The organism is Microbulbifer maximicatervae (SeqCode) (assembly GCF_052467615.1).
In genome coordinates this window covers 4222222-4337564 of the sequence record NZ_CP174319.1, presented here as the reverse complement: position 1 = coordinate 4337564, position 115343 = coordinate 4222222, and the positions used below count along the sequence as shown (strand labels likewise).

The 115343-nt window shown below is 49.6% G+C and carries 107 protein-coding genes (2 of these 107 only partly in view); 37 read left to right on the top strand and 70 right to left on the bottom strand.

Annotated features, from left to right (window positions below; all coding sequences use genetic code 11):
• A protein-coding gene (gene glnL, locus ACJJIM_RS19090; protein WP_413663715.1) for a nitrogen regulation protein NR(II) crosses the window boundary here: on the top strand, positions 1-125 show its end. It extends 958 nt beyond the left edge of the window; 125 of the gene's 1083 nt are visible here — the last part of the coding sequence; the start codon falls outside the window, past its left edge; it ends in the stop codon at positions 123-125.
• Positions 126-128: 3 nt separating this feature from the next.
• Positions 129-1535 (top strand): nitrogen regulation protein NR(I), encoded by a 1407-nt coding sequence (gene ntrC / locus ACJJIM_RS19085; RefSeq protein WP_413663714.1) that lies wholly within the window; start codon positions 129-131, stop codon positions 1533-1535.
• A gap of 69 nt (positions 1536-1604) precedes the next feature.
• Here ntrC and ACJJIM_RS19080 read toward each other — a convergent pair whose 3' ends face one another.
• Positions 1605-3503: a hypothetical protein gene (locus tag ACJJIM_RS19080; RefSeq protein ID WP_444911744.1), complete on the bottom strand. Its 1899-nt coding sequence runs from the start codon at positions 3501-3503 to the stop codon at positions 1605-1607.
• Positions 3504-3703: 200 nt separating this feature from the next.
• On the opposite strand from ACJJIM_RS19080, the gene ACJJIM_RS19075 reads away from it, so the two are divergent.
• Entirely contained in the window at positions 3704-4039 is a 336-nt protein-coding gene (locus ACJJIM_RS19075; protein WP_413663712.1) for a PAS domain-containing protein, read from the top strand.
• A gap of 67 nt (positions 4040-4106) precedes the next feature.
• Here ACJJIM_RS19075 and ACJJIM_RS19070 read toward each other — a convergent pair whose 3' ends face one another.
• Entirely contained in the window at positions 4107-4628 is a 522-nt protein-coding gene (locus ACJJIM_RS19070; RefSeq protein ID WP_413663711.1) for a peroxiredoxin family protein, read from the bottom strand.
• Between the two features lie 156 nt (positions 4629-4784).
• Here ACJJIM_RS19070 and ACJJIM_RS19065 point away from each other — a divergent pair, with 156 nt between their 5' ends.
• Complete coding sequence (locus tag ACJJIM_RS19065) at positions 4785-5582, top strand: bestrophin-like domain (RefSeq protein ID WP_413663710.1); 798 nt, start codon at positions 4785-4787, stop codon at positions 5580-5582.
• A gap of 73 nt (positions 5583-5655) precedes the next feature.
• Here the strand turns inward: ACJJIM_RS19065 and ACJJIM_RS19060 are convergent, their stop codons facing one another.
• The 10 genes from ACJJIM_RS19060 to ACJJIM_RS19015 form a co-directional block, all read right to left on the bottom strand.
• Positions 5656-6735 (bottom strand): AI-2E family transporter, encoded by a 1080-nt coding sequence (locus tag ACJJIM_RS19060; RefSeq protein ID WP_413663709.1) that lies wholly within the window; start codon positions 6733-6735, stop codon positions 5656-5658.
• An 82-nt stretch (positions 6736-6817) separates the two neighbouring features.
• The gene (locus ACJJIM_RS19055) at positions 6818-7528 is read right to left on the bottom strand and encodes a D-Ala-D-Ala carboxypeptidase family metallohydrolase (RefSeq protein WP_413663708.1); all 711 of its coding nucleotides are present in this window, start codon (positions 7526-7528) and stop codon (positions 6818-6820) included.
• A gap of 16 nt (positions 7529-7544) precedes the next feature.
• The gene (locus ACJJIM_RS19050) at positions 7545-8225 is read right to left on the bottom strand and encodes a hypothetical protein (RefSeq protein ID WP_413663707.1); all 681 of its coding nucleotides are present in this window, start codon (positions 8223-8225) and stop codon (positions 7545-7547) included.
• Positions 8226-8411: 186 nt separating this feature from the next.
• Positions 8412-9959, bottom strand: coding sequence for a phosphoenolpyruvate carboxykinase (locus tag ACJJIM_RS19045; protein WP_282930824.1), 1548 nt, complete (start codon positions 9957-9959; stop codon positions 8412-8414).
• Positions 9960-10250: 291 nt separating this feature from the next.
• Positions 10251-11129: an Hsp33 family molecular chaperone HslO gene (gene hslO / locus ACJJIM_RS19040; RefSeq protein ID WP_444911743.1), complete on the bottom strand. Its 879-nt coding sequence runs from the start codon at positions 11127-11129 to the stop codon at positions 10251-10253.
• A gap of 110 nt (positions 11130-11239) precedes the next feature.
• Positions 11240-11686, bottom strand: coding sequence for a DUF4124 domain-containing protein (locus tag ACJJIM_RS19035; RefSeq protein WP_444911742.1), 447 nt, complete (start codon positions 11684-11686; stop codon positions 11240-11242).
• Between the two features lie 19 nt (positions 11687-11705).
• Positions 11706-13199: a S1C family serine protease gene (locus ACJJIM_RS19030; protein WP_444911741.1), complete on the bottom strand. Its 1494-nt coding sequence runs from the start codon at positions 13197-13199 to the stop codon at positions 11706-11708.
• Between the two features lie 85 nt (positions 13200-13284).
• On the bottom strand, positions 13285-13662 hold the full coding sequence (locus tag ACJJIM_RS19025; protein WP_413663704.1) for an RNA-binding S4 domain-containing protein: 378 nt from the start codon (positions 13660-13662) through the stop codon (positions 13285-13287).
• Positions 13663-13677: 15 nt separating this feature from the next.
• Positions 13678-14361 (bottom strand): GMP/IMP nucleotidase, encoded by a 684-nt coding sequence (gene yrfG / locus ACJJIM_RS19020; RefSeq protein WP_413663703.1) that lies wholly within the window; start codon positions 14359-14361, stop codon positions 13678-13680.
• A 78-nt stretch (positions 14362-14439) separates the two neighbouring features.
• Positions 14440-15105, bottom strand: coding sequence for a lysoplasmalogenase (locus tag ACJJIM_RS19015; RefSeq protein WP_413663702.1), 666 nt, complete (start codon positions 15103-15105; stop codon positions 14440-14442).
• Between the two features lie 202 nt (positions 15106-15307).
• Between ACJJIM_RS19015 and cysK the strand changes: the two genes are divergently transcribed.
• The 5 genes from cysK (at position 15308) to ACJJIM_RS18990 (ending at position 18542) form a co-directional block, all read left to right on the top strand.
• Entirely contained in the window at positions 15308-16225 is a 918-nt protein-coding gene (cysK, locus tag ACJJIM_RS19010; protein ID WP_413663701.1) for a cysteine synthase A, read from the top strand.
• A gap of 38 nt (positions 16226-16263) precedes the next feature.
• Entirely contained in the window at positions 16264-17100 is an 837-nt protein-coding gene (gene cysQ, locus ACJJIM_RS19005) for a 3'(2'),5'-bisphosphate nucleotidase CysQ (RefSeq protein WP_413663700.1), read from the top strand.
• A 104-nt stretch (positions 17101-17204) separates the two neighbouring features.
• Positions 17205-17408, top strand: a complete 204-nt coding sequence (locus tag ACJJIM_RS19000) for a hypothetical protein (RefSeq protein WP_108734878.1) — start codon at positions 17205-17207, stop codon at positions 17406-17408.
• Between the two features lie 219 nt (positions 17409-17627).
• Positions 17628-17885: a type II toxin-antitoxin system HicB family antitoxin gene (locus tag ACJJIM_RS18995; protein ID WP_444911740.1), complete on the top strand. Its 258-nt coding sequence runs from the start codon at positions 17628-17630 to the stop codon at positions 17883-17885.
• Positions 17886-17936: 51 nt separating this feature from the next.
• A complete protein-coding gene (locus ACJJIM_RS18990; RefSeq protein ID WP_413663699.1) occupies positions 17937-18542 on the top strand; it encodes an outer membrane beta-barrel protein in 606 nt (201 codons plus the stop codon).
• Positions 18543-18655: 113 nt separating this feature from the next.
• Here the strand turns inward: ACJJIM_RS18990 and ACJJIM_RS18985 are convergent, their stop codons facing one another.
• The 9 genes from ACJJIM_RS18985 to ACJJIM_RS18945 all read right to left on the bottom strand — a co-directional run bounded on the left by ACJJIM_RS18985 (position 18656) and on the right by ACJJIM_RS18945 (position 29524).
• Positions 18656-20809, bottom strand: coding sequence for a TonB-dependent copper receptor (locus ACJJIM_RS18985; protein ID WP_413663698.1), 2154 nt, complete (start codon positions 20807-20809; stop codon positions 18656-18658).
• Between the two features lie 203 nt (positions 20810-21012).
• A complete protein-coding gene (locus ACJJIM_RS18980; RefSeq protein ID WP_413663697.1) occupies positions 21013-21480 on the bottom strand; it encodes a hypothetical protein in 468 nt (155 codons plus the stop codon).
• Between the two features lie 328 nt (positions 21481-21808).
• On the bottom strand, positions 21809-23206 hold the full coding sequence (locus ACJJIM_RS18975; protein ID WP_444911739.1) for a DUF58 domain-containing protein: 1398 nt from the start codon (positions 23204-23206) through the stop codon (positions 21809-21811).
• Positions 23203-24207 (bottom strand): AAA family ATPase, encoded by a 1005-nt coding sequence (locus ACJJIM_RS18970; protein WP_413663695.1) that lies wholly within the window; start codon positions 24205-24207, stop codon positions 23203-23205. The genes ACJJIM_RS18975 and ACJJIM_RS18970 overlap by 4 nt, the downstream gene beginning before the upstream one ends.
• Positions 24204-25514, bottom strand: a complete 1311-nt coding sequence (locus tag ACJJIM_RS18965) for a DUF4350 domain-containing protein (protein ID WP_444911738.1) — start codon at positions 25512-25514, stop codon at positions 24204-24206. The genes ACJJIM_RS18970 and ACJJIM_RS18965 overlap by 4 nt, the downstream gene beginning before the upstream one ends.
• Positions 25504-27090 (bottom strand): DUF4129 domain-containing protein, encoded by a 1587-nt coding sequence (locus ACJJIM_RS18960; protein ID WP_413663693.1) that lies wholly within the window; start codon positions 27088-27090, stop codon positions 25504-25506. Before ACJJIM_RS18960 ends, ACJJIM_RS18965 begins: the two co-directional genes overlap by 11 nt.
• On the bottom strand, positions 27080-28054 hold the full coding sequence (locus ACJJIM_RS18955) for a stage II sporulation protein M (protein ID WP_413663692.1): 975 nt from the start codon (positions 28052-28054) through the stop codon (positions 27080-27082). Before ACJJIM_RS18955 ends, ACJJIM_RS18960 begins: the two co-directional genes overlap by 11 nt.
• A gap of 12 nt (positions 28055-28066) precedes the next feature.
• Complete coding sequence (locus tag ACJJIM_RS18950; RefSeq protein ID WP_413663691.1) at positions 28067-28750, bottom strand: RDD family protein; 684 nt, start codon at positions 28748-28750, stop codon at positions 28067-28069.
• A 27-nt stretch (positions 28751-28777) separates the two neighbouring features.
• Complete coding sequence (locus ACJJIM_RS18945) at positions 28778-29524, bottom strand: hypothetical protein (protein WP_444911737.1); 747 nt, start codon at positions 29522-29524, stop codon at positions 28778-28780.
• 171 nt (positions 29525-29695) lie between these two features.
• Between ACJJIM_RS18945 and ACJJIM_RS18940 the strand changes: the two genes are divergently transcribed.
• Together ACJJIM_RS18940 and ACJJIM_RS18935 are read left to right on the top strand one after the other, a co-directional pair.
• Positions 29696-30319 (top strand): DUF2939 domain-containing protein, encoded by a 624-nt coding sequence (locus tag ACJJIM_RS18940; protein WP_444911736.1) that lies wholly within the window; start codon positions 29696-29698, stop codon positions 30317-30319.
• The gene (locus ACJJIM_RS18935; protein WP_413663688.1) at positions 30310-30687 is read left to right on the top strand and encodes a DUF2237 family protein; all 378 of its coding nucleotides are present in this window, start codon (positions 30310-30312) and stop codon (positions 30685-30687) included. The genes ACJJIM_RS18940 and ACJJIM_RS18935 overlap by 10 nt, the downstream gene beginning before the upstream one ends.
• A 98-nt stretch (positions 30688-30785) precedes the next feature.
• On the opposite strand, the gene ACJJIM_RS18930 is transcribed toward ACJJIM_RS18935, so the two are convergent.
• From ACJJIM_RS18930 to ACJJIM_RS18870, 13 genes are all read right to left on the bottom strand, one after another.
• Positions 30786-31778 (bottom strand): AgmX/PglI C-terminal domain-containing protein, encoded by a 993-nt coding sequence (locus ACJJIM_RS18930; protein ID WP_413663687.1) that lies wholly within the window; start codon positions 31776-31778, stop codon positions 30786-30788.
• Position 31779: 1 nt separating this feature from the next.
• On the bottom strand, positions 31780-32301 hold the full coding sequence (locus ACJJIM_RS18925; RefSeq protein WP_413663686.1) for an ExbD/TolR family protein: 522 nt from the start codon (positions 32299-32301) through the stop codon (positions 31780-31782).
• A gap of 12 nt (positions 32302-32313) precedes the next feature.
• Entirely contained in the window at positions 32314-32826 is a 513-nt protein-coding gene (locus ACJJIM_RS18920) for a biopolymer transporter ExbD (RefSeq protein ID WP_413663685.1), read from the bottom strand.
• Between the two features lie 11 nt (positions 32827-32837).
• On the bottom strand, positions 32838-33503 hold the full coding sequence (locus ACJJIM_RS18915; RefSeq protein ID WP_108734861.1) for a MotA/TolQ/ExbB proton channel family protein: 666 nt from the start codon (positions 33501-33503) through the stop codon (positions 32838-32840).
• Positions 33504-33695: 192 nt separating this feature from the next.
• Entirely contained in the window at positions 33696-33965 is a 270-nt protein-coding gene (locus ACJJIM_RS18910) for a hypothetical protein (RefSeq protein WP_413663684.1), read from the bottom strand.
• A gap of 2 nt (positions 33966-33967) precedes the next feature.
• Positions 33968-34615, bottom strand: a complete 648-nt coding sequence (locus ACJJIM_RS18905) for a tetratricopeptide repeat protein (RefSeq protein ID WP_444911735.1) — start codon at positions 34613-34615, stop codon at positions 33968-33970.
• Positions 34602-37466, bottom strand: coding sequence for a tetratricopeptide repeat protein (locus ACJJIM_RS18900; protein WP_444911734.1), 2865 nt, complete (start codon positions 37464-37466; stop codon positions 34602-34604). Before ACJJIM_RS18900 ends, ACJJIM_RS18905 begins: the two co-directional genes overlap by 14 nt.
• Positions 37459-39429 carry a hypothetical protein gene (locus ACJJIM_RS18895; protein ID WP_444911733.1) on the bottom strand — a complete coding sequence of 657 codons (1971 nt, stop codon included), beginning with the start codon at positions 39427-39429 and terminating at the stop codon, positions 37459-37461. The genes ACJJIM_RS18900 and ACJJIM_RS18895 overlap by 8 nt, the downstream gene beginning before the upstream one ends.
• 6 nt (positions 39430-39435) lie before the next feature.
• Positions 39436-39960 carry an AraC family transcriptional regulator gene (locus tag ACJJIM_RS18890; protein WP_413663680.1) on the bottom strand — a complete coding sequence of 175 codons (525 nt, stop codon included), beginning with the start codon at positions 39958-39960 and terminating at the stop codon, positions 39436-39438.
• 116 nt (positions 39961-40076) lie between these two features.
• A complete protein-coding gene (locus tag ACJJIM_RS18885; RefSeq protein WP_444911732.1) occupies positions 40077-41075 on the bottom strand; it encodes an FAD:protein FMN transferase in 999 nt (332 codons plus the stop codon).
• Between the two features lie 12 nt (positions 41076-41087).
• Positions 41088-42659 (bottom strand): hypothetical protein, encoded by a 1572-nt coding sequence (locus ACJJIM_RS18880; RefSeq protein ID WP_413663678.1) that lies wholly within the window; start codon positions 42657-42659, stop codon positions 41088-41090.
• 100 nt (positions 42660-42759) lie between these two features.
• On the bottom strand, positions 42760-45279 hold the full coding sequence (locus tag ACJJIM_RS18875) for a LamG domain-containing protein (RefSeq protein ID WP_444911731.1): 2520 nt from the start codon (positions 45277-45279) through the stop codon (positions 42760-42762).
• A 3-nt stretch (positions 45280-45282) separates the two neighbouring features.
• On the bottom strand, positions 45283-46509 hold the full coding sequence (locus tag ACJJIM_RS18870) for a hypothetical protein (protein ID WP_413663676.1): 1227 nt from the start codon (positions 46507-46509) through the stop codon (positions 45283-45285).
• A gap of 225 nt (positions 46510-46734) precedes the next feature.
• On the opposite strand from ACJJIM_RS18870, the gene ACJJIM_RS18865 reads away from it, so the two are divergent.
• Genes ACJJIM_RS18865 through ACJJIM_RS18840 form a run of 6 tightly spaced genes read left to right on the top strand, consistent with a single transcriptional unit; the run spans position 46735 to position 52793 of the window.
• On the top strand, positions 46735-49350 hold the full coding sequence (locus tag ACJJIM_RS18865; RefSeq protein WP_444911730.1) for an HzsA-related protein: 2616 nt from the start codon (positions 46735-46737) through the stop codon (positions 49348-49350).
• Positions 49351-49353: 3 nt separating this feature from the next.
• Positions 49354-50295: an outer membrane beta-barrel protein gene (locus tag ACJJIM_RS18860; protein WP_444911729.1), complete on the top strand. Its 942-nt coding sequence runs from the start codon at positions 49354-49356 to the stop codon at positions 50293-50295.
• Positions 50265-50918, top strand: a complete 654-nt coding sequence (locus ACJJIM_RS18855; RefSeq protein WP_444911728.1) for an outer membrane beta-barrel domain-containing protein — start codon at positions 50265-50267, stop codon at positions 50916-50918. The genes ACJJIM_RS18860 and ACJJIM_RS18855 overlap by 31 nt, the downstream gene beginning before the upstream one ends.
• A 31-nt stretch (positions 50919-50949) precedes the next feature.
• Positions 50950-51426 carry a TlpA disulfide reductase family protein gene (locus ACJJIM_RS18850; RefSeq protein WP_413663672.1) on the top strand — a complete coding sequence of 159 codons (477 nt, stop codon included), beginning with the start codon at positions 50950-50952 and terminating at the stop codon, positions 51424-51426.
• 4 nt (positions 51427-51430) lie between these two features.
• A complete protein-coding gene (locus tag ACJJIM_RS18845; RefSeq protein ID WP_413663671.1) occupies positions 51431-51646 on the top strand; it encodes a DUF4266 domain-containing protein in 216 nt (71 codons plus the stop codon).
• A complete protein-coding gene (locus ACJJIM_RS18840) occupies positions 51582-52793 on the top strand; it encodes a DUF3570 domain-containing protein (RefSeq protein WP_444911727.1) in 1212 nt (403 codons plus the stop codon). Before ACJJIM_RS18845 ends, ACJJIM_RS18840 begins: the two co-directional genes overlap by 65 nt.
• A gap of 83 nt (positions 52794-52876) precedes the next feature.
• Here ACJJIM_RS18840 and ACJJIM_RS18835 read toward each other — a convergent pair whose 3' ends face one another.
• Entirely contained in the window at positions 52877-53179 is a 303-nt protein-coding gene (locus ACJJIM_RS18835) for an antibiotic biosynthesis monooxygenase family protein (RefSeq protein ID WP_444911726.1), read from the bottom strand.
• On the bottom strand, positions 53179-53517 hold the full coding sequence (locus ACJJIM_RS18830; protein ID WP_444895805.1) for an NIPSNAP family protein: 339 nt from the start codon (positions 53515-53517) through the stop codon (positions 53179-53181). Before ACJJIM_RS18830 ends, ACJJIM_RS18835 begins: the two co-directional genes overlap by 1 nt.
• A gap of 89 nt (positions 53518-53606) precedes the next feature.
• Here ACJJIM_RS18830 and ACJJIM_RS18825 point away from each other — a divergent pair, with 89 nt between their 5' ends.
• Positions 53607-54299 carry an ArsR/SmtB family transcription factor gene (locus ACJJIM_RS18825; RefSeq protein WP_444911725.1) on the top strand — a complete coding sequence of 231 codons (693 nt, stop codon included), beginning with the start codon at positions 53607-53609 and terminating at the stop codon, positions 54297-54299.
• 8 nt (positions 54300-54307) lie between these two features.
• Here the strand turns inward: ACJJIM_RS18825 and ACJJIM_RS18820 are convergent, their stop codons facing one another.
• Positions 54308-54898: a DUF998 domain-containing protein gene (locus tag ACJJIM_RS18820; RefSeq protein WP_444911724.1), complete on the bottom strand. Its 591-nt coding sequence runs from the start codon at positions 54896-54898 to the stop codon at positions 54308-54310.
• A 258-nt stretch (positions 54899-55156) separates the two neighbouring features.
• Between ACJJIM_RS18820 and ACJJIM_RS18815 the strand changes: the two genes are divergently transcribed.
• Complete coding sequence (locus tag ACJJIM_RS18815; protein WP_444911723.1) at positions 55157-56545, top strand: pyridoxal phosphate-dependent decarboxylase family protein; 1389 nt, start codon at positions 55157-55159, stop codon at positions 56543-56545.
• A gap of 329 nt (positions 56546-56874) precedes the next feature.
• Complete coding sequence (locus ACJJIM_RS18810) at positions 56875-57762, top strand: alpha/beta fold hydrolase (protein WP_444911722.1); 888 nt, start codon at positions 56875-56877, stop codon at positions 57760-57762.
• Between the two features lie 70 nt (positions 57763-57832).
• Here the strand turns inward: ACJJIM_RS18810 and ACJJIM_RS18805 are convergent, their stop codons facing one another.
• Entirely contained in the window at positions 57833-58618 is a 786-nt protein-coding gene (locus ACJJIM_RS18805; protein WP_413663664.1) for a DUF2884 family protein, read from the bottom strand.
• Positions 58619-58802: 184 nt separating this feature from the next.
• On the opposite strand from ACJJIM_RS18805, the gene ACJJIM_RS18800 reads away from it, so the two are divergent.
• Positions 58803-61196 carry a zinc-dependent metalloprotease gene (locus ACJJIM_RS18800; protein ID WP_413663663.1) on the top strand — a complete coding sequence of 798 codons (2394 nt, stop codon included), beginning with the start codon at positions 58803-58805 and terminating at the stop codon, positions 61194-61196.
• Positions 61197-61246: 50 nt separating this feature from the next.
• Here the strand turns inward: ACJJIM_RS18800 and ACJJIM_RS18795 are convergent, their stop codons facing one another.
• The 3 genes from ACJJIM_RS18795 to ACJJIM_RS18785 form a co-directional block, all read right to left on the bottom strand.
• Positions 61247-62083, bottom strand: a complete 837-nt coding sequence (locus ACJJIM_RS18795) for a transglutaminase domain-containing protein (RefSeq protein WP_444911721.1) — start codon at positions 62081-62083, stop codon at positions 61247-61249.
• A 4-nt stretch (positions 62084-62087) separates the two neighbouring features.
• Positions 62088-62318 (bottom strand): DUF350 domain-containing protein, encoded by a 231-nt coding sequence (locus ACJJIM_RS18790; RefSeq protein ID WP_108734840.1) that lies wholly within the window; start codon positions 62316-62318, stop codon positions 62088-62090.
• 317 nt (positions 62319-62635) lie between these two features.
• Entirely contained in the window at positions 62636-62929 is a 294-nt protein-coding gene (locus ACJJIM_RS18785; protein WP_282930872.1) for a putative quinol monooxygenase, read from the bottom strand.
• A 201-nt stretch (positions 62930-63130) separates the two neighbouring features.
• Between ACJJIM_RS18785 and ACJJIM_RS18780 the strand changes: the two genes are divergently transcribed.
• Positions 63131-64084, top strand: a complete 954-nt coding sequence (locus tag ACJJIM_RS18780; RefSeq protein WP_413663661.1) for a LysR family transcriptional regulator — start codon at positions 63131-63133, stop codon at positions 64082-64084.
• A 127-nt stretch (positions 64085-64211) separates the two neighbouring features.
• Here ACJJIM_RS18780 and ACJJIM_RS18775 read toward each other — a convergent pair whose 3' ends face one another.
• From ACJJIM_RS18775 to ACJJIM_RS18765, 3 genes are all read right to left on the bottom strand, one after another.
• Positions 64212-65714, bottom strand: coding sequence for a S8 family serine peptidase (locus tag ACJJIM_RS18775; protein WP_444911720.1), 1503 nt, complete (start codon positions 65712-65714; stop codon positions 64212-64214).
• A 514-nt stretch (positions 65715-66228) separates the two neighbouring features.
• Complete coding sequence (locus tag ACJJIM_RS18770) at positions 66229-69057, bottom strand: M16 family metallopeptidase (RefSeq protein ID WP_413663659.1); 2829 nt, start codon at positions 69055-69057, stop codon at positions 66229-66231.
• Positions 69058-69301: 244 nt separating this feature from the next.
• Entirely contained in the window at positions 69302-69700 is a 399-nt protein-coding gene (locus ACJJIM_RS18765; protein WP_413663658.1) for a globin, read from the bottom strand.
• Between the two features lie 581 nt (positions 69701-70281).
• On the opposite strand from ACJJIM_RS18765, the gene ACJJIM_RS18760 reads away from it, so the two are divergent.
• The 3 genes from ACJJIM_RS18760 (at position 70282) to ACJJIM_RS18750 (ending at position 73697) form a co-directional block, all read left to right on the top strand.
• Entirely contained in the window at positions 70282-71445 is a 1164-nt protein-coding gene (locus tag ACJJIM_RS18760) for a phosphoglycerate kinase (protein ID WP_413663657.1), read from the top strand.
• A gap of 89 nt (positions 71446-71534) precedes the next feature.
• Positions 71535-72599, top strand: coding sequence for a class II fructose-bisphosphate aldolase (gene fba, locus ACJJIM_RS18755; RefSeq protein ID WP_282930878.1), 1065 nt, complete (start codon positions 71535-71537; stop codon positions 72597-72599).
• Between the two features lie 114 nt (positions 72600-72713).
• On the top strand, positions 72714-73697 hold the full coding sequence (locus tag ACJJIM_RS18750) for an alpha/beta hydrolase (protein WP_413663656.1): 984 nt from the start codon (positions 72714-72716) through the stop codon (positions 73695-73697).
• A 202-nt stretch (positions 73698-73899) separates the two neighbouring features.
• Here the strand turns inward: ACJJIM_RS18750 and ACJJIM_RS18745 are convergent, their stop codons facing one another.
• From ACJJIM_RS18745 to serA, 8 genes are all read right to left on the bottom strand, one after another.
• Positions 73900-74340, bottom strand: coding sequence for a DUF6326 family protein (locus ACJJIM_RS18745; protein ID WP_413663655.1), 441 nt, complete (start codon positions 74338-74340; stop codon positions 73900-73902).
• The gene (locus ACJJIM_RS18740) at positions 74337-75068 is read right to left on the bottom strand and encodes a DUF4386 domain-containing protein (RefSeq protein WP_444911719.1); all 732 of its coding nucleotides are present in this window, start codon (positions 75066-75068) and stop codon (positions 74337-74339) included. The genes ACJJIM_RS18745 and ACJJIM_RS18740 overlap by 4 nt, the downstream gene beginning before the upstream one ends.
• A 440-nt stretch (positions 75069-75508) precedes the next feature.
• Entirely contained in the window at positions 75509-76681 is a 1173-nt protein-coding gene (locus ACJJIM_RS18735; RefSeq protein ID WP_444911718.1) for an MBL fold metallo-hydrolase, read from the bottom strand.
• 147 nt (positions 76682-76828) lie between these two features.
• Positions 76829-77278: a cupin domain-containing protein gene (locus tag ACJJIM_RS18730; protein WP_444911717.1), complete on the bottom strand. Its 450-nt coding sequence runs from the start codon at positions 77276-77278 to the stop codon at positions 76829-76831.
• A gap of 138 nt (positions 77279-77416) precedes the next feature.
• Positions 77417-78199: a LytR/AlgR family response regulator transcription factor gene (locus ACJJIM_RS18725; RefSeq protein ID WP_444911716.1), complete on the bottom strand. Its 783-nt coding sequence runs from the start codon at positions 78197-78199 to the stop codon at positions 77417-77419.
• The gene (locus ACJJIM_RS18720; protein WP_444911715.1) at positions 78196-79272 is read right to left on the bottom strand and encodes a sensor histidine kinase; all 1077 of its coding nucleotides are present in this window, start codon (positions 79270-79272) and stop codon (positions 78196-78198) included. Before ACJJIM_RS18720 ends, ACJJIM_RS18725 begins: the two co-directional genes overlap by 4 nt.
• 51 nt (positions 79273-79323) lie before the next feature.
• The gene (gene rarD, locus ACJJIM_RS18715; protein WP_108734831.1) at positions 79324-80232 is read right to left on the bottom strand and encodes an EamA family transporter RarD; all 909 of its coding nucleotides are present in this window, start codon (positions 80230-80232) and stop codon (positions 79324-79326) included.
• Positions 80233-80432: 200 nt separating this feature from the next.
• Positions 80433-81680 carry a phosphoglycerate dehydrogenase gene (gene serA, locus ACJJIM_RS18710; RefSeq protein ID WP_413663649.1) on the bottom strand — a complete coding sequence of 416 codons (1248 nt, stop codon included), beginning with the start codon at positions 81678-81680 and terminating at the stop codon, positions 80433-80435.
• Positions 81681-81830: 150 nt separating this feature from the next.
• On the opposite strand from serA, the gene ACJJIM_RS18705 reads away from it, so the two are divergent.
• From ACJJIM_RS18705 to ACJJIM_RS18675, 7 genes are all read left to right on the top strand, one after another.
• Positions 81831-82493 (top strand): fumarylacetoacetate hydrolase family protein, encoded by a 663-nt coding sequence (locus tag ACJJIM_RS18705; RefSeq protein ID WP_413663648.1) that lies wholly within the window; start codon positions 81831-81833, stop codon positions 82491-82493.
• Between the two features lie 84 nt (positions 82494-82577).
• Positions 82578-84086 (top strand): aldehyde dehydrogenase, encoded by a 1509-nt coding sequence (locus ACJJIM_RS18700; protein WP_444911714.1) that lies wholly within the window; start codon positions 82578-82580, stop codon positions 84084-84086.
• Positions 84087-84355: 269 nt separating this feature from the next.
• Positions 84356-84754, top strand: coding sequence for a hypothetical protein (locus ACJJIM_RS18695; protein WP_413663646.1), 399 nt, complete (start codon positions 84356-84358; stop codon positions 84752-84754).
• 96 nt (positions 84755-84850) lie between these two features.
• Positions 84851-85162 carry a putative signal transducing protein gene (locus ACJJIM_RS18690; RefSeq protein WP_444895823.1) on the top strand — a complete coding sequence of 104 codons (312 nt, stop codon included), beginning with the start codon at positions 84851-84853 and terminating at the stop codon, positions 85160-85162.
• Positions 85104-85595, top strand: coding sequence for a VOC family protein (locus tag ACJJIM_RS18685; RefSeq protein ID WP_444911713.1), 492 nt, complete (start codon positions 85104-85106; stop codon positions 85593-85595). The genes ACJJIM_RS18690 and ACJJIM_RS18685 overlap by 59 nt, the downstream gene beginning before the upstream one ends.
• A gap of 141 nt (positions 85596-85736) precedes the next feature.
• Entirely contained in the window at positions 85737-86123 is a 387-nt protein-coding gene (locus ACJJIM_RS18680) for an STAS/SEC14 domain-containing protein (protein WP_444911712.1), read from the top strand.
• 89 nt (positions 86124-86212) lie between these two features.
• Entirely contained in the window at positions 86213-86971 is a 759-nt protein-coding gene (locus tag ACJJIM_RS18675) for a TerC family protein (protein WP_444911711.1), read from the top strand.
• A 62-nt stretch (positions 86972-87033) separates the two neighbouring features.
• Here ACJJIM_RS18675 and ACJJIM_RS18670 read toward each other — a convergent pair whose 3' ends face one another.
• The 9 genes from ACJJIM_RS18670 to ACJJIM_RS18630 all read right to left on the bottom strand — a co-directional run bounded on the left by ACJJIM_RS18670 (position 87034) and on the right by ACJJIM_RS18630 (position 94076).
• Entirely contained in the window at positions 87034-87486 is a 453-nt protein-coding gene (locus ACJJIM_RS18670) for a phosphate-starvation-inducible PsiE family protein (RefSeq protein WP_282930894.1), read from the bottom strand.
• A 55-nt stretch (positions 87487-87541) separates the two neighbouring features.
• Complete coding sequence (locus ACJJIM_RS18665) at positions 87542-88138, bottom strand: lipase family alpha/beta hydrolase (RefSeq protein ID WP_444911710.1); 597 nt, start codon at positions 88136-88138, stop codon at positions 87542-87544.
• Positions 88139-88351: 213 nt separating this feature from the next.
• On the bottom strand, positions 88352-89281 hold the full coding sequence (locus tag ACJJIM_RS18660; RefSeq protein WP_444911709.1) for an alpha/beta hydrolase: 930 nt from the start codon (positions 89279-89281) through the stop codon (positions 88352-88354).
• A gap of 100 nt (positions 89282-89381) precedes the next feature.
• Complete coding sequence (locus tag ACJJIM_RS18655; RefSeq protein WP_413663639.1) at positions 89382-90200, bottom strand: DUF5694 domain-containing protein; 819 nt, start codon at positions 90198-90200, stop codon at positions 89382-89384.
• Positions 90201-90461: 261 nt separating this feature from the next.
• Positions 90462-90923, bottom strand: a complete 462-nt coding sequence (locus ACJJIM_RS18650; RefSeq protein ID WP_444911708.1) for a YccF domain-containing protein — start codon at positions 90921-90923, stop codon at positions 90462-90464.
• A gap of 214 nt (positions 90924-91137) precedes the next feature.
• A complete protein-coding gene (locus ACJJIM_RS18645) occupies positions 91138-91662 on the bottom strand; it encodes a nuclear transport factor 2 family protein (RefSeq protein ID WP_444911707.1) in 525 nt (174 codons plus the stop codon).
• Between the two features lie 559 nt (positions 91663-92221).
• Positions 92222-92458 (bottom strand): hexameric tyrosine-coordinated heme protein, encoded by a 237-nt coding sequence (locus tag ACJJIM_RS18640; protein ID WP_444911706.1) that lies wholly within the window; start codon positions 92456-92458, stop codon positions 92222-92224.
• Between the two features lie 82 nt (positions 92459-92540).
• Positions 92541-92918 carry a PH domain-containing protein gene (locus ACJJIM_RS18635; protein ID WP_282930901.1) on the bottom strand — a complete coding sequence of 126 codons (378 nt, stop codon included), beginning with the start codon at positions 92916-92918 and terminating at the stop codon, positions 92541-92543.
• A 231-nt stretch (positions 92919-93149) separates the two neighbouring features.
• Positions 93150-94076, bottom strand: coding sequence for a LysR family transcriptional regulator (locus ACJJIM_RS18630; protein ID WP_444911705.1), 927 nt, complete (start codon positions 94074-94076; stop codon positions 93150-93152).
• A 161-nt stretch (positions 94077-94237) separates the two neighbouring features.
• On the opposite strand from ACJJIM_RS18630, the gene ACJJIM_RS18625 reads away from it, so the two are divergent.
• From ACJJIM_RS18625 to ACJJIM_RS18615, 3 genes are all read left to right on the top strand, one after another.
• Positions 94238-95683, top strand: a complete 1446-nt coding sequence (locus ACJJIM_RS18625; RefSeq protein ID WP_444911704.1) for an NAD-dependent succinate-semialdehyde dehydrogenase — start codon at positions 94238-94240, stop codon at positions 95681-95683.
• A gap of 126 nt (positions 95684-95809) precedes the next feature.
• The gene (locus ACJJIM_RS18620) at positions 95810-97123 is read left to right on the top strand and encodes an aspartate aminotransferase family protein (RefSeq protein WP_444911703.1); all 1314 of its coding nucleotides are present in this window, start codon (positions 95810-95812) and stop codon (positions 97121-97123) included.
• Between the two features lie 395 nt (positions 97124-97518).
• Entirely contained in the window at positions 97519-98103 is a 585-nt protein-coding gene (locus ACJJIM_RS18615) for an HdeD family acid-resistance protein (RefSeq protein ID WP_413663632.1), read from the top strand.
• Positions 98104-98199: 96 nt separating this feature from the next.
• Here the strand turns inward: ACJJIM_RS18615 and ACJJIM_RS18610 are convergent, their stop codons facing one another.
• The gene (locus ACJJIM_RS18610; RefSeq protein ID WP_444911702.1) at positions 98200-100938 is read right to left on the bottom strand and encodes a M1 family aminopeptidase; all 2739 of its coding nucleotides are present in this window, start codon (positions 100936-100938) and stop codon (positions 98200-98202) included.
• Positions 100939-101067: 129 nt separating this feature from the next.
• Complete coding sequence (locus ACJJIM_RS18605; protein ID WP_444911701.1) at positions 101068-102618, bottom strand: alpha/beta fold hydrolase; 1551 nt, start codon at positions 102616-102618, stop codon at positions 101068-101070.
• Between the two features lie 326 nt (positions 102619-102944).
• Between ACJJIM_RS18605 and ACJJIM_RS18600 the strand changes: the two genes are divergently transcribed.
• Together ACJJIM_RS18600 and ACJJIM_RS18595 are read left to right on the top strand one after the other, a co-directional pair.
• Positions 102945-104447: a hypothetical protein gene (locus ACJJIM_RS18600; RefSeq protein ID WP_444911700.1), complete on the top strand. Its 1503-nt coding sequence runs from the start codon at positions 102945-102947 to the stop codon at positions 104445-104447.
• A 423-nt stretch (positions 104448-104870) separates the two neighbouring features.
• Positions 104871-106856 (top strand): transporter substrate-binding domain-containing protein, encoded by a 1986-nt coding sequence (locus ACJJIM_RS18595; RefSeq protein ID WP_444911699.1) that lies wholly within the window; start codon positions 104871-104873, stop codon positions 106854-106856.
• Positions 106857-106937: 81 nt separating this feature from the next.
• Here ACJJIM_RS18595 and ACJJIM_RS18590 read toward each other — a convergent pair whose 3' ends face one another.
• From ACJJIM_RS18590 to ACJJIM_RS18560, 7 genes are all read right to left on the bottom strand, one after another.
• Positions 106938-107489, bottom strand: coding sequence for a hypothetical protein (locus ACJJIM_RS18590; protein ID WP_413663628.1), 552 nt, complete (start codon positions 107487-107489; stop codon positions 106938-106940).
• Between the two features lie 109 nt (positions 107490-107598).
• On the bottom strand, positions 107599-108645 hold the full coding sequence (locus ACJJIM_RS18585) for a Kelch repeat-containing protein (RefSeq protein WP_444911698.1): 1047 nt from the start codon (positions 108643-108645) through the stop codon (positions 107599-107601).
• Positions 108646-108689: 44 nt separating this feature from the next.
• A complete protein-coding gene (locus tag ACJJIM_RS18580) occupies positions 108690-109190 on the bottom strand; it encodes a GNAT family N-acetyltransferase (protein ID WP_413663626.1) in 501 nt (166 codons plus the stop codon).
• A 237-nt stretch (positions 109191-109427) separates the two neighbouring features.
• Positions 109428-112121: an aminopeptidase N gene (pepN, locus tag ACJJIM_RS18575; RefSeq protein WP_444911697.1), complete on the bottom strand. Its 2694-nt coding sequence runs from the start codon at positions 112119-112121 to the stop codon at positions 109428-109430.
• A gap of 139 nt (positions 112122-112260) precedes the next feature.
• A complete protein-coding gene (locus tag ACJJIM_RS18570) occupies positions 112261-113601 on the bottom strand; it encodes an aspartate aminotransferase family protein (protein WP_444911696.1) in 1341 nt (446 codons plus the stop codon).
• A 233-nt stretch (positions 113602-113834) separates the two neighbouring features.
• Complete coding sequence (locus ACJJIM_RS18565; protein ID WP_413663623.1) at positions 113835-114398, bottom strand: phosphoribosyltransferase; 564 nt, start codon at positions 114396-114398, stop codon at positions 113835-113837.
• Between the two features lie 11 nt (positions 114399-114409).
• Positions 114410-115343, bottom strand: the 3' portion of a protein-coding gene (locus ACJJIM_RS18560; RefSeq protein WP_413663622.1) for an NCS2 family permease. Its footprint extends 428 nt past the window's final position; only the last 934 of its 1362 coding nucleotides appear in the window; its start codon lies beyond the right edge, outside the window — the gene reads right to left on this strand; the stop codon is at positions 114410-114412.

Here is a 115343-nt window from a genome sequence, read left to right as displayed (position 1 = left end):
TTTCAATTTCCCAGAACATTATTAATCAGCACAAGGGGCTGATTAAGTGTGACAGCCAACCCGGCCGTAGCATTTTCCAAATTTATCTGCCCCTGACTACCGAATTAGCTAATACAGGAACCTAGAGAATGAGTAATCGCGTTTGGATTATTGACGACGACAGATCAATCCGCTGGGTGCTGGAGAGAGCGCTATCGCGTGAGGGAATTGATACCCAGTGTTACGAGAGTGGCGACCGCGCCCTGGATGATTTCTATAGCGATTCACCGGATGTAGTAATCAGTGATATCCGCATGCCGGGCTCCGATGGCTTTAAATTGTTGCAGCGTTTCCAGGCTGAACGACCGAGCCTGCCGATAATTATTATGACTGCGCACTCGGACCTGGATAGCGCGGTAGCTGCTTACCAAGGGGGAGCCTTTGAATACCTGCCCAAGCCATTTGATATTGATGAAGCCGTAGCGGTAACCCGGCGCGCATTGATGCACGCTAGCGAACAGAGTGCTGAAGAGCGGGTTGAGCCGGAAAATGGTCAGGGTAGTAAAGAAATCATTGGAGAAGCGCCGGCGATGCAGGAGGTGTTTCGCGCGATTGGCCGTTTGTCTCATTCCAACATCACCGTTTTAATCAACGGTGAATCCGGTACCGGTAAGGAGTTGGTGGCGCAGGCTCTGCACAATCACAGTCCGCGCAGGGATAAGCCATTTATTGCATTGAACATGGCGGCTATACCCAAGGACCTGATGGAGTCTGAATTATTTGGCCATGAGAAAGGGGCCTTTACCGGTGCCAGCTCCCAGCGTGCCGGACGTTTTGAACAGGCCAATGGTGGCACCCTGTTTCTAGATGAAATTGGTGATATGCCCGCAGATACGCAAACCCGGTTATTGCGCGTGTTGGCTGATGGTGAATTTTACCGTGTCGGTGGCCACACCCCGGTCAAAGTGGATGTGCGTATTATTGCGGCGACTCACCAGGATCTGGAAGAGTTGGTATGTCAGCATAAATTTCGCGAGGACCTGTTTCACCGCCTGAATGTTATTCGCATCCATATTCCAAGACTCGCGGATCGCCGTGAGGATATTCCGCGATTGGTGAGGCATTTCTTTAATGCTGCGGCAAAAGATCTGGGGGTGGAGTCAAAGATCCTAACCAAGGAAACTGAGGAGTACCTCTCTGGGCTGGATTGGCCCGGTAATGTACGACAACTGGAAAATACCTGCCGCTGGATTACCGTGATGGCTTCTGGGCGCGAGGTGCATATTGAAGATTTGCCACAGGAGTTGCATCAGCAGGGCGCGACGACAGAAACACCGGCAGACTGGCAAAAAGCACTGCGCTTGTGGGCTGACCAGGCCCTATCCTCTGGGCAGCGCGAAATTTTAAATGAGGCTGTTCCCGCATTTGAAAAAGCGTTAATAGAAATTGCGCTTAAGCATACTGCTGGGCGTAAACGCGATGCAGCTGATCTATTGGGATGGGGTAGAAATACCTTGACACGGAAGCTAAAAGAATTGGAGATCGGTGGGGAATAAAGAGAATTTGTGCTTGGGGAAAACTTTTCTCCAAGCACATTTTTCAATTAAAATAGATTGCAGCTGGTTTTAGATATCTACTTTTTTAAAGCGGCCAATGAAGCCGTTTTTATAATCTGTCCGGCCTTCTTCTAGTCTTGAAGAGAAGGTTTCAAGGTAAGATTCAAGATAGTATATATCCTCATCGGTATTGATAAGTCGTAATCGCCTTTTTTTCCATAGTATGCAGTCTTCAGATTGTCCCTCGCAGGATGGCAGGTAAGCAGCAGTGGAATTCTCCTCCGTTTCCAGATTTGGATCATAGTAGTGGTTCGAAACTATTGAGCCGTCTGCTGCTATCTCCCACGAGCCTTTGCGTTCATCCGTCATCCAGTCATAGTCAGAAAATGGATTGAATGGATCGAGAGGGTAGGTAAATTCTTGTTGAATAGTTCCATTATCGGAATAAACGATTGCCCAAATATTGGGAGTTGGAAATGAAGTGTGAGTCTCCACTCTTAATGGAGGAGCCTCAAGTGGTGTGTCATTTTCTTCAACCAAAAAACTAGAAAATATATCTGTTGTGCCATCGCTACCTGTGCTAACGGCAATGACCCTGGTCGCATTTCCGAATGTACTCGTGGGAATGTAACGTGTTTGTTGGCCACTTTCGTAGTTTATGACTAATTCATTAGTTAGAACTGCTGAAAATGTTTCTTCTTCTTTTAGATCCGGACCAAATTTCTCTTTACCAGTATTCTCAGAGTCCATGCTGAACTTTCCAGAGAAGTAGTTGCAGTTGCAGTTTTGGTAGAAATTTGGATGGTAAGTTTTAGTTGAAAAGTGACTGGGAATTGATTCCCAGGAGGCGGAATAACTTGTATTTATGGTGTTTAAGTATCTTTTTTCGCTATATTCATATTGCTCCCCGCTCTGGCTTGTACAAGTGCTATTGAGGTTGATCTCCAGTACCTGGCTATATGGCGTCGAATAAATATGCCTTGTATTAAAGTTGCTGTTTCGAATATCTATACAGTTATGAAGGCTGAACCTGCCCCAGCTTACTCCGTCAGCTATTTGTCCATTAATGTCACCGTCCTCATTCAGTGACAGAGTGAACTCTCCAATTCCAATAAAATTAGCTGTGCCGGAATTTTGTAATTCTTCCTTGAGTTGTATGACCCCGGGTATTAAATTGTCGCTGCCTGAGCTTCCAGTCAAAAAGATTGTTTCTAAGGATTCATTCAGCCTGTAATTCTGTTGGTGAGAGTAATTATTGTCTAGGATTTTCAGTAGAAGCTCATCTGCATACTCTTGATTTGATTGAATTATGTCTTCTACATAGGCTTTTGAGAATGAATAATCTCTGATGAAGTCTGTCGTATTTGAATATCTATCTTCGAGAAAGAAAAAGTTCGTGTTGTCTGAGAACTCTTCATTAATTGCACCTTTTAGGAATATAGCTAAATTAATAGCATCCTCCATAGGCACTTCGAAAATATGTTTTTTTAGGCCTTCAGTGGTTGTGATTTCACTGTTGTTGTTTGATATCTCTGCAAGATTGGAGATCGACGCTGATAAGCTGTTTAACACTAAACCCGGGTTATTGTTGAGGTAGCTTACTTCATTATTTATTGCTTGGCTCGAAAGTTCACTAAATGACCCAGCATAGGATTTAAAACTATAACTCCAGTCATCTGAGACCGCACCCTGCGCAATTATGGTTACTAGCTCGTCGCTATGCCCGCCTTCTATTTCAACCGTGAATTCATTGTTGTTTGTTTGCTCGGCAGTATATTGGCTTTCGCCAATGCTGACTGTTATTTCTGGAAACTCAGAGAAGCTTTCATCAAAGACTCCATGTAGGGTAATTGATGGTACTTCTGGTGTCGGCTCTGGGCTAGATGAATTGCTTCCATCTCCGCTACATGCACTAACAAGAATCGATGATGCTGCCAGTATTGTTAGGTGTCTGGTCAGTTCCTTCATAACCTCTCTCTATATTCAATATTAATTATTGGCCGTATGATACCTTTGTGAAGTTAAATTGCACGGCATAATAGTGGTACGCATGCATTAAGTTATATAGCTAAGTTTTCCTTTTATTTTTTTATGAGCTTATGGGGTCGATTAACTCAGCTATTATTATTTTTATTAAATGCTTTATGTGAGCAATCCACAGGTGTTATATGACTCGAGATGAATTGAAAGTCGTTGATGACGTTCCATTCTTGTTTTGGGTAAAAGATAAAAGTGAGAGATATATTTGGGGTAACCAAAGGATATGCGAATTGGCTGGAGAGGATGTGGTTGGTAAAACTGATGTCCAATTGGCCTGGGCAGAGAATGCCAAAGCGTTACGTGAGGCTGATCAGCGTGTATTTTCCTCAGGGGAGCCCGATTACCTTCTCGAACATGTCGTTCAATCTAGCCTGGGTGAAGTTAACCTAAGTGTGTGTAAGTGGCTGGCGGATTTTGAAGGAGAGCAATGTTGTTTTGGAATTTCTTTTTCTATTAAAAAGTGATTTTGCAATACAAATAGCCCAAAATTTGAGCTATTTGATATTTATAGTAATTGATCTGGATTACCCTTCAGGTTGAAACTTTTTTAGTTCCCAATTCACCAAGCGTTCGCGCTATATCCTCTGCGCTGGTTGCCGGTTTAATATCCTTGTCAATTTTTTTAATTCGGCCATCTTTACCGATATAAATGGTAACGCGGCGGGCGATATTCATTACGGGAATAAGTACATCGTACGCTTTAGCCGTTTCACCGGTGGGGTCACTGAGTAACGGGAAGTCCGCTTCGCTCTCTTCAGCAAATCGGGTGTTATCGTCAAGATCATCTGTACTGGCCATAAAATAGGTGACTTCATAATCTTTGATTAAGTGACCGTTTTGGGCGAGCGATTTACACTCTATGGTGCAGCCACGGGTGAATGCCTTGGGAAACCAGGCGATCACAACAGCGCTTTTTCCCTGGAGGTCCGCCAATGTGTGGGTTTGGCCATCAGACCCCTTGAGAGTGAAATTTGGCGCCATTTCACCTACTTCCAGAGCGAGGCTGGGAAGGCTGATAAACGCAGTAATAAAGAAGATCAGCAGATATTTCACGAATATTTCCCTTGTAGTTTACCGATACGCCTATGCTACTGCCCTAAGGTCTAACTGGCCAATAGCTCAGCTATAACTGCTATGCTTTATGCGCCAAAGTAAGAATATTGGTGCGTCAATGCACCGTTATGGACTTGCCGTTTTGCAGGGGCTTAAATGCGCTTTGACAGCCTTTTCTATACTCTGCCACTTCCACTGATCTATACCATTTCAGTTGCCGTAGTGCTTTGCGCTTTAGCTGTGGGGATTTATCTGGGGCGGCGGCGGGTAGTGAATGCCAGTATCAAGGAGGATTCTTCCCTGGGCAGTGCGGTAGCTGCCACTTTGGGCCTAGTCGCATTCGTTTTGGCATTTACCTTTAATATGACAGCCGACCGATTTAATGAACGCAAGGCATTGCTGTTGCAGGAGGTCAATACCATCCAGGCCGCATATTTAAATGCGAGCTTTTTGCAATTGGATAAGCAGAATAAGGCGCGAGACCTAATAGCTGAATATGCAAATCTCAGGGATATTGACCCATCAATCGCCGTCACTCCGGAAGATGTAGCTCGCAGTGAGGAAATTCACCAGGCTCTTTGGCGTTTGATCGAGGCGCACATCGCACAGGATTACAACGCCGATTATTTACGCCAGTTTGCCGAGCAGGTTAACGGGATGGTAGATCTGCACCGTGCCAGGGTTGTGGTTGGGCTGCAATACCGTATACCGGGTCCACTCTGGCTCTCCCTGTACTTTATGACCATTTTGGCGATGCTGGCAATTGGATACCAGTTGGGTATAAGTCGCGGGGGATCTGCCCAGGTAGTTATAGCTTTGGCCCTGACTTTCTCAACAGTGATTTTACTGGTGGCGGATTTGGATCGGGCAAATGAGGGAGCACTGTTGGTTGATCAGTCGCCGATGAGCGATCTCAATTTGCAGCTGAAAGAGCTACAGGAGGCTGCCCACTGAGCTGTTGTGCGAGCTGACTTTGTATATTAATTGGGTGGGGCGGAATTAAGGCTTTTCCGCCCCGGGGAACAGGTTAAAGATCTTCAGGTTTTTGTGGCATTAAGACATCTTCGGGATGCACAAACTCACGCATAAAAATTTCCCAGAAGGCGAGGAATAGTGCAGCGAGAAGGGGGCCTATCGCAAAGCCACTGATTCCAAACATAAACAGACCGCCGACAGTGGAGAAAAGCACTAAATAGTCGGGGAGTTTTGTGTCTCGACCCACCAATATTGGGCGCAACAGGTTATCTACCAGACTGATCACGGTGAAACCATAGGCGAGTAAAATCGTTGCCTTCATGGGTTCGCCAATAGCATAGAGGTAAATAGAAGCGGGGAACCAGATCAATGCGGCACCGACGGCGGGCAACAATGACAACAGTGTCATTAATACACCCCAAAGCACCGGTGCCGGTAGACCCAGCACCCAGAAAATAATTCCGCCCAAGCCGCCCTGGGTAATAGCGACTACCAGATTTCCTTTAATGGTTGCGCGAGTGACTTCAGCAAACTTTGCCAGTAAAAGGTGCTCGCGCTCATCACCCAGTGGTAGGGCATGGATAATCAGGTTTACCAGCCTTTCGCCATCGCGAATCAGGAAGAAGGTGAGGTAAAGCATTAAACCCAACATAACGAAAAAGTTAACAGTATTCTGTCCGACCTCAATCGCATTTTTTGCGACGAAGCTACCGGCATTCATCACTCCACCCATCAGGCGCTGCTTGGCCTCCTCGACATCCACGCCAATACTTTCGAGCGTGCTGTTAACCCTGGGGAAAGCACTGCGAATCTGTTCAAAGGATTTAGAAACATCAATTTGTCCTTCCTGGATCCGGTGATACAGAGTTACCGCTTCATTAATAAAAGAGGTGGCCACTACCAATACGGGTATCACCAATAGAACGATACACATAAACAGGGTTAGCAGAGCCATTAAATTAGGCGAATTGGGAAAGCGCTGCATCAGCAGACGGTACACGGGGTAGAAAATCAGTGCGGTGGCACAAGCCCAAAAAATAGGGGTAAAGAAGGGTTTTATTAGGAGTAAAAAAGCTACGCTGACCAATAATAAGGTCAATATAAATGAGCGCCTTTCCAGTTTTTCTTGCACTGCGACTTCCTCTGCTTCTCTTTCGGCAGCCCAGTGGTAGGGCGCCTAATTTTTGCTCTATCTAAGCAGATGCAGTGGGGTTTTACCAGCGCCTATATCCGCACGTATCCACGTGAAATCGAATGCCCCGATAGATTCCGAGGCCCATTTGCCACTCGCGGCCGTTGCGCTTGTGGATATCCCTCAGTACGGGCACCAATTGCTCTCGGGAGAACTTCTTTTTCGGAACTATATCCAGCCCGCAGAAATGCAGATGTTTACTTCCCTTGGAACCCCCGGCCTTACGGTTGTAATCCACTGTGCGCCACCCGGAGACCACTGTTACCGGGCCGACGCGGGGCACTATTTCCCGCTCGATTACCCGCAGAGTATTTACGATGCCCCACCAGAGCTCCTTGGGAGGGATGGCGAATGCGGGTTCGTCCAAATCCTGCCAGTCACTGCCCTGACGCAATAGCTCATAGGGTTGCACAACCTGTTCAACCCGGTTGGAGCGCAGGAATTTTTTGAGTTGAGTAAAGCGTGCATGGTTATTGCCTTTGCTCAGGAAGCGGCTGAATGCCCTCTCGGAAGCTGCCGGATAGCCCTGGATATCGTAAACCTCCGGGATCATTAGCAGCGGTAGGATATCGATAGGGGATTTCACCCGGTCATCAGCCTCGCGCGCTCGTTCGTAAGTAAAAACAAATAGACCGGTGAGAATTGCCAGTGCGATTGACCCAATGATGATGATCCGCCGGCGCAGTTGACGCTGGCCGATTTCTACGCACTCTTTGTTACTTTGCATAACCATCGGGCAGCTCCCTCAATTACCAGGTGCGATAGCCACAGGTATCGACATGAAACAGGACATCGTCAATCAGGCCCATCCCGACATTGCTATCGGGACCGAGGCGTGCGTGCAGTGTGCTTAGCTCTTCAGCGAGTTCGTTTTTACCGATATTGGAATTCGGAATTAAGTCCAGCCCGCAAAAGTCACGGTGGCGGGGCTGGTCTTCGGTCGCAAGTTTTCGGTTGTAGGCATCAGTGCGGTAAGCGGAAACCACAGTGACAGGGCCAATTAGCGGTATTACCTGGTCTCGTACCAGGGTGAGGGTTTTCACAATATTGGACCACTGGTCCCTGGGTGGTATGGCGAATGGGGGTTCCCCCAGTTCCAGCCAGTCCCCCCCCTGTCGCAGAAGATCACGAATAGGAAAAACCTCAGCGACACCCCGGTCCCGAAGCAACTGATTGAGTGCTTGTACGCTGGAGCGGTTACTGCCCTCTCGCAGGAATTTGTTAAAGGACTCCTCGTTGGCGAGGCGATAGCCACGCTGCTCGACATAGGACTTCTCTTGCGAGGAGAGGAATAGATAGAGCCAGAGGGTAAACAGGATGGCACTGAGTATTAAAGTGAGGGCACTGACGACCACCCGATTGACTCTTTGCCCGGGCGGCCTGTGTGGGAACAGAGTTTCGAAGCGAGTAAACGAGTTACCTGCGGACATAGTGCTCGCGACTGCTGCTGAGAGAGTTTTTCCTCCGACGCTAAAATCGTCGGCGCCTGTTTACTCACTATAGCCGCAAAAATCGACGGGCTGCGGGCTTGGGATCAGCCACAAAAAAAGCCGCTGGTCCCGGGGGAGCAGCGGCTTTTGGGTCACGGACAGCGCACTGTGCCCGACAACCTCTACTTAGGCTTTAGGGCCTGCATTTTTAACGTCTTCGCTGACATTGAACTTCTCAATGTTCTCGGCGAACAGCTTGGCCAGCTTGCCTGCCTGATCATCGTAAGCAGCTTTGTCAGCCCAGGCTTCACGAGGGTTCAGGTAAGACTTGTCCACGCCGGGCACTTCCATCGGGATATCCAGGTTCAGGGCATCCAGGTGCTCAGTGGCAACGCCTTCCAGGGCGCCGCTCTGGATAGCGGCAACGACAGCGCGGGTTACCGGAATCGGGAAGCGCTTGCCGTTGTCGCCGGAGCCGCCGGTCCAACCGGTGTTTACCAGGTAGACCTTGGAGCCGAACTCTTCAATGCGCTTCATCAGCAGGTCTGCGTATTCGCGCGGTGCACGGGGCATAAACGGCGCGCCAAAGCAGGTGGAGAAAGTCGGGTGGATACCGGCCTCTGCGCCCAGTTCGGTGGAGCCTACGCGGGCGGTGTAGCCAGACAGGAAGTGGTAAGCCGCAGCCTCTTTGGAGAGGATGGATACCGGTGGCAGTACGCCGGATACATCGCAAGTCAGGAAGATAACATTCTTTGGCTCGCCGGCGCGGTTTTCCAGCTGACGCATTTCAACGTGTTCCAGCGGGTAGGAGCAGCGGCCGTTTTCAGTCAGGCTGGTGTCGCAGTAGTCAGCAGTGCCGTGATCGTTGGTTACCACGTTTTCAACGATGGCGCCGAAGCGGATGGCATCCCAGATTACCGGCTCATTTTTCTGGCTCAGGTCGATGGTTTTCGCGTAGCAGCCACCTTCCATATTGAAGACGGCACCCTTGGTCCAGCCGTGCTCATCGTCACCGATCAGGTAGCGCTCGGGATCCGCGGACAGGGTGGTCTTGCCGGTACCGGACAGGCCGAAGAACAGGCAGGTATCGCCATCTTCGCCGACGTTAGCCGCGCAGTGCATTGGCATTACGTCTTTTTCTGGCAGCAGGAAGTTCTGTACGGAGAACATGGCCTTCTTCATTTCGCCGGCGTAACGCATGCCGGCCAGCAGTACTTTGCGCTGGCCGAAGTTGATAATTACGCAGCCTTCGGAGTTGGTGCCATCGCGCTCGGGCTCACAGACAAAGTGAGGAGCGTGCAGGATTTGCCACTCTTCCTTGGACTTGGGGTTGTACTTTTCGGCGCGGATAAACATGTTGCGGCCGAACAGGTTGTGCCATGCAGTTTGGGTGGTCACTACCACTGGCAAGTAGTGGTCTTCATCCTGGCCCACATGCAGGTGCTGAACAAAAGTATCGTGACCAGCAACAAAAGCCTCTACACGATCCCACAGGGCGTCAAACTTATCCTGCGGGAAAGGACGGTTGACGTTGCCCCAGGCGATGCTGTCGGCAGTGGAGGGCTCTTCTACAACAAAGCGGTCAGCCGGGGAGCGACCGGTGCGTGCGCCGGTTTCAGTCACCAGAGCGCCTGTATCTGACAGCTTGCCCTCGCCGCGCGTCAGAGCCTGCTCTACCAATTGTGCCGGTGATAGGTTCTTGAAGACCATCGCGGAGTCGTCGATCTGTGCCATTCGTGGAATACCCGTGAAAGTTGGACAGTAAATAAAATGGGGCTGCCCAAGGTTTAGACAGCCGTAGAAAATTTTGGGGGCGCATTATTGCAAAATTCAAAATATGCGGATACCAACTATGGCTATTTTGTAGTCAATGACAGCGCTGTCATGGAAAATAATGTCGACATAAATTCACACCATTTATGGCTGCACGCCTAATTATTCTTTTTTTGAATTTAATGGAGGGATTAGGGGTGTCAGGTGGTAGGGCTGCGCTGAGGATTCGGCGGTTGCGCAGCCCTTCGAGGATCAGTGAAGAGTGTGGGGGGGAGCGTTGAGGAGCGACTCAATTTGGTCCCGGTCAAAGCGGTACTGGGTGTTACAGAATTGGCAGTCCGCGATAATCTCACCCTGCTGCTCTTCCAGCAGGCGGTAGACATCCTCTGCACCCAGGGAAACCAGCGCGCGGGCGCTGCGCTCTCTCGAGCAGCTGCACTTGAAGCGAATAGTGTCGGTACCCAGGGTTGCCGGCTCCAATTGGTGGAATAGGCGGTGAATAAGCTCTGGGTGGGGAACGGTAAATAACTCCTCGTCAGTTACGGTCTCCGCCAAGTGAATCGATGTTTCCCAGGCGTCCTGATTTTCTTCTTCTGTGGCGGCATTATTGCCCGGCAGAATCTGTAACATAAGACCGGCGACGGTATTGTCACTGCTTTCCAGCCATACGCGGGTAGCCAGCTGTTCCGATTGCTTAAAGTAGTCTTCCAGGCAGCCGGCCAGGTTGTCCTGCTCCATGGGAACCACACCTTGATAGCGCTCACCGCGCTTTGGCTCAAGGGTAATGGCCAGGGCTCCACGGGGGCCGATCATATCGCGCAGGGTGGCGTTTTCGTCGATTTGTGCACCCTCGGCAACTCGGGCGATGCCGCGCAGGTCGCTGTGGTGAGTGCACTCCGCCATAATCATCGGCACATCGCCTTCGCCACGGGCCTGGAGGCTCAGGACACCTTCGAACTTCAGTGTGGTTGAAAGCAGGCTGGCTGCAGTGAGGAACTCCCCTAGCAGGCGGGCTACTGGTGTAGGCAGTGGGTTGTGTTCCAGTACATCGCGGTAGGAATCAGTAAGTGTCACCACCTGTCCGCGAATATCGTGTTTGGAGAAAATAAAGCGTTCCAGCTGATCGGACATAGGTCGGGGGCTCTCGGTATTAAAACCGCAGGATTTTAGAGGTGGATATGCCTAAATGGTAGCTGTCGCTGAGTAATGGGGGGAAGCCGCGCCCCTGGGGGCCGGCTAACTTATCCGCAATAGAGGTTGACCTGGCGTTGATAGTCGAGTGCCATCTGTTCGCGCTCCCGCTCTGTGCGGCGTACTTCCTTGCCATTGTCGTCAAAAAATACGACCCGGCCCTGTAATATTTTTAGGTTTTTGCGGGCCTTGCTACAGGCCTTGTCTCTTTGTTGTTGTCTTTCCTGCGCTTCACGATTTAAGCGCTCCTGGTATTGTTGTTCGATATTCCGCGGCTGTTCCGATTGGCTGCGTCTGGGTGCTGTGGTGGCATCGGCAGAATTAATGGGGGTCAGGTTGCCAGAAATATCCTTGGCCTCTGCGTGGGCCGGGGGGCGGTCACCAAAGTGCACCCGGCCATCGTCGTCGACCCAGCGATACAGTTCCCCTGCATTAACATTGGCGGTCAGGAGCAGACCGCCAAAAATGCTGGATAAGTACAGTAACTTTATGGGCATCCTTTGCCTCTCCCGATGTTTATTCTTCTTTATTGGCCAGCTGGCTGAACAACCCCTGTGAATGGCGCTGGGGGATATGGTAGGTCTGCAGTATCAGAGGCTGCTGCTCCTGGGCCTCTGCCGCATCCAAGACCATCCGATAACCGGAGCGGTCGCGCAAATCTACAAAGTCCCGTTTGTTGCCTTCCATCAATTGAGCGAACTCGTCGAAGTCCTTGATGCTGTGGCCATTTACTGAGTCGATAATCCAGTTCTTCCAGTCGTGGTAACCGAGGTTCACATTGGCGGGCAGTACTTTCAGGGCGACGACCAGCTCGCGGCGCTCCTCGTCACTCCATTGATTGCGGGCATAGAGGTAGTCAATAGGCGCCTTGGAGTGCCAGTTTTTGCCCCAGCGTTTGATCAGGTTCATATTCAGGGGCACAAAGACAACACCGCCGTAGATATAGTAGCGGGGCTGGCGGTCAAATTGCTCTCCCAGCACCATAGCGCGTGAGGGAGGTGTTGCGGCCAGCGTGACCTCAGCGGTCTGCTCTTTACCATCGCGGGAGAAGCGCACGGGTAAACGTTCACCGACATGGTGGCGATCCACGGCGTAGTGGTAGTTGGTGCGCTGGTTTTCCCTCCATTCCACAGTCCGGTCAGCCGCTACTTTAAAGCCATCGACTTCGAGCAGGACATCGCCGGGTTTAAACACTTCAGCTGCGGGGGAATTGTCGAACACTTTAACGACCATGGCACCATCCTGGTCTTCCTCGAGACCGGCCGCTTTTTTCATCGATGGGCTTTCCAGGCTCTGGGTTACCAGTCCCAGTTCGGGGAACCCTTGGTGCACATTGTCCTTGGCATCTTCTAAGACATGAGCGATCACGCTGGGGGGGACAAAGTAACCCAGGTTTTCAGCGCTCTGGTTGGTTTGCATGGCCACGCCGACGATGCGGCCATTGGAGATAACCGGACCGCCGCTGTTGCCCGGGTTGATGGCCGCATCTATCTGGCCCGCCATCAGGTAACTTTCCGCATGGGCATAATATTGGTGCTCCACGCGGGAGAGTACTCCGCGGGTAATCGAAAGGGATTTGCCACCAATTGGGTAGCCGTAGACGGTGACCTCTTCCTGCAGGTCGGGCAATTTTCCGAGGGCCAGGGGGCGGGTATCGTTGAAAAAGCTTTCGTCATCGACGGTCAGCAGGGCGAGGTCGGCATCGTGGGAGACAAATTTCACCCGGGCGCGGAATTTCTTTGCATCGCCGTGGCGCTGTACCTGGATAAAGCTGCCGTTGGCCACTACGTGTGCGTTGGTCAGGATCTGCTGGTTGCGGATGACGGCACCGGAACCGGACAGCTGCTTGGGGTTGAGCAGGGCCCAGGGATTGAAATAATCCGGGGCGGCGGCGGTGGTGTAAATCTTGATGATTGAGCGCTTGAGCTGCTCGTGTTCTCGGCTGTCTGCTAGGGCGGTTTGGGTACCGAGCAAAATCAGCAGGGAAATGGCGATCAGTCGTTTCAACATGGCTGTTTTCTATCCGGTTAAGTGGGGGCAGTTTAGCAGCTAAAGTGGGAAATGGCGGAAATTTCACCACTTTTGTCTGCTGAGTCTACTCTTGTTCCCGCAGGAAGCGGTGTATCTGGCGGCGTTGCTTTTTATTGGGGCGCTCCTGTTGCATCCCGGCATTGGCTGCCTGTCGCTCGGTTTTCTCTTTTTCCCGGCGGGCGATACTGTCTTCGGTCTCGCGGTATAAGGTGCGCGCAATCTCGGCGCCGCGCCGCTGATCCGATAGAGCGGTTACTTCAACTTCCAGCAGATCCCATCCCTGGCGGATGCTCAGTTTGACACCGGTAGTGACTTCCTTGCTGGCTTTGACCCGCTGGCCATCGGCGTGGACTTTTCCACCTTCAATCGCCTGCTTGGCAATGCTGCGAGTCTTAAAGAAGCGCGCGGCCCAGAGCCACTTATCGATACGTACTTTTTCCATGGTTTCCTTGTGAAATCAGGTGGACCCGGTGTCCAGTCTGCTGCGTTTAAAAGCCATGATCTCATCAAAATGATGGATCGCCGGGAAGTTGGTGATTTCCCGTTTGGGCCCGCGGCTATCCGGTTGGCGAATACACAATAGGTGGGCGATACCGTAGTCCTGGGCCGCGCTCAGAACAGATTGGTTATCGTCGACAAATAGGGTGTTCTCAGGGTCAAATTCCAGGTTATCTCGCAGAGAGTCCCAGAAATTGGCACTCTCCTTGGCATGTCCATAATCATGGGAGGAGATGATGCCGTCAAACCAGCGGTCGATACCGGTGATCTCCAGCTTGTGATCTAACCCTTGACGGTGCGCATTGGTCACGAGGTAGGTGGGCTTTTGCAGTTGTTGCAGGCCGCTCAGAAACGCCTCAGTGTGAGGGCGCAGGGCGATGCGGGTCTCGATCTCGCGCAATATGCTGAGGATATCCAGCTCCAGTTTTTCCGCCCAGAAGTCCAGGCAGTACCACTCCAGCGTACCACGGCGGGCATTGATCTCAGCCTCGAGCTTCTGCTGGGCTTCCTGTGGGTCAAAGCCGTGGACTTCAGCGTAGCGCTTGGGCAGGTGCGTGAGCCAAAAATGATTGTCGTAATGCAAATCCAGCAGGGTGCCGTCCATGTCCAGCAATACGGTATCGATACTTCGCCAATCGAGCATGGGAGCTATGTACCTCTTTGAAATGGGGCGGGAAGACAAGTTTAGTTGGCTTGCCACTGCCTTCCCGGATCGTTTTCATTATGCCTGGGCGCGGCGGATTCCGTACAGGATACACAGTTGCGCACTGTAGTAGGTGAGCATGATGGCGGCATCGGCTAGCGGTAGTGGGGCTATGAACTTGTTAATAGCGATCAATGTATCTGAAGCCATAAAGATGACAGCCCCGGCAAATAGCAGGGCGGCGTCACCCTTGTGCATTGCGGCTGCGACCGCCATGGCGAGGATAGCCAGCAGATACGCTAATACTGCCGGGGCTAAATCCCCAGCAGCAGGGAGGATAATTTGAGCCAAAAGCAGTGCGGCAATCACTACAGGCAGTGTCCGAATAAGGTTGCGCCGATTGGGGGGCTCCGCAAAACGCAGGAAACCCAGCGCGTAGACTAGCTGGGCAATAAGAAAAGCACCCAGTCCAAACACAAAGTGTTGGGGGAATTGCATTTCGAGGAGTACATCCCCGATGGCGGAGGAACTGAGGGCTAGAAAAGTGAAAAGCAGGGTTTTGCCCCGCAGCTCCAGTCTGGCAATCATCATTAGGCACAGTATCGGCAGCGCTTTTAGCGCGGGCATCCACAAGTTATCCAGCTTCCAGGTATCCAGAAAGATGAATAAAGTGGCACTGGCCAGGAACATCGGTACCAGGTAATTGCGAAAGTTGTGCTGGGGTGCGGAATTTTCTACGGACATAGGTACTTACCTTATTTTTATTTTGTATACCTCCCCATCAATTTAACGGTTTTCCTCCGCATCATCGATAGCTTGTACTCTCTAATTCCAATTGAGTTTTCTCCAGTGCCGGCCGCGGGACATTTCTAGGGTAATATGGAGCATCGAAAATACATGCCCGGCAGTTGTTTGCCTTGAGCACTAGTCATGGAGAGCCTCACTGATGAAAGCGGCCAATATTCTGGAAACAATCGGCAATACCCCTCACGTAAGAATCAATCACCTCTTCCGTCCCGATATAGAAGTTTGGATGAAGGTAGAGCGCTTTAATCCGGGCAGCAGCATTAAGGACCGAATTGCCTTGGCGATGATTGAGGATGCAGAGCGTCGTGGAGCCCTGCAGCCCGGTGGGGTAATAATCGAACCGACCTCTGGTAATACGGGTATTGGACTGGCGATGGTTGCTGCCGTGAAGGGTTATCGCCTGATCCTGACCATGCCGGAGTCTATGTCGGTAGAGCGTCGCCAGGTCATGAAGGCAATGGGCGCAGAATTGGTCCTTACACCTAAAGAGCGCGGTATGGGCGGCGCTATTGCTAAGGCGGAGGAGTTATTGGCCTCACATGCGAATAGCTGGATGCCCCAACAATTTAATAACCGCGCCAATGCCCAGGTGCACCGGGATGTTACTTCCAAGGAAATCTTGGCAGATTTTCCTGAGGGGCTGGATTATATGATTACCGGTGTGGGTACTGGCGGGCATATCACTGGTTGTGGTGAAGTCTTAAAAGAGCACTTTCCCAAATTACAGGTCTATGCGGTAGAGCCGGAGAAATCACCGGTGATTAGCGGTGGAGAAAAAGGCCTGCATCGTTTGCAGGGTATCGGCGCCGGCTTTGTACCCCAGGTACTCAATACGGAAGTACTCGACGGTACTGTATTGGTGAGTGAGGAAGACAGTTTTGAAATGGCGCGTCGTTGCGCATTAAAAGAGGGAATTTTTGTGGGTATCTCCTCCGGTGCCAGCCTTGCGGCCCTGAAAAAGCGCGAGGGGGAGATGGATGCGGGCAGCCGGGTACTGGTGTTCAGCTATGACACTGGTGAGCGCTATCTGTCCGTTCAGGACCTTTTCTCCGCCTAAGATTTTATAATGGTGAATTCAAAGAGTATGGAGTTGTAATGGATAAAGCACTTTTGGAGCAGGTGATAGAGATCTGCAAACGCGCGGGAGAGGCGATTCTCGAGGTTTATCACAACAGCGCTGAGTTGGAAGTCGAGACAAAGAAAGATGATTCCCCAGTAACTGCCGCAGATCTGGCCGCTCACAAAGTACTGGAACCGGCGTTAGCACAGCTTATCGAGGGAGTACCGGTTTTATCAGAAGAGCAGGAAATGCCCTCGTTCGAAGAGCGCAGTCAGTGGCAGCGTTACTGGATTGTCGATCCGCTCGATGGCACCAAAGAATTTATCCGACGCAACGGTGAATTTACTGTAAATGTCGCGTTAATCGAAAATGGCGAGCCCGTTTTGGGGGTGGTTTACGTACCGGTACTGAATATCACTTACGCCGGCTGCAAGGGCGAAGGAGCCTTTAAGCGCGATGCCAATGGCGAAATTGACATTCGGGTGCGCCCACTGAAGCCGCGCCTGGATAATAGTGAAGTTGTTGAGCTTGTGGCCAGCCGCAGCCATGGAACTGGCACCGTCGACCAGTTGGTACAACGTATCGAGTCTGAACTGGGTGCTGTCGAGTGCAAAAATATGGGCTCGTCGCTGAAATTATGCCTGGTTGCTGAGGGTGCAGCAGATTTGTATCCGCGTCTCGCTCCTACTTGCGAGTGGGATACTGCGGCAGCTCAGGCTGTAGTTGAAGCAGCAGGTGGTATTGTTGTGGACGAAGAGTTTAATTTGTTGCGCTACAACACTAAAGACTCTCTGCTGAATCCCTTTTTCTATGTAATTGGCGATTCTTCTTTTGATTGGCAATCCCTACTGCTGGATAAGTCCGCTGCTTAGGGTGTGACGCCAGTAAACATATAGAGAGTATATTTGTGCCTCCACCACCACTGGTGGAGGCTTTAAAGGGGATCTGGATATTTCCAAATTCAGGAGGCTCACTGATGTCTGGACCCGATCTGCGCTTTAACCAGGATAAAGGTGAAATTCGCTGTTTGCGTCGGGAACTGGAGGAGGAAATAAACTGGTTGCAGCGGCATTTTGAAGCCCTCTCCAATGCAGTCGATGCAAATGATATTGCGCTGCGGCGCACCTATAACAGCATGCTATTTTCCCGCCGGGCCCTATTAGGTAGAATGCCCCGTTAACTAAATTCCAAATATTTTCTTGTGTGAAAAACTGTAGTGCTGCAGGTTTTAATTTGAATACGGCAGTTCTTCCTGCTCAGTGCTGTCACTTATAGTGTTGAATCTGTGCCAGCGCGAAATATTATTTCCCAGCTAATTAGCTAATTTCCTTGCCAAATTCCCCCGTAAAATGTAAAGCAGTCTACGCTTTGGAAAGCTAATACATAAGAGTATTTTTCAATGCGCTACCCGGTTGTGGTGCACAATATTGAATATGCCGGATTTGGTGCCATTGCACCGGATCTGCCGCATTGCCACTGCTATGCCGATACCCTTGAGGGGACCCTGCAAAAAATGGCTGAAACGATTTTTCAGCGGTTGGAAGAGCTCCGTCAGGCTGGACAGCCAATGCCGCAAGCAGGTGAAGTAGACAACCTGAAGAAAAACCCGGCTTTTGTAGGAGGCGTCTGGGCCATTATTGATGTAGAAACAACTTGAAATAATTCACTGAGCTTGAACTTGATGACTGGCTTTTTGATGTGAGTGGCGATGATAAAGCTATCCGTCTACCTGCTTTCCTTTTTTATAGCTGCGACCAGTTATGGATTCGAGGCGAATAATCCTTTTGATGGTGTCGCCACGGGAGAGTACCGGATTATCGGTACCGTTGGTTTTGGGAGTGGCGAGCAGCAGTTAAATAAGCAGCGGGATTCTTTTGGCTATGTCAGCCTTGGAATTACGCCGGCGGTAGGAGTCTGGCAAGTTGAGCTGCGGGCGTCACATTTTGATGATAATCATGTCACAGTAGATCAGGTAGGTTTAAATTTTAAAATTGATTTTACCCTGAATTGTCACGTTCAATGTCTCTATTGGATGGTGGGATATAATTATGCCGATGTGGATTTGAACAATGTTATAAGAAGAGGCTATTGGTATCGAGAATACCCACCATTTTATCCGGATGATCGATATATCTATATTATTGATGCCAGTGGCAGTGATACCTTTTGGAACGCCGGGGTGGGTTACCGAATTATGTGGACTCAGGATTTCGATACTTCATTAGAGTATAACTACAATAATATTGGCAAAATAGAACGTGTTAACCTCGGGCATCTGCGTACCCTGAGTTTGAATTTTTCCTACCGCTTTTAGTATGCCCTCCGCCTTTTAACCTATTTTTCTCAATAATTTATTCGTAGAAATTTCTTAATTAAATACTGATTTTTTTATAGAATGGAAAAGGGGCCCTGGGGCCCCAATAGCTTTTAAATTCGATAAATGGCTTTCAGCCAGAAGGTGCGTCCCGGTTCGTTAACCCGGGTCAACTGATCGAAACCAATAATATTGGCTCCAGAGCGACTGATATGTTCAGCGTAAGTCTCATCGAATAGGTTATCGATACCGGTAGTTACCAGTACACTTTTACTGGGTTTCCAGCCGGCATTGATGGAAACGACGTTGGCAGAGTCGGTTGCACCAATATCCTGACCAACAATATTGCCTTTGCCGATATCCACCCGGTCCTGGCTTGCGATAGCGCGCCATAAAACACCTGCTGACCACTGGGCCTGTTCATAGTAGAGTCCCAGGCGGCCCTCCAGAGGCGGCAGTTGTGCCAAGGTAGTGCCATCGGTTTCGTTGGCACCGCGAACAGATGTTACGGTGAATTCAGTGCGCCACTGCTCGTTGAGCTGATATGAGGAGTCAAACTCCAAACCCCAGGAGCGCGCCTGGATGTTTCTGACAATGGAGGTAGTGCGAATATCGGAGGAGTCCATACTATCCATATTCATACTACCCATAGAGTCCATGCTACTCATTACTGCCGCTTTTTCGTAATCCGTCTCAATCATCAGGTAGTCATCAATCTGATTGACGAATCCGGAGACACTGGCAGAGAGTTTTTCACCGCGATAGATATAGCCGATATCCAGCTGGGTGGTCTTTTCTGATTCGATATCCAGTGCGCTGTAAGAGTCTGCTGTCTCGTAGGAGAAAATTTCCCAATAATCGGGGAAGCGCTCAGTGTAGCCGAGCCCGGCAAAGAGTGTGGCAGAACTATTGGGGCCGCTCTCGAGACCATATTCATAGCGCAGGAAGCCGCTGCTCAATAGCTCTGAGCGAGTTTCTCCCGCAGTGGGGTTATCCACTGAGGACATCATGGATAGAGCAACTTCATCGCGAAGGTCTTTTACTTCCCAATCATCCACTCGTGCACCGGCGATCCAGCGTTGATTGGCTGCGACTTGCCAGCTGACCTCAGAAAATAACCCCAGCTGGCTAAATTCGGCATCGGCCTCTCGCTTCATATCCCGGTAGTCCATGGTGGACTGGTTCATGGTCGAACGCCCGGTGTGGCGATTTTCCCGGGCATCAATTCCACTGGTCAATTCCACATCGTCCATAGGCGTAAACACCAGAGCCATCTTGAAACCTGTGGTCTCACTATCGAGATTCATGACCATGGGGGTAGCGGTGCTGGATAGCTCGCGCAGGCTGTAGTTATCCATGATGTGGTCGATATAGTTGTAGTAGGCCTGGAGCTCAATTGAGTCGAGCCAGCTACTGATATTGCTGCGGACATATTTAGCTTTGTGGCTCTCACGGGCAAACTTGGAACCGTCGACTCCCCGATCTGCATAGGCAGCTTCCCCATCGCTAAATGCAGTATCGAACTCGACCCGTGTATCGTCGCTGGGAGTCCAGGCCAAATTGACCTGGCTGCTCCAGCGCTCATAACTGGAATTTACCTCATTGCCATCCCCGTCTTCGTAGTCGTCCGCAGATGCCGAGGTCGAGGAGCTGCGGATAGAAAACTGCGGCGAACTATAGGAGATATCGAATAGACCATCGCGGCGCTCGGCACTGGCGCCGAGCAGGCTCGCATGCATATTCCAGTCGCTTTCAGTGGGGCGCTCCTGCTGCTGGTTAAACACAACTACGCCGGCGGAATTTCCGGGGCCATAGAGGACGCTCTGTGGCCCTTTAATAACTTCAATTTCGTCCATTGCCTCGGGAAAAATATAGGCTGTAGGTGGGTCCATTCGGCTGGGACAACCACCCGCCAATGTTTCTCCATCCACTACCATTCCCAGGCGCGAGCCCCCCATTCCGCGAAGCATCGGATCGCCACTGGTGCCGCCTTTACGCACTACGGAAAATCCCGGAATTGTTTTCAGGTAGTCGGCGCCGTCATTGGCAGGTAATGGCTGACGGGGTTTTTTCGGGTCGGTTACCAGGTTGAGGGGGAGTTCAGTCTTTACCCCAGTAACCACCATTTGTTCCATTTCACTATCTTTTAATGGTTCTGGCTCTTCGGATTCTTCCGCTGCGAGATGTGCTGAAAAGGTACAGCAGGCAGCGAGTGCCAGGCTGAGAGGTTTTTTCAGAAAAATTTTTGCGTTGATGCTCTGATGCATGGTTTTCAATCCTTTTCGCTGGCGTTTCGAACACGCAGCAGTGAGCGCGCAGGCCTGAGTAATATTTGGCGCACGCGACATATCCCCACCTGAAAAAGTGGTCGTATTTTGGCAAGATCCAAAGCGCTGAAAATATTAAGACAGCAATGAGACTTGCGGTCCACAGCGAACTGCGGAGTGATGATGTTGGAATAAAAAAGGAATTAAACCGGGGGGGCGCGAATCAGTGGGCGGCTGTAAGCGTTAGAGATAACGTGGAAAAAAGCCGGATAAGAGGGCGGTTGAGTAAAACCGGTTAGGACTATTTCCAATTCTGTTGTTGGTGCGCTGGCAATACTGGCAGCGGCGGAAAAATTACAATGGTTATCGGCAAATGAGTGAGCGGTAAGCGTATCGTGGTTGTGGCTTGAAGAGTGGTCGCCGTGATGATCGCTGTGGGAATTCGCTTTGAGGGCATTGAGCAATAATGCGCTGCGGCTATCGCCATGGCAGAGCCCATAGGGCGTTCCCGCTGCAAAATCTGCCGGCATAAAACCGGCAGGAACCAGGCCTCGCGCGCTGAGAAATACCAGCAATAGCAATAGCGCCTGCCACTGGGACAGACGGGAACAGTATTGGATGGTGCGCTTACCGCTCATAAATAAGAAGGTCTGTACTTTGCCCGGGCCCATTTTAAATACCCGGAGATGAGTAACAAGAGGTTAACGGGTGATACAGCAAAGTGCCACTGCCCCAAGTTAACTTTTGCGAACTAATACGAGGTAAATTGAGCTTTATCAGGTTTTGTTGGAATTTAATTTCTTTTCTTCAGCGCATTCTAAAAATAAATCTAACTTTGCTGGAAGCTAAAGGTTCCAGGAGGTAGCGCGCTCAATAAGAGATTCCCGGGATTGGGTAGAGTTCCCGGACAGCCCTGGATTATTGCGGGTAGTGGGAAGGTTATAGGGAGGGTTTGCAGAGTGGGGGCTCGGAGAGTCCCCACTCGGTAAATTTGTCGATTCAGATTCTGCCGCTGCGCTTTAGGCGCCAATAGGCCTCTACCAGAGACTGGTGCAAAAGCTCCGGCCTCGAGTCTACCACTATGACATTGTGTGCCTGCAAATGCTGAAGTAATTGCTCCCTGCGGCGTAGGAAGTCCCTCGCTGCGGCGCTGTTTACTGCACTATCAAAGTTCTGAATCGGCTGTTGCAGCAATTTGTCCACAGAAGTCTCCCGCAGACTGGCAATCATCACCAGGTGATTGCGCGACAGCAATTTGACTGCTGCTAGGAGTTCATCACTATCTTCATCGCGCAAGTTGGTAATCAGGATTACCAGGGCACGGCGTTTGTGGTGGGCCATCAGCTGTTGTGCGGCGCTAGTGTAATCTGCGCTACTGGTGCCAGAGTGGAGGTCGTAGACATTATTCAACAGTAGATTGATTGCACTTTCGCCTTTTACTGGCGGCAGCTGTCCACCACTGCTCTCCTGTGCCGCAGCAAATGCCTGCAAGCCGACCGCGTCCCCCTGTTTGATGGCGACATAAGCTGAAAGTAGCAAGCCATTGAGTGCGTGGTCAAAGTGGCTCAACTCGCCGTCTTTAGCGCGCATCCTGCGGCCGCAATCCAGCATGTAAATAATTTCCTGGTCGCGCTCGTCCTGGTATTCACGGCTGATCAGTTTGCGCAGCCGTGAGCTCGCGCGCCAGTCCACCTGTCGCTGGCTGTCTCCCTGGCGGTATTCACGCAGCTGGCGGAAGTCCATTCCCTCACCGCGACGCTGCTGCTGGTGCAACCCCATCAGGCGCAGGCTCTGTTCGGTGGAGAGAGATTGTAGCGAGGAGATACCAAGAAAATTGGGGTAGACCTTGACGGTCTGCTCCTGTCCCAGCCATACCCTTGTCTGCCAGAGTCCCCAGGGAGAGTTGGCCAGCACCTCGATTCGTCCGAAAGAGGCACTGCCTCGGCGACGGGGTACCAGGTCGTACTCGATGGTGATTTCCTGGTCCGGGTTAAGTTGTGCGGAGCGCGGCAGCCCTGTCGATCCCAGTTGCTGTGGGATTGAGTCGGAAATCTGGAGTAATAGTGGGCGTGGGCCGGTATTGTGAAGTTTTAGCCGCGCAGTATTGCGTACGCCCAGGGCCAGGTTGCCTGGCAATCGCCGCAGCCCCTGCAGACCGGTTACACGGTAACCAGTGAGATAGTCCAGCAGGGTGGCGCTGATTAACAGGGCACTCGCTCCCCACCAAAGGTTGCCGATAAATGAGCTGGCTTGCGGAAACCAAATTCGCGCTGCTGTAATTGCCAGAGCTGCCAGGCACCAGTAGCCGAGCAGTTTGACCTGGCGCGGACTCGGGCCGGTGCGACCGCTTTGTGCTGGTGCTACCTGTTGCTCTGTTGCAGCTACAGTCTGTGTCACAGTCGCGGCGCCTCAACACTGTCGATAATCATTGCCAGCGCCGTATCAGCAGTTTCACCGTCAATTTCCATATCTGGAGATAGGCCGATACGGTGGCGCATTACCGGGATGGCCATGGCCTTGATATCATCCGGCAGTACAAATTCCCGTCCCTGTAACAGCGCATTGGCGCGGGCTGCCTGTAGCAGGCCGATACTGGCGCGTGGGCCGGCGGGGCTGCGCAGCTGCGGTGATTGACGGGTGGCGCGCACCAGCCGCACGGCGTAATTCAATACCTGTTCGTCCAAGCCCACCTGGGGCACCAGGGCCTGAAGTTGCTGCAATCCCTCGACAGTAATTTCTCCGGCCAGCTTTTCCTGCAGGCTGCGCTCAATTCGGCCACTGCTGGCGGCGGCGGCCAATTGCAGTTCCGCTTCGAGGCTGGGGTAATCGATGAGGACTTTCAGCAGGAATCGGTCCAGTTCCGCCTCTGGTAGCGGGTAGGTACCTTCCTGCTCGATGGGGTTTTGAGTGGCGAGTACCATAAATGGACTGGGTACTTTCAGTGCCTGGCCGTCGATAGTGACCTGCTTCTCCTGCATCACCTCCAGCAGGGCGGCCTGGGTTTTGGCGGGGGCGCGGTTGATTTCATCCGCCAGCAGCAGGTTGGTAAATACCGGCCCGCGACGCACTTCAAAGCGGCTCTCTCCCATGTTGTACATGGCGTGGCCGGTAACGTCGGCGGGCATCAAATCCGGGGTAAACTGGATGCGACGGAAATTGCCGCCAAAGCAGTTGGCCAGGGTGCGCACCAGAAGGGTTTTGCCGAGTCCGGGTACACCTTCGAGCAGTACGTGGCCAGAAGCCAATAGAGCTACGAGTACCTGGTCAACCACCTGCTCCTGGCCAATCAGCAACCGGTTGATATTGTTGCGCAGTATCTGAAGTTTGGCGGACGCAGCCTGCCAGTCAGGTGACGGGCCCGTGGTTTGTTGTTCTGGTTGAAGGGTGGTCTCGTTCATAGGACTGCCTCAATTCGCTGCAGATTACGCATGTGTTCAGTAAATGTTTCTTCGGTTGTTGGGGGCTTGCCCCACAAGGTTTCAACTATTAGCCGTTCATCCATACCGGTGGAGGCACAGAGCTTGTCGCACAGTTTGCGTTTTTTAGTGGCGTTGATATGGGTGGCGCCAAGACGACGTAGAAGTTCTTCCCGATGGCCGCGCAGCAGGGTTTCCCCCTGGTCGTCCTGCCAGTAGTAATGGCCGCAGGCGGATATATGTTCTAGCAGAGAACGGCGGGACACTTCTGGCTCCGGCTGCAAGGGGCCGAAGCGGCGCCCGTGTAGTAATAGCCAAGCGAGTAAGGCCAGTGCGCCGGCGAGAAAAAACTCTGCAGCGTATTGACGAGCAACCTTAGAAAGGGTTTCAAAGCGGGGGCGGGTGAGAAAGACAAACTCTCCTTCGCCGGCCAGCAATTGTAAGAAATAGGCGTGATCGAAGTGGCCAATACGCTGGGACTGCCACAGGGTGCTGTCAGTCATCAGGGTAATCACACCATTGCCGCGCTCGAACTGCATAAACGGTACGCCGACATCGCCGCGTCGTACCTTAGCCCAGAAAACAGGCCCACTGTCGATAGTCTCGTCATTAAATGAAGGATGGTAGAGCAGGTGGCTGGCATCGAGGTATAGCTGTATATCGCTGCCGCCCTCAACAGGCAGGGTTACCAGATCCTCTTCTGACACATCGGGGTTGCGAGGTTCCTCTTGTTCCTTCGGCTCATCTTCCGTTTCGCCTTCGTCCAGTTTGCGATTGTGCTCCCGCATGGCATCAGCGGGGCTCTGCTCAGGCTCGAGTACCGCATCCTCCCCGAGCAATTGCTCCAGGGTTTCTTGCAGTTCGAACTTACTGTGTCCCTCTTGGATAGAGACGTCCATGGACTCAAGTAGCCAATCGCGGTTTTCACTGCGCCCGGAGTCGCTGTCGAAGTTGCCGGTATAGGCTACAACGATGGCGTGGCCACCGCGCTCGACCCACTCGAGAAGCTCTTGGGCCTTGGTGGGGTTATAGACCTGGCTGGAGCTGCTGATAAACAGGGTGGCATCGGAGGAGAGGCCTTGGAGTACAGATATATTATCTGCCTGACGCGGCGCCAGTTGGATATCGGTGAGGTATCTTTCTGCTGCCAGGTAGGGATTTCGTCTGGCTTCCATGCTCCAGCCGCTGTCGATCTCCTTGGAGTAGCGCTCGTAGAAAGTGAGGAATAGCCATACAAGTGCAACGCCACTTATGACCAAAGCTGCCAACAGAATTCTCTTAGCGGTCATTGCCAAATTCCTCCTGCCATTGGCTACAAAGTGAGCTTAACTGAGCCTCTTTTGGCGGCCGGTGGGCATAGGCAAGCTGCTGCCAGTTTGCAGTAAGCTCTTGTACAAATTGACTCAGGGCGGGACTTACTGGGCGCTGTACTTCATTCGGCTCCTGTTGCCTTACTTGTACCAGCTGTGCGCATTCACTTTCGGTAAGGTGATCGCCAAAATAAAACTCGAAGTCTTCAATCAGGTGAGAGAGGGTGGCGCGGTACAATAGTCCCAAACTGGCTCGCTTGTCTCCCTCTGTCCACAGGCGCATGACCTCCGCGCAAACGTCATCGGGCAGACTCGATTGGCGTACATCCAGGCCGAATAGGGTTTCGGGGACGGGCTGCTTTTTCTTTGGCTTAGGCTGCCATTTCAAGCTCTGAAGAATTTTATCGTGATGTCTCCAAAGCAGATAGCCCAGGCCGAATACCAAGCCAATCCAAAGCAGCAGCTCCAGGATTTTCGCAATTGTTGGGCCCCATTTAACTTCATCGTCAACTTCAGGCGTATCTTTAGAGTTCTCAAAAAGCCATTCGATAAAGTTAATTAACCACTCGGGGAACTTTTCTTTGACGGCTTCTGTTTCAGATTTGTCTTTTTTGCGCCAACCACTGATCTCTTTCATTTGATGAAATTCATCGCCGGCGAGGATTTCGTCAATATGCTCTTGGGCCTGCTGCGGGGTTTCCAAAGATGCGGCGCTGGCGGGGGGCGCTGGAATTAATGAGCCAAAGGTGAGCCCGCAGATCAGGATTAGGGCAGCAGTGCTTGGTTTTCTTCTGCGGTGGGACTCCTGTTCACGCTGCTGGCGTTCCAGCAGGTCCCGAAACTGGATTTCTATATCCCAGCCTTCCAATTCAATACGACGGCCAATATAAAGGCAAAATCCGCTAACGATATAGAAGGGGGCTACTGCTGCCATAACAAACAGGTAGAGTCCGTTATATATCCATTCCAGCCATTGAGTGTCCCCTTGGAGCAGAGGGATCCAATCGATCCCATCGGAATACTGTTCAGGGATAAACAGAAATGCCATCACACTTAATGCGGCAAGTAGAAATATCTCAATATGGTAAAGCGTTAGTGTTAGCCAGGTGGCGGCCCCAGAGTGTTTGCGGTGCAGTACCCCAAGGCGCGAGGTACGGGCCTTGCCCGTGGATTGCTCCAGCACGGTAACTGGCATATCGAAAGAGCGTGTGGGGCTCAGCCGACGGAGGGTAAGCCACATAAACCAGTCGCGACGATTCTGGCTAAAGAAATGCTTCAATGCCTCACCAATGGATACCGGTGAGCCAAATAATGCGCGGCTGATCATAAACAGGGGCAGCCGATCAAATACGGGTTTCAGCCACCAAATAAATAAGATGGAGAGCGTTGGTGACTCTGGAAACAGCCAATAACACAAAGCAAATAGCGGTGCTGCAGGCAACAGGTAGACTATAAAAAGTTGCCACCAGTATTTTCGTGCCAGGGCGATCCCGAGATCGACAGACTCCCAGGGAGAGCGCAAGCGGGCTCGCACAGCCAGATTCTTAATTTGCATGAGTTGCGCCCTCCCTGCGTCCCGCCAGGATAAAGTACGCAAAGACCAGTACCCAAAACAGGGCGCCTACCCCGAGCTTGATCGCAATCGGTGTGCTGGCACTGGAGGACCAGAAGGCTTCAAGGAAAGCGGCAATCACCAGCATCAGGAAAGTGCCGTACATAATCTTCATTGCTTCGACAGCGGCCAAGCGCAGTGCGACCGTACGCCTGTGCTGGCCCGGATCCACTAGAGAGCGTCCCAATATCAGGCCCGCTGCTCCCGCCAGAACTATGGCGGTCAACTCAAAGGCGCCATGGCCAATCACAAATGGGTAGAAGGTGGAGACAAAGCCCACCCGGGTGATATGCCCAAACGCTGCGCCAATATAGATGCCGTTAAACACCAGGAAGAAAATTGAGCCAAGGCCAAACAGTACACCGCCGGCAAAGGTGCGAAAGGCGATGCCAATATTGTTTTTGATATAAAAACCGAACATGAACAGGTCGGTATCAGAGCCGCGCTCGCGGCCCAGTACCCGGTTGCCCGGATCATACATGGATTCAAAACCCATAACCTGTTCTGGTGACATTACTGCGTACACCAGGGCATCGTTGTTGTAAGTGCCGACTCCCAGGATCAAGCCAGGTATTAAAAACAAAGCGGATGCCAGCAGTACTGCGCGGCTATTAGCGCGCACGGCTTGGGGAAAACCTGCCAACAAATAGTGCAACCATCCCTTGCGGCGCAAGGTTTCCTGGCGGTAGACACGGTGATGTGCCGCCATAACCAGCTGGTTGAGGTGGTCTATCAGGCGGTTGGTATATTGTCGCTCCTTAGCCATTGCCAGCTGCTGGCAAAGGTTGCGATAGGCGACGGGTAGGTCCAGGGCCGCAACTTCGGACTTGTTCCGATCCGCTTTCAGCCAGGCTTCTAATTGCTCCCAGCTGTCGCGGTAGCGATTCTCAAAGTCTCTCTGCTTCATAGGTACCTCTGCCTATCCCCTGCCACCGAGTAGCCAACTGCCCACGGAGCGCAGGTAGCTCAAGGCATCGCTGTCCCTTTTCCGAGTAATCGGTTCGAGCAGATTGGCGAGCTCTTGCTGACGCGCTTCGCTTAAATCCTGGTGGCGCTCCAAAAGGCTAACCAGTGCCTGTTGGTCTTGCTGGCGAAGGTTTTGCGGTGGTGGGAGCGGGGTGGTATCCGGCAGGGCAACTGGTGCCTTTTCCTCTTCGCGATAGATCACCAGGGTGGCTGCTGCCAGGTCGCCAAGGCGCTGGAAGTGACGCCCCAGTGTCATGCTTATTACGCCAGTGGCGTAGGCAAATGGCATAAAATCCGCAAAGCGTAGCAGGTTGCGAACGATGGATGCTCCCCAAGACACCGGCGTAAGGTTGTCGTTGACCACCATTAGGCCAAATGCCTTTTTGCCCGGTGTCTGGCCGTTCCGCAAAACTTCAAAAAACACCGGGTAAAACCACTCGAGAAGAAAGGCGCAGACGAGCCAGATACCCGCACCGGCAAAGCCGGCAAATAGCAACGCAAAGCCGATCGCAGCCAATATCAATGATCGATAAAACACATCCACTGCATACGCAAGGATACGTGGCACGGGCCCAGCGGCCCGCGCGCGCAAATCAATCCCCTCGGGTGTTTCGACGTTATAGGTGGTATCCAGCAAGCCACCGCTCCTGTTTGGTAGAACCGATTATGTGTTTTGAGTGGGGGCGCCGAAGACCTGACGGTAAGCAACGCCGTAAGTCGCAAAAATCCAGGGAAGGGCGAATATTAATCCTATGAGGAATAGAAGGCTGCCTGCAACGTAAATGACCATCATTACCAGCAAAAGGCCAAAAAAGGCGAACCAGTTTTTGGTGATGGCTTTACGTGAAGCCTCCATTGCCTGCCAGGGACCCAGGTTGTGATCTACGATAAGCGGCAGGGCCATCATATAGGCGACTGAGAGATAGATACCGGGAATAAGTAACAGGTAAAAGCCAATCGAAACGAGGAAATATAATAAAAACATTGCCAGGCCAAGGGGCACGATTTTATCGAAATAGGAGAATACCTCGGTGGCGCTGGTTTTTTCTCCTCTGGCAATCTTTATACTTACCATCATAGAACCTGCCATAAGAGGGGCAACGATCACTATTACGGCGATAGGCGCTAAGATGGCTAGGAATAGCATGCCTGATAAACCAGCAGCCGATGATATAGAACCCCACATTAATGCGATTAGGATGAGCATTATTGCGGATGCGCCCAGTGAGTAAAGAATAAAACTAAGCCATATAGTTCCCATATTGCTTAGTGATAATTGCCACCCTTCACTGAGGGCTTCACCGAGAGAAAACGAATAGTCCCCTGCAATCCCCTTCTCTACAGAGCCGAATTCCTCCATTTCCCGCGTACTTGCCAAATCGGCTTTTGGTGCCGTATAGATGTCACTCATCCTGTTAGCTGTCCTTATTGAGATTTAGATTATTTCTGGGGTGCAGAGTCTTGGGAGGGGAATATCTCACAGGCAGGAGTGGCGAACAATGCCACGCCAATACATCGGCAAATTAGGTGATACATCTTTCTCAGCATAAAATCCCCGGAGAGTGACTAAGGAATAGAATTGATGAAAAAAATACTGTGGATGAGCGGTCTGGTTTTGGTGTTGATTACCGCTGGATATGTCGCCTTGCCGTTTTATTCTATCGAGCAATTGCAGCGTGCGGCGAAAATGGCTAAATCCGATCAGCCGCAGGTTAGAACTGAGAGTATCGACACGTTAGAGCATTATGTCGATTTTCCTGTTTTACGTGACAATTTAAAGATCCGCATACAGCAGCAACTTAGGAACTCTCTAAGTAATTCTATTCCTCAGGAATTTGATGAATTACTGAGTGCTGGTGCAAATTTCTTTATGGATCCACTGTTACAACAGTTTATTACTCCTGAGGGCATTGCCGACCTTCTTCGTGGGGGAGAGGATCTGGAGGCATTTCAGCGGGAAATTTATCGACAGGGTAGTGAAACACCGGATATTTCCGGGAATGAGACTTCTGTAGCGGAAGAGAATGAAGATTCCTGGCGGCGCATGGGCTGGCATTTTACTGACCTCAACCATCTGAGTGTTGAATATGGTGAGCATGGCCGGCCTGAATTGCGCCTGTTGATGCAACGTAATGGTCTGCGCTGGCAACTGGTGGATATCCAGCTAATTGGTGATAGAAGTGGAGAGAGTCAGGAATGGAGATAGAAAATTCAGTCAACGTCTTTGGTGATCCACTGGTGCCTTGTAGCCTGGACCCGAAGACAGGCTTCTTTCGCGATGGCTGCTGTAACACCTGTAAAGAGGATCTCGGTTCTCACACCGTCTGCGTTGCCGTGACTGATAAGTTCCTGGAGTTTTCCCGCAGTCGCGGCAATGATTTGAGCACACCGGTAGAGGAGTTTAATTTTCCCGGTTTAAAGGAAGGGGATCGTTGGTGTCTCTGTGCCGCGCGCTGGCTTGAAGCGGAGAAATTGGATATGGCACCCCGGGTATTTTTACAGAGTACACATGTGAAGGCACTGGAAATTATTCCTATGCAAACATTGCGTCGCTATGCGCTGGATTTGCTTTAGTTGATTGGGTGGATCAGCTTCTTGCCCACCTATTAACGCCCTTCAAATGGCGGCACGTCCCTGTGTCGCCACGCTACAAACAAGATAGCTATCGAAACTTAAGAAGGCAGGAAGTCGATTGAGTAGTTCTTGGTAGTACTCTCAACGTTGGCAGAACCAAAATTGATCATGCGGATTCTCGCCAGCAACTTGCGTTCAAGTGCCGGGTTATTGAGCTCGCTCTCTACCAGTTTGATCGACGCGATAGCACCATTCGGTGCGATCACCAACTGTACGGTGAGTCTTCCCTGCAGAGTTGGGTCCCTGCGCAGCGCGCGATTATAGATTCCAATAATGGCCTCTTTATTGGCTTCCATAACACTGCGAATGGAATCGTCGGTACGTATGGATTTTTGCCCTCGGGCCTTGGCCACCGCTTCTTTGGCTGAACCCGTTGCCTGGGTACTTTGTACTCGGGTGTTCTCACGTCCGGCCAGTGAGACACCACCGGTATCCCGACTTACTCTACCGGCGGCAACGCCGCCACTGGAGGCTTTTGACTTATCCGCGATCATACTGCGTTCTATTTTAGTGGCAGTAGCATTCCCCGAGCTGAGCTGGCCCCGGCTAATATCCGATGTATTAAAACTCTCGCGCATATCCAGCAGATCATCGGCGAGTGCATTCAGACCGCTATTGGCCGCTTTCTCCCGGGCCTGCTGTACCTTGGCAACCGGGGGATTTTCAACCTTGCGCGGCTTCTCCACAGGCTTGGGCTTGTCGGGTGTTTCCGCTTTCTTTTTGGGTTTCTCTTCGGGCTTTTTCTTTTCCTCGGGCTTCTTTTGCTCTTTGGGTTTCGGCTTTGGCTTGGGTTTTGGCAATTCCTTTTTTTCCAGAATCACTTTGGCCAGCTGTGGTGGCACCCTTTCGGCCTGTTCCCGGGTGAGTTCGGGTACTGGCGCCAGTGCAACGGCAATGCCACTGATGGCCAGGGCTATCAGGCCACCGCGCAGCAATTTGATAAAGCGCTGATCCTCCTCTCTTGAGGCGGACCAGGGAAGCACTGTTTCCTGTAGTTGCCAGGGGGCGTAACTAATGGTTGCTGTACTCATATCAGGATTCCACCCCCGAGGGATCTTCCGGCGCTGTTTGTTCTACGGCGAAAGACATATCGCGGAAGTCTGCGGCTGCGCAGGTGTGCATGATCTGCTTCAGCAACTCATAGGGAACTTGTTCATCACCTAAAATAGTCACTGCTCGGCCCAGAGTTTTCTGGGCTTCGCTCAGCTCTCCCGCTCGTTCAGCACGGTATTTAAGCTCTGTTACCAGGGCTTCAATATTCTCTGCGCTGGGATCGATGTCATCGATGCTGGCGATAAATCGGTCCCCGACAAACAGCTGTTTATTGTTGACCCGCACTACAGTAGTCACCTCGGGTTTCTGTTGTGAGGTGGACTTGGGCAGTTTTATGGTTTTATCAGTCTGCAGAACCTGAACATCACTGGTTGAGTTCACCAGAAGGAAAAATACCAGGATGGTGAAGATATCCATCAGTGATACCAGGTTCAGTTTTGACTGCTGCTTTTTTTGCCTTTGCCTGCGCTCTTGCAGTTTTGCGGCTGCATTTATCTTCATAGTTTGGCCCCGCTATTTTGTCTGCTCCGGTGCATCGCCGAGAGATATCTGGGGGAACAGTTCTGCATCAACAACAGATGCGGCCACTACAGCCCGGTAGCTGCGTGCAGTATCCATGGCGGCGACCAGAGTTTTGTAAGGCGTTCCCTTTTCTGACAGGATCACCAGATCATCTTTGTCGATAGATTTTTCTCGCAACTGCCGTTTTATCTGCTGTAAAACGATAGATATCGTGGCGAAATCCGGTGAGTTTTCTTCGTGTGGGATGCGTTTAACCCGCTGCCCAGCGGGATAATTGATATCGACATACTGCGTGCGCAAAACGAGTTCGAGCTGGTGATTTTCCTCCACACTGCTGGAACTTCCATCGCTGATACCCGGCAGGTTCAGCTTGAGCACGGAGATATGGGAAAACACCATATTTAGCAGTAGCACAGGAACCAAAATGGTCATCAAACTCATAAACGAGGTGATATCGAGTTCCGCTTCCTCATATCCACGCCGGCGAATATTTATGTTCAGCATGGCGGTATCCCTTAGCTGTTAGCGGTGCGTTGTTCCGCTTTCTGTGGGCGTCCCATGGTCAGCAGATTAAGGAATTTAACCCCGGCCATTTGCAAACTATCGACAATCTCATTGGTTTTATTTTGTAGCATTGAGTTAAACAACAGCAGGGGAATGGCAGAAATCAAACCGAATGCTGTAGTGTTCATCGCTACGGAAATACTGGTGGAGAGCATGGTCGCTTTTTCAGATGGGTCGGCACTGGCTACTGCAGTAAATGCAGCAATCAGACCCATAATAGTGCCGAGTAGGCCCAGCAGAGTGGCAATATTAGCGAGAGTGGCCAAGTAACTGGTGCGTTTTTCCAGACGGGGAACAGCTTCGAGAATCCCTTCCTCAATAGCCAGGGCAATATTTTCCTCGCGCTTGGCAAATTGCAACGTGTTGATGCCCGCTGCGGCGATACGGCCCATTGCTGCATCGTTGTCTCGGGCCAGCTGCAAGACACTTTGATAGCTGCGTTTTTGCAACATGGGCAATACTTGTTGATACGCCTTTTTATTGGCATTCCGCGCGCGTGATAAAAATATCCAGCGCTCTACTACCATTGCCAGTCCGATAACCAGGACCACTGCAATTGGGTACATGAAGGGTCCGCCATTTTGGAAAAAACGCAGCATCGCTTGAGTGAATTCCATGATTTAATTCTCCACAGATAAAGTTATAAATTTGTAGTGCAAAGGGAGAGCGATTGAGTTCCCACCCTTGGTGTATAAAGAGGGCCGCGGGACGTTGAAGCCTGCTGCGGCGGTCCATGTCTTCGCTGTATAAATTCAGCAGTGCCGCTTCCATACGCTGCAAAAAATTATTTTTAATTTTGCTGGGCCAGCCTAATCGGTTTTTTCCTGTTCAGCTTGTAACAGCTTTATTTCCCGCCGAAATTCAGAATATTCCTGATGTTCAAATACAGAGGAGAAAGTTTGCGGCAGAACGCTGTCGAGCCTTTGTAAACTGTCGGCTTGCTTCCAGGGAATGATATATAAAACCTTAGGTTGTTCCTGACTGCCAATTACGGTGGACTCCAGCGTTGTTATTTCCTCTGCTGTTGCGCCGTATGCAAAGATAGACAGGCTCAGTATGAGGCTAGAAAATAATTTCATTGTTAAAGTCTCCGCTCCAACTCGAGTATCCATGCACTGAGCAATTTATCCTGTTCAGTACCGGAATCTTGCGCTGCCATATAATGCTGAAGGGCACGCTCGGGTTGTTGCAGGTAAAGGTCGTAGAGGATTCCCAGGTTGCGGTGTGCATCGGCATAGTGTGGCCAACGCTCTATGGCGGCGTTGTAGTATTGCTCTGCATCTTCGAACCGCCCCCGGTCACGCATCAGGGCGGCAAGACGATTCCAGGCAAATACATTGTTATCGTTTACAGCAATAGCCTGGCGAAAGCTGCGCTCGGATTCCTCGTATTTCTCGCCGGACTGTTGCACGATTGCCAGGTTAAGCCAGGCTCCAGAGAGCTCCGGCCACTTTTCAGTAATTTGGAGCAGTTGCGATTCAGACGCAGGTAAATCATTTGCCTGAAAATTCTGGCGAGCCAGTTCCATTGCCGCACGGGCCTGTTGCGGTACTCTTTTACCATCCCGCAAGTAGGGGTTCTCTGTAAGTTGTTGCGCGGCGTCACTATCTGCGGGCGATGTCGTCTTTTGCAGGCCGCTACATGCAGAGAGTAGAAAAACCAATAGCGCAGTAGTGAATAACCGTGCGATTGAAGATAATTTCTGGGCGCTAAATTCAGTGCAGTGCATCACTCCACTCCAGGGTTTTTTCTTCTTTTTTGTAGCGTGCGGGTAACAGCTCTCCCAGTGAATGGAAGCTGCGTTTAACCCAGTCGTCGTAAATACCCTCAACCGTGCGCTGGATATTGGCCTCGTGAAGCTCTATAGACTTCTCCTCAAAGGGATAGGCCTGTTCCTCCAGTAGAATTTCGTATTGTTCCAATTCCAGCTCGTTAAGGTTTTTAGGGCGCTGTGAGTCCATCAGGTCACGGCTGAGCTGTCGGTACACTTCCGCGAGGCGATAGTTTGCTTGAGGGGTGAATTCTGCGATGCCAAACTCCAGGACTTTGCGGTAATCCGCCACGGTGGTTTGCATGGCCCGCTTTTTATTAGCGAGACTGGTCTTTAACGGCAAGCGCAGTGCCAGTTCAGCAAATTTCGCATAACTTTGTTCCGCCAGTTCACTTTGAGAATAAGCGGCCAGGTAACGCCCGCGGGGTGACTGCAGCGAGTTCTGTGCAAGTTGTTGTAGCCAGTAATTCCGCTTAGTGGGCTTTTTGGTCTGAGCGTAGATTTCGACCAGCTGAAATTGCGCTTCCAGACGTTGCTCGGCGGGTTCTGGCCACAATTTGCTGTAGTTGCGATAGCTTTCAATAGCCCTGTTGTATTCACCGGCTTTTTGCAGGTTTTCTGCTGCCATAAACAGGGATTGACGGCGAACTTCCCGATCCGGATCTGTAGCGGCTAATTGCAGTAATTCTGTGGCGGCAGCCGCCGGCATTTCCAGAGCTTCAAAGATAACGATGGCTTTGGCAGCCAGTGTCGGCGTCAAGGTGTGCGCGGGATAAAACTGGCGGAAATCAGCGAGTTCTGTGCTGGCGCGCTGCCACTGCCCTAATTGAATAAGAAAATTAATCGCATCATATTGGGCGGTGGCCGCAACCTCTGTGCGCCCGCTATCGCGGATACGCAGCAGGTGATTGAGGGCTTCCTCACTGGGAGCGGCATCCTCACTCTCGCGCTGGGCCAAAATGATTTCTGCCTGGCGATAGATGGATAACTGCAATTGGCGCAATGCGTCTTTGCGCAGCTTATCGTCTGGCTGGTAGCCGAGCGCGCGGGTATAGGCAGCCTCTGCCTGGGGATATTGCTTCAGGGAAAAATGGCTGTGGGCCAGTATTATTGCAATACTTATTTGCTGTTGCCTATTGGCTGGCGGTTGCCATTGATCGGCGTGCTCGGCAGCGGCGATGGCTTCGGCAAAGCGCGATTGTTGTAACAACTTATCGGCAGCGGCCAGCTGTACTGGCAGAGCTCTCGGGTCTTGGGGCCAGCTCTGTGCAAATTTCAGGCTCGCTTCGATATTGCGATCGAGCCACAGGATTTTCTGTTCCGACTCTTGATCCGGAGTTTGTTCATGCACTCTGGCTGCACTGAGGATGGCTCCGTAGCCGGCTTCGGCAGCATACTTGGGATCTTGGTATTCCCAGGCGACCTGGCTGTAAGCGCGCCAGGCGGCGGGGTGATCTGCAGCCTGCTCAAGACACTCCGCCATCAGGAAAACCATGGATGGCGTGCGTGGATCTTGTGGAAAAGTCTGCGCGTATTCCTGATATAACGCGGCTGCGCTGCGATAGGCACCCAGTGATTGTGCGCTGACAAGGCGACGTTCTTTCACCTTATTCGCGGGTAGTTTTGTGACCTGCTGAGCCAATTCCTGAGCGCGGGCGTGGTCAAACTGGGCCAATTCATACAGCCATGGTTGCAGGGTTTTGGCCAACTCCTGTTGTTGAGTTTCACCTGCTGCTTGCCAGTAATCACTGTTCACACCATAGCGACGCACAAAGTCCCGCTTCGTGGGCAGAACTTCCTTATGTAGTCTCCCCGCTTGCAAGGTTGCAACGGCGAGAAGATGAAGCTGTGGGGCTTGCTGGGTTTGTGGGTAGTGATTGACGAATTGTAAAAAGGTATCGGCACTATTGCGGAACAACTCTTTTTCCCGATACCAGGTACCGAGTGCACTGTATAGCTGGTGCTGATAGGGACGTGGCTCTCCATTGAGGTTAAAAGACTCAATGGCTTCAGCACCTCCCAGGTAGCTGAAGTTTAATGCGAGCCCGCGCAGGCTGTCTTCACGCAGGCGTTGCCGCCCAACAGGGAGTTCCTCCCCCTGTTCCTCACTGTGCAAAATATCCAGCGACTGGAGAAAAATTTCTGTGGATGCGCGGTAATTGCTCGATTTAAATTCTGACCAAGCCAGCATATAGCGAGCATTATCCGTAAATGGACTCGGCCCCTGCTTGAGCAATGCACGGAAATCTCGGGCGGCACTGGGGTAGTCTTTGCGGTTGAATGCCGCCTCGCCACGGCGGAATAAGACTTCGCCGATAAACGGTGAGTCCGGTGCGCTACCGGCTATCTTTTCCAATGCCTGTAAGGCCGCGGGCATTTCCCCATCCAGTGCCCTGGCGCGGGCTAAGCGATAGAGAATGTAATCATCTTTCGGGCGCTGGGCAGAGAGACTTTGGTAATAATCGACCGCGCTGGAGTAGTCGACAATGGTATCCGGATTGTCGGACTGTTTTTGCTCCAGTCGTTCCATTTCCAAGTCAGCCAGGCGCAGATGGATTTGTTGCCGAACCTTGGGATCGGCGTGGCTCTGCAGTGCTGTGCGGTAACTTTGCACTAGGTTTTCCAACGCGATAGCGGTTTGCACGGGCGGACTTTGCGGTGCCTCTTCCTGAGAGCTGGGCGGGTTGGCACGGGGCAGGTCAGCCAGGGTTTGTACCGGTTGATTGCCACAAGCTGTCAGGGCACAGCAAATACCAATAGCCAGGGAGCGCAGGGTAAACACAGCTGCCGGATGCGGGGCGTTATTCATTGTCTGCGGCCCCGGTATTATCCGTGTCACTGTCAGCCTGAGAGGTTGTGGGGATCGCCTGCATTTCAGCGTCTTGCAGACGTGCGATAGCCAGGCGTGTGTGGGCCATATAATTGTGAATTTGCTGCTGCTCCCTACCCAGCTGGGCGATAACTTCTCGGCGTAGGTCGGCTTCAATCAATTCGCTGGCTCGACCAATCGCCGCTTGCTGAGCTGGAATTTCGTCACCGGCGGTGACCACCCGATAGGCTAGTTGGCGCAGTTGTGGCCCTCGCTGTGCTTCGGTATCTGTTTTCTTGCGTTGTTCCCGCCCCCTGCGTAACTGATCTTCGAGCAGTTGTAGGGATTTTTGCTGCTGCCACAACTTCTCGTGATACTGTTCACTGGCTTGCCAAAGCAAAATCCCCCGGGCTTTCGCCAGGGTTTCTGCTTGTTGTTGGCTGGCTTTGCCGCTGTCCTGGATTTTTTTAAGACGTTCTTGAGCGCCGGTGAGAATTTCCAGTAATTCGAGGGTTTCACTTTGTTCATTTCGAGTGGCGGTGGTCGCCAATAAAGTGAGTGCGTCGCGCTCCTGTTCAATATGCTCGAGAGCTGCCCTCAAATGATCATATTGCTGTGTTGCCATCTGCAACTGCTGGTCAAACTGGGCGCTATTGTAGTTATCAATAATCGTTGTACGGCGCAGGTGACGCTCTTCGATAAGGTCAGCAAATTGGGGTAGTTTATCTTGCCAGGTCTGTAGGACCTGGGTGAGCTGCTGCAGATCGCGCAGTTCGGTGAGCCGCAATTGGAAGTGGTCACTTTGTAGGATTGGCCGCAGAAAGTGCTGGTTATCGCGCAATAGGGGAGAGGCCTGGGCTAGTTGTAACCAGCCATAGCGCCAAGCCTCGCGCTGAACAGGATCATAGGCCAGCGGTTCCGTCGCCAGGTCTTGTTGTAACTGGTGTAACTCAGTAAGCGTTTCCAGGTAATAAGCTTCAGCGCTTTGATATGCTCTGAGGGCTACAGAGCGATTTTCCAGTTTTTCGTAACCATAAGGCAGGGCTACCATCGCTTCCCGTGCGGCGGGACTGTAGCGGTGTTTATCCAGTAAAAATTGCAGTGCGTCTATGCCCGCTTGGTAGTCCTCACCATTGATAGAGGACCAAGCCATTCCCAGGAGTGCGCGAGTTGCCCAGGGCGTGTTGAGGCGAACCCTGGAAAAGGCTTCTTTAGCTGCGCTGTGTTGCTCTGCAAGAGCCAGGGCGTACCCCATACCAATATGGGCTTTATCAATGAGTATGGGAATTTCAGATGAAGGAATATCAATTGTTTCTGCAAAATCAACAGCGACTTGATATTCGTGAATTGCTGCAGGCAATTGGCCGGACCTGGCAAAGGCAGCGCCTAAGTTGATATGTCCCAATAACTTTTCCGCAGGGTATAAATCGCTGGTTTCCAGTAATTTTTGAGCCGTGGTGAGGTCTTTATTGCGCAGCGCTAAGTTGAGAGGTAGAGAGGACTCCTCGGCAACCCCTGACTTTTCCAAGTGTGCTGCTGCGCTGACAAAATCACCGTTCAGGTAATTTAATTCGGCCAGCTTTAACCAGGCAGTGCGGCGATATTTTGGCGCAGCCTCGACATTACTCTGCTGTTCAAAAAGTTCAGCTGCTCGTCTATGTAAACCAAACCCTAGGCTGATCCCGCCCTCTATCAATGCGGCGTTATCCCTGTGAATTTGAATTGAATCCCGCTGTTGAGCAACCAGCAGTGTGCTCAGGGCATCAAAGTAATTCCCTTGAAAATACTCGTAAAGCGTAGCGCCATAAGCCAGGTCTTGAGCCCTTTGGTATTTTTGTGGGGCTCGCTGCTCATTGCTGGGACCGTTTGTTTCGGCCACAGTATCAGCTTCCTGAGCGCAAAGGTTACTTGCGGCAAGGATGAGCGCCAGGGATAGGGTGCGGGTAAAAGATGGGTAGTACATGGCTAATCAGGGCGTTGGCCACTGCACCAACTCAAACTCCGGCTGTTGTTTTCCGGAGTTGTCTGAGATAACCAGTTCAATAACGGCGGGCTCATCACTTTTATTCAATTCCAACTTGGCTGCCCGCTTGTATTCGCGCCCTTCGGGCCCAAGGCCAGTTATAAAAGCAGAAATAGTGTAATCACCGGATTTTAGGTTGCCTTTGTAAAGCGGTTGAATACCACCGCGAATCAACGCTTCCCGCTGATGCTCCGTATACAGATGACTTGCACTTAACTTGTTATCGATGTGTAGCTTTACTGCATCCAAAGTAAAATAGTGGCCTACATCCATAGACACATAAAAGGCGATTTGGCTCTGTGCGGGATAGAGCAAATCTTCTTCAAGAATCAATAAATCCCTGTTTAATTTAAGTACATCGCGCTTTAATTCTTCCAATTTCTCCGCAGAGAAATCGCTTTCCTGAGCCTGCACAAACGCAGAGCCTAAAAGGCCGATAAATAAAATAAAGCACTGAAAGGGGCGTCTCATGGCAGACCTTTTGATAGGAATTGGCATTATTCTTTGGTCGGCGCAAATTATGTCAGGGGATCAACGATCTGATGTGATCTTGTTGGCAAATTTTCTATGAAGATAAAACGGATTACTCAAAGATTCTCCAAACCGCGACTGAAAAACAACTTCCGGTTACTATCTATAACTACTGCTTCAAATTGGGGCAATCGATTAATAAGTGCCAAGCCTTTCTCTTTTCCCAGAACAAACACACTGGTAGAAAGGGGGTCGGTATCAAAGCCGCGGGGGCCAATAATGCTGACACTAATCAACTTATCAGTGTCTTTTGCAGAAGTTTCCGAGGGTTTTCCTGTGGATGGATTAAAAATATGGTGCACTCTATCCTGCTGCTCATCAATAAAATAACGCTCGTAATCACCTGAGGTAGAGATAGCAATATCACGCAGGGGGATAACCGCAGCATTCTTACTTTTTTCACGGGGGTGGCGAATACCCACTAACCAGGGTTGCCCCTGTTTATCTCCCAGCATGCGTGAATCGCCACCGGCACTGACACTGGCGCAGCAAATGTCTGCCTGCTTGAGGATCTCAATTGCCCGATCAACCGCATAGCCTTTGGCAATTCCCCCTAAATCTATTTTTGTGTTTTCGTGGCCAAAACGGAGTGTATTGGCCTTTTTATTCAGTTTTAAGTGACGGTAATTCAACGCTTCTAACAACGAGTCCGTTAGCTGGGCGTCTGCCTGTTTCTGCTGGCGAAAATCATAGTGCTTGCCCAGGGTGGCGTAGCTGATATCGAATGCACCGTCGGTGAGCTGACTAAACCAAAGGGATTTATCAATCAGGTTGGTGAGCTCTTTAGAAATATTGACGTTTCCCCGGCCAGCTGTGCGGTTAACGAGTGATAGTTCACTGTTTTCCTTATAGGGCGAGAGCTGATCGTCAAGTCGATGAAACTCTGCCATGACCTCTTCAATAAGGTGCTCGGCTTCAATGCCGTCCTCGTGCCAAAGTTGTAGGCGAACCTGAGTTCCCATAATTGCACGTTCAGCGTAGTGCCATTCGGCCATCGAAGGAATTGCGCAAAGTGTGGCACTACACAGTAATAGCAATTTAAAAAAGCGGAACATCACTTATCCAAGTTAAATAATGGGGGCGAAGGCAGTCATACTGTCTTGTAAGTTACTATCGCCGAGACCGTGATTCGGAAATAAGGTTGAGAAATTACCTTGCTCCCCGTGCAGGGCCATATAGTTGAGTACTACAGTTTCCACCAATAAATTGACGTTGTTAGCGGCGGGGGTGGATGTTGTTTCTACATCACCGGAGCTGCGCATATAGCCGAGTTGCTGGTGGATCGCCTGTTCGTCCGCCGTGCCACCGAGTAATTGTGGTCGGCCCGCCGGGTTGTATACCAGGAAAAATGAGGCGGCTGTCTGTTGATCATCGCCAGTCCAGACGCCTTTGCCACGGCCTTCTACCGAGTCGTCCAGCATTCCGTTGGAGAAAACGGAACCATCACTAAAAACGTAAATCATCAGGGGCTGGTTGCGGCGGGCGGCATACTCCAGGCAAGCGCCAATACAGCGCCCAGCGCGCAAATCGCGAATCTCTCCTGTGGCGCGGTCGCCGGTATGGTAGTCATAGCCACCCATGGTAATAGTGCCTGCACCGGCATATCCATTGACGACCAGCTTCATCACTGAGGCGGTCTTTTGGAACTCTCTGTCTCCACTCAATTCTGAACTGGTAAAAACACCGGATGGCCCGACGATATCAGGATCGGATTCGGGATTTAAATCGGCAGGGTTGCCAAAGCGATCAGCCAGGTCAGCACTTTTCATATAGCCGCAACGCACCAGGTCTTTAATGACTGCATCGGTGCTGACTTTAGTATTTACGTTGCTGAGTTTCGCTTCGGAGATGCGGTACATGGACTCCATCACTGCGACAGTGTCCTCCTGACTGAGCAGCCCCACCAGGTCTCCTACATCTACAAGGCCAGTAACGTCGGAAGAGCGATCCACTTTGGTGGGGCGAACTTCGGGGTTGATCATGGCGGAAGGAGCCATGGAGTTGCCACCGGAATCACTGGAGCTGGAGCCGATCAGGGCCAGTAGGGAACCATTGGCTCCCGCCTGGTTAATACCGTACATGGGATTGTGTGGGTTGTTGCCGGTGTCATTTTCCGAGCGAGCGGGAATAACCGCACCGTTGGTCGCCGATGCTGTGCCAGCAGCGATTTTTTCCAGAATGCCTCGCAACATGCCGCTGTCACTATGGAAGGCGAGACCCAGGTCAGTATTGATAAATTCATCACCGAGGGAGGGAACCATGTCCCCGGGGAGGCCTTGCTTGTTGTAGCCGGCTGTGCCGAGAAAATCCATTTGTCCGCCCTCTTTACCTACCAGCACATTGGAGCCTGCGATATTGGCGCCGCCGGCGAGATCGAAACAAATAAAAGGAATTTTACCGGCACCGAATGCACTGACGTCACAGGGGCCGCCATTGGTTTTTCGCAGTGCTTCCAGGTCCGAGGAAAGGGCTGCATGGGCACTGCGGGGATTGGCAAACAAGCTGAAGACAGAGCCGCCCAGCACTGTTCCCATGCCCGCTCGGAAGCCTTGAGCGAGAAAGTCGCGGCGTGTTACCGGGCGGTGGTGGTCCGGGTGCCGTAGGGGCTGGTCCAGATCAAAGTGTTTTTTCTTGCTCATAATATTCCCGGATATAGTTTTCGGTGTGCCGGCTCTTTATTGTGGAGGGGCTCTACCGGCGAAAGTTTTGCCGACAAAGCCGCTAGTCTTTTTTATGCGATCAGTGAATCAGGATCATGGCACTGCCCATGGCGGCAGCACATACGGCTTTCACCGTAGTTTCTGTGCGACCTGAATCACAGCTGCTGCCACAGGCGGTCATGGTGTCGATAAGCGTGTCCAGTTCTGTCTCTACAGAGGCCAGGTCCGGGGCGCTGGCAAGCTGCGAGACGCTGCCGTCATGCCAGTTCATCTCGTGGCCAAGCAAACCTTCCATGAGCGGATCGATAATCTGCGCGCGCTTGCTGGCGCTGTCGAAGGCGGTATCTGCGGAAGCGCTGAAGTCAAACCCACTGAAGTAGCTGCTGCGCTCACTGGAGTCCACCAGGGTACTGCAATACTTCACTGCCAGCTGGGTAATACCCATTTGCTGTGCAGCGAGGAATCCTTCAATGTCACTTTCAACCGGAAGCTGGCGTTTCACAGTTTCCCAGGTTTCATAAATATCCGGGTGGGACATGGAGACTCCGGTCGCCTGGGACAGGCTTGCATGGATTTGTTCAAATCGGCGCAGACCTATGCGTGATTGCGCTTCCAGATCAGCGGCATCCGCAGGTTCTGCTGGAGTAGCCTCAACCCGGTTATAGGTTTCGCTGCCGATTTTTTCGAAGGTCAGGAAAAATTCATCATCGAGGGGGCCTTTATCCAGAGTGATAATGGTCCCAAGCCTGGAGAGCTGCTGTCCTTCACCTACTAAGTAGCTATTGTCGACCTCAGTGGATAACTTGGACCAGGCCTGGCCCACCTCCGCTTCGCGGCCATTAATACCGATACGCATTCCCTCAATGGCGATTCCAGATGGATCGACACTGTCGTCGAGGCTGACAAAGGTGGGCTCACTAAACAGATAGGCATAATTATCAAATTGCTGCACAGTAAACATGACATAGCTTTCAGCAATGCCTGTGTGCTCTTCAACTTTGAATAACAGCAGATATTTTTCACCGACGCCGACTTCGTAATTGGTAGCAATATCCTCTTCCGATAGGGCGCGGGAGTGAATTGCCAAAAGGCGAATGGAGCCTTCCCAACTATTGCCGTTACTGACTTCGCTTCCTACTGCGAGGGCAAAGGTATCGTCCCAGGTAGAGAGCAAACCGGATTCACTTGGGTCCGGCTCCCCGGTATTTGCACCGTTAACGTAAAGCTTGCGTCCGTTAATTGGATCGTAAGTGGCCACCACATGCTGGAGACTGGCTTGTACAACCTGGTCGGCATCATCGGTTGCCAGGGCAGGCATACCGTCCGCATCGGTGTTGTCATTGCGGTTTTGCACGGTGTAACTGTATTGATCCTGGCCGAGAGTGAAGTTGCGAATATCATCGCCACCGGAATAGGTGACGATACGCGCGGGCCCATCCTGTGAGACGTTGGCTGGTGCCGCCCAGATTTCAATTGAGTATTCACCGGTGGCTGTGAGGGTATCGTAAAGTTTGCTGCTGGTTGCAGTAGCCCCCTGTGCTTTACCCCCCTTCAATTGCAGCCCCCAGGAGTCGATCCACTCCACATCGCCAGATAGGGCGAGATCAATTGCAGGGTTAACCCCGGAGGTATCGTAGGCAGTGGTGCCGCTGCCGGTTTTAAATTCATAGAGAGCAATTGCATTGCTCTCTATACGGCCGCCACTACTCGCAACAATACCGTCTGTGAGGCGCAGTGCCTTACTGATAACCCAGTCGGGGTCTACCTCGGTGACACTGATAGTATCGGCGAAGGCTTGGATCGCATCGGTCATTTCCGCTTCGTTATTTGAGCAGTCATCCCAGCAGTTGTGAAATTCACTGCCCAGGCGCACAGAGAAACGGGAGTCGGCCGGAGAATCCAGGTTAATTTTGCTGACCGCAGATGCGTAGGCGAGATCGACATCAGAGCTGGCAAAGTAGGGGGTTTGTGCCGTTGTCGCATCTTCACTGTGACAGTTGGCACAGTAGCTGCGCAACAGAGGGTAAACTGTAGTGCTAAAGCTGCCGCTGGATTCGGGGAAACTTTTACTGGCACCCACCTCACGCTCGACAGGTGCAACAAGGGTGATTGTATTGCTTAGGCCGCCGCTAGCCCGAGCCCATTCCTCGATGTAGTTGGTAATAATTTCCGCACAGGCATCATCGCTGGAAAGCCAACAATTGTGCCCACCACCAACCTTGGTTACCAAACGGGATTCATCGGGAACTGATAAGTTAATTAACTCACGCCCGGCATCGTAGGCAGCATTGATATCATCGCCGCGGACAAAATGTGGGCTCTGGTTATTTTCAATATGACAGCTGCCGCATCGATTTGTCGCCGCTAGGTTATCCCAGATGTACTGTTTATATTGATTGACATCATCGGTTTCAGGATCCGGTCCGGAATAGGCAGCGGTGCCATCGTTGTCGCTGGTATCCGGTTGGCTTTCGGTGCCCTCTCCACTGCCACCACTACAGGCACTGATTGCTAGGGCAGCACAAAACAGTGAAGCGATACGAAGCGTGCGAACTGTCAGTGTATTTTCTATCACTGGGAGACTTTTATAGGTTTTCATTTGTTAATCTCCCGCGCAGTAAACCGCAGTGTCTGCGTATACCTGCTTAAGTTTGTAGCCGGTATTGCTGAAGTCATCGGTAATAGTTTCGATTCGGTTGCGGTCGGTAGAATCTTCCGGCTCGCGCAGACAAACTTGGCGAAACACCTTAGTTACTTGGCATTTGGCGAAAGCTCGGCTGTTAGACAACTCCTCTCCCAGGGATTTGATACCGTTGCCGTTGCCGGACAAGGTGTCGCTCCAGCCCAGATGCATATTTATGCCCTCGCGCCAGTAGTTAACCCAGCTGTCGTCGGGAATAATAAAACCGTGGGGGAAATTGCCGCTGTTGATCAGGTTTTTGGCCTTAACACGGCTGCCGGTTTCTGGATCTATATCACCGGCTGCGTTGTAATCCAGGGCTCCCTCTTCACCATCGGGATCATTGTCTGCATCGTATACATAGTCGTAGTAAGCGAATGCCTGTGCCATGGGGTCCATGCCGCTGTGGCAACCGATACAGTTATTTTGGAATACCCGACTGTCGCCCCCAGGGCTGCGGCTTACATCCTGGCGAATACGATCCGGTGAGCGGGAAGTATCCTGCACCTGCTCCATGTCGTTACACAGGTGATTGAGCATGGTAAAGCGAAACATGGCGCGATTGGTTCCCGCACTAAAAAAAGCCTTGGCAGCTGCGCGGCTGGTAAGAACGCCGGCGGTGGCATCTGCGGGGAGACCATTGAGAGAGGATTGAGCTTCCTGCACCAGATTGTCCTGCAGGGAATAACCCCCGGCTTCCAGTGTCTCGTAGTGGTCGTTATTTCCCGTGTTATAGGAGGGCAGGCCAGAAATATCACCGGTGTAGAGAATATTTGCCGAGAGCAGTTGGCGGAAGTCCATATCGTCCCGAACCATGCCGATTACCGTCGCAGTGTAATCATTTAATGGTTCAAATACGTCCTGCTCCTCATTAGTCCAGGGAGTGGCCAGATTTTTTAGAGTGACATTATAGAAGGCGTCATTCTCCATTGCCGTATACGCCGCAGCGGTGGGATCACCGTTTTCTATATCCTCTGCCATATCCAGCAATACACTCTCGCTAGGAATGGTTCCGGTGATGCGGCTGTGAATTTGGAGAGCCTGGTCCTGCGATGCTGATAGGGCAGAATTACTCCACAAACCTACTCCGAGCAGTGCGGTTACCGTGGTGAGCCGGAGTACACGCGCTCGAGACGAATTATTTTTCATTGGACTATTTTTGTCGGTGAGATCACTGGGATGTGGCAAAGCAGTCTAAAAGCAGATTTCAACAATGTCAGAATGACTTTCAATATTTGCGTCCCAGTTGGCAAACTTTTTGTGCGCAACTTGCGAGAATTAGCCTCAGCGGTCAAAGCCGTATAAAAAAGTTCTTAGGCTAAGAGCACAAAAAAGGCGTGTGCTGCTCGTGCCAAACCCGGGTGGATAACAAAAATGAAATGTTTGCGTGCGCTACCGCTTTTGCTATTGGTGACGGCCTGTAGTGGCGGTGGCAGTTCCAGTGGTGGTGAAGACCAAGCCGAAGATCCCGTGGTGGAGGACTATCCTGTTGCTTTTGTACTTCGTCAATTAAGTAGTGACGATGATGGCAGCCTCCTTCAGGATAATATTTATGAGCCCGCGGAATTTTTTGCCGGAGCCCAATTGATTTTAAAAGACCGTGCAACCGCCAGTGCAGCAGAAACTGTCATTACTGCAAATATATTTGACGGTGATTACGATGTAAAAGACCTGAATACTTCAGCAGATGGCAGCCAGCTTATATTTTCTATGCGGGCACCGGAAATAGAAGACGCTGATGACGATGAGCAGCCTACCTGGAATATTTGGGTATACAACACCGAAACAGAAGAACTCAATCGGGTAATTGAGTCAGATTTAACTGCTGAAGAAGGCCAGGATATCGCTCCCGCTTTTTTACCCGATGGACGTATTATTTTTTCTTCTACCCGCCAGCGGCGCTCCAGAGCTCTTTTACTGGATGACGATAAACCGCAATTTTCAGCTCTGACTGAAAATCGACAGGAGCCGGCATTTGTACTCCATGTAATGGAAGCGGACGGAACCGATATCACTCAGATATCGTTTAATCAGAGTCATGATTTAAATCCAGTTGTACTGAGCGATGGACGGATTCTGTTTAATCGCTGGGACAATGCAGCAGGTATCGATAAATTAAGCTTATATACAGTAAAGCCAGATGGTTCTGACCTGGCGGTTTATTACGGTTATCACAGTCAAAATACGGGTACAGAAGAGACTGAGGCCGCCTTCAATAGACCGCACGAAATGCCGGATGGCCGCCTTTTGGTAACGTTGCGCGCTCCCTCTGGGCTCACTTATGGCGGCGATCTCGTTACTATCGACGGAATTGTTTATAGCGAAGCCTACAGTGAGCCGGAGCAAAGTGGTGAAATGGTCGGGCAGGCTTCTATCACTGTTGGAGAAGTCACTACCGACGATACTATTTCTCCCCACGGTACTTTTGCTTCCGCATGGCCATTCTACGATGGGACAAGTCGTTTGTTGGTAACCTGGAGTGAATGCCGGGTTATCAATGAAGAAACCGAGCTGCTGGAGACCTGCCCGGATACTCTTGCCGAAGACGAAGAAGTTCAATTGGCAGACCCACTCTACGGTCTGTGGATTTACGATTATATCGCTGGCACTCAGCTTCCTATTGTGGTTGTGGAAGAGGGAGAAATGATATCCGAAGGGGTTACTCTGGAGCCTCGCACTGAACCTACCTATATTCCAGATCCCGTCCCGGGAGTCGATGTCGATGCGGATCTGGTGGAGGAATCTGTCGGAATCCTGGATATTCGCAGTGTTTATGATTTTGATGGTGAAGATATTGCCGGAATCGAAACCTTGGCGGATCCCGCCCAAACCACAGCAGATTTGCGGCCTGCACGATTCCTGAAAATTTCCAAGGCCGTGGGCATTCCCGACGATGATGTTCTGGACTTTGATGGAGCGGCATTTGGCCGCAATGGTAATCAGGGCATGCGTGAAATATTGGGTTATACCCCAATCCAGCCCGACGGCTCCGTAAGGGTAAAAGTTCCCGCAGATACGCCCCTGGCAATTTCCGTTGTCGATGCGGATGGAAAACGCATTTTCGATAGTCATAACAACTGGTTACAGCTACAAGCGGGCGAAGTGCGCAGTTGTAACGGTTGTCATACTAGCGATAGCGAAGTTCCCCATGGCCGCACGGATATGCAGCTGGATTCAGCTTGGGATGGAGCGCCGACCTCGGCAGCACCATTTGCCAATACTGAGCCCGCGCTACTGGCGGAAATGGGCGAGACCATGGCTCAATTATTGGCCCGGTATATTGGTGAGGCTGCACTTGCAGGAGATCTCCAGTTTACCGATTTATGGACTGATCCTGCGGTACGGACTAAGGATGATGAGTTATTGCTTTCATACGGTGATTTGAGTACGGATGCACCGGTGGAATCCACCTGTTTAACAGAGTGGGAAAGTAACTGTCGAATCGTCATTCACTATGAACAACATATTCAGCCGCTCTGGGATTTCCCCCGTGAAATATTGGATAGTACAGGAGCAGTAATAGCTGATTATACCTGTACAGGCTGTCACTCTCCTGTTGATGCTGCCGGAGCAACCCAAATACCCGATGGGCAATTAGATCTTACAACCTCGGCTTCCTCTGTTAATGATGCTTGGTTTGTTTCCTATTCTGAGCTGGTGGCCGATCGTCCTGAATTGGAGTTATCCAGTGGGGTGCTAACACCGCGGCTTGTACAGGAATTTGATGATGATGGAAATCCTGTTTACGAAGTTGATGAAAATGGTGAGCTGGTTCTCGATAGTAATGGAGATCCGATTCCGGTAATGGTAACCGTCAATATTTCCTCTCCCTTGGCGAGCTCGGCTCTTGAGAGCTCGTTTTTTTCCCTTTTTGAAAATGGTGGTGCACACCAAGGGTACTTAGAGGATGCCGAGTTGCGTTTGATTGCCGAGTGGTTTGATATCGGTGCCCAGTACTATAACGATCCTTTTGCAGCACCGGCAGATTAATCCATGTTGAAATTACAACGCTATTTTATTGGTAGTTTCCCGGTATTTATATTACTTATCCTTTTCTCAGGACCGGTCTTTTCTGAAGAAACTTTGGTGAAATCTGATGTCTCAGATGCAATCCTGAAAGAAGAATTGGTTGAGGTTGAGGTTGAGGTTGAGGTTGAGGTTGAGGTTGAGGTTGAGGTTGAGGCTGAGGCTGAGACTGAGACTGAGACTGAGACTGAGACTGAGACTGAGACTGAGACTGAGAAAAAGGATAAAGACCCTGAGGATGCAGAGCTGGTTACAGTAGGTAATGCATTTATCAATATATATCGAGGTCCGGGCCGCGGTTACCCTATTTTTTATGTGGCGGAATATGGTGAAAAAATTTGGTTGCTTAAACGCCGCACCGACTGGGTAAAAGTGCTTACTTCACGCAATAAAAGTGGCTGGGTAAAAGTTGACGACTTACGTGAAATCTACGGAGAAAATGGAGAAATTGTTCGAGTTCCTCTGCCGGATTTTTCCGATGTTGACGACGGTTACTTTTACCTAGGTTTGAATTACGGTGATTTTGCTGGAGCGGACTCCCTGGGAGTTAGCCTGGGCTACCAATTTACTGCCAATCTAGCTACTGAAATACGTGCAACCCAGGCGGTAGGTTCCTATTCAGACAGCCAAGTCTATCAGGTGGCAATGGTCCACCAGCCATTTCCACGTTGGAAGATATCCCCTTATTTTGTTTTGGGAGCCGGGATAAATGTTACCTCTCCAAACGCAACTATCGTTGCCACCGAAGATCGGCAAGATACAACGATGTTGGCGGGCGTAGGGTTGCGTACTTACTTATCGCGCCGCTTTGCCATCAGGGCTGAATACACAAATCACTACTTGCTTACTACGCAGGAAAATAATCAGGAGATAGTCGAGTGGAAACTTGGTTTCGACGTATATCTGTAGGCTCTGCGGCGCTTTCCGCACTGGTGGGGACCCAGGTATGCAGTGCTCAGCAGGATGATGAAGTACTTGCGGATATTGTCGCACCTGAACTGGAGCGGCGAGAGATACGTGACGCCCAGATAGATAGTGAAAATATAGAAATTGGTTTGTTTGCTGGTGTTATCAATGTCGAGGATTTTGGCTCAAACTCCCTGTACGGCACTTCAGCGGCCTACCATATCAGCGAAGATTTCTTTATTGAGGCCACCTATGCCCAGACTGAGTTGGGAGAATCCAGTTTTGAAAGGTTGAGCGGTGCCGCACCACTGCTGACTGATGAGCAGCGTGAACTCAGTTATTACAATGCCTCTGTGGGCTGGAATATTTTCCAGGGTGAGTACTTTGTATTTGATGACTGGGCTTTTAATGCCAATTTTTATGTTGCGGGAGGTGTGGGAAATACCTCGTTTGCTGACGAGGAGCACTTCACTTACAACTTTGGTGCAGGAGTGAGAATGCTTGCCAACGATTGGCTCGCAGTGCGCCTGGATGTTCGCGACCATGTTTTTGAGCATGAATTATTTGGCGAGGCCCAAGTCACCAATAATCTGTCTGCCCAATTGGGACTTACCATCTTTTTTTAATTGATCATCAAAAAATAACAAGGACTCTTCCATGAAATACCTGGCTGCTTTCCTGACGCTGCTTTTATCGATGTCACAGGCTTCCGCCGCAGAGCCCTCTAAGGATTTTACCTTGAGTTCCAACCAAGGCGGAAATTTGAGGCTTGCAGAGCAGCGCGGCGATGTCATTATGCTGAATTTCTGGGCTTCCTGGTGTGGCCCTTGTCGTCAGGAAATGCCGCTGTTGGATCAGCTACATGCTCGCTATGAAGCTGCTGGCTTCCAGGTTTGGGGAGTCAATGTGGATGCACAGCGCAAGGATGCGGACTCGCTATTAGCGAAAATCCCAGTGGATTTTCCGATTCTTTTTGATAGCAAAGGGGAAGTGAGCAAAATGTATGGTGTTGCCGCTATGCCCAGCACCGTATTTATTGATCGTGATGGCAACGTTCGCTATATCCATAAAGGTTATCGTGATGGGGATGAAGCTGCCTATAAAAAAATGATTAAGGAATTGATTCGGGAGTAGTGTCATGCGTGCACTATTGCTAGTTTGCACTTTCTTGATGAGTACAGGTTGCACTGTTAACCCGTGGATTGCACCCTACGAACGGCAATTTCTTGCGGATCCTATTATGGGGTTTGAGCAGGATCCGGTAGCTGCTCGTTATATGAATCACGTGTATGAAGCTCGAGAAGCTGCGCGTGGAGCTGAAGGAGGCAGTGGAGGTGGATGTGGCTGTAACTAAGCTTCTATCTCACTGGGGCGGGTTGGCATTTTTGGCACCGCTCGCTGCCGTGGCCGCAGTGCTTCCCGAAGAGCGGGCAGACAATATGTATCACGCCTATAGCGGTGGTGGAGTGACCATTGATGGGCCTTCAGTATTGATTCGCCAGAATGTTGGCAACAATGTTTCCCTGTCTGCCAATTACTATGTGGACATGATTTCCGGGGCCTCTATTGATGTGGAGGCCACGGCCAGTGAGTATTCGGAGCAACGGGATGAGTACTCTTTGGGCGCTGACTACCTGGTGGATAAAACTACGATCAGCGTGGGATACACCAACAGTTCTGAGAATGACTACGAGGCACAAACCGTTGCTTTCGGCATCAGTCAGGGTTTCTTTGGCGACCTAAGTACTATCGACCTGCGGGTTAGTTACGGAAGTGATGATGTGTTCCGCAATGGCGACGATAATTTTGCCGAGGAAGCGCAACACCGTCGCTACGCATTTAGTTGGAATCAGATTCTCACGCAAAAGCTGATTGCAGAGGTGAGTGTCGAAACTGTGTCGGATGAAGGGTATCTCAACAACCCTTATCGCAGTGTTAGGTATCTCGATGAAGCATCTGGAACAGGATTTAGCTATCAGGCCGAGGTTTACCCCAGAACTCGTAACAGTGATGCGGTTGCCCTAAGGGCCAAATATAGATTGCCCTATCGCGCAGCGATTAAAGGGGAGTATCGACACTATGCGGATAGTTGGGGAATCGTTGCAGACAATGTAGAGTTTCGCTATACCCATCCTTGGAAAGAGCAAGACGAGTGGGTTTTTGAAGGAAAGATCCGTTACTATCAGCAGAGTAGTGCAGATTTTTACAGCGACCTTTTTCCCTATCTCAACGCTACCAACTTTCGTGCTCGTGATAAGGAGTTGAGCAATTTCACAACCTTGGCCCTTGGCCTGGGAGTGTCCTATGAGTTGCCACGGCGCTGGTCTCTATTAAATCGCAGGAATACAATTAATCTTTACTGGGATCATATTCTATTTGACTACGATGACTTTCTCGATGTCACAGTACACGGTTCAGCTACATCTATCAGTCCCGGTGACGAACCCGCTTATAGTTTCTCTGCCAATGTAATTCGATTATTTTGGTCGGTCCGTTTTTAGGAATGGGGGCCTCTGCGTTCTGTTTTTCAGTAAAAGAACAAGATGCAGAGGCCTTATAGTTTGAGTCAAATTTGACTGTTGATTTATTGCATAGAGTAATCCCGAAGAATTTTTCCAATCCTTATACGATAGTTGTCAAATAGTTGTTTTTTGCCTAGGTGTTGTGCATCACAATGAGCCTTGTGATTTTTCCAACTCACTACAGATTCTTCATCCCGCCAAATAGAGAGTGACAAAATTTTTTCTGGCTGATTGAGGCTTTGAAATCTCTCGACTGAGATAAATCCATCGAAGCTGATTAGGTGTTCTTTTAGGTCGGCTGCAACGGCCAGATATTTGTCTTTTCCTGAAGATTTTGGTGTAACTTCAAATATGACGGCGATCATCAGTGACTTTCCTGTGGGAATTTCAGGTAGGTTTCTGGCACAGCATTTAAAAAGCTTCGCTTCTCTTCAAGAATAAACTTCTCTCTTGTCGCAAACTGAAAATTTTCACTGCCCTGAGGAGACTGCTTAAGCAGTTTTCGATATTGTTCATAATGAGCCAAGCTATCGAAATTAATAATACCAAAGGCCTGAAAGTTGGTGCCCTCAGAAGGTAGAAAATATCCTAATAGTCGTCCGCCACAATTGGGAATGATCTTGCCCCAGTTCTCAGCATACTGCCGGAAAGCATCAAGCTTAAACGGATCGATCTTGTATTCAATAAAACAGGTTACAGTCATCTAAGTTGCCTCTATTCATAATTTGCTGGCATTCTAGGTGGTTTAATTTTCTATACTTCGGTGTTCAGCGAACTGTTGCGAGGATAACCATGGAACCTGACATTTCGGTAATATCCAGTTTGATTGGGGATCGGGCGCGCTCAAAAATATTGATGGCGCTTATGAGTGGAAAAGCACTGACAGCAACAGAGTTAGCCTGTGAGGCTGATGTGACTGCACAGACTGCAAGTAACCATCTTTTCAAGCTGGTAGATAGCAAGCTGCTGATAGTTCGCAAGCAGGGTAGGCACAAGTACTTTCAGCTGGCGAGTCATCAAGTTGCCGAAGCGCTAGAGGCACTGCTCAATCTGAGTAGCACCCTGGTACCTCAAAAAGTTACCACTGGGCCCGCAGATCCAGATTTAAGGAAGTCCCGCATCTGCTATGACCATTTAGCAGGAATGGCTGGTGTACTATTGTACGAGGCCCTATTGGCTAGTGAGTTGCTCTCTGAGCAATCACAGCAAGTTTCCTTGACCAAAGAGGGTGAAATATTTTTTCAGGAACGAGGAGTAGCCGTAGCTAGTTTTAAGCAGCGTAAGCGCCCTGTTTGCAAGTCATGCCTAGACTGGAGCGAGCGAAAAAGCCACCTTGCAGGAAGCTTGGGCCAATGGATACTCGAAGATGCCTTGGCAAAGCAGTGGGCGGTTAGAAGAGCGGACTCGAGGGCGATTACTTTCTCCCAGAAGGGGCTTTTACTGTTCTCGAAGCGTTATCAGATTGATCACTCCAAGTTGCTATAAATTATTTGTCAGCTCGTTATCAGATTAAAGGAAAGCCCCGTTAACCATATCAACTGTGCTCCATAGCTGAGACGTTGGTGCAGACCGGGGTTGGTTTTTTCTTCGTAGGCTTTTTTTAAGGTAACAGTAAAATAGATAGAAGCGAGCAAGCAGGCTGTACTAAATAGCCTGAATTCTATTGAGAAGTAACTAATGAAAGTACTTAGCAATGGCGCAATGAGTAAAGACAACAACATAAGTATCCCCGCCCAGGAGTGTATCTGGCATTCAAGACTAGGGGTTTTTGTATAGGGATCTGCATCCATAGGAAAATAACCCGCAACCCAGGTTCCAATACCGTGGATGATAATTAAAACTCCAATGATGGTAAGTACAACTGGGGCCTGTTCAATTTGAATTATATGCAGGCCAAATAAGAAGAATAATATGCCAAGTGGGTAGTTGTTAATGAGGGGGGAGAGCTTCTGGGTTGGGCTTCCAACGGCTCCTAGTTCGCTACAGAATTGTCTTGAATGGCTATAGCCAGAGTATTTTGCTCCTGCCAATGTAACACCTACAACCATCCATACCAGCGAGATAAACCCCAAGTAAGCAAACACTGTATGAGCCCCGACTGGTTATGTTGGGGCAGAAGATAGCACTAGATAAAAAGTCCTTTCAAGTTAATCCTTGTCTTCAAACGTGCCAGGTTTATTGTTATTTCAACTTTATCTAAAAGCGATTCTTGCCATAAAGCTAGGTGTTTTTGTCCTTATTGTTCGTATCGTTTTAATTAATTTTTTATTAGTTTAAGTCTAATAGAGTAATTAATTTTTTATACTAGATCAGGTGCTGGAAAAGGAGTTGAGGGGGCGAAAATGGATAATAATGACAGCAAAAATTTTTCTAATGCCATAGAAGTACTATCCCTGGCAGCGCGGTACGCTGAGGAGTATGTTTCCGATATTCGCGATCGCCGCGTAAGTCCGTCCGCCTTTGATATTGATCAAATGCAATTTTTTAACAGCGACTTGGCCCGGGCTGGGGAACCGGCAGAGGCTGTTGTCGAGAGCCTGCATCGTTATGGTTCTCCGGCAACAGTTGCCAGTACCGGTGGGCGATTTTTCGGATTGGTGGTAGGTGGGGCTACGCCAGCTTCTATGGGCGCGGCGGTAATGAACGCCGTTTGGGACCAAGTGGCGGTTCTGGAGGCGTCGGCGCCTTCTGCAATTTATCTGGAGCGTATTGCGGCAAACTGGATATTGGAATTGTTAACCTTGCCGATGGAAAGTAGTGTGGGTTTCACCACAGGGTCATCTATGGCCAATATGGTGTGCTTGGCTGCTGCGCGAAATACGCTTTATCAAAAATTAAATATCGACCTGGCAAAAAGCGGGCTAGCTGGTGCGCCGCCACTGCGTATTGTTGTTTCTGAACAGTCCCATGTCACAGTTCACAAGGCGCTCTCTATTCTTGGATTTGGTATGGACCAGGTGATTAAAGCGCCCTGTGATGAACAGGGGAGGGTGCGTGCAGATACTTTTCCCGAGGTTGATGAAACCACCATTATTTGCCTTCAGGCGGGCAACGTAAACTCCGGCAGTTTTGATCCGTTTGCAGACATAATTCCCGAAGCTAAATCCAAAGGTGCCTGGGTACATGTCGACGGTGCCTTTGGTTTGTGGGCAGCGGCATCTCCAGCGAAATCAGTGTTGACTACTGGAGTAGAACAAGCAGATTCCTGGGCTGTAGATGCTCATAAATGGCTAAATACGCCTTATGACTGCGGTTTGGCAATTTGTCGAAAGCCGGGGTCTGTACACAATGTGATGACAACCCAGGCGCCATACTTGCAAGTGGGATCGCTGGTGCCCCCCAAGGATATGGTGCCAGAATTCTCACGTCGGGCCAGAGGGGTGGAAGTGTGGGCGGCGATTCAGGAGATGGGCCCGAAGGGAGTAGCGGCGATGATTGATCGCTGCTGTATCCATGCCCAGCATCTGTGCGAAGGCTTGGCAGAAATGGGCTATGAGATCCTTAACGATGTAGTGTTAAACCAGGTGGTGGCAACTATTGGCACTGCGGAAGACATTCAAGAGATAGTCAGGACCATACAGGAGGAGGGCGTATGCTGGTTTGGAACGACTACCTGGAGAGGAAAAACGGCCCTGCGTATTAGCATCTCTTCCTGGGCGACTACCGATAATGATATTGCCCTCACCCTGGATGCTATTTGCCGGGCGACAGGGGCTCAGATGTCTAGATAACCCATTGTGTGACATGAAGTACTAGGGGCCTTCTAAAGTAAATAGCACTTAATATTTGCATCTTTTAGGTTAGGCAGGGATATTGGTGAATTACTAAGAGGTTCTCTTTTTTCTACCTTTGGGCGTAGCAGCCAGTTTCAGTGGCGAGCGCCGTCTATCCTTGTTGAATGGGCGCGGATCTGGGCCATTATTTTCAAGCTTTTGCTTGGGTATTACTATTTCCGCCAACTCAGCCACTTTTTCAGCGCATAAAGGTGAGGGGCTCGGGTAGAACGATGACTTTTTGGCTGGTTTTAATTCTTTTTTTAATTCTACTCTGGCTTATGTGGATGGCGTTTTGTAGTCCCAGTTTAAGTCGCAATGAGCTACTGAAATTCTCTTTTAATCAACTTACGCTAGCCGGTGGTTTATCCGTTAATTATCGCGAGATGGGGCCTGTTGATGGCGTTAATATACTTTGTCTTCACGGTGGTGGTGATTCACTGAGCGCCTGGAATGCCTGGGCGACAAAATTGGCAGAAAAATATCATGTTATTTTGGTGGACTTACCTGGGCATGGATTGACCGACCCGTTACCAGGAGGCACTTATACACCTAAGCATTTTGCCGATTTTATTGCAGAATTTGTCGCAACCCTGAAACTTAGGGACTATGTGATCGCTGGCCATTCATTTGGTGGAAATGGGGTTTTACGCTATTTAACAGGACATCCGAATATACCCAGGGCCGCTATTCTTGTCTCTCCCGGTGGTTATAAATGTGGCAAGGGACTGGAAATGCCTGCTGGTATTGCCCGATTTGCCACCAGCCATTGGGGGCGAAAAATGGTTGCGCACATTGGTAGTCGTGGATTATTGAGAAAAATGCTGGCTTCCAAATTTTTCTACAATCCGCAGGCTCTGCCGGGGGAAATGCTGGAACGAATCTATTTGCTTTCCCGCTATGAGAAGAATCGCGGTACAGCGATCAATTTGGTTGCTAATGCCACAATCAATTTCCAACCGTTGCCGGACTTGGAGACTATAAAAATTCCAGTTTTATTTATCTGGGGGGCAGAAGATCAAATTATTCCCTTGTCCGTAGGAAAGTACTTCTCTGACAAGTTGCCTAATGGAGAGTTAATCGTATATCAGAAGATGGGGCATATGTCCCATGTCGAAAATGCTGAACAAAGTGTCACCGACGCAATGGAGTTTTTGCAGCGTCAGGGGCTGTGACAATACAGTGGAAAATTTAAAAAAGAGGCCGCAGTGCGGCCGAGTTTGGGGGGATGAAAATCAAGAGCGCCTAATTGATGACAACCAGGCCGGCTTTCACTATGTCGTAGTGACTGAGTTCTGGTACCTGCTGATGTAGGTCGCTTTCCAGTCGATCGATGGATTCCAGTTGTGTACACAAGCGGTTTGCAGACTGCTCAATACTCTTACCGCGCTGTTCCAGTAAGCGCTCCGCCTCTTCAGTGGCCTGTTCTTCAATGCTTTCTCCGCCGGTAAAGGCAGCTTTGAAGGCATGCCAGGCAATAGTTCCCGCGGACTCCATAGCGAGGCGTTCGATACGGGGTTCAAACTCTTCAGAGATGGTTTTCTCTATATAGTTACCCATTTCCTCGTTTCCCAGCTGGTAGATCTCGCCCTCTCGATTGAGGCGGTCCTCAGTGCGCTGGATCAGGTCGGCGGAAAACTGTTGGAGTTCGAGGATATCCGGGTGGTCTGGCCCGGCGAGGGTGCTGATGGCAATGGATAGGCCATCCATTGCAATATCGACCGCCTCAAGGGTGAGTACCAGTGTGTCGCGACCGGCGATGTGTAGCTGTTGGCGGTATTCCTGAAGTAGTTGCTCCTGCTGAGAATTGAGGGACAGCAACTCACCATCCACTGATAGCTGGTTGGGCAGCTGAAATGTCACCAGTTTTCCGTCTTCCCCATCGACGGTAAAGAAGTCCGGGCCTACTTCAATAGCGTAATTCGTAGACACTGTGCAGGTGCTGGTATCGACATGAAAAGAATCGTGGGCCATTGCCTGGGTACTGATACCGAGGCCTATCAAGGTTGAAAGTGCGATTGGCTTCCACATATGCCGGTTTCCTATTGTGTGTCTTTTCAATGTGACGCGCCTGAGTAGCCGAACAGATGCAGGCAGCTAGAAATATTCTTCATTTTTTCCTGACGCAGGCCCGGGGAGTGATGGCCAGGCGTGGATGTTCCAGCGGGTATTCTGTATTTTTAGCCCATAACACTTAATAAATTGAGGGTATTCAATGTTCATAAGCAGGCACATTGCCGCACTGTGCTTCTTGATAGTCAGCACAATGGCACAGGCCGGGAGCATCGCGGAGTACACCGCAGGCATGCATAGGCACAGCGGCTTCCACGACTTTTACTGGGACGAGGCTAACGGCCGGGTGTTGTTGGAGATCGATGAGTTTGAGCGCGAGCTGCTCTTGCTCACCGGGCTGGCCCAGGGACTGGGTTCAAACCCGGTGGGCCTGGATCGCAACCAGGTGGGTGAGAGCCGCTTGGTGAAGTTCCAGCAGTCGGGTAACAAGGTATTACTGCATCAGGTGAACCTGAAATACCGTGCCCAATCAGCAAATGCGGCTGAGCGCCGCGCGGTTGAGGAAGCTTTCGCTTCGTCCGTACTCTGGGGCTTCAAGGTGCTTGCCCAGAGCGATAAGGCGGTACTGGTGGACTTTACGCCCTTCCTGTTGAGCGATCAGCACGGCATTGCTACACGTCTCAAGGGCGCAGAGCAGGGCAGTTACAGTGTGGATAAGAGCAAATCGGCAATTTATCTGCCCCGCACAAAAAACTTTCCCAAGAACAGTGAGTTTGAGGCCCAGCTAACTTTTGCTGGATCAGCTCCGGGAAACTATCTGCGCGAAGTGGTTCCGACTCCTACATTGGTGTCCCTGCGCCAGCATATCTCCCTGATTGAATTGCCGGATAAAGACTATGAGCCCCGCCGTTTTCACAGCCGCAGCGGCTACTTCCCGTTCGCTTATCGAGATTACGCTACGGCGATTGAAGAGCCTCTGGACCAGCGTTATATCTACCGTCATCGACTGGAGAAGAAGTCGGGTAGCGATGAGGTTGTGGAGCCGATTGTTTACTACGTAGATTCCGGAGTTCCTGAGCCGGTGCGCAGCGCCCTGATCGAAGGGGCGAGCTGGTGGGACCAGGCATTCGCTGCAGCAGGATTTAAAAATGCGTTTCGCGTAGAGATTCTGCCGGAGGGCGTCGATCCTTTGGATGTTCGCTATAACGTGATTAATTGGGTACACCGCTCCACTCGCGGTTGGTCCTACGGTTATTCGGTTTACGATCCCCGCACCGGCGAAATTCTAAAAGGCAATGTTACCTTGGGGTCCCTGCGTGTTCGCCAGGACTTTCTGATTGCTCAAGGGCTTGTACAGCCCTACCGCGGCGATACCGTCAGTACTGAGCAGCTAAAGAATATGGCCCTGGCCCGTATCCGTCAGTTATCCGCTCACGAAGTAGGCCATACCCTGGGTCTGGCGCACAACTTTGCTGCCAGTAGCGAAGAGCGGGCTTCCGTTATGGATTACCCGGCTCCGCTGGTCTCTCTGCTGGGAGGTAAGTTGGACCTGACAGATGCCTACGCCACTGGCATCGGCAGTTGGGATAAGTTGGCGGTTCGCTATGGCTATGGCGAGAGCGATGATGAAAAAAGTTATCTCGACAGTGTTATCGCTGAGGCTGAGGAACTAGAGCTGCGTTTTATTTCAGACCCGGACTCCCGCACCATCAATAATGCTCACGCAGTCTCACACCTTTGGGACAACGGCACCGACCCATTGACGGAATTCCAGCGGATGGTCGACTTGAGGCGTCATGCCCTGGATAGCTTCTCTGCGGCGGCAGCGCCCTTATCCGCGCCCCGCTCTGACCTGGAAGAGACCCTGGTGCCTGTGTACTACGGTCATCGCTACCAGGCGGAGGCTGTGGGCAAATTGATTGGTGGCTTGGACTATGACTATGTCTACAACGGTACCGATCAAAATAGCTATACCCTGGTGCCCGCAGAGCGACAACAGCGGGCAATTGATGCACTGCTGGATACACTTTCGCCGCAGTTTCTCACCTTGCCGGAGCAGGTCTTGCAGCTGATTCCGCCCAAGTCCTATGGCTACGAACGTACTATCGAGAGCTTCCCCTCATATACGGGGGTAGCTTTTGATGGGGTGGCTCTGGCGGAAGCGGCTGCTGGGCATACGCTATCAATCCTGATGGACCCGCAGCGCGCGGCGCGAATGAATCAACAGAGTGCCCGCAGCAGTGAGGTACCGGGGTTTGCTAGCCTATTGCAGCGCTTGAGCGCACTGGCTCTGCAGGGTGAGGGTTATACCGGTCTGCAGGCGAGTGTGCACCAGCGGGTTAATCATGCCTATATCGAGCAGTTGATGTTACTGGCCAGTAATGCAAAGGCAGACGAATCAGTGCGGGCCAAAGCGCATTTGGAGCTGGCAAAACTTCTTCAGGAAATTGGTTCTATGCGGCTGTTTGGCGATGATCCTGAGGGCTATAGTGCGCACTATTACTATGAGGCACAGCGCATCGATGCCTTTAAGCAGGGTAAGCTGGAAGTAAAACCTGGTGCGGTTAAAGCATTGCCGCCAGGGTCTCCGATCTGATCTGAAATGGATAAAAGGGGGTGGCTGTAAACGCTCACCCCCTTTGGGCATTAACCGCGAATAAACTGGGATTTCTTTACCCAGTGATTGCCTCGGTATTGTCGAGTGGGTGTTGGGTTTTTCTTCGCCCAGAAAAAGTGGCGGTTAAACTGAAATTCAGCATCGTAACCCTCCGCCAGCGCTGCCAGGGGCATGGCTTGCCAGCTGGTCTGGCGACGTTTGCTGGTTGCCTCCAGCAGGTACTCTTGATCGTTCAAGATGGCCACTACCCAGGCGTGCCCCTGACCTTTATGGGTTCCGAGTGCCACCCGCGCATCAACTCCCAGTTCAATCAGCCAATCTGCCAGCAAAATAGCGTGGTCTTCACAGTCACCACGCTTTTGGTAATAGGCCTGCCGGGATGTTTGCCAAATGTCTGACAAGCCGGCGTATTGCAGGTGATCGTATTGGTACTCTTTATTCATAGCCAGTGTATAAAGAGGCACCCAAAGCTGTTGAGTCTTAAAGGGCTTGAACCCCACCAGGTAGCTATTGGCAAAGTGATGCTGCTGGTCCAGTCCCCGAGCGGAAGCTGTCGCCGCCTCAATTCCCTGCCAGTTCCACACTGAGACATGAGCGCTCTCTTCCAGTGAGCGTTTGTCGACTACTTGCTGGATGGTTTTTTCTTCCAGAGGATAGCGGGTACCCACTACTCGCACTACACCTTGTTGTGAGTCCACAATACTGGCTAACTGACTGCCGCTGCTACCAAAGCTCCATAAATTATCGGAAAGGGGGATTTCCGGTGTGCTTTTAGTTGGCGGCTCCTGTGTATTAGCTCGCCGTACAAGTTCAGGGGTGATCAGTGCGAGGGAAAGTATCAGTGTGATAGCCAGCCACTTGCGCATAGTGCTATCCCTTGAGGCCAAACGAAATAATGATGGCAACAAATATCAATATGGTTGATGCAAATATAGATACGGCGATATTGCCATTTTTTAGCTCGCCTTCGATATCTACAGAGCGAAGCAGTTTCTTATCAATGGTAATCAGTGCGGTGATACCAATAAATAACGCTAGCAGCGTATAAATTAGGTTAATGCCCAGGTTAAACAGGGTTGCCGTTAAAAATTCCAGTTCCATAAATCCTTCAGGCTAATTATGTTTATTAGTGACTGTTAATGGAATAATTTAAGCATAGGGCCTGATTGAGTGCAAAGGATGACCGACCCAGATAAACCGACAGCTTAATTTACAGGTGATTATCAACCTTAATTGGCAATCCGGACTTGTTGATTAGTATTTTATTTGGCTGGGTTGCAATTGGGGAATAGCTCTAGACGAAGAGTTGCTCCGTCGAAGGGCTTTTACGCTTAATTTACCGGGAAAGCCTTTTGAAGAAGTGTATTTATTAGCTCGGTGTTATCCAGGCGGGAACCTGGATAACACACCGAGTTTGATTAGTTATCAATCTCGGTCATTTCATTCAATACAAACTCTTCAACGGCGCCCTCGGTTGCTTTCATATAGTCTTCCAGGTGCTTATTGTTCATGTGGGTTTGCCACAGATCGCGAGTTTCCCAATTTTCATAAAACAGGAAGTGTGCAGGATTGTCATTGTCTTGATGAAGGTTGTAATTAATGCAACCAGCTTCTGCTCGTGTTGTATTAATGAGTTTTAACAATTCAGATTTCACCAGGTCAATTTTGTCGGCCTTGGCTTTAATGTTGGCAACGATAGTGAGCCTGCTCATGTGAACGCCTCTTTGTTTCAATATGTGTTGGATTAAGGTTTGTACTCTTTTCCTTGATCCTTTCAGAGGAGACCTAGTGAACAGCTTAGCTGCCTCCTGGGTAAGGACTGGGATGTCGAGCTGATGAAGTCATTCTAGATCTAGATTGCATCGCTAGAAACACTATAATCTTTGAATCTTTATCAAAAATATATTGAAAATATGCAGCTTGAAGACTTGAGGGTCATTCTTAAAGTGGCTGAGTTTCGCAGTATCACTGCGGCCGCCGCCAGTCTCGACTTACGCACTGCAACTGCCAGCGCAGCGATCAAGCGTGTGGAGAGCGCGCTGGGAGCGGACTTGTTTATTCGCACAACGCGGCAATTGCGGCTATCCAGTGCTGGGGAAAGGTTTATTCCCAAATGTGAGGAGGCCCTCCTGACTTTGGACCTCGCCCGGCAAAATCTCAAGGAAGACAGCGGTCAGATAGATGGCGAGCTTCGCATAGGTGCATCCTCGGACCTGGGAAGGAACCTTGTAACTCCGTGGTTAGATCAATTGTTACAGGAGCACCCGGGGCTGAGTCTTAGAGTGAATATCAGTGATAGTCAAGTGGACTTTTACCGGGATCCTGTGGATATCGCGTTGCGCTACGGCCCCCCAGCGGATGCCAACCTGTATGGTTTTAAGATTTGTGACGTGCCCCGTTTATTGTGTGCAACCCCGGCCTACTTACAGGAAAAGGGTTCCCCGAAAACACCGGAGGATCTCTCCGCACATAATGGCCTTTTTTATCAGCTTCACGAGATTGTGCACAATAATTGGGAATTTTTTCGGGGCGAAGAGATATACAAGATACGTATGTCTGGGAACAGGTCGTCAAATGACGGTGACCTAGTGCGACGTTGGTGTACCTCTGGCTATGGACTTGCCATTAAGTCATGTCTGGATATGTCTGCGGATTTACTTTCCGGTCAGGTAGTGGCCACTATGCGAGACTATAAACCCAAGGCAACGGAGCTATGGTTGGTATCTCCGGGGAGGCAGTCAATAACACCGACGGTACGATTAGTGCGCGACACTTTGAGAGAACGGTGTTCGGGGGTTTTAAAGCAGCTGCTCGCTGAGGGATTACTCTCTGAGAGCGATTTCAGTACGGGGGTGGATATATCTTGAGTCCCAAACAGTTTCTTAACCCTGTGGCTATCTATAAAAACTCTCAACAGGTTTTTCTCGGTTCTGGCAAAGGAAAGGGGAGCTTTGCTCCCCTTTCTTATTTAAGCCCTAGTTAATCCGAATGGGATCAGGAGCCGGAGCAGCCGTAGGTATCCAGGTAGTCATAGGCTGCTTTTGCCTGGACGAGGCCGTAGCCGTAAGCATTATCTCTTCCCGCATCACCGAGATCTTCCGCTGTGGCCGTAAGGGCGTTGCGGATCTCTGTATTGCTACAGTTGGGGAAGTGGCTCCATACCAATGCGGCAACACCGGCAACGTGTGGGGTAGCCATGGAAGTGCCATTGAAATATTCGTAGCTTGTAGCCTCATTTTCCAAATCTACGCTGGCACTCAGCTGCGTGAGCAGAGTTGCACCGTCAGTGTCAGAAATACCAACCGAGGGAATAGTGGTTACAGTATCGCTCAGGGTTGCGCTGGAGAGTAATCCCTCTTCATTGTTGTAAATAATCGCTCCGATACCACCACCGGACTCACAATTTAAAACTTTCTCCGCAAAGCTGATATTGCCTCTCGCAATTAGGCAAATCTTACCCGCTACACTGGTGCAAGCGGATTCAGCCGTACCACAGTCTTCCATTGAACCGGTGATTGCACCAGCTGGGGTGCCTGATATTGGGGCTGATTCGATGTCAATACTGCCGACGGTTAAGCTAGAGATTCTGCCAGTATCAGTGGGAACAGAAGATAGAACCTGTACTCCGGGGGCGGAAAGTTCTACCTGGTCAGTCTGTTGAGAGGAGGACCAGATAGCTTTATCGCTATCGATAGCACCGACGGATACAACGGAAGAGTATGAGGCTGGATAGGAGTGCGCGGTGTTGCCGTCGTTTCCGGCTGCCGCGATGGACAGGATTCCCTGACGATTTAGGTTGTTAAAGGTTCGTCTTTCGAGGAAGTTGGCATTTTCACCGCCCAGACTCATATTGATGATGTTGGCACCATTGTCGGCACAAACCTCTGCGGCTGCCATTAGGGAGGAGGAGTAGGCCCAGCCGTCGCCATCAAACACTTTTACAATATGCAGGTTAATATTACTGCTGGGCATCACGCCAACGACACCAGTACCATTATTCATCGCAGCGATAGTGCCGGCCACATGGGTACCGTGACCGCTTTGATCTTCATACCAGTTACCTGCGCCGCTTGGGTCACTGGTACCAGTGACGGCGTTTCCGGATAAATCTTCGTGAACCAGGTCGTAGCCGGAATCAATAATACAGACTGTGCGGTTGCCGGCCTGAGTATCACCTAGTTGATCTGCCTGCACCATGGTGATTCCGTAGGGGGTTTCCTGGGACATCGGATACCGCTTAACGTCTTCTTCAATAAAAGCAACATCCGGGTTCGAGCGCATTTCTTTTAGGGTTGTTGCAGACATATGTGCTGCCATTGCATTCTGGCGGCGTATTTCAAGAGCCTGTCTTCCGCCTCTCTTCTTCATAAAAGACTTAACGGATTCGCCTTTTCCCTGCTTGAAAGTCACGATATAACGCTTGTCCTCAGCAGTGGCGTTGCCGGTCACGGCGAGCGCTAAAATGCTGGCTGCAAATACAGACAAGGATTTATTCATTGGATGCTCCTGAAGATTTCTATGTTTATTGTTGCTTTTGTCGACGTTCTAATTTCAAGTTTTTTAGTTGTTGATATTTACTTGAGCGTCGAAGAGGGGAATTTATCAGGCTTTTCTTGTCGTATGAATAATTATTTTTTGACTGCTGTTGTTTTTGTTTTCTTATTGAATTTATATTTTGTTTTATTTTTATCTTTTTAAGGATGTTTTTAATTTTTTTTTAAGTGTGGTCGTAGCTTTTATTTTTTGTTTGCTAGATTTTTAGGCTGTTTCTATTTTTGTGGGGAGTTATTGGGGTTTTAAAGTTGAAGCTCCGAGAGTCATCTTGATACCTAATAATGGGAATTGTGAGTTGGAGCAAAGAATTCTAGTTTGAATGCAGCATGTCAATTATTGTTGACTAGATGAGTAGCATTAAGGTGTGTTTCTATTTTTCATCGGTATTCATCCGTTTGGAACGATATAAGGCGGCCAGTCATACATGAGAGTACAGGCTGGCCGCTATCGCTAGCTTTTATCCCTCTTCAGTCGAAGTTGCGCCAGATAAATCCTTATCTACTTTGAGCTCGGTAACTGATCCCATACCAAGTTTACCAATTTTATCTTTTATCTTGGTTTTGTCTCCAACGATAATCCAGGTAAATTGATCAACCTTTAAGGTATCTCGAGCAAGTGAATGGATCGAAGGTAGATCGACATTGCGAACTTCATTTGCATAACCTTCCATATAATTCAAAGGTCGATCGTAGGTAACCATTCCAGAAATAGCTCCTGATACAGCTCGAACTGTTTCAAAACGGCCGGGTAATTCATTGATTCGCTTGTCTTTAATTTTCTGCAGCTCGTCTTCTTTTGCTGGAGAATCGCCGACATAGGCTTGGAGTTCTTTATAAAGCTCTTTTAAAGATTCACTGGTCTTGTCCGTTTGAACTGGTGCATAGACTAAGAGCGGTTGCTGTCCTTTGGCCCCAGTCATAAATGAATAGGCTCCATAAGCCCAGTGCTTATCCTCCCGCAAATTCATATTAATTCGTGCGGTAAAAGTGCCTCCAAATATATCATTCATCATATGTAAGGCTTCTCGCTGTGGCACCGTTTCCGACGGAGCCAGGAGACCGCCAATAATTATGCTCTGTTCAGCCCCCGGTTTATCAATTAGATAAATTCTGGTTTTTTCTGGGTGCGCAACCTGTTGTAGATTCTTTGTAGGTAACGGCTCTTCGGGTGCTTTCCAATCCGCAAAGTGCTGCTCTAATTTTTTTGTCAGATCACCCATGCTGATATCTCCGACTGCAACCAGAGTGGCATTATCGGGGCGCATCCAGGTTTTGTGGTAATTTACCAGATCTTCACGGTTCAGGGAGCTGATAGAGCTTTCTGTTCCCGAACCGGTGAGAGGAACTGCATAAGCATGTCCTTCACCATATAAAAGAGGTGGCAGATTCCGCAAAGCCATGTTTACCGGCTGGGTTTTTTCCTGCTGGATTCCTGCTATCCACCGAGCACGTTTCCGCTCAATCTCTTCATCGGAATAGGCTGGATGCATTACGATATCGGCAAACAAGGATATGGAGCTATCGAGATTGTTTTTTAATGCGTTGAGCCGTACAGAAGAAGTATCAATGTTCGAACCAGCCGAGATTCTGGCCCCTAACATTTCTGCTTTGGCATCAATCTCTAAGGCGCTTAATTTTGTAGTCCCTTCCTTTAGCATGGACATGGCATAGCTAGAGGTTCCCAATTTAGCACCCTGGTCTGCAGCGTAACCGGCATCAAACATAAGGCGAATATCGACTACTGGCGCAGAGTCGCGTTGGGCAAGTATCACTTTTAGACCGTTAGAGAGTTTCGTGGTCTGTAATTCTGGAAATGGGATGCTGGGGAATTCACCGGTATCGGGTAATTTAGACCTATCTGCACCAGTCTCGGAAGTAGTGTATTTGGGGAAAGGGTGTACTTCCAGATTATAATCACCACTGGAAAGCCATTTTACTGCGGCTTCTTTTACCTTTTGAGGGCTGGTGTTTTGCATTTTGGTTAACGCTTCCAGGTAAGCGTTGGGATTGTCGAGGTAGAGTTCACCCCGAGCCAAAATTACGCCCTTACCGCCCCAGCCACCTACCTGCTCGAGGTTGCGTGCTTGGGATGCATAGTGACTCATATTAACCCTTGCAAGTTCCTCTTTGCTTGGCCCTTCCTTGAGAAAACGTTGTAGTTCTTCCTCAATGGCGGCCTCTACTGTTGCGAGTTCAACCCCGGGCTTTACATCGGCAACAATAGGGAAGATGGAAGACAATTCAAATTCATGCAGCCCAATATTAACTTTGGTAGCGATTTGATCTTCGTATACGAGGCGCTGGTAGAGCCGGGAGTTTTTTCCATCCCCCAAAACTGCTGCTGCCAAAGCAATAGCTCCAGCATCGTCGTGAGCTAGATTAGGGGTATTCCAGACTTTATAAAGACGCGATTGAGCAACTTGATCAAACATCTGCTCACGGCTGGACTGATCTCGCTTGGCAATCCACGCTTTTTTCTTGATAAGAGGAGGGCCGGAGGGAATGTCGCCAAAAAAATGGGCTGCTTTTTCTTTTGCTGTTTCTACATCAATATCACCGGCAAGTACTAGTACGGTATTAGCTGCGCCGTAATACTGTTTAAACCACTCGTGAACATCTTCAAGAGAAGCTGCATTCAGGTCTTCCATTGAGCCGATGGTGGTCCAGGAGTAGGGATGCCCAGCTGGATAAATTGCTTTCTGCATCCGCTCCCATACTTTCCCATAGGGCTGGTTCTGGCCCTGGCGCTTCTCATTCTGCACAACGCCACGTTGCTCATCGAGTTTTTCCTGAGTAATTGCGCCCAATAGATGACCCATTCGGTCAGACTCCATCCATAGAGCCATGTCTAAGGCGTTGGTGGGTACTGTTTCGAAGTAATTTGTACGATCCAGCCAGGTGGTACCATTCATACCAGTTGCACCAGCTAGTTCAAACGGTTTAAAAAACTCGTCATTATAGTTTTCTGAACCATTGAACATCAGGTGCTCAAACAAATGCGCAAACCCTGTTCTTCCAGGTTTTTCATCTTTTGAGCCAACGTGGTACCAAACGCCCACGGAAACAATAGGAGCCTTGCGATCCTCATGGACGATTACACGCAGGCCATTGGGCAGAGTAAATTTCTCATAACCTATTTTTAGGGACTCAAACTTATTTTCTAAATTCTCGGAGGCAAACAGATCTTTCTTGGCCTCGGGGTTTTTATTATTTTGGGGAGCGTCACTGCAAGCTGAGAGCGCTATAGCGAGCGCTAATGGAATGCTGTACTTCCGTACTGTTTTCATAATGGTTTCCTTGTCCCTTTTTCCTTCAGGAGAGAATTATCGTTCCATGGCTTTAATTTTTTATAGTTCTAAACTGGCATCAGGTGATTTTCTTTGCACTCCCTTTAAGTTAGATTGGGAGCGCCAAACCAGCATTAGTAAACCCTGCATTGATATAAGCAGAGAAAAACTGCCAGAAAGTCTGATAATAAATGGCTGGCTTGGGGCTTAGCAAATTTAAGTTGTACTTTTTTGGGCGTATGACTCAGTAAGCTTGGCGTATGATTTCAATACCCGGAAGGATTGCTCGATTCCAGGCAGCGTCAACTTCTGGCGAATATTCCTCGTCGTGCTGCCTAATGGTGGCGAGTAGGGCGTCGAGCCAGAGGCGATACCATTCTGGGCGGATATTATAGCCGTTGCGATCGTGACTTTTACCCAAAGCGCGCAGCTTGGTGTCTGGCATGCCGCGTGAATAAAGCACCAGCTGCATAATGCCGTTACGCAAAAGATGGCGCTGGGCTTTCATATCTGTATTGGCAAAGAGCTGACGGATGTCTGTAGAACTTCCCATAAAACGATCATAAAAATCCACAAAAAACTGTTCTTTATTGCAACAGCGTCCATAGCTTTGAAAAACGATATCACTATCCGTTGGTTGCATCGTTTTGGTTACCTCTTATGTTGGCCACCCTCAGTTTTACTTTTAAGTGGCCTCTGTGACTAATATGCATTTGGAAGGGGGGCGGCGATTCTAGCGATCGAATTTAGAAGCGGGAAGTACAATTTGGCTGTGCCTGCTTGTTATCTGGCGTAATTAATTAGTAACTCTCTGTGTGTGAATGGCTGATTCATGGCTGATACTCTGAGTTCTACAAGGCTTTATTTACATTGTCTGGTGTCGATTGCTACTTTAATCGCAATTACATGGCCTTTTATTTATTTAACTGGCTTAGGTAGTCCTTTGGAGGTTGGAGGATTGATCCTGAAAGCATTGTCATTAGTTGGCGTTAGGTGTCAATTCTACTTGAAGTGACTACTCGCTAACTTCCTGGGCGAACAGCTATCAACTAAGGTCGCTTTTGGCTTGATGACCCCTAAGACAGTATCAGGTGCGCTAATCATGCGTAGATTGGCTGATATAACAACGTATTCCCCTGTTTTTAATATCGGCATCGATAGGTTCCAGTTGATATAATCGCCGCCCACATTTTTCAGTTAATCGAAGTAGAAGAGGATTGGCTAATGGCGGTCAAACTGATGGCAGATCTCGATCTCGCTGGTAAGCGCTTACTTATTCGTGAGGACCTGAATGTACCGGTTAAGGACGGTCGTGTAACTTCCGATGCACGTATTCGCGCGGCACTACCGACGATAAAAGCCGCCATCGAAGCCGGGGCTAAAGTGCTGTTGATGTCCCATCTGGGGCGCCCTACAGAGGGGGAGTACGCGGAAGAATTCTCCCTGGCCCCGGTCGCCGCACACCTGGGTGAGCTGTTGGGCCGTGATGTGGCGCTGGTCAAAGAGTGGCGCGATGGCGTTGAGCTGGCCGATGGGGAAGTTGCCCTGCTGGAAAATGTACGGTTTAACAGCGGTGAAAAGAAGGACGATGAGTCCCTGGCAAAGGCCTATGCCCAGTTGTGCGACATCTTCGTGATGGATGCCTTTGGTACTGCCCACCGGGCCCAGGCTTCCACCCATGGTGTGGCTAAATTTGCACCGGTTGCTTGCGCCGGCCCTCTATTGGCTGCTGAGCTGGACGCATTGGAGAAAGCCCTGGCTGAACCGGCGCGCCCGCTGGTTGCTATTGTTGGTGGTTCCAAAGTTTCTACAAAATTGACGGTACTCGAAAGCCTGGCTGACAAAGTCGATCAGCTGATTGTTGGTGGTGGTATTGCCAATACCTTCCTGGCAGCCAGCGGCAAGCCAGTGGGCAAGTCCCTTTGCGAGCACGATCTGGTAGATACCGCCAAGGCCCTGATGCAGAAGTGTGATATCCCTGTGCCAACTGATGTAGTCACAGGTAAAGAATTCAGTGAATCCGCTGCAGCGGAAACCAAAAGTGCCGATGCTGTGGTTGAAGACGATATGATTTTTGATATCGGTCCGAAATCCTCCGAGCAACTGGAAGAAATTCTCAGCAGTGCGAAAACCATTATCTGGAATGGTCCTGTAGGTGTGTTTGAATTTGACCAGTTTGGTGGCGGTACCGAGCACCTCTCTAAAGCCATTGCCGAGAGCGCAGCGTTTTCTATAGCTGGTGGCGGCGACACTCTGGCAGCTGTGGATAAGTATGGCATTGCCGACAAGGTTTCCTATATCTCCACGGGTGGCGGTGCCTTCCTTGAATATGTTGAAGGTAAGAAGCTTCCAGCGGTCGCTATACTGGAAAGCCGCGCACAAGACTAAATAACGAAAAATAAGGCCTGTCGCAATTTGCAGGCAGGTCATAAAAGCAAAAATACAAATACTACGAGTAGACGAGAAAGGAATTAATTATGGCTCTTATCAGCCTGCGCCAAATGTTGGACCATGCCGCAGAGCATGGCTACGGTGTACCCGCATTTAATGTAAACAATCTAGAGCAGATGCGTGCGATTATGGAAGCGGCCAAAGAGACCGATTCTCCAGTAATCGTTCAAGCTTCTGCGGGCGCCCGCAAGTACGCCGGCGCTCCCTTCCTGCGCCACCTTATCCTTGCGGCTATTGAGGAGTTCCCTGAGATCCCGGTAGTTATGCACCAGGATCACGGCACCAGCCCCGCCGTTTGCCAGCGCTCTATCCAACTGGGCTTTAGTTCAGTGATGATGGACGGCTCCCTTGAGGAAGACGGCAAGACCCCGGCTTCTTACGAGTACAATGTAGATGTCACCAAGCGCGCGGTGGATATGGCCCACGCCTGTGGTGTTTCTGTTGAAGGTGAGCTGGGCTGCCTGGGTTCCCTGGAAACCGGTATGGCTGGAGAGGAAGACGGTGTTGGCGCTGAGGGCAAGCTGTCCCACGACCAGCTGCTGACCGATCCGGAAGAGGCCGCTGACTTCGTACAGAAGACCAAGGTGGATGCCCTGGCAATTGCCTGTGGTACCAGCCACGGTGCTTACAAGTTTACTCGTCCGCCCACTGGGGACATCCTGGCCATCGATCGTATCAAAGAGATTCACGCTCGTATTCCAGGCACCCACCTGGTAATGCACGGTTCCTCTTCTGTACCCCAGGAGTGGCTGGCTGTAATCAATGAGTTTGGTGGTGAGATCCCGGAAACCTACGGCGTTCCTGTTGAGCAGATCTGTGAAGGTATCAAGTACGGTGTGCGCAAGGTCAATATCGATACCGACCTGCGCTTGGCCTCGACTGGTGCCACACGTCGCTTCCTGGCTCAGAACCCATCCGAGTTTGACCCGCGCAAGTTCTACAAAGCCGCTATGCAGGCGATGAAGGAAATCTGTATCGCTCGTTATGAGGCGTTTGGCACTGCTGGTAATGCCAGCAAGATTCGCCCTGTTAGCCTCGATGTTATGAGCGAACGCTACGCTGCCGGTGAGCTGGAGCCGCAAATCAAGTAACAGTCTTCCACTGTTGCGAAGAGGTGGGCTCTATGCCCACCTTTTTCTTTTCAGGTTGTCTTTCCCGCTACGATATCACTACCCCTACCGCCAAAATGCAGTACCATTGCACTAATGGATACTTTGCAAGACCTCAGCACCTACGATAATAGCCCGGTAATAAAGCGCCCGGACTACTCTGCATTGCGTCAGAAGTTGCCTGAACTGGATTTCGGCGCTGACGAAACCCCTCTGTGCAAAGAGCTGCGGGATTATCGTAATTTTTACGATTTGCATTTTCCCCGAGCCCATAAGACCGGGGTAGGCACTTTTAAAGTTGCCGGATTTGAACTGGTTTCACAGTATTGGATGGTCGAGAAACCCAAGGGCACCTTGTTTATTTGCCACGGCTATTTTGATCATACGGGTATTTATGGCCCGGCAATCCGCTTTGGCTTGGAGCGGGACCTCAATGTAGTGATTTTTGATTTCCCCGGACATGGTTTATCCAGTGGTGAGCGTGTTGCTATCCATACTTTCCTGCAATACCGCCAGGCGTTTGATGGACTGTTGGAAATTGCGCGAAATAAGTTGCCCGGGCCCTGGCATGCAATGGGCCAGAGCACCGGTGGCGCTGCACTACTGGCCCATCTGCAATACAGCCGCTGGCAGCCTCTGGATAAGGTCTTTTTGTTGGCTCCCTTGGTAAGGCCGTCAAACTGGGCCTGGCTAAATCGCTGGAAATATTATGTGGGCCGCCTGTTTATCCGCGAACCCGGCCGGGCCTTTACGATTAATACCCACGATGTGGAGTTTTCTCGACGTCAGGCACTCAGGGACCCCCTTCAATCTCAATCAATCTCTATGAGCTGGCTCAGGGCGATGGTGGATTGGTTGCAGACATTTCCCCGCACGGCACGCAACCCGCGCCCGATCCTTTTGGTTCAGGGAACGGATGATAAAACCGTTGATTGGCGTTATGGTCTTCATGCTGTTCGGAATCGTTTTCCCAATTGCCACCGGGTATTGATACGCGGCGCTCGGCACCAGATGATTAACGAAACCCAACCTTATCGCCATCAAATATTAGCGGCGATGGATGAGTGGTTAACCAAATAGGCTGTGAGCGATAACTTGTATCGCTCAACTCGCAGAGTTTTGACCTGCACTTTTCACTCGGAAAGCCTTAGCGAATCTACTTAGTTAGAAGAAATGAACGCTCTGTAAATTTCCCCGATAAGGTCGAAGACGCCATCCATGCCTTATGCGGCGGTGCCCAAGTACAATATGTTCTTTCCTTCTCCTTTGGTCAAAAACTCTATTAATACTCCTCATGAGGCCAGCGCCAAGCCAGCCAAATAATAGCTAGTTTTAGAATAATCTCGATAAATCCCAGATAGAAGTAGAAATACCAGGTGGACATTAAAAATGTTACAAATAAGAAAATAATGAAAGCTGAGGATGTAATAATATTTATCCAGCGAGAGATAGATGGTTTAAGTAATAAAGTAAGGGCAACCATAATACAGGGGAGTGACACAATGATTGATACAGTAAGTAGTGACTCTTGTGTGACCGCTCCAAATGGCCCGAACCCCTCAATTATTCTATCTATTTTTCCTGTCCTAAATAGCCCAAAGAAATCCCCATAGATGTAAAGTAGTACTACTGAAGCCCATAGCCCGGCTATTTTAATCTTAACATCTATATGACTGTCAGTGAGCTTGGTCGATGTGCTCTTTAAGTTGTCTTTATCGTTCATGACATTCCCTCGATCTTACTGGTAGATAACTTTTGATTTGATTCGGTAATAGTTGGTGGAGTTCTAATGCCCATAATTAGTAACCATAGACAGGTTCCGATTTCCCCTAGAGAGGCGGGTACTCTAATAAAAGCGGGGATTTGATATTCAGGGAAAAGTAAATTTGCGCAGAACCTTACTAAATAGCTAAGGCATCCTGCCATTAACAGTATGCCCAGTATTTTTGGTAGTAAGTTTGATTTGTAGACCAGGTATCCGAAAGGAAGTAACCATAATCCCCAGAGAACGTGGATTATTTGGATTCCGTTGCTGTACGATTTTAATAACAATAATACCTGGGTATAAATTTGTTCTTTTTCAAAAGTTAGGAGATATTCTGCTCCGCTAAGAAGTGTGAGAGCATCAACTTTGTTAACTATATTGAGTAGAGTAAATGGAATACTGGTGAGAGCAAAAATAACCATTAACAACGCACATCCTCTATTTACAGGTGCAAGTGTGCGATATAAAGCTAGTGGCAGTATTGAAAATAGTATATAGAGAAGTATCCCGCCTAAAATTCCTAATCTATATAGAAATTCATATTCCAGGATGTTTTGCGCTGTTAATGATGCATTTTCCCACGCTGTGGGAATTTTAGAAGGCACATATACTAAAGAAAATATTCCCAACAATATAGTAAGTAAATAAATAAGCCCAGAAAGTCTGGCATATTCTTTTTGAGTCATTTTATATCCTTGTAAAATCAAATTGACAGATAGAGAGCCAATAGTCGGTTAGGTCCTAGTCGCGGTACCCATATAAAGGGGACTGCGATGAAATTCCAACCACGGTAATCAGCTGGAATTTCATAAGAAGAATATGGTCAGCAAAGACGTACTTATGGTGTTGTTCCGTTGTGAATAGAGGTAAAGATTCTGTATCGCTAACGGTACTGAGACTATTGGGTGTGGGGTACTAGCTATTGACACCATGGTGGTCTCTTTAGAGTCACTGTATGCAAAGAAACCTATTGGAATATTGAGTTGTGCGCTACCCAGCTAGGCATGGGCTGCGGAAAGCATGGTTTGAAGTGCGGAATAGTGAGATAAGTGATTTGGGATGGTATGGCCATCCAGAAGATTTGTGAGCCGCCAACTGTATGCGGCTCACACTGTTTAGCCTGCTGTTAATCGGGTTGTTGACTGGCTTTCTTGGATTCGGAGGGACTCGGTGTGGAGGCTGGCTTCTTGCGGGGTTTATCACTTTTCTCCGAAGTCTGTTTTGCACTTGTGGGAACTTTGTTAGTAGGGTATTCAACCTTACAGGTACCCTGTCCATTGTCCGATAGCACAATTTCATCCAGGTCATCCATTACCCGAATTGGGCCCGAGTAGAATTTACGCATTCCCTTAATAAAGCCGATCTTGTCAGCTTCAGTAACGGGGGGTGGTATTAGGTGTGTTAAGGCAACCGATTTTACTCCCGCTTTGGTTGCCATCTTGGCAATGTCCAGAGTATTGGAATGGTAGTGGATAATTTGATTTGCCTTCTCATATCGCAAACGAGCGCGACGGTTATCCCCGGTTTGCTTCAGCTTGCTGATGTATTGGGCATAGCTGAGAGCCTCAGAAATCAGTAGATCGGCATCCCGTTCAATTGGCTCTAGCGCATCGAAAACATGGGTATCACCAGTAATGATGACTTTACAGGGGCCAAAACGTATCTCGTAACCAAATGCGGGAAAAACCGGTTCGTGATGTACGGCAAACACAGAGACATAGGTATCCCTGTGGTGCCACACATCTTGTACGACCTCGCTTTGATCCCCGGCAATATTCACTAGGTGGGGAGTGGCGACCGCTAGGACTGGATCGAGAATTCCCTGCCTATTTGCCGATCGAAAAAGGATGTCCGGCCCAAAACTCTTGTTAATTCCATCCAAAATGCGATGGATGCCGTAGGGTCCGTAGACATTAATAGGCGAGTCGGCACCAACAAACCAGGACTCGTTGATCACCATGGCCAAACCACCAAAGTGATCCGAGTGCCAGTGGGTAATAAAAATGGGGTCCAGCTGGGCGAGATTAAGGCCGAGCTGGCCAATTCTTGCTGTAGCTCCTTCGCCGGCATCGACGAGGAATAGTTTCCCACTGCTGCGAATAGCAACGCAGGCGGGATGGCGCAAGTATTGATAGGCTGGATCTGGCGTGCCAGTTCCACAAAAGTAGATGTGCATTTTGCCATCATCTTCCACATAAGGTGGGTAACGCTTCAGAGATTCAGGCTGCTCGGCCAGGCTTGAAATCGCAAAGAACACCCCGAGGGCAAGAGTGGCAAACATATCAACGATCAGTCGCATGGTTTTATAGATTCCAGTCGGTGCGGAAAATACATACCAAGGATATGCAGACATTTTTAAACGTACAAAAAGATGATTAAAAATTTTGGTCAAGTCTGTAGATGACGTGGACTCATGTCTTGTAAAGTATCAGGATTTAGGCTGCTATTAACTTAGTTTGTCATCAGGATTTTTATAGATGGTGGTTGGCTGTCCTTCCAGGCCCGAGTAAAAGAGAATAATAGTTACCGGAGTATCACCATCATTGCGCCCATAATGCCATTTATCGGTAACTTCGATAAATGCCTTACCTGCCCCCAGAGTAAGCGTTTCCTTCTGTCCTGGGAGTACAATGGTTAAAGTGCCCTCTGCTACATAAACACCATTTAGCACTGGATGCTTGTGTACGGGCATCTGTTCACCCACCGGAATAGTAACGCTAAAAATCGTTAATTCCGGTTGCCCCGGTTTCACTTTTGGTAGGGAATGTCCTTCCCAGTCCTTTGTAGAGGAAACTAGTGTTTCAAGCTTTACGTCGTTGGTTTTGTCCTGGCCAAATATATTTTCCGAGATAAATGCAAGTGTCAGAATGGCAAGGAAAAGGAAGTGGCGGCTCATTGAACTTTCCGGCAATCTTATGGAGATTTATGTAATTCTCGTTCAAGAATTAATGCTGTCCAATAAATTCGGGAAAATCTCTACGGACCTACATCGGAGAAAAAATTGGCTTTTAAATGCCCCCTACTGACAAACTGATTACATTTGGCGGAATAGATGCAGGTAACGCCGGCTTACGGGGAGTATTTCCTCCCTATTTAGCAGGGTAATTCGAGCGGTATCTCCGTCCCTTATTACGTGGCGGACGGCCTTTAAATTGACGACAACAGAGCGATGAACCTGGGCAAAGAGTTCGGGGTCAAGTTGGTGGGTTAGATCCTTTAATGGTGTGCGAATACAGGCCTCCAGATTGTTGTTGCCGGATTCGCTCCAGGCTACCAGGGTATACTTCTCATCTGAACGCAAATAGTGCACATCTTCTACCGGTATCATCCGCAATTGCTGGCCTATGGAAGCGCGAATCCAGCGCAGGTATGGTTTGTCTCCCTTGGATTGAAGCTGTCTCGCTAATTGCTCGAACAACTCCTGTTGATGATTGACGGGTTTGCAACTGCTGAGCCTTTCCCTAAGCCGCTCGGCGGTATCGGCGAGCCGCTCAATCTCTACCGGTTTTACCAGGTAGTCCAGTGCACCCTGCCTAAAAGCTTCCACGGCGTAGTTGTCGTATGCGGTAACGAAAACTAAATGGGCCCGACGCCCGATACTCTGGGCTGCCTCAATGCCGGACTTACCCGGCATATGGATATCCAGAAAACAGATATCGGGCTGCTTTTCTTCAAATAGTTCTACGGCTTCACGACCATTGCGGGCCTCCGCAACAACCTTCAGCTCCGGCCAAACACTTTTGAGTTTGCGGACCAAAGACTGGCGCAGCAGTGGTTCGTCGTCAGCTACTAGGGCGGTGGTGGGCGTGGCACTCATATTTGCTCCTCGGCAGGGAATAGCAATTCGGCACAAAGACCTGTGGGCTGTTGGTCGATCAAACGCAAGCCTGCACTATCGCCATAGGTCAGTTGTAGCCGCTCTCTCAAAGTTGCCAACCCTGTCCCGAGACTGTTGGAATTGTCCTGGATGCCGATACCGCTATCGGTGACGGTGGCAATACAGAGGCCCTGTTCCAGCTTTATTTCAATATCAATACGTCCCCCTTCCTCACTGGGGTCTATGCCATGGCGGACGGCATTTTCAACCAGTGACATCAGAGACATGGGCAGGCAAGACTGACTTCGCACCTCGTCATCAGCGTTGATAGAAAATTCCAGGCGATCCGGCATACGCATTTGCATCAGGCCCAGGTAAGCCTGCACCAGAGTTAGCTCTTGCTCGACGGTACTTTGCTCCGACTCAAGTTTCGGTACTGCGGCGCGCAGGTAGGCAATCAGGTTGTTCAGTAGTGCGGGTGCCTGAGGGGATGAAGACTCTACCAGCTCTTGTACATTGGCGAGTGTATTAAATAAGAAGTGTGGGGCCACCTGGGATTGCAATAAACGCAGCCGCGCATTGAGCGCTTGGTGCTCCAGGGCACCCCGCTGCCGTTCAAAAAGTTGCGCCTGCTCTCGTACAGCAATATCCCGCTGGCGCAACAGCGCAGACATAGCGAGCCAGGGCCCGAATAACATGCCGGTCACCGCTATCAGGAGAAAACTCCAGTGTCGGCTGTGGTCCTGCCAAAGTGGAAGTGCCTCCGGTTCTGTCAAGGCAGGAGACAGGATTAGCAGCGATAGTGGAATAGAGATTGCCACACCCACCACCTGTATTACCCAGCGAGGTAATCGTTGAGGCAAGTTGCGCGGCCATTGCTCGAACAGGCAAAAAGTAACCAGTGCTGATATGGCAGCTGTGCTGGTTTGCAGTAGGAGCTCTGTATAAGTACCTTTCCAGCCGAAGCTGAGTAGCAGGGTCCAAAGCAGCGTAGCGAGCAAAACAGTCAGCGACCGCTGCCTGCTGGGTAGCAGTCGCACTTGAGGTGGGTTGGCTGTCGGCGAGTAATTCATGATGGCCGCCTTCGGTTAATTTAGGTGGCCATTCTTACACAGGTCTTACCGTTAAAGCGCTGCCTTACCTTGTAGATGCAGCTTTCTCCGCTGTGCCAACGCATCGACAGAGTAGAGTGCTAGACCCAGCCAGACAAACATAAAGGTGGTGAGCTTTTCTTCGCTGAAAGACTCGCCCAATACCTGGGTGGCGACCACCAGCATCAGTGTGGGGCCGATGTATTGCAGGAAGCCCAGTGTAGATAAGTTGAGCCTGCGCGCGGCGATCGTAAACAGCAGCAGGGGAACCAGGGTAATGGGGCCGGCAAAGAGCAGTAAGCTGTTTAACTCCAGGCTGTTGTTCAGCAAGTTGCTGGTGGGGCTGTCGCTCCAAAACAGGTAGATCACGGCCACTGGCAATATAAAGAGAGTTTCTACTGCGAGGCCGGTAAGGCTTTCCACAGGGGCCTGCTTGCGGGCCAAACCGTATAGCGCAAAGGAGCAGGCCAGGAACAGGGCAATGATCGGTATGCGACCAAACTGCCAAAGCTCATAGGCAATGCCGGTAGCGGCCAGCGCTACAGCGATCCATTGCAGTCGCCGCAGTTTCTCACCCAGGAACAGGACCCCCAGCAAAATATTGATCAGTGGATTAATGTAGTAACCCAGGCTGCCTTCGAGCAAATGGCCGTTATTGATCGCCCAGATAAACACCAGCCAGTTGCCGCCGATCAATACCGTGGTCAGGGCCAGCATCCGCATCTTCTTGCCATCGCGCAGGGTGGCTAGAAAGTCCGGCATTTTGCGTACAATCAGCAGAATACCAATAGCGAGTACCAGCGACCAGATACTGCGGTGGGCAAGGATTTCCGCAGCGGGAATATCCTGTAATTTATTGAAGTACAGTGGCGCCAGCCCCCAAATGAGGAAGGCGGAAATCCCGGCGAGAAGGCCGGTTGAGGCGGAATCATTACTACGCAAGGGAGCACCTGCTGTGGATAACTCTGGCTTTGGTTCAGGGGTGGCACGTGGATGTGGTCACCTGGGCCTGAAGCAAAAGAATAGGTCTGGCCATTGTAGAAGCGGTGGCCGGGGGGGATCAATCTTTTTTACCGCGAGGAAGGCTCCGATTGGCGTGTCATTGGCGGGTATTTGTGGGTACCCGCCAACGACCGAAAGACTTAGAAAAGCACGCGGCAGCGCAGGGTGCCGGGGATACTCTTCAATTTTTCCAGTGCCAGATCAGAATACTCTGCGTCCACATCGATCACTACATAGCCCACTGTTTCATTGGTTTGCAGGAACTGTGCGGAGATATTGATGGCATTTTCTGAGAACACCTGGTTGATGGCGCTCAGTACACCGGGCACATTCTTGTGAATATGCAGCAGGCGGTGGGTATCCAGGTGACCGGGCAGTGCCACTTCTGGGAAGTTCACAGAGCTGGTGGTGGTGCCGTTATCGGAATAGTGAGCGAGTTTCTCCGATACTTCTGTACCGATATTCTCCTGGGCCTCCACAGTGGAGCCACCTACGTGAGGGGTCAGCAGCGCCTTATCGATTCCGCGTAGGGGAGAGACGAATTCGTCGCTGTTGCCACGGGGCTCAACCGGGAAGACATCGATTGCCGCACCGGCCAGGTGATTGCTCTTCAGTGCTTCTGCCAGGGCATCAATATCTACCACAGTGCCGCGAGAGGCGTTGAGGAGAATACTGCCGGGCTTCATCTGCGCGATCTGCTCGGCGCCCATCATCATTTTGGTGGAAGGCAACTCTGGTACGTGCAGGGAGACCACATCGGATTCCGCCAACAATTCCGGAAGTGAGTTTACTTGGGTGGCATTGCCCAGCGGCAACTTGGTAATCACATCGTAGAATCTGACTCGCATCCCGATAGCTTCGGCCATAACAGAAACCTGGGAGCCGATAGCGCCGTAGCCGATAATGCCCAGGGTTTTGCCCCGGGCCTCATATGAGCCCACCGCTGACTTCTGCCAGCCGCCGCGATGACACACAGCATTTTTCTCTGGAATACCGCGCAGCATAAAAATAGTTTCGGCAATAATCAGCTCGGCAACGCTGCGAGTGTTGGAGTAGGGCGCATTAAATACCGCGATACCCAATTCCGTCGCCGCCTGTAAATCCACCTGATTGGTGCCGATGCAAAAACAGCCTACAGCTACCAGTTTGGACGCATGTTCCAACACTTTGCGGGTTAACTGGGTACGCGAGCGAATACCGATAAAGTGCGCATCGGCAATTTTCTCGATCAATTGATCTTCAGGCAGGGAGGTCTTGAGGTACTCCACATTGGTGTAGCCTCGGGAGCTGAGTAAGTCGACGGCGGACTGGTGTACGCCTTCCAGCAACAGGATGCGGATTTTATCTTTTTGCAGGGACTTCTTTTGATCGGAACTGTGCGGAGCCATAAACTATCTCTTCACTGAGTGCGAATAACAGGTGCAAAGTGCTTAGATCACTTCTTCGGGGGTGCCGCAATTTTGGCGAAGGCGCGATCATAGCACATGCAGCCTCCAAGGCTTTATTCGAAATTTCTATCCTAACTATCTTGTTTATCTATGTACCAACATCAATTTACCTGTGGCAGTGAAGTACCGTTTGGTTTGGGGAAGGTTGTCTGTGTGGGGCGCAATTACGCAGACCACGCGGCGGAGTTAAATAATCCGGTGCCAGAAGAACCCCTGCTATTTATCAAGCCGGCAACAGCCGCGGTACCTATGGCAGACGCCATCCATTTACCAGCGGGGCGCGGTAGTTGCCACTTTGAAGGTGAGCTTGCCCTGTTGATTGGTAAGCGCTTGAGTAATGCCAACGTGGCAGAAGTCCCCGGGGCCATTGCTGGCTTGGGCCTCTCCCTGGATTTAACTTTGCGCGACCTCCAAGCGAAGCTGAAAAAAGCGGGACATCCTTGGGAAAAGGCCAAGGGGTTCGATAAGTCATGCCCTCTTTCTCCCTTTGTGAAACTCGATTGGTTGCCGGACTGGGACAAGCTCAGCTATTCCCTATGGCTGAACGGTGAACTGCGCCAGCAGGGTAAAACCGAAAATATGCTGACACCAATTCTCGATCTGGTGGCCTATGTCAGCAGTTACTTTACGCTCGAACCCGGTGATGTGGTTTTGACGGGCACACCGGCGGGAGTGGGCGAATTACACCACGGCGATAATCTGGCGATGCAGTTGGAAGATGATTGGCTGCGTGTGGAAACGCAGGTGGCTTAGTTTAGAATGACTTCAGCCCTTTGATTTGTGATCACATTTTCGATATAACCGGGAAAACTATCTCCAAATTAAATGAGGTGTGTCATGTCAGCGAAAAATAATATCCCCCAAAACCTGCAGGAATGGCAGGCTCTGGCGGCCTCACTGAAGATCGAGGGCCGTGCCTTTATCAATGGCAGCTATGTCGATGCCCTCTCCGGTGAAACTCGCGCCACTTTTAATCCCGCAAATGGTGAAGAGCTGGCGCAAATTGCCAGTTGCGGTCCAAATGACGCGGACTTGGTGGTAAAGGTGGCTCGGGAAACCTTTGAGTCTGGCGTCTGGTCGAAAATGCCGCCAATGCAGCGCAAAAAAATTATGGTGCGCTTTGCAGAGTTGATTGAAGAGAACCTGGTGGAAATTGCCCTGCTCGAGAGCCTCGATGCGGGTAAGCCGATTGGCGATACCATGGCCGTGGATGTCCCTGGAGCGGCCACTACGATTCGCTGGAGCGGTGAAGCAATCGACAAGATTTACGATGAAGTGGCCCCGACCGGCCCCGGTGAGCTGGGCTTGGTTACCCGTATGCCCCTGGGGGTGGTGGCCGCCATTGTGCCCTGGAACTTCCCTTTATCCACTACCGCTTGGAAACTGGGGCCGGCCCTGGCCACCGGCAACAGCGTTATCCTGAAGCCCGCGTCTAACACACCGCTGACCGCGATTAAGCTGGCGGGCCTGGCTAAGGAAGCGGGCCTGCCAGATGGTGTGTTAAATGTGCTACCGGGGCCGGGAAGTAGCTTGGGCAAGGCCTTGGGCCTGCATATGGATATCGATTGCCTGACCTTTACGGGTTCCACCGAAGTAGGCAAAACCCTGACCGAATACTCAGGTCAGTCCAACCTCAAGCGTACTTTCCTTGAGCTCGGCGGTAAAAGCCCGAATATTGTATTTGCCGATGCAGATCTGGATAAGGCGGCCGAAGCGGCGGCTTTGGCCATTTTCTACAACCAGGGAGAGACCTGCACCGCCGGATCACGTCTGTTGGTAGAAAAATCTATTGCCGATGAATTTATTCAAAAGGTGGCTAAAGCTGCAGAGTGCTTTAAGCCTGGGCATCCGCAAAACCCAAGTACCCGTATGGGTGCCCTGATCGATCGCAGCCAGTTTGATACGGTTGAATTTTACGTGGCCAAGGGCCTGGAGCAGGGTGCGCAATTGGTTTGCGGCGGCAAACCGGTAGATGAAGTAGCAGGCGGTTACTACTATGAGCCAACGGTATTTCGCGGTGTCACCGGTGACATGACGATCGCCCGTGAAGAAATCTTTGGCCCGGTACTGTCTGTTATCGAGTTCGAGACAGGGGAAGAAGCACTCGCCATTGCCAACGACTCAATCTACGGCCTGGCGGCGGGTATCTGGACCAATAACCTGGGGCGTGCACACCGTATGGCCCGGGATATATACGCCGGCTCTGTTTGGGTAAATAACTATTTTGGCGGTGATATCACCGTACCATTTGGCGGTTTTAAGCAGTCTGGAAATGGCCGCGATAAGTCGCTACACGCGCTGGATAAGTATTGTGAACTCAAGTCCACCTGGATTGATTTGAGTTAGCTTCTCAGCTTAGAGGGCCGGATTCCCGGTCCTCATGCATTTTTCCCACTCACCCCGGAATTTCCACTAGACATACAGGGCTCCGGTGTAGTCAGTATTTATCTCCCTCTACCTTCATACCAGCTGCCGGATCGCCGCGCAGTGGATTTTCTGGCGTGAATTATCTAGTCAGCTATACCTAACTTATTGCCCTGAGAAAAGTTTGGGGCGACATTTTCAGGATATGAGTATTCCAGTTCACGAGTTTTATAGCGTGTAGGGGTGCTGATTTGAACAAAACTACCGTTCTATTCGTGGCTTTAAGTGCCATTGGTGCGACCTATGCCCATGCTGAAAAAGCGCCAATTTTTGGCGAAATAGCAGGGCTTGTTAGCGCAGAAAAAATTTATACGAGTATGTCTCACAATAACAATCTCAAGCAGAGGCAAAGAGAGTGGATCAGGCTATTTGTCAATCGTGGTGATCAAGTCAGAAAAGGGCAGAAAATTGCTGAGCATCGCAATAGAAAAGGAAAAGTTGTCCTTGAATATATTGCCAATCGCTCAGGCAGAATTCTATTGAACAGCCGTTCAGCAGTTGACTCCGTAGAGTCTATTCTGGAGATCATTACGGTTGGAGAAGAAAAATACTGTGAATATGAAAATTGTGGTTTGATCGGTGTGCGCTGAGAATTTTCAGGGATTGCCGGCTTAGCAGAAACCGGGTTTGTTTGCAGATTAATAGCTGTGTAATCTGGGGATTCCTGATATTTGTGCGGCCCAATTATGAAACTTATTTATACCCATGAAAACCGCTTGTTGGTTGAGTTGGCAAAGAGTCGACTTGAAGTTGCGGGAATAAAAACACGATTAAAAAATGAATATGCCCAGGGGGCTACTGGTGAATTAGCCCCCAACCAGGTTTGGCCAGAATTATGGTTAGAGCGTGACCGCGATTTGGAGCGGGCACGACAGGTCCTGGCTGAGGCTGAGGTGGATTCGAATAGCTGGTTCTGCCAGGCATGTGGGGAAGATAACGGTGCAGCTTTTGATTACTGCTGGCAATGTGGAGAACCCAAGCCAGCAGGAGCTGACTAAAGCGGAATTTTGTGGGTCGCATATCACAATGCAAGTACTTCTCAACATTGATGTCGATGACTTAAACCGGGCGATCAATTTTTATCGAGATGCATTTGGCCTCTACGAAGGTCGCCGCCTGGGAACGGATATGATTGAGATGCTCGGTGGCACAGTGCCTATATTTCTACAGCAAAGGGATTCGGGGATCTGGCCGATAAACAGTAAAAAAAATATGGGTAGCTATGATCGGCACTGGACGCCGGTAAATATGGATATTGTTGTAGAGGATTTGCTTCTGGTAATAGAGCAGGTGGTCGATGCTGGTGGACAGATACAGGGTGAAATCCAGCAAAAAGAATGGGGAGTTAAGGCTTCATTAACTGATCCCTTTGGAAATGAGTTCTGTCTGGTACAGTTTGATGGCAGTGGTTATGATACTATCAGCTTGTAAGAGAGTAGCTATTTAAATACTTAAACCTATCACCTTTCAATTAATATGATCTTTTTATCTTAACTCATGAATTCATGGCTTTTTTGATGATTAAAGTATGGATTATGTAGTGATAATTCGTAAAAGATTTACAGGTGTCTTATGACTGTTACGTCCCATGGTGTGTCTATCGGTTTGGAACAGAAATCCGATTATATTTTCCTTACTGTGAAGGCCCGTGGTAAGTTGACCCATGATGATTACGAAGCCATGGTGCCAATGTTGACCGCGGCAATAGAAAAAGTTGAGCACCCAAAGATAAACGTATTTATGGATGCTCGAGAATTGGAGGGGTGGGAGCCTCGGGCGGCCTGGGATGATTTTAAGTTGGGTATTGAATACGGCCGGGAGTTTAACCGGGTTGCCGTACTTTCAGATAAACGCTGGCTAAAAGTCGCCGGAAAAGTAGGTAGCTGGTTTATTGGTGGTGAATATCGAACATTTGAATCAGAAACTGAGGCGAAAGCTTGGCTGGAGGAAGATACCTAGATTTTGAAGTGATAAAGCCAGAATAGAAAAATAAAGTATTTGTCCATTAAAGGCTTATTAAATAATAAATTATATAAGGATTAGACCGTATGTTTGAGTGGATAGCCAGCCCTGAGGCCTGGATAGCATTGGCCACGTTGGCGGCGCTGGAGATAGTGCTGGGCATCGATAATATTATCTTTATCTCCATTTTGGTTGGACGGTTGCCTCCAAAACAGAGAGAGCCCGCGCGCTTTATTGGTCTTACCCTGGCAATGGTGACCCGGTTGGCTCTGCTTTTCTCTATTGTATGGATTATGGGCTTGGTCGAGCCACTATTTAGCATCTATGGCATGGAAATTTCAGGTCGCGATATTATTTTGGTTGGCGGAGGGCTGTTCCTAATCGCTAAAGCTACCCATGAAATTCACAATAGTCTCGAGGGTGAAGAGGAGAGTGCATCCTCGCTCGGCAGTGCGGGATTTTGGATGGTGCTACTACAAATTGCACTATTGGATATTGTCTTTTCCTTGGATTCTGTAATTACCGCTGTCGGATTGGTCGACGAGATCTCAATCATGGCAATAGCGATTATTCTGGCGGTAATCGTTATGTTGGTAGCGGCTAAACCAATCGGGGATTTTGTTGATCGTCATCCTACCGTGAAAATGTTGGCACTATCCTTCTTAATTATGGTGGGCTTAACTCTGGTGGTTGAAGGGTTTGATGTCCATGTACCTAAGGGATATATCTACTTTGCCATGGCGTTTTCAATGGCTGTGGAGTTCCTCAATTTGCGTATGCGCAGCAAGAAAATCCGTAAGACCCCACCGGTAAGGTTACATCACGCTCTACGTGAAGATAGTTAATATAGTGAGAGGGTGGAGGTGTTCCTCCACCCCGGATTACTGTCTGGTTTGCAATAGTACCCTTAGTTACTATTTTTAAGCTTCAATATTAAGTAAGTAAGGCCCAGCGCGAGAGTGGCAGTAGATAATCCCAAAAGTTCGCCAGCATTGACCTTATCCAGATCTAAAATAATAAATTTTCTGGATAAAGCCAAAATAGCAATAAGTACGACAACTTTGGTTTGAATAATACTCTGTTGACGTGTAACTACATATTGAAGTGTATGGCTAAATTCCAGTGCAATCAGTAAAGTAATAATCTCGCCAAATATTGTTTGAAATACTTTGTGGTCCAGAGGGTCCTGCATGCCCACCAGTAACATATTGTATACAGAATATCCCAATCGACTGATCGCGACTATTACGATTACAACAATAATAAAAGTCAAAATTAAGGCAATCAGGCTTTCAAATTTTCGATAGTAGTTGTGAATTGCCTTATCTGTAATCGAAGTTTTTTCTTCTGGGCTGTCCATGCCTTACTTCTCGTTAAACTCATAAAATTAAAGCTAGTTTCTGTCAGTGAGCTTCTTAATCCAATCCTGATTTAATTTCCTGTTTTAGTAATGAAATTACCTTGCTACTTAGCGGCATCATTCGATGTAGTATCACTGGAACTTCGTAGGATGTTCCCAAGCCCAGGATAGCACTACTATGGGGCATAATGGTTATGTCATAGGGTGTCCAGATTGAAGCCGGCTCGGTAACCTCCAATTTTTGAATGCCTAAGTTCAACGCGCGTAAAAAATCACTGCCGATCCGCAATTGTTTCCCACCTTTGTAAGGAAGAAAGTTTGCCCAGTAACTACCATGGTGAGGAGAGGAAATTGATATAAATTTATGCACCCGCTCCAAACCATTAAGGGCTTGTAAATAATACCGAGCGATTATCCCTCCCATGCTGAATCCCACCAGGGTACAGGTAGTTTCTTTATCTACGATGTGTTCCAATTTTGCGAGAAGCTGGGACGAAAGGTGTTCCATACCATGCCAGCCGGAGTTATAGCGTAGGTGGATATAGTGTACGTCATAATTTTCGGCAGCTAATTCGTGCTGCATTCTAAGTAAGGAGGTTCCTCGATCAAAAATTCCAGGTATTAAAAGAACAGTTCGGCTTTTACGTTTCATTCTTGTCGCAGGAGAAGTGATGCGTTAGGAAAAGCTTCAATCGCAATAGTTATTTGTCTGCCAAAAACTATTGGAAGCTTGATAGAGAAGTGTAGTTGCAGAACTATTGTTGGATGCCACAAAGTAACAAAGTAGTCTCAAGGGATAAGTTGGAATGCCGGCAACTATGTCTTTTATTTATATAGATGCCGGTATCTAAAATAGAAAAATAATTCAAGCGTCTATTTGAGGGTTTCCAAATAGAAATATTAATATTTCATCGAGTCTAGAATTCCATGATTTCTCATCATGGGCATGACCCTCAAATACTTGGGTTTGCCAATTTGAAGAGGAATACCCTTTCTGGCGCATAATTTTATCCACAGTCCGTTGCAGAGGTGGGTAATAAGCATCCAGGGTTTCTGTACCATGGTCAAAATAAAATCGGTGACTTCCAGGCCTAGGTAAATTTGCCTCTAGATAGTCGCGAATAGCCTCAGCTATCGGTAGTTTATCGTCGGGGTTAACCCCTGGCCAATGGGTGGATATAGCTGCAGCCGTAGAGAACACTTCGGGGTACTCTGTGACCGCATAGAGTGATATTAATCCCCCCATACTCGCGCCGGCAATAAAGGTGTCGCTGGGATCACCACTCACAGCGTAATGACTATCAATATAGGGTTTAACCTTGGTCACCAAAAATTGTAAGTAAAGATCTCCACGCAATTCGGCTTGGTTAAATGGATGTTGGACCTGTGAAGCTTCTTTAGGTAAAAAACTCCAAGCTTTCTGGGGGAAGTAGTCACCGTGGCGAAGTGTCTCAATGTTATCGATAGCGACAACTATGAAGGGACGTACCTTCTTTTCTGCTATTAACCGAGAGGCGACTTCATCCATGCCCCACTCCTGACCATTCCAGGTGGTTTTACTGTCGAACAGCATCTGTCCATCGTGCATATAAAGGACGGCATAGGGTTTCTGTGTAGGATATTGATCAGGCAGCCATACATGAATTGGGCGCTCAGCAAGTCCTTCCAGTGTCAGGGAGGGCAGTGTTTCAAGCTTTCCTGCCGATACTTGTACTTCTTTAGGGGGTTCTTCAGCTTTACACGGTGGTATTAGACTGAAAAGAATACCGAATAATAAGGTCTTATAGATATCCATAGCGCCCTGCCTTTGGGGTGTAGATAAAGTTCTACTCTATCTATAAAACCAGTGGCAGGGCTCCTCCCCCTAAGGGGCTGACTTTGGTGTTGAGCCTTCTTTAGAAATAACTGCGGACATCCCAGGTTTCACGTTTATCATCCAATTCGAGCATCGGTCTCATTATAGAGCTATGCCCTTGTCCACCTAGAACGAAAACTTTGGTACCCGGTTGGGCGACGGCTTGGATATTGGCATACATACGGAAGTTTCTGGACCACCATTTGGAGGATAGATCGGCCCCTATAAAGTTATCACCTTGGCCAACGTCATTGAGCATTATATAGGAGCCTAGGTTTACTTTGTCTTCGGCGGGGTCATTGTGTTTATCAAGAGCTTGCTCCAAGGTTGATGAGGCATACAAGTCATTGAAGCGTTTTCCCCAGGCTTCAAGGTAATCATCTATCAACTTTTTCCTCTCGGGAGAACTCTTCTCCAGATAGGATAAAAGCTCGCCGTAAGGAAGATCCTGATCCGAATCATAGCAATTTACTTTTGATAGGCCCGCCTTCTTGGCTACCCTAAATCCCAGTTGTTCGCTTTCTCCTATATTTAACTTATGCTCACCTTTAATATATTTGGCAAAGCGAAGGTTCATTTTGCTTTCGTCATTGGTGTGACATTCCAGAAGAACATGTGTTGGTGAGTCAGTGGCAATCCGTGAGGATAAGTCTTCCAAATAGTTTTGATTTTCTTCGGTATAAACATTAATAACTTGTGTTTTCACCATATCCTTACCGGGGTTGCTAAAATGAAAACTACCAAAAAGCATAACCTGTGCGGGCTCTGTATTTTTTACTGGATCCGCATAGGCATCCAGGCCAATAAGCCCCAAAGAAAGTATAATTGAGCCAGAGATTTGTCTTGCTATGTTTTTCATTAAATATCCTTATTTTATTATTTAGTTTCTATAGGTTGCCTAATTGCCGTACGAAATGAATAGCTCTGAATTTGATATTAATGGATGGATTCAAAATTGAATACTATAAATTAATCGTATCTACTTATAACAAAGTTAATAGAGTGATTTTTCTGATCTGAAAGTTTTTATGGTCGAGTTAATACGATGAGGCTTGAGAACTCAGGGCTATTTTAGTAATAACCCCAAGTTGGTACGGTATCATTGTTAATGTATGTTTACTTAAGTACCACTTCTTAATCTGGTCACTTCAACATCTGCATTACGCATTTTAGCGGAATGGGCTACTTCCTTGCTGACAATAGTCTTTCCTATCGGAGAGAGTGAAATTGCCGCAAGCTTAAGGTGCTGTAAACCAAAAGGTATACCAATAATGGTAATAAAACAGGCAATAGCATGCAGAAGGTGGCCAATAGCAAGCCAGATACCAGCCAATAGGAACCAGATAATATTTCCGACTAAACCAAAGCCGCTTGTCCCAATATCACCGCGCAGGGTGAGTTCTTCTCGGGAAATTGCCTCCTTGCCGAAAGGGAAAAAGGAAAATTTGCCGATTACAAAGCAGGCTCTTCCCCAGGGAATACCAATAATACTGATAAAGGCAATCAGCGAGCAAAACCACCAGCAGAGTCCCATAAAGACACCGCCAAGGATAAACCAGAGGAAATTTCCAAGTGTTCGCATAACTACCCCTACCAATTCGGTAAAATTTATTAGTGAAAACGGTAATCTACTGATGTTACCGCAAATCCTAATCGCTATATCATTTATTTAAATTACAGTAGTTAGACGCAAATGCACACGCTTTGGATTCAGTTATGGCTATTTTCGTCGACCCGCTTGTGACTAGTTGGTCAGGCTGGTTCGCGGCTTGGATTTTACCCGTTGGGTATAAAATTTACGGTATCAGCTCATTTGCCGGAGCATTACTATTTAGCAAGCGATGACATTGACTACTTCCTGTTACCGGTAGACCTGACTGCAATATACCCAATTGATCCAAGACAGTCGCTTGGTCCCAGTAAATATGCTCAGAGCTGATTTTTCTATTGGAGAAGCTAATAATTCCCACATGGGGAACTGATAGCTTCTTCCCTGTTGCTTCGATACCAGGTGCGAACCAATCCATACGAATAGAATGGGTAAAGTGAAGAATAAACTCATCCACTAAGCTGTCTTTGCCCACGGTGCGGGAAAGAAGCTGTAAATTTATATCCGCTGGCATTTGAGGAATAAATATATCCCTATAAAATTTTCGTAAGGGTTCTTTTCCCGTTGCACCGGTATTAACCGGTACATGAATTAATACGGGATTTTCTGTCATGGTAGCAATTGCGGTGTCGGCATCTTTTAGATCAAATTCGGCCTCGGTATGGGTTTCCCAAAGTTGAATTAAGTACTTTTCATCGTCATTGTATTCCATCTCATTCACCTTCCTATTTGAGGCGCAATATTACTGGTCGTTGAGTTAATCTATCTTGTGCCAAAGACAGTATCTCGATGTTTATAAATATCAATAAGGTCGAGAGCGTCAACAGTGAATATGACGATCTTGCAGCTACCTATAGTGATGGCTAATTTTTAGTACAGAATCAGAGTGTTTGTAGTACTAAAAGACCATAAATTATTGAAGAGGAGATGAAGGGAAATTGTTTGAATGTTTGTAGATTTAGGGAGCCTCTGAATAACTGCGTGATACCTCTGGCTTGCAAAGCGGTTCACAATCAAGACGCGGCTTCGCAGGAATGTCTAGACCTTTCAAGAAGTCGCAACGCGGAGTGTGAATCGCTCTGCGAGCCCCGAAGGGCGGGCCTTGAAGGCTACAGCTGCTGCGTTGCAGCTCTTGCCAAGGGCTACGGCCATTCGCGGCGAGCTGCGCCTAACATCTGCAGCCTTCAAGGCCCGCAGAGGCATTACGGAGTTATTCAGAGGCTCCCTCGAATGCGTTACCCGTTCTACAAAGATAACGCATTCTTAACCCTTTAGCCGCGCCAGTAATTATTGGCTGCTGCAACGGTTTGGAAGTTAATGGCAACAACCTGAGAGGAGGCGATCAGGCTGTCTGCATTTTCCTCATAGGCGGACCTCAGCTTACCCCGTACTTCATCTGAAGGCTGGGTGTATTTTACTCCCATCCTGGATAGTTTCATTGCAAGTTCAAAGCCTTGTTGTGCATTTTCAGTAATTAGGCTTTCTAACCAGATTTGCGACATGGACATCCCTCTCTACTATCGGGTTGATTGATAAAGTTGTGGGGGCTGCTGAGCCCCAGTTATTTTGTATATTTACTAAGGGTTGATATCAGTCCAATATGTATTGGCTGATATATTTGTTGAACTGAATAAGATCGAAAGAACCTCTTATTTCGAACCTTACCTTACCGATCTCGCTTAAATAAACTTCTATTTCACAGTCCAGATCAAAAGTGCCAGCGGTCTCAACAGAAAATGCTTGTATCTTGCTGAAAGGCAAAGAGGTGTAGTCTACTTTTGAGCCCGTGATACCCTGAACATTGGCGGCAATAATGCGTTTGTTGGTGAAAACTACCTGATCGCGAATAGTTTTAAAACCTGCAAAAATAAACTCCCCCTCGATCAGGAACTTATTAAAGTCATCCCTGGATTCAGAGATATCTATAGGCTTGAGTTTAAATACTGGTGAGTTTTTAAAATCTATCACGGGTTATCCCTGTAATTCTATTGGAGGAGGAGATTACCACTGTGGCGCATTAAGTTACAGATGATTTACTTTTTGCTTGTGTTTTTATGTTTAAATTTATTTAATTATTATGACAATTTCCACAATAGAGGATCGATCATAAGTAGTTGGTAATTTTTGAAATGGTTATCTCTCTATTTACTGGATTCTTGGCTCGATTATTTCAGTATCACCAGGGATAAATAGCAGTAGCTATATCTGTCTATTGATTTGCAAGGCTTCCAAAAAAAGCTGCACAGCGGGATGAGTTGTTGCACTTTTCTTGAAGGTGACAGCATTTTGTATTTGGTAGTGAAACTTCTCCGGCAGCAGGGGGTGCAGGGTTCCTTCCCCGACATATCTGCGGGCCAGGTATTCCGGTAGGAAACCCACAAAGCATCCAGAAAGTATCATCGCCAACCTGGCCGCCATATGGTTGGCTGTGGATCGCTTGGGAAACAATCGATACAGGTGCGCCGCACCAGAGAGAACAGTATGACTGGGCGCAGCTAACTCCTGCTGGGTGAGTAGCTCCTCATCAATAGCTGACACCTGGGCACAGGGGTGGCTGTTACTGCAATAGAGAATCGATTGGTGATAAAACAGGGGTTGGTACTCCAGCCCCGGTCGACGTGAATGCAGGGGGTTGATACCGATATCGGCGCGGCCTGCGAGGATTTCCAACTCGAGTTCCTGAGGGGCGGCCAGTTGTACTTCCAGGTGGAGTTGCGGGGCCTTCTCACGCAGTTGGGTGATAGTTCCGGGCAAGTTCAGTTGCGGTATTTCCAATACATCGTCGGGCATTACCAGGCGCAGGGTACCGGTGAGTTGGGATTGGATTGCATTGACCTGGCTTTTGAAGGTATCCAGGTGCCCATCGAGCTCCAAAATAGCCCGATACAAGGCCTCCCCCTCCGGGGTCAGTTTGAAGTCGGCTCTGCCTCGAGAGCGCAAGCACAACTGCATACCCAGCCGTGTCTCCAGGTCGGAGATATGCACACTGATCGTGGAGCGGCTGATATTCAGGGTGACTTCGGCAGGGGTGATGCCTCCGGCGTGCACAACCTCGCGGAAGACGCGCAGCAGGCGCAAATCCATATCGCTGAGGCGGCCTCCCAGGGCGTTTTTGGTTTTGCTCATAGCTGCACTTCCTGGGGCGCTGAGATGGTTTCTGGCTGTAGATATAATTAAAGTTTGATAAATATAAACTTTAGTTGGAAAAATACTACTATTCTCCTCAGTCAGCTGCGGCCAGAATCGCCGCATACTACTAATAACATCTATTTACTAGGAATTTTCCTGTGAAACTTGCAAATTCGGACCTGTTGAAATTTCAGAACTATATAGCGGGCGAATGGCGTGACGCTGCCGCCACTGTAGATGTATGTGACCCGGCAAATGGTGAGTTGCTGGGCCGCGTGGCCGACGGTACCGCAGAGGATGCCGAGGCGGCGGTGGCGGCGGCCAGTGAAGCCTTCCCCGCTTGGAGCCGCCGTACAGCCGGTGAGAGAGCTGCGGTTCTAAAGCGCTGGTACCAGCTGATCGTGGATAACAGCGATGACCTGGCAATGATCCTTAGCCTGGAGCAGGGCAAGCCGGTAGCGGAAGCGAAAGGTGAGATTATCTACGGGGCTTCCTTTATTGAGTGGTTCGCGGAAGAGTGCCGTCGGGCCTATGGCCAGACGATCCCGACTCACAACCCGGCCATGCGCCTGAATACCATCCGCCAGCCGGTGGGTGTGGTGTCCTGTATTACCCCCTGGAACTTCCCCAATGCCATGATCACCCGCAAGGCGGGTCCGGCACTGGCGGCGGGCTGTACTGTGGTGATCAAACCGGCCCTGGAGACGCCACTATCTGCGCTGGCACTGTGCCAGTTAGCGGAAGAAGCTGGCCTGCCCAAGGGGACTATCAATGTAGTTACCGGCAGTGATGCTCCGGGTATCGGCAAGGTTCTGACCCAAGATCCCCGTGTGGCCAAATTCACCTTCACCGGCTCCACTGCCGTGGGCAAGCAGTTGATGTCCCAGTGCGCCAGCACCGTGAAAAAAATGTCTATGGAACTCGGCGGCAACGCCCCGTTTATCGTATTTGACGATGCGGATATGAATACCGCAGTCAGCGCCTGTATGGCGACCAAATTCCGCAATGCGGGCCAGGTGTGCGTGGCCACCAACCGTATTTACGTGCACGAATCCGTGCACGATGAGTTTGTGGAAAAGCTGCGCGAGCAGGTTGCCGCCCTGAAGATCGGTCACGCTACCGATGAAGGGGTCAATATGGGCCCGATGATCTTCCGCAGGGCTGTGGACCGGGTTCAGGGGCTGGTTCAGGATGCGGTTGCGGCCGGAGCAAAAATTGAAATTGGCGGTGAGCAGCTGGCCAATGGCGATAACTTTTTTGCGCCAACCATCCTCACTGGAGTTACCGATACCATGCGTATCGCCCAGGAGGAAATTTTTGGCCCTCTGGCGGCGGTACAGAAGTTCTCCGATGAGGAAGATGTGGTTCGCCGTGCCAATGAAACGCCCTACGGCTTGGCGGCGTACGTGATGAGTGAAAACATTCGCCGTGCCAATCGTGTGGTAGAGGCGCTCGACTACGGCATGATTGCCTGTAACACCGGAGTGTTCTCCACCACTGTGGCACCTTTCGGTGGTGTTAAAGAGTCCGGCATTGGCCGCGAGGGCGGCGTCGAGGGTATGGCCGAATTTTACGAGACCAAATATTGCTGTTTCGGGGCCTGAGCCCCGGTCTGAACACAACTGGCCTGCGCTTGTCCTAGGTGACAAGCGCCCGAACAGATTTTCGGGAGCCTGTGGCTCCCCTACTTAAGAGTTTGAAACTTCAGGGAACTTGCGGAGATTAATACTATGTCTGAGATGCAAACCGATGCTTTCTGGATGCCGTTTACCCCCAACCGCACCTTTAAGTCTGCACCGAGAATTGTAGAGCACGCCGAGGGGATTTATCTCACGGAGAAAGGCGGTCGCCAGGTTATTGATGCGACTGCGGGTTTGTGGTGCAGCAATGCGGGTCACTGCCGTTCTGAAATTGCAGAGGCAATTTACCAGCAGGCAAAAACACTCGACTACAGCTCTATTTTTAATTTCGGCCACGAATTGGGTTTCGAATATTCCGAGCGCCTGGTAAAGCACACTCCCGATGGCCTGGACCATGTGTTCTTCGGTAATTCCGGTTCCGAGGCAGTTGAGAGCGCCCTGAAAATTGCCCTGCAATACCAGCGTGTACGCGGCAAGGGCACTCGCACTATGTTTATCGGCCGTGAGAAGGGTTATCACGGAGTAAACTTCGGCGGTATTTCTGTGGGCGGTATTCCTCCTAACTACCAGGGTTTTGGCCAGCCGGTGAAAGCCAACCATATGCGTCACACCCTGGATATCGAACGCAATGCATTCAGCCGTGGCCTGCCGGAACACGGTATTGAGTTGGCTGAAGACCTGGAGAGACTGGTAGCTTTCCACGGTGCCGACCAGATTGCTGCTGTGATTGTTGAGCCGTTTGCCGGTGCCGGCGGTGTGGTACTGCCTCCCAAAGGCTACCTGCAACGCCTGCGGGAAATTTGTGATGAGCACGACCTACTGCTGATTTTTGATGAAGTTATCTCTGGCTGGGGCCGTACCGGTTCTGCATTTGCCTCCACCGAGTTCGGCGTAACCCCGGATATGATCACCTCCGCGAAGGGGATTACCAATGCCACAGTGCCCCTGAGTGCGGTATTTGTCAGCGACGAAATTTATAAAACCGTGATGAATGCGGCTCCCGATGGTGCGGTGGAATTCTTCCACGGTTATACCTACTCAGCACATCCGGTTGCCTGTGCGGCGGGTATGGCGACTCTGGATATTTACGAGCGCGAAGGCCTGTTGACCCGCGCTGCCGGTGAAATTGGCCAGCACTGGGAAAATGCCCTGCACAGCCTGGCTGACCTGGACAATGTGATCGATGTGCGCAATTACGGTTTGGTCGGCGCTATTGAGTTGCGCGCGCCGCAGGATCTGAAAGGGAAATACGGAGCTAAAGTCTCTGGCATGGCCTGGGAAGCTGGAGTGATGGCCCGCGGTATTGGCGATGCCCTGTGTATGTCTCCACCGCTGATTATCGAGAAGCACGAGATCGATGCCGTTGTGGATAAACTGCGTGGTGTGATCGGCGCTCTGGCCTGATTTTGCTATTGCGGCAGCCCGTTCGGGCTGCCGTTCTCTCCAAATTACTCTTGGGTCAGAAGGAAAGAATACACTTCTCTCGAGACGCTCCGTGTATACATCCCTGTAAACTCATAATCGGCATCCATGCCTCATACGGTCCCGAGTGCAGTCTTGCCTTATTAGTTTTCTCCCTTCCTCTCCTTTTATGACCCGCAGGGCAGTTTGCGTAACTTCCCTATTGTCGTTTAGAGCTACACTGAAAATAGTGGTCTGCGGCGCGGTCACAGTCTTTGCAGAGTCGACTGCCTGGCCGCGCTCGTAGGCTGCCTTTAAAAACCGCTGGGGAAAAATTCAATTCCCTGATGGTAAGGGACTCTTCAATATGGAAAGTTACTCAACCTGGGGACTTTTCTATGTCCGCTGACACTCCTCCCCTGGCGACCGGACCTATTTTGCAGGTGTTGTCTGCAAACTGGTGGCTACTCCTGCTGCGCGGTATTGTCGCGGTGATTTTCGGCGTGCTGACTTTTGTCTGGCCGGGATTGTCCCTGTTGACCCTGGTGCTGCTTTTTGGGGTTTACGCTTTCCTGGATGGTATTTTTTCCCTGGTTGCAGCGGTGATGGGGCGGCATAAGTCCACTCCACTGTGGTGGTTGATTATCTCGGGGCTGATCAGTTTAGCTGCGGGAATTGTGACTTTTATTTTCCCTCAGGTTACCGCTTTAGTGTTGGTCGTTTTTATCGGTGCCTGGGCCCTGGTACGGGGTATCTTTGAAATTGTCGGTGCTGTTCGCCTGCGCAAGGAAATTGATAACGAGTGGCTGCTGATCGCTATTGGTGTTCTCTCGGTGATTTTCGGAGTTGCGATTTTAGTCAGCCCCGGGGCTGGTGCTCTGGCGTTGCTCTGGGTAATCGGTGCTTATGCGATTATTTTGGGACTGCCATTGATCTGGTTATCTTTCCGACTGCGCAAGCATAATAAGTCTGCTTCTTCATAACCGTTTAACTCAAATACGCTCAGTAATAAAAAAGGCCGGTATTACTTAGTAATACCGGCCTTTTCGAATTGCTATTTAAATAACAGCTTCTGTTTTTTATTGTTTAGCAGCGAGATTGACTGCCTTCGGCAATGCCCCCATTAACGCTTTGCCTTTTTTCTCCAGTGCCATACACAGCTGGATTCGCTCCTCGGCTTGCGCGAGGCTGCGCTGGTATCCGGGGGCTAAATCACCTTGCTGGGCAAAGAGTTGTTGCAGTTCGCCCAGGTGCTGTTTATCGCAGAAGGCAGCGGCAAGTGATGGGGTGCGGCGGCGGATCTGGGCCGGAATCTTATCTACTACCTTGTCAAAGTTCTGTTGCAGCCACTCCCAGTGCTGTTCCTGAACCCTGGGCTGGGCCAGGGCGTAATGGATCAGGCCAAATGATTCTCTCGGCCCCATTTCGTCGCTGAGCGCTAATGCTTGAATGGTTTCCACTTGCTTGGGATTGTTGCTGGTACCGATGGCATTGGCACTGGCATTTTCAAAGCGGGGATCATCCAGCTCGGCGCGGACTTTGATCAGGTGTGCGAGGAAATCCTCCCCCGCATCCTGTATTGCCACACTCAGGGCTGCCTGGTATAGGTCAGAGCTTAACGCCTTCGCATCCCGTTCCTGTTTAAAGCCGGTAAAGGCGGTTGCCATTTCCTGTAACTGCTTGCGCGAGTCAGGATCTTCTGCAACTTGTGCCATAAAGGTTAGCAGGTCGCTGTGCAGCATCTGCTGGTCGCTATCACTGCTATTGGCGCTGCGATTTAGTATCGGCAGGTACAGGTTCTGGGCAAAATTCAGGAATGCAGAGCGCTGGGATTCACCCAGGTAATTATCCCGGTACTTCTGCAGGTAGCGCAGTGGCATGGTGATCACCTGGCGCTTGTCCGCCACTGCGGATTTGCGCACTACTTCCAGCAGTGGTGCCGCAGTGAGATTGCCGGCCTCGAAAGCTGAGAAGGCGCTGTCGATAATGGACAGCTGCTCAGTGGCAGAGAACTGGGCAAATTGTTTAATCAGTGCCTGCCACTGCGCCTTGGGAAGGTTCCAGCGGTAGTAGCCGCTGCCCTGAGCATTGGGCATTACCCAGTTTGGGCAGGCACCGCCGGTAATCTCCAGGGTTTCCCTTGGCTCAGTCAGGATCTGGCACTGCTGCACGCCGCTATCGGTGCTGAAGCAGAAGGGGATGCTCCATTTATCGCTGGCGTCGGCGATAGGGGAGCCGAGTGGCTTGTAACGGCTCTGCTGAACCACTAGCGAGGCCTTGCCGTCGCTATTGCAGTCCATGGCGATATCCAGTTGTGGAACCCCTTTTTGCTCGACAAAGCTGCGGAAAGTCTCGGTCAGTTCCGGGGTGTTGGTTTCCTGGCCGATCACTTTGTAGAAGGGTGGTGAGTCGGCCACGCTGTCGGAGAAGGTTTCCAGGTAGCGCCCCAGTGCCGGGCGGAAGTTTTCCGCTCCGAAATAGGTGTCCACCATGTGGATAACGCCCAGGCTCTTCGAGTAAGTGATCGAATCGTAGGCGTTGCGAATATTGTTGTTGTCCGCGATGGGCTCACGAATGGCGCGGGTGCTGGCCAGGGAGTCTAGCTGCATGGCGCCGATCGCATAAGTCGCTGCGTTGAGGTCGTGCCCCTCTTCAGGTTCCATAATGGTGAGGGCCAGCGCCTCCCCCCAGGTAGCGAAACCTTCTTTCAGCCATAGGTCGTCCCACCAGGGAGGGGTGACCTGATTGCCAAACCACATATGGGCAATTTCGTGCGCATGAACTTCTACGAGAGCCAGGCGGGTGCCGGGAGCGGGGTTGTCGCCCACCAGGATACGCTGTTCGCGATAAGTAATTGCCGCAGACAACTCAGTAGCGCCACTGGGCCACTGGGGGGCGGCAATAATGTCCAGCTTCTTGAATGGGTAGGGGCGTTGCAGCTGGGTCTCGAAGGTCTCCACCATTTTGGGGGTGATATCGAGGATGTAGTTCATATCCTCACCGCGACCTTTACGGGCGAAGCCGCGCAGGGGAATGGGCTCCTTGCGGTATTTACTCGGCGGAATGGCTGGGCGCTCAACCTGGTCAAATGGGCCCACTGACAGGGACAGCAAATAGGTGGACATCGGTGGTGTGGTGGCGAAAGTGACTTTCTCCATGCCGTCACCTGCCGCTTCGCGCTTCAGCTCGGGCCCATTGCTAATCGCTGCGTAGCCTTCGGGTATTGTCAGGCTGACAGTAAAGGGGGCCTTCAGGCCTGGCTCGTCGAAGCCGGGTAAATACTTGCGGGCCTGGATCGATTCAGATTTTGCCAGGGCATAGGCATCGCCCTGCTCCTCGACCTTAAAAAGCCCGGCCAGGTTGCGATCAAATGCAGCACTGTAGTCGATATGCAGTTTGAAACTGCCCGCATCGATCTTCTCCGCAAACTCTACTGCGGCAACACCACTGTCCAGTACTTCCCGGTATTCGGCCGGAATCTGGCGGCCGTCATCGAGCTGTGCGTAGACTTCGCGCACATCCAGGTTTTTGCCATGCAGCCAAATATGTCGGGCACCTTCCGCCAGCTGGATATCGATATCCACCTTGCCGGTGAAGGAGTCTTTGCGCGGGTCCAGCACCAGTTCCAGCTGGTAATCCAAGGGGGTAGTGCCCTCGGGCAGGCGCCCTTCGGGAGCCTTATCAAAATCGAGGCCTTTAGCCTCGATTTCCTGGGCAGTACTGGTTTTTGCTGGTTCCGATGCTTTTTCTGCGGGGTTACAACCTGCTACTGAGAGCAGGGCCGCGGTTAGCAGGGTGAGCGGGATGTTCTTTTTCATGGTAGGGGGAGCACTCAGCCAAAAGGCTGATTGTACCGCTTTGGAGAAAAATTATGCGATGCAAATAGTTGGGCTGAGGGGAAGGTGGGAGGAAACCCGGCGGTGAACGCCGGGTTTCTGTGGGGAGACCTACAGGTGCGGTACGGTCAGGCTAGAGACCTTGCTACTGCTGTAGGGCACTGTGATAGTGTAATTGGTATTTTCCGGCTTCTGGTAGATATAACCCTGAGTATCGATGGCCAATACTACACGGTGGCCAACCGGGACATCGTAGCTGGTGGTGAAAAAGTCCACTTCGAACTTTTGTTTTTGCCCAGACTTGTCTGAATGCAGGGTAATGGGGGCATGAGTTATCAGGCGTCCCAATCCCAGCGGACCCACATCGTAGAGGTGCACGTTGAGTTGCACTTCTTTTTTGCTGGGTTCCACCCACATTTCGAGTTTGGGTTCGCCGCGAATCTTCAGGGTTTCCCGCTGAATCGGTGATTTGTACTCGATGGCGTAGTAGCCGTTGATAGCGATCATGGGCGCGTAAGCGGGGATACCGAAGCCTTCCAGTGCATCGGAAACCAGCGGGATGCCGGTGCCTGCAAAGGTATCTGAGCCGCCGTGGAATTCGTTACTCCAGCTCCAACCGTCGTACTTGTCGCTCTCCATTTTTGCATTGTTAAACATGGTAAAGCGTGGCTGCAGGTACCAGGTGGTGCTTTCGTCCGTTACCGGGTAGTCCTCGAATTGCTCCAGCTCATTGCTGATGCGCACAGTCATATCCACCTTGGGTTCGGTGTCGATCCCGTTGTCCTCGCCTTTAAGGTGGTGGTCGAACCAGCGGAAACTGGTGGACCAGATATGGCCATTGTTACCGGTAAGAGTCTCGGTAATCGCGTGGGTGCCGGGGTTTAGCATGAGTTTCTTGGGCCCTTCGAGCAGGGAGTAGAAATCGGTCATGCTATTCGGCTTAAACAGGTAGTCGGCGAAATTGTTTGAGAGCAACACCGCTGTGCCGTTTTGATTGATTTCGTCCACGTAACTCATTGCGGAGCGCTCAGCACCGAAATTAATTACCTGTTCCATATTTTCGCCGTCGCGCAGGTTGCTCCATACCTGCTCGAGTTCTGCTTCTTTCTGGAAGGCCGTAGTAACAAGCAGCGTGCCCCAAACCAGGTTGACGGTTTCATTGGGGTACAAAGCTTCTACTACATCTGCCCAACCGGATAGCGCAGCTACTGCATCGACGCGAGGGTGCTTGGCAGCACTCAAAAGTGAAATTCCACCGCCGTAGGAAATTCCGGCCATACCCAGCTTGCCCACCGGGTAATTGGTTTCCAGCCAGTCGATCAGGACTCCCACATCGTTAAGGCTGTTATCCCCTGCGACGTCAACAAGTCCTCCCGAGTGCCCAAATCCCCGGGTGGAGTAGCTAAGCACCAGGTAGCCGTTTTCTGCCAGCTCTTTGGCCTGGAAGTGGTACTGGTGCTTCTCCAGCCCCCAGCTGTTGGTAAAAATAACGGTGGGGTAACCGTCTGCTGGTGCGGGCGTTTCCGGGATAAATAAATTCGCATCCAGGACCGTACCGTCAAAAGAAGTAATATCCACGTCGGCGATATATTCCGGTGCCGACCAGGCATGAGCAGACATTAGGGCGCCGCCAAGCAGCGCCAGTAGTGGCTTGGTATTCATTAGTTTTCTCTCATCTGATGAAATCATTATTATTTTTTTGACCAGGATTCCCTCCTTGGTCGACCCCGTACTATAGGAGTTCATCCTAGTTTTGTACGTAAACAGGGCTAAATTTGAGACGTTTGTCTCGCTTCATGTCGCAATCTGCTGCAGAAAACTGTTTGTGAACAGCTATCTATTTTGTGTCTTTCCGGTCACACAAAAACAGACGAAAAGCCGTTTTGTGATCAAATTGATCTTTTTTTGATCAGTGAAAACCGGTACTGTGTCGTCTTCGCTAATCAGCTAGGGAGGGCTTCAGCAACAATGACTCGGTGGCCCGAACTATGGTTTCTCGTTCAGTTGTTCTATTAGTACTTTGTTTCGGATTTATTGCTTCAGCCTACGCTGTGCCGCGTGGTTTGGGGGAGGTGACCTGGTATGAAGTCGACAGTGATAATTTTCGCGTGATTACCGATGGTGATCCCAACGCAGTCAAAAGTCTGGTAGCAGACCTGGAGCGCTATCGCGCAGTGGCCTTGGAGTTACTCGATGCAGATCCAAAAAGCGAGCGATTAACTATTTATGCGGCCGCAGACCGGGACACCTATGCAAACCTGGTGGGTGTTGAGCTGGCGGATATGACCAATGGTTTGTTCGATACCTCTGCTGAGGGTAACTATGCCCTGGTAAACCTGGATGGTCGCAGCGTTGAGAGGCAGCTCAAAGCGCGCGAATTCCTGTTCCACGAATACACCCATTTTCTGAGCTATAACGGCAACACCACCCACTACCCCTATTGGTATAGCGAGGGGTTTGCTGAATTTATGGCAACCATGTCCTTCCCGGAAAAAGGCACCTACGAAATTGGCTCCATTCCCAGCGAGCGGGCCATGACCCTGATGTATACCGGGCTTATGCCCCTGGAAGACCTGTTGCGCGCGACGGTGTACAACACCGATGCGGACGAAAAGGCAGATGTCTATGCCGGAGGTTGGATTCTGTCTCACTGGTTGATGATGAAAAGCGGCAAGCAGGATAATTTCGATAATTTCGTCAAAGCCTATAACGATGGTGCCGACCCAGTACTTGCCCTGGAAGAAGCGCTGGGAATGTCGGTGAAAGAAATCGAAAAGGCCTATGTAGCCACTTATAAGGCGGATAGCTTTGAACATTTTAGTGGCGCTATCCCCGCGGACTTTAAAGAGGCCAGCCCTACGATTAAACGCCTCAGCAAAAGAGAGTCGGTGAGTATCCTGGCTGGATTTATCGCCCAGTCTGGTTACAACCTGCTGGCCTTGGATGAGTTGATTGAGTATGCCTACAGCACGGGTATTTACAGTACTGAGCTGGCTGCGATTAAAGCGAGTGCCGATCTGCGATTGGGTAATTTCCCCCAGGCCAGCCACCTTTTGGCCAGTGTCCCCACTAAGGACCGAGGCCAGCTCTGGTACTTGAGTGCCCATGCCTGGTTAACGGTTAATCAGCAGGCGGTGGCGCCCGGTAGTAAGCGGGATCTTCGCAGCTTGAAAATGGCGCGGGAGGAGTTCGACTTCCTGGTGAAGGAAGAACCGAAAAATGCATCTCACTGGTTTGGCCTGGCGATGGCTATGGAGATGCTGGATTACCCCCGAGAGGAATATCTGGAAAAGCTGGAGCAGGCTTACAAGCGTGCCCCCCGTGAGCTGCATATTGCCCAGTGGCTGGCAGAAGAGCTCTACCAAAAGAAAGATGCGGAGTATTTTGCCCGAGTGGCGAAGCCGCTGATGTTCGAGCTCCCAGACGAGGAGCAGAACAAAGAAATAAAAATGAGGTTGGCAGAGCTGAAGGGCAAACCCAAGTCATCATAGCAACCATAAGAGCGCTCACTGAATAAAAAAGGCTTGTCACTCTGTGTAAGAGACATCCGACATTCGCCAACGTATATTTGCCCGGCAATTGACTTTGCCGGGCTTTTTTTTTAGGGGATAATTTCCCAGCAAACTGGTACGATTTCTGTAACAGCGGCAATTCCATATTGCGAAGCATAGCGTGCGCGTTAAGGGTAATGCTTCTCATAGAATAAGAAAGGGTGCACTGTGAGCAGAAAACGGTTTTTCATTATATTTCCGCTATTTGTCTTAATATTGCTGCTTGCCGCATGCGAGAGTAATAGAGATCCTGTTATAGAAAACTCAAAGGTTTTAACGGAATCTCCCCAACAACCAATACCAACGCCGCAGAATAAACAGCCCGCAAAGCCGCAATTTGAAAATTATGTAGAGCAGGGAGATTTGCCAGCCCTGTTAGAGAGAGGTGTATTGCGCCTGTTGGCCCCAAGGGGTCCCCAGGAGAGCGCCTTACCACGAGAAGGACTACCTGCAACAGAGTGGCGAAAACTTGCGGAAAGTTTTGCTCGTAGCCGCGGATTAAAGCCTCAGTGGGTTTACGTAGATAACTTTTCCGATTTAATTCCAGCGGTTGTTGATGGACGTGGGGATGTAATTGCCACTAATTTTTCCCGCACCGAAGAACGCAAGTTATTACTGGGTTTTACCCGCCCATTACAATATGTTGATGAGTTGCTAATTACTCATAAAGAGTTCGAGGTGGAAGAGGCTGTGCCCTTACAAGTCGTGCTGCGGCGGGGCAGTGCATTTGCTGAAACCCTGGAGCAGCAAGCCGATAGGGAAAATTACAGGATCACTTACCTCGATAAGCCGGTTGCAACCAGCGAGCTTATCGCGGCTGTAGCAGCGGGTGAATACCCCGCAACAATTATTGATAGTAATTTGGCCGATGTATTTCTAACTGATTACCCGCAACTCACAGCCACCACAGAACTCGATTCCCGCAGGCCTATCGCCTGGGCTGTACGTAAAGATGCTATCGCTTTGAGACGTGAGTTGAATGAGTTCTTTACCGCTGAATTGGTATTGGCCAGTCAGAACCGAGAGCAGCCACTGAGAGATTGGCAGGCAATAAAGGAGAGCGGAACTTTAAGGGTGCTTACTCGCAATCACCCCGCTTCCTACTTTATCTGGCGCGGTGAGTTGATGGGGTTTGATTACGATCTGCTAAGGAAGTTTGCCCGTGACCATAAATTACGCCTGAGCATGGTTGTGCCCGATAAAGATCAGGATTTGGTCGAAGCATTGAATGATGGAATGGGGGACATGATTGCTGCATCCCTTACTGTTACCGAGGCCCGCCGCCAGCAGGGATTGGCATTTTCCAAGCCTTATATGACAGTTACGGAACAGGTAGTAGCTGCAAAATCAAATGTGCTTGATAAAGAGCTACCCCTTCCCGAGATCCTGCTTTCAGGGCAAACAGTAGTGGTTAATCCCACCACGAGCTATCACGAGAGTCTGGTCAATATAATGGAAAAGCAGCACGGGCAAGATATGGTGCCGCTACAGATCCATCGTTTAAAAGGCGCTACCAGTGAGTTTCTTATTGATGCAGTAGCCAGGGGTATTTTTCCCTATACCGTAGTTGACTCACACTTGGCCGCCATTGAGAGAACTTACCGGGATGACTTTACTGTAGTGGGGGAGTTGCCAGGGGAGCGAGATATCGCCTGGGCCGTTCGAACTGGCCAGCCGGTATTATTGGAACAACTGAATAACTTTCTGAACAAGCACAATCGGGACCTGTTCTTTAACGTTACTTACAATAAATATTTCAAGGAGCAAAAGCGTATCCTCCGACATCAAGGGCAGCGCCTGCGCAGCACTGATGAACTATCGCCCTTTGATCCCATAGTAAAGAAATATACTGAGGCTACCGATAGGGATTGGCGTATGGTGGTTGCGCAGATGTACCAGGAGAGTCAATTTAACCCCCAAGCGCGCTCCTTTGCCGGTGCTCAGGGCTTGATGCAGGTATTACCGCGGACAGCACGACAGATGGGAGTTAACAATTTGTATGATCCTGAAAACGGTATCCGCGCAGGTGTATCTTATTTGGGGTGGCTGGATAAACGTTTTCCTGAAAATATACCCCTAGAGCAGAAGATCTATTTTACCCTGGCTGCATATAATGCGGGTCACGGTCATGTCAGGGATGCCAGAGCGTTAGCCCGACGACTGGAGTGGGACCCTAACCAGTGGTTTGGCCATGTTGAAGAGGCCATGTTGCTGCTGTCCCAGCCTGAATACTATCGCGATAGCCGTTTTGGTTATGTGCGCGGCAGGGAGCCAGTTAATTATGTGCGTGAGATACGGGATAGATATATTGGATACTTATCTACTCGGCAGAGTGGTAGTGGCATTTGATTATTGATGTGGACTATAAAGAACGAAGAAAGCAGGCAAATACTATGCCGTGTTTGCCTGCCGATCTTAGAGGGATTAATACTAATTATTATTCATTAAAGAGGAAAATTCTGGGTGTGTAACGATTTTGTTTATAAGGTCAGATACTGCGGGCTGGAAGGCTTGTGCTACTTGTTGACAAGCTTTATCAGCAACCCAGTTTGTTGAAAAAGGATATATCGACTCTACCTGATATCCATTATGAGACGAAGAGGAAATAGTAGCTGAAAGCTTCCATTTTCCAGCACCTATGTTGGAGTTAAAATCCAATTCAGAGATTTCACCTCGAATAGAAACTTCCGAGCTTTCATCATAAGCCTCAGCCATCTTTAGCTCATTGATAAATGCATTATGGATATAAGACTCGAATGTTTGGTCATTTTGATTTTTAATGGGTCCTGCAGCTCGGCAGCCAATAGAAGAGCGCTCTTTGCCTGAAACAGATGAAAATTTATCAACAGAAACTCTGTTCTCACCAGCTGCCTTGATAGCATTTACATTTTCTGGAGTGGCTCCATAGTTGGTAGTTACATAGCCACAGCCGATCATATAAAGGGTTGAGAAAACTACAGAGAAAAGCTTAATTAGCTTCATTGAAACCTCTTCTTTTGTATGTTTTTTAATCGTGTGCGATATTGTTCGTCGAATATTTTACTATATTTTTATAATTAATAGAGAATTTTGTTGTGTATGGGTCTACTCTTCAGTCTTTCAATCTTACTTGTACTAAAGAAGCGAGAGTTTCTTGCGGCCCCACTTTTTTTGCTCCACCTAATATGTAAAGGGTATTACCGATAACTACTGCTCCGTGACCGTGTCGTGCCTGGGGCAAATGACCCTGATTGTTCCAATCATCTGTGACTGGATCGTAAATCCAAATATTGTTAAATGCAGTACCGGTCTTCCAGTTGCCATTGGGGCCAAATGCCTCACCGCCGGTAACTATTAATTTATTATTTAATGGGGTTGCTGTGAGCCCGGCAGCAGCCTGGGGGAGGGGGCGGATCTTTTCCCATTTATCCAGGCTGGGGTCATAAACTTCGGCATAAGTTAGATTCCTGGCCTTGCGACCATTGTCGCTAACCTGGCGGCCACCAACTACATAAATTCTGTTATTTAAAGTTGCCCCACCTGCGGAGTTTCGCTTGATACTGGCTGGTGCTGCTTGCTCCCAATGATCTCCTCTTGTAAGCACATAATGAAAATTTGTATCTCTATTTTTAGACTGTTCGTTGGGGGCCTTACCGCCAATGACATGGATGTCTTCCCCAATGTTGGTGTAAATAGATTCAGCCAAGGGCCGGGGGAGAGGGCTGGTTTCTATCCAATGTTTATATTCGCTGGAAAGTTTATAGACGGTATTTCGGGCTTGCCAAGCGCTATCAGAATCGCCAAAAAATCCACCTATGCCATATAGGCTGTTGGAGTTACTGGCCATACCGAGGTGATGTCTTGACTCTGGTAAATTGGGTCCTGGTCTCCAGTTTTGTTCCCTTAGAGAAAAGATATGTGTTTGTTTAGTTGGAGAGAGACCGAAGAAAACCGCTGTATCCGATGGGATAAATCCCCCTGCTACATAGATCTCGCCAGAAAAGACTGCGGGGTATATCTCCTGTAAAGGTATTTCCAGGCTGGGAAGGCTTGATATAGATAGGCTGGAATTAGCCTCATTAGCGGTTAGATTGACTCCACCAAAAGTTAGGGAAGCTAAGCTGGAATATTTAATAAATGATCTTCTGGATAGCGCCATGGTAATAAAAACTCTCACACTGACTGATAAGGAATACCTATTGATTATAATTTTTTACCTAAAAATAGGCTAAAAGGGTCATTTTTATAGTGACTGAAAGGGTCGCAATCTTCAAATCCATAACGGCGATAGAGGGCGATTGCGGGAGCAAAAGCTTCAGCGCGACCTGTCTCCAGCTTTATCTCTTTATATTTACGTTGCTTTGCCTCCTCCAATATTCTTTCTATCAAAGCGCGGGCAACACCTTTGCGCAGGAATAGAGAATGAGTTTTCATGGATTTTATTTCGCCCAAATCAGGGGTGATCTCTTTTAGGGCACCACAGCCGGCCAAAACTCCATCAATTCTCGCTCCCCAAAAGGTAATCATAGGGTCATTTAACTCATCAGGATTTAGTGCGTGAACGCTTCCAGGTGGGGAATGTCGGTACATTTCCCGTAGATGAGTTTCAAGAAGATTGTTAATGGAACCATCGGACAGGTCGTCTAATTGTACTGATATATACATCTTTATTTGATTGTCTTTCTTTTTAAAACAATGGTTCAAATAGGAACGCCCTTTAAACTTTTAGGCTTTGAAATGTCACTGTAACAAGATTTTTAGAGAAGGATAAGTATAAGTTGGCTGGTGCAATAGATATGCTTTATTAGGGGGCATTGAGATAAAATATATCATTTTTTGCACCGTTTTATTACGCGCAATACCCAGCCAAAAGCCTGGTAAGGGAAACTAAGGGCTGGATATTGCCCTTAGTTCAATATTAATAGCTAGTTTAAAGAAGATTTAAAGTAATCGCTTCCCGATATTGATACAGCGTTCTCCGGAGTAGCGATGATTTTTTAGTGCCTTTACCAATATGGGCTTAAGTTGTGGTTTTTCTTTTAGTGACTTAGTAATCTCATTTACATTTTCTCTAGAGCACATTAGCGGTAGGGCGTAAGCATAAGCAGTAAGCAATTCCTGAGATTCATCCTCATTGACCTGAGCCAGTGAATCAAAAATGGGTTGACCGTGAATGTTAAATAGCTCTATTTGCTCTGGTGCAAAAAGGGACTCTGTAATTTTTCGAATTTCGCTTAACTTGAATTTTTCTCGATTAGATATAAGGTTAGCTACCCACTTTGATTTGTTTTCGGGTTGGGGGCGAATAACTTCAGCAGATAGTGCGTTGAGTTTAGATCTGTCGGAGTTATCTTTTTCCAATTCTCTTGTGATTGCCTGCTCATAATCTGAGAACAGATAACGATTCTGCAACTTGATAAGTTTCCAGCGCATATCAGGATTGAGTTCCAGTCCTTTAATGGCAAACTCTCCCATTAATAGGTCTCTAGCATGACTTAATGCTGGAGTGGAGTGGGCGATATTGGTAAAAACACCAAACCAGACTTTTTGTTGATCACTACCTTCAGCCGCCTCTAGTAGTTGACCCCAGACAAAGCTCTCAACGGTCTGAGTAAGTTCGTTACGGCGCTTTGTGCTTAGGGGGATTTGAGTCAGAAAATCGTAAGTGAATTCAATATATCTGGCATTCAAACGAATAATATTGATGTCCTTTTCGTCGGCGCCATTATTCACTATAAAACTAATATACTCATCCAGAGGCAGTTTTGCGTCATAGGTGCTATCAAATAGGCTTTGCCAGAACATTAGTCGTGCAAACGGTTCTTCAATATCATTGATATGCTGAGCCATATTCTTGATGGTAACTTCATCCAGATTTACCTTCACATAGGCCCAATCTTCTTCATTGGGGTATAGCCCCTCTGGGCAGGGTAGCCCCACGGCTTCTTTTACTTCGGTTCTGGCACCACTATAAAGCACTGGAAGGGTTGCAACCCGTTTCATACTTCCAGCTTTCATTTGGTAAACCCCCAGCTGTGTGCGCTGTTCCCTTAATATCGGATATTCCTCTGGTGCTGTTTGCTGAATTACCAGATGATTGATTTGGTCATCATCGCACTGGAAGCTGGCTTCAATTGTGTTGAGGCCGGCCTGGTAAAGCCACTGTTGCTGCCAGGAATTAAGATCTTTATCCGCAGCTTTGCCCAGGTGGTTGATAAAGTCATTGAGGGTTGAATTGTCATAAGACAAAGCCTTTAAGTAATTACTGACGCCTTTGCGAAATTCTTCTTTGCCCAAATAGTAGGGCAATTGCTTGAGTACTGAGCCGCCTTTGCCATAAGTAATTCCATCAAAATTGGCAAAGGCTTCATCAGTATTGTTAACTGGAAGTTGGATAGCGTGGGTAGTGGGGCGTTGATCAGTGTGGTAAGCCCATTGCTTGGCGCCTAAATAATAGTTCTCCCAGGCTGTAGTGAATTCGCTATTTTCGGCTAGAGCCAGATTGGCCATGTAAGTGGCAAAGCTCTCATTGAGCCAGAGGTCATCCCACCAATTCATGGTGACCAAATTACCAAACCATTGATGGGCCAGCTCATGGGCAATAACATTGGCGAGGCGCATCCGCTGGGCCTGGGTCTTTTTTCCTCGGGATATGTAAGAATCGTTAAATGTTACAGCCCCAACATTTTCCATAGCGCCGGCGTTAAAATCAGGAACTAGTATTTGATCATATTTTTTAAATGGATAATCAATTTCAAAGTAGGGCTGAAAGAATTCAAAGGATTGTTTGGTGAAGGTAAACCAGTCTTCTGTTTTTACGTAATTTGCCAGGCTCTGTCTTGCCATTAAGCGAAGGGGGATATCTCCTGCCGTGTCTTCCCAGATGTGGTAAGGACCTGCATGTAAAGAGAATATGTAAGATGAAAATTTCTTGGTTTGAGGGAAAAACCAGTGGTTCGATTTTCTTTTCTCTTCTACTCTCTCCTCTCTTTCCGCGCTAACTACTACCCAGTCTTTTGGAGCCTTTACATCCAGGGTGTAACGCGCTTTCAAATTGGGTTGGTCAAAATGTGGGAATAGGCGATTGGCATCATAAGGTTCAAAGTCCGTATATAAATAGACCTTTTCGTCTTTGGGGTCTTTAAAGCGATGTAATCCTGAGCCATTGTTAGAGTACGGGTGTTGATAATTCACCGTAATCGTGTGGGATATTTCTGGTAGATTTTGATAATCAATAGAAATAAAGTAGTTGTTGTACTCAAATGGAACAGATCTTCCATCGACCTGGATTGAATCAACCGCACCACCGGAAAAATCGATAGTGAGCGGCTGTTCGAGTATTTTTCCAAAATTGATATCTGCGTGCACAATTCCGGAGAAGTTCTTAGCTTGACTATCCAGATTGATGCTTAGCCGATAGTCCACTTCAGCAATTTGCTGACGACGAATGTCAGCATAAGATTCTGAAAGTCCTGGGGCTGTGGTTCTAATAGGAGATGAAATTTTCTTTGCTGGTAAGTTTATTTCTTGCTTAGTAGTTCTTTGCTCACAGGAACTTAATAAAATACCACATAGAATCGCTATAACCACTTTGTACTTTAGTAATACATTTGTAAGGCGAATATATTTGTTCATGGCGCTATTTTTAATATAGAGTTATTGAATTACTATTTGCGATTTACTTTGTATCATTAAAGATAGCTAGGCGGCGATATAAATTTTCCGTATCAGTAGGGGGAATCTTTTATACAGAGTGAGAAGGGGTAGGTTCTGGCTACTGGCCGTTTGCGACCTCAGTGATTGATTCCGCTAATGCGTTGATAACTCCGTCAATCTCCTCTGCCTGTGCTATAAATGGGACGCCGATTTGCAATGTGTCGCCGCCGTAGCGAATATAAAAGCCTTTTTCCCACATCTTCATAGCAATTAAGTAAGGCCTGAGTAATGGCTCATCCGGAGCTGATTCGATTGTCAGGCCTGCGGCAAGTCCACAATTACGAATATCTTCTATTAACGGTAATCCATTGAGTTGATGGATATGGTCTTCCAGGATATGGGCAAGCTCCGCAGATCTCTCAAATAAATTTTCTTTCTTTAAAATATCCAGTGTCGCCAATGCCGCTGCGCAGGCTAGTGGGTGCCCAGAGTAGGTATAGCCGTGGGGAAGCTCCAGTTGGTATTGAGGTCCTCCATTTTCCATGAATATCTCGTAGATATCTTGACGCACAGCCACAGCGCCCATGGGAACAGCGCCATTTGTAAGCTGTTTGGCTGTATTGAGCATATCCGGGGTCACTCCAAAAAACTCTGCTCCGGTGGCTTTCCCCATGCGTCCGAAAGCGGTAATGACTTCATCAAATATCAACAATATGTCGTATTGAGTACATATTTCCCTAAGGCGATGGAGATAGCCTTTTGGTGGGGGCAATACTCCCGCAGACCCCGCTACGGGCTCGACAATAACAGCGGCAATGTTTTCAGAACCGTGCAGTTTGATAAGTTCCAGCAACTCGTCTGCCAGGAAACTTCCCTGTTCAGGCTGTCCTTTAGCAAAGCGGTTGTGGGGTAAAAGGGTGTGGCGAAGGTGGTCAGAATCTAAAGATGAGCCAAAGATTGCTCGATTAGCGCTAATACCGCCCACACTAAGACCGCCAAAATTAACTCCGTGATAGCCTTTCACGCGTCCGATGAATTTTGTTTTCCCTGGAGCGCCGATCTTCTGCCAGTAGGCTCTAGCTATTTTTAGAGAGGTTTCTGCGGATTCAGAGCCGGAGTTTGTAAAGAAAATACGATTGAGCCCCATGGGCATCATCTGGCTGACACACTCCGCTAGTTGGAAGGCTCCCGGGTGGCCATATTGGAAAGCGGGTGCATAATCCAGAAGGGCTGCTTGCCGGGTAATGGAGTCAATTATCTCCGGACGGTTGTGTCCGGCACCACAGGTCCACAAGCCAGAGAGACCATCGAAAATGGGGCGGCCATCAGCACTACGGTAATAGCAGCCGCTGGCTGAGGTAATAATACGGGGATCTCTTTTGAATTGGCGATTCCCGGTAAAAGGCATCCAGTAAGCATCGAGCTGCGATTTACTAAGTCCCGCTGATTTGTCGTTCATTTTTATTTTCCGACATTTGGCCTTATCGCATTAATTTTGGACCAACTTTTCTACTTTATAAATTGATTCTCACTAACTTTAGTTTCATAAGTGGGATTTATTAATAGAGTATTGAAGTATTGCCTATGGCCGGAGTTGAGTGCCGGGGGAGGGTTTGCCGGAATGGCCTAAGGGAGAGAGGGAGATGAGAGGAGAAGAGAACCGGAGGCATTAGCCCCCGGTAATATTGCTGATTAAACAGCAGTGGCGATTCTGTCCACATAGGGGGCGAGTTCTGGTTTGTTCTCCAGAATCTCCTGCCGGGACAGACCGTCGATCTCGTGGGGGAATACCAACCACTCTTCGGTCTTGTGGATAAAGTAATCCGGCTCGCGCTTGGCCTTGTTGTTCTTCGGCTTGTAGTAAGGGGTCGCGATACGAATCTCCGGCGTGTTCTTCTTACAGGCAGCGCGCAGGTCTTCGATAGTTTGCTCAATACTCAGGCCAGAGTCGTGCACATCGTCCACGATCAACAGGGAGTCGTGGGACTCCAGGCGCTTGATCAGGTAGTTCAGGCCATGCACGCGCACTTTCTTATCACGCTCACCGATACCGAGATAGGAGGAAGTGCGGATAGCGATATGGTCTGCATCCACTCCCATCACGTGCAGCAGCTCTTGTACAGCGATGCCCACAGGAGCGCCACCGCGCCAAACACCGACAATATAGTTTGGGCGAAAGCCGTCCTTATAGATTTGCTCGGCGAGAGCATAAGAGTCTATCAGGAGCTGCTGTGCGCTAATAAAGTGCTTTTTCATCAATGTACCCCTCAGAAAAAGGCAAACTTGGCAACAAAGAGTGCCGCTAACACGTAGACACTGATGCTGACGTCTTTGCTACGTCCGCTCAGCGTTTTAATAACTGCGTAGGAAATAAAGCCCAGGGCGATTCCGTGCGCGATCGAGAACGACAAAGGCATCATCACTGCGGCGATTACTGCCGGTGCGGCCTCGGTAATGTCATCCCAATCAATAGATGACATACCGGAAGTCATCAGGACGCCAACATACAGCAGAGCACCTGCGGTTGCATAGGCCGGAATCATACCGATTAGGGGCGAGAAGAAGGTCGCTAACAGGAATAGCCCGGCGCAAACCACAGCAGTCAGGCCTGTGCGACCACCGGCGGTAATTCCCGCAGTACTCTCTACATAACAGGTAGTAGTTGAGGAGCCCAGCACAGAACCAACAACAGATGCGGAACTGTCGGCCATCAGGGCCTTGCCCATTCCAGGCAACTTGCCATCTTTATCCAGCAGTTTGGCGCGATCAGAAACGCTTAACAGGGTGCCTGCGGTGTCGAACAGGTCGACAAACAGGAAGGCAAAGATCACGCTGATCATGCCAACTTCGAAGGCGCCAGCAATATCCAGCTCCAGGTAAGTTGGTGCCAGGCTGGGAGGTGCGGATACCAGACCGGTGAACTCTACCTTACCAATTGCCAGGGCGATGACGGTTACCGCAAGGATACCGATCATCACTGAGCCCAGCATACGGCGGTAGGACAGCGCCACAATAATAAAGAAGCCCAGTGCTGCCAGGATCGCCTCAATTGACTTGAGGTCGCCCAGGGTTACCAGGGTAGCGGGGCTGGCTACAACGATACCGGCACTCTTCAGGGCAATGATCGCCAGGAACAGGCCGATACCCGCTGCCAGGGATTGTCGCAGGGAGAGGGGGATACTATCGATAATCCACTCTCGC

Coding starts and splice junctions, on each gene's coding strand:
- ACJJIM_RS18745 (WP_413663655.1), bottom strand. CDS start 74,340: ATGAACGATAAAGACAACTTAAAGAGCACATCGACCAAGCTCACTGAC.
- ACJJIM_RS18725 (WP_444911716.1), bottom strand. CDS start 78,199: ATGAGTGCCACGCCCACCACCGCCCTAGTAGCTGACGACGAACCACTG.
- ACJJIM_RS18870 (WP_413663676.1), bottom strand. CDS start 46,509: ATGAAAAATAATTCGTCTCGAGCGCGTGTACTCCGGCTCACCACGGTA.
- ACJJIM_RS18895 (WP_444911733.1), bottom strand. CDS start 39,429: ATGTACTACCCATCTTTTACCCGCACCCTATCCCTGGCGCTCATCCTT.
- ACJJIM_RS18955 (WP_413663692.1), bottom strand. CDS start 28,054: ATGAAGCAGAGAGACTTTGAGAATCGCTACCGCGACAGCTGGGAGCAA.
- ACJJIM_RS19000 (WP_108734878.1), top strand. CDS start 17,205: ATGTCTGGACCCGATCTGCGCTTTAACCAGGATAAAGGTGAAATTCGC.
- ACJJIM_RS18605 (WP_444911701.1), bottom strand. CDS start 102,618: ATGAATACCAAGCCACTACTGGCGCTGCTTGGCGGCGCCCTAATGTCT.
- ACJJIM_RS18590 (WP_413663628.1), bottom strand. CDS start 107,489: ATGAAGCTAATTAAGCTTTTCTCTGTAGTTTTCTCAACCCTTTATATG.
- ACJJIM_RS18720 (WP_444911715.1), bottom strand. CDS start 79,272: ATGAATTACTCGCCGACAGCCAACCCACCTCAAGTGCGACTGCTACCC.
- ACJJIM_RS18885 (WP_444911732.1), bottom strand. CDS start 41,075: ATGTTCCGCTTTTTTAAATTGCTATTACTGTGTAGTGCCACACTTTGC.
- ACJJIM_RS18795 (WP_444911721.1), bottom strand. CDS start 62,083: ATGCGCAAGTGGCTGGCTATCACACTGATACTTTCCCTCGCACTGATC.
- ACJJIM_RS19045 (WP_282930824.1), bottom strand. CDS start 9,959: ATGGCACAGATCGACGACTCCGCGATGGTCTTCAAGAACCTATCACCG.
- ACJJIM_RS18585 (WP_444911698.1), bottom strand. CDS start 108,645: ATGGCGCTATCCAGAAGATCATTTATTAAATATTCCAGCTTAGCTTCC.
- ACJJIM_RS18890 (WP_413663680.1), bottom strand. CDS start 39,960: ATGAGACGCCCCTTTCAGTGCTTTATTTTATTTATCGGCCTTTTAGGC.
- ACJJIM_RS18925 (WP_413663686.1), bottom strand. CDS start 32,301: ATGAAGATAAATGCAGCCGCAAAACTGCAAGAGCGCAGGCAAAGGCAA.
- ACJJIM_RS18940 (WP_444911736.1), top strand. CDS start 29,696: ATGAAAAAAATACTGTGGATGAGCGGTCTGGTTTTGGTGTTGATTACC.
- ACJJIM_RS18565 (WP_413663623.1), bottom strand. CDS start 114,398: ATGAAAAAGCACTTTATTAGCGCACAGCAGCTCCTGATAGACTCTTAT.
- ACJJIM_RS18650 (WP_444911708.1), bottom strand. CDS start 90,923: ATGCGAACACTTGGAAATTTCCTCTGGTTTATCCTTGGCGGTGTCTTT.
- ACJJIM_RS18615 (WP_413663632.1), top strand. CDS start 97,519: ATGTCCGCTGACACTCCTCCCCTGGCGACCGGACCTATTTTGCAGGTG.
- ACJJIM_RS18640 (WP_444911706.1), bottom strand. CDS start 92,458: ATGTCCATGTCGCAAATCTGGTTAGAAAGCCTAATTACTGAAAATGCA.
- ACJJIM_RS18610 (WP_444911702.1), bottom strand. CDS start 100,938: ATGAAAAAGAACATCCCGCTCACCCTGCTAACCGCGGCCCTGCTCTCA.
- ACJJIM_RS18920 (WP_413663685.1), bottom strand. CDS start 32,826: ATGCTGAACATAAATATTCGCCGGCGTGGATATGAGGAAGCGGAACTC.
- ACJJIM_RS18880 (WP_413663678.1), bottom strand. CDS start 42,659: ATGAGCAAGAAAAAACACTTTGATCTGGACCAGCCCCTACGGCACCCG.
- cysK (WP_413663701.1), top strand. CDS start 15,308: ATGAAAGCGGCCAATATTCTGGAAACAATCGGCAATACCCCTCACGTA.
- ACJJIM_RS19080 (WP_444911744.1), bottom strand. CDS start 3,503: ATGAAGGAACTGACCAGACACCTAACAATACTGGCAGCATCATCGATT.
- ACJJIM_RS18740 (WP_444911719.1), bottom strand. CDS start 75,068: ATGACTCAAAAAGAATATGCCAGACTTTCTGGGCTTATTTATTTACTT.
- ACJJIM_RS18930 (WP_413663687.1), bottom strand. CDS start 31,778: ATGAGTACAGCAACCATTAGTTACGCCCCCTGGCAACTACAGGAAACA.
- yrfG (WP_413663703.1), bottom strand. CDS start 14,361: ATGCTCGATTGGCGAAGTATCGATACCGTATTGCTGGACATGGACGGC.
- ACJJIM_RS18735 (WP_444911718.1), bottom strand. CDS start 76,681: ATGCGACTGATCGTTGATATGTTTGCCACTCTTGCCCTCGGGGTGTTC.
- ACJJIM_RS18690 (WP_444895823.1), top strand. CDS start 84,851: ATGAAACTTATTTATACCCATGAAAACCGCTTGTTGGTTGAGTTGGCA.
- ACJJIM_RS18960 (WP_413663693.1), bottom strand. CDS start 27,090: ATGCAAATTAAGAATCTGGCTGTGCGAGCCCGCTTGCGCTCTCCCTGG.
- fba (WP_282930878.1), top strand. CDS start 71,535: ATGGCTCTTATCAGCCTGCGCCAAATGTTGGACCATGCCGCAGAGCAT.
- ACJJIM_RS18965 (WP_444911738.1), bottom strand. CDS start 25,514: ATGACCGCTAAGAGAATTCTGTTGGCAGCTTTGGTCATAAGTGGCGTT.
- ACJJIM_RS19015 (WP_413663702.1), bottom strand. CDS start 15,105: ATGTCCGTAGAAAATTCCGCACCCCAGCACAACTTTCGCAATTACCTG.
- ACJJIM_RS18805 (WP_413663664.1), bottom strand. CDS start 58,618: ATGTGGAAGCCAATCGCACTTTCAACCTTGATAGGCCTCGGTATCAGT.
- ACJJIM_RS18670 (WP_282930894.1), bottom strand. CDS start 87,486: ATGGACAGCCCAGAAGAAAAAACTTCGATTACAGATAAGGCAATTCAC.
- ACJJIM_RS19025 (WP_413663704.1), bottom strand. CDS start 13,662: ATGGAAAAAGTACGTATCGATAAGTGGCTCTGGGCCGCGCGCTTCTTT.
- ACJJIM_RS18980 (WP_413663697.1), bottom strand. CDS start 21,480: ATGGGCCCGGGCAAAGTACAGACCTTCTTATTTATGAGCGGTAAGCGC.
- ACJJIM_RS18705 (WP_413663648.1), top strand. CDS start 81,831: ATGTACCAACATCAATTTACCTGTGGCAGTGAAGTACCGTTTGGTTTG.
- ACJJIM_RS18790 (WP_108734840.1), bottom strand. CDS start 62,318: ATGGAACTGGAATTTTTAACGGCAACCCTGTTTAACCTGGGCATTAAC.
- ACJJIM_RS18915 (WP_108734861.1), bottom strand. CDS start 33,503: ATGGAATTCACTCAAGCGATGCTGCGTTTTTTCCAAAATGGCGGACCC.
- ACJJIM_RS19050 (WP_413663707.1), bottom strand. CDS start 8,225: ATGTCCGCAGGTAACTCGTTTACTCGCTTCGAAACTCTGTTCCCACAC.
- ACJJIM_RS18680 (WP_444911712.1), top strand. CDS start 85,737: ATGACTGTTACGTCCCATGGTGTGTCTATCGGTTTGGAACAGAAATCC.
- ACJJIM_RS18845 (WP_413663671.1), top strand. CDS start 51,431: ATGCGTGCACTATTGCTAGTTTGCACTTTCTTGATGAGTACAGGTTGC.
- ACJJIM_RS18900 (WP_444911734.1), bottom strand. CDS start 37,466: ATGAATAACGCCCCGCATCCGGCAGCTGTGTTTACCCTGCGCTCCCTG.
- ACJJIM_RS18970 (WP_413663695.1), bottom strand. CDS start 24,207: ATGAACGAGACCACCCTTCAACCAGAACAACAAACCACGGGCCCGTCA.
- ACJJIM_RS18675 (WP_444911711.1), top strand. CDS start 86,213: ATGTTTGAGTGGATAGCCAGCCCTGAGGCCTGGATAGCATTGGCCACG.
- ACJJIM_RS19065 (WP_413663710.1), top strand. CDS start 4,785: ATGCGCTTTGACAGCCTTTTCTATACTCTGCCACTTCCACTGATCTAT.
- ACJJIM_RS18800 (WP_413663663.1), top strand. CDS start 58,803: ATGTTCATAAGCAGGCACATTGCCGCACTGTGCTTCTTGATAGTCAGC.
- ACJJIM_RS18860 (WP_444911729.1), top strand. CDS start 49,354: ATGTTGAAATTACAACGCTATTTTATTGGTAGTTTCCCGGTATTTATA.
- ACJJIM_RS18945 (WP_444911737.1), bottom strand. CDS start 29,524: ATGAGTGACATCTATACGGCACCAAAAGCCGATTTGGCAAGTACGCGG.
- serA (WP_413663649.1), bottom strand. CDS start 81,680: ATGGCTCCGCACAGTTCCGATCAAAAGAAGTCCCTGCAAAAAGATAAA.
- ACJJIM_RS19030 (WP_444911741.1), bottom strand. CDS start 13,199: ATGTTGAAACGACTGATCGCCATTTCCCTGCTGATTTTGCTCGGTACC.
- ACJJIM_RS19035 (WP_444911742.1), bottom strand. CDS start 11,686: ATGCCCATAAAGTTACTGTACTTATCCAGCATTTTTGGCGGTCTGCTC.
- ntrC (WP_413663714.1), top strand. CDS start 129: ATGAGTAATCGCGTTTGGATTATTGACGACGACAGATCAATCCGCTGG.
- ACJJIM_RS18995 (WP_444911740.1), top strand. CDS start 17,628: ATGCGCTACCCGGTTGTGGTGCACAATATTGAATATGCCGGATTTGGT.
- ACJJIM_RS18865 (WP_444911730.1), top strand. CDS start 46,735: ATGAAATGTTTGCGTGCGCTACCGCTTTTGCTATTGGTGACGGCCTGT.
- ACJJIM_RS18775 (WP_444911720.1), bottom strand. CDS start 65,714: ATGAATAAATCCTTGTCTGTATTTGCAGCCAGCATTTTAGCGCTCGCC.
- ACJJIM_RS18825 (WP_444911725.1), top strand. CDS start 53,607: ATGGAACCTGACATTTCGGTAATATCCAGTTTGATTGGGGATCGGGCG.
- ACJJIM_RS19055 (WP_413663708.1), bottom strand. CDS start 7,528: ATGGTTATGCAAAGTAACAAAGAGTGCGTAGAAATCGGCCAGCGTCAA.
- ACJJIM_RS18905 (WP_444911735.1), bottom strand. CDS start 34,615: ATGCACTGCACTGAATTTAGCGCCCAGAAATTATCTTCAATCGCACGG.
- ACJJIM_RS18835 (WP_444911726.1), bottom strand. CDS start 53,179: ATGATCGCCGTCATATTTGAAGTTACACCAAAATCTTCAGGAAAAGAC.
- ACJJIM_RS18785 (WP_282930872.1), bottom strand. CDS start 62,929: ATGAGCAGGCTCACTATCGTTGCCAACATTAAAGCCAAGGCCGACAAA.
- ACJJIM_RS18850 (WP_413663672.1), top strand. CDS start 50,950: ATGAAATACCTGGCTGCTTTCCTGACGCTGCTTTTATCGATGTCACAG.
- ACJJIM_RS18570 (WP_444911696.1), bottom strand. CDS start 113,601: ATGAACGACAAATCAGCGGGACTTAGTAAATCGCAGCTCGATGCTTAC.
- ACJJIM_RS18760 (WP_413663657.1), top strand. CDS start 70,282: ATGGCGGTCAAACTGATGGCAGATCTCGATCTCGCTGGTAAGCGCTTA.
- ACJJIM_RS18810 (WP_444911722.1), top strand. CDS start 56,875: ATGGCGTTTTGTAGTCCCAGTTTAAGTCGCAATGAGCTACTGAAATTC.
- pepN (WP_444911697.1), bottom strand. CDS start 112,121: ATGAACAAATATATTCGCCTTACAAATGTATTACTAAAGTACAAAGTG.
- ACJJIM_RS18985 (WP_413663698.1), bottom strand. CDS start 20,809: ATGCATCAGAGCATCAACGCAAAAATTTTTCTGAAAAAACCTCTCAGC.
- ACJJIM_RS18600 (WP_444911700.1), top strand. CDS start 102,945: ATGGTTTCTCGTTCAGTTGTTCTATTAGTACTTTGTTTCGGATTTATT.
- ACJJIM_RS18910 (WP_413663684.1), bottom strand. CDS start 33,965: ATGAAATTATTTTCTAGCCTCATACTGAGCCTGTCTATCTTTGCATAC.
- ACJJIM_RS18780 (WP_413663661.1), top strand. CDS start 63,131: ATGCAGCTTGAAGACTTGAGGGTCATTCTTAAAGTGGCTGAGTTTCGC.
- ACJJIM_RS18935 (WP_413663688.1), top strand. CDS start 30,310: ATGGAGATAGAAAATTCAGTCAACGTCTTTGGTGATCCACTGGTGCCT.
- ACJJIM_RS18655 (WP_413663639.1), bottom strand. CDS start 90,200: ATGAAAAACATAGCAAGACAAATCTCTGGCTCAATTATACTTTCTTTG.
- cysQ (WP_413663700.1), top strand. CDS start 16,264: ATGGATAAAGCACTTTTGGAGCAGGTGATAGAGATCTGCAAACGCGCG.
- ACJJIM_RS18630 (WP_444911705.1), bottom strand. CDS start 94,076: ATGAGCAAAACCAAAAACGCCCTGGGAGGCCGCCTCAGCGATATGGAT.
- ACJJIM_RS18700 (WP_444911714.1), top strand. CDS start 82,578: ATGTCAGCGAAAAATAATATCCCCCAAAACCTGCAGGAATGGCAGGCT.
- ACJJIM_RS18875 (WP_444911731.1), bottom strand. CDS start 45,279: ATGAAAACCTATAAAAGTCTCCCAGTGATAGAAAATACACTGACAGTT.
- ACJJIM_RS18660 (WP_444911709.1), bottom strand. CDS start 89,281: ATGGATATCTATAAGACCTTATTATTCGGTATTCTTTTCAGTCTAATA.
- hslO (WP_444911743.1), bottom strand. CDS start 11,129: ATGTCCGATCAGCTGGAACGCTTTATTTTCTCCAAACACGATATTCGC.
- ACJJIM_RS18770 (WP_413663659.1), bottom strand. CDS start 69,057: ATGAAAACAGTACGGAAGTACAGCATTCCATTAGCGCTCGCTATAGCG.
- ACJJIM_RS18730 (WP_444911717.1), bottom strand. CDS start 77,278: ATGAGCCGCCACTTCCTTTTCCTTGCCATTCTGACACTTGCATTTATC.
- ACJJIM_RS18840 (WP_444911727.1), top strand. CDS start 51,582: ATGAAGCTCGAGAAGCTGCGCGTGGAGCTGAAGGAGGCAGTGGAGGTG.
- ACJJIM_RS18645 (WP_444911707.1), bottom strand. CDS start 91,662: ATGGAATACAATGACGATGAAAAGTACTTAATTCAACTTTGGGAAACC.
- ACJJIM_RS18830 (WP_444895805.1), bottom strand. CDS start 53,517: ATGACTGTAACCTGTTTTATTGAATACAAGATCGATCCGTTTAAGCTT.
- ACJJIM_RS18765 (WP_413663658.1), bottom strand. CDS start 69,700: ATGCAACCAACGGATAGTGATATCGTTTTTCAAAGCTATGGACGCTGT.
- ACJJIM_RS18815 (WP_444911723.1), top strand. CDS start 55,157: ATGGATAATAATGACAGCAAAAATTTTTCTAATGCCATAGAAGTACTA.
- ACJJIM_RS19075 (WP_413663712.1), top strand. CDS start 3,704: ATGACTCGAGATGAATTGAAAGTCGTTGATGACGTTCCATTCTTGTTT.
- ACJJIM_RS18990 (WP_413663699.1), top strand. CDS start 17,937: ATGATAAAGCTATCCGTCTACCTGCTTTCCTTTTTTATAGCTGCGACC.
- ACJJIM_RS18620 (WP_444911703.1), top strand. CDS start 95,810: ATGTCTGAGATGCAAACCGATGCTTTCTGGATGCCGTTTACCCCCAAC.
- ACJJIM_RS18750 (WP_413663656.1), top strand. CDS start 72,714: ATGGATACTTTGCAAGACCTCAGCACCTACGATAATAGCCCGGTAATA.
- ACJJIM_RS18665 (WP_444911710.1), bottom strand. CDS start 88,138: ATGAAACGTAAAAGCCGAACTGTTCTTTTAATACCTGGAATTTTTGAT.